Here is a 115,343-nt window from a genome sequence, read left to right as displayed (position 1 = left end):
AGACCGATATACGGGCTGATGGAGCCGACAGTGCCGAGGAATGGAATATGCGTTTCCAGCGTTTCCAGTTCACGGTTCATCGAGATACGCATCGCACGGGATGCCCCCTCAACGACCGCTTCCGGCGCATGACTATTCGCCCTATGCAGACGCGCAAATTCTTTGAATCCGCTGTAGAAAATTTGCTCTGAACCCGCCAGATTATCACGACGCCCCTGGCTTTCCTGGTACAGGCGCGACAATTCAATGCCGGACCAGAACTTGTCTTCAAACGCTTCGGCTTCACGTGAAGCAGCATTAAGAATACGGGTCCGCTGGATAATAATGGCCCAGGATGCGATTGAGAAACCAATCAAAATCAACATGATAAGTTTAACCAGAAGGCTTGCCTTCAGGAACAAATCAAGGATATTCATGTCAGTCACTGCTTAAACTCCGCGACAATAGACTTGGGAAGCGCACGAGGCTTCATTTTGAGTGGATCAACGCAAACAATCAGAACTTCGGCTTCATTCAGCACGACGTTCTCTGCGTTGACAATGCGTTGCGTGAAAACCAATGAGGTGCCACGCATTGACGTAATTTCGGTTTGGACTTCGAGCATATCGTCAAGCCGGGCAGGCGCAAAATACTCCAGGGTCATCTTGCGCACCACAAAGGCTACACGTTCGGCCAACAGAACCTGCTGACTAAAGTGATGATGACGCAGCATCTCTGTGCGTGCTCTTTCATAAAAAGCGACGTAGCTGGCGTGATAAACCACCCCACCGGCATCGGTGTCTTCATAATAGACACGAACCGGCCATCGAAAAATATACTTATTCATTCTTACTGCCTCTTTGTTGGCTTCGCCCACTCACACCGGTCGCTTAACGTTGTAAGCGCCTGGTGACTCGCGTTCTTGCCGCCGCGATGCATCAAGAATGTCGTTGTATATCGCGCTGTCTTCACTTTACATCCCGGTAATGCAATTAGGTTAGTGCTTTCAAACTTCGCTACTATACGCGCGGGAATGGTGCTTTGGAATGGGGGAAAGTAAACGGAGAGTAAAAAATTATGGGCTTATGCAAGCCCATAAATATTTAAGGATGTTTCTTATTCAAAAGAAGAAGAAAATCAGACCAACAACGAGGACGATATCTGCGATCAGCGGGCAGAAGATGCCCTGCCAGTGTACGGCGCGAGGACGAAAGCCAACGCCGTGAATGATGCCTGCGCAGACCGCCCACATCAGCAGAAAACCATGCCAGATTTCAAGCTCACTGGTTTTGGCCGCGAAACGTGACGGATCCCAGAATATGCAGCCGGCCAATACGATTGCCAGCACAAATGAAAGCGCCCGCAAGGGGCGCTTGTCCATCGCGTTGTATACCATCGCGATAATGTTGATCATCAACTGTCTTCTTGTCCGGCCTTGCCTGATTCAACGTGCTCAAGCGCCAGCGCTGTGATTATCCCAAATGCACAGGCAAGAAGCGTTCCCAAAATCCATGCGAAATACCACATTTTAAGCTCCTTACTTAGTACAGAGAGTGGGTGTTGCTTTCAATATCTTCTTTGGTGATGCGACCAAACATCTTCCAGTAACACCAGCCGGTGTACAGCAGAATGATCGGTACGAACACACAAGCTACATACGTCATCAGATTCAGCGTCAGCTGACTGGACGTTGCATCCCACATGGTCAGACTCGCATTCATCATGGTGCTGGATGGCATCACAAACGGGAACATCGCGATACCGGCAGTCAGGATGATGCAGGCTAACGTCAGTGAGGAGAAGATGAACGCCCAGGCCCCTTTCTCCATACGGGAAGTCAGAATAGTCAGCAGCGGCAGAACCACGCCCAACGCCGGAACCAGCCACAGAATAGGTGCATTGTTAAAGTTCACCATCCATGCGCCCGCTTCACGCGCCACTTCTTTGGTCATCGGGTTAGAGGCGGCGTGGTGATCCAGTGCGGAAGTCACAACATAACCATCAATACCGTAAATAACCCAAACGCCGGCCAGTGCGAAGCAAACCAGAGTCACCAGCGCCGCAACCTGTGAGGTGGTACGTGCACGCAGATGTAGTTCGCCTACGGTACGCATCTGCAGATAGGTTGCGCCCTGAGTGATGATCATCCCTACGCTCACAACCCCTGCCAGCAGACCAAACGGATTCAGCAACTGGAAGAAGTTACCGGTGTAGTACAAGCGCATGTACTCATCCATGTGGAACGGAACACCTTGCAGCAGGTTGCCAAACGCAACACCGATAACCAGCGGCGGCACGAAGCTACCGATGAAGATGCCCCAGTCCCACATGTTGCGCCAGCGCATGTCTTCAATCTTGGAGCGGTAATCAAAACCGACCGGACGGAAGAACAAAGACGCCAGTACCAGGATCATCGCCACATAGAAACCGGAGAACGCAGCGGCATACACCATCGGCCAGGCAGCGAACAGTGCGCCACCCGCGGTGATGAGCCAAACCTGGTTACCGTCCCAGTGCGGGGCGATGGAGTTAATCATAATTCGACGCTCGGTATCATTACGACCGAGGAAACGGGTGAGCATGCCCACCCCCATGTCGAAGCCATCAGTGACCGCGAAACCAATCAGCAGAATGCCAACCAGCAGCCACCAGATAAAACGCAATACTTCATAATCGATCATTTGACGACTCCTGTCTTAGCGTGCCGGCTGAGAAGTCACAGTGGACTGCTCGTAGTGATAACGACCGGTTTTCAGGCTACTCGGCCCAAGGCGTGCGAACTTGAACATCAGATACAGTTCAGCCACCAGGAACAGGGTATACAGGCCGCAAATCAACAGCATCGAGAAGATGAGGTCGCCAGCGGTCAGCGAAGAGTTCGCTACGGCTGTTGGTAACACTTCACCAATCGCCCACGGTTGACGACCGTACTCTGCGACAAACCAACCGGATTCAATCGCAATCCACGGCAGCGGAATCGCATACAGCGCGGTGCGCAGCAGCCATTTTTTCTCGCCGATACGATTACGAATCACGGTCCAGAAGGACACAGCAATGATAGCCAGCATCAGGATGCCGCACGCCACCATAATACGGAATGCGAAGTACAGCGGTGCAACACGAGGGATAGAGTCTTTCGTGGCTTGCTGAATTTGCGCTTCGGTCGCGTCGGTGACGTTGTCCGTGTAGCGTTTCAGCAGCAGACCATAGCCCAGATCTTTCTTCATGCTGTTGAACTGGTCGCGAACAGCCTGATCGGTAGAACCTGCACGCAGTTCTTCCAGCAGTTGATACGCTTTCATCCCGTTACGGATACGCTCTTCGTGCTGCACCATCAGATCTTTCAGACCAATGACCGGTGTATCAACGGAGCGGGTAGCGATGATGCCCAGGGCATAAGGAATTTGAATCGCAAAATGGTTTTCCTGCGCATCCTGGTCCGGAATACCGAACAGCGTAAAGGATGCCGGTGCAGGTTGGGTTTCCCACTCGGCTTCAATAGCAGCAAGTTTGGTTTTCTGCACGTCGCCCATTTCGTAACCAGATTCATCACCCAGAACGATAACAGACAGAATGGCAGCCATACCAAAGCTGGCAGCGATAGCAAAAGAACGTTTAGCAAACGCGAAGTCACGGCCGCGCAGCATATAGTAGGAGCTGATACCCAGAACGAACATCGCGCCACAAACATAACCAGAAGCCACAGTGTGAACAAATTTCACCTGAGCAACCGGGTTGAGCACCAGTTCAGAGAAGCTCAGCATCTCCATACGCATGGTTTCAAAGTTGAAATCCGCAGCGATTGGGTTTTGCATCCAGCCGTTCGCAACCAGAATCCACAGTGCGGACAGGTTTGAACCTAAGGCCACCAGCCAGGTGACGCACATATGCTGGACTTTACCCAAACGGTCCCAGCCGAAGAAGAACAGACCTACAAAGGTGGATTCGAGGAAGAAGGCCATCAAACCTTCAATCGCCAGCGGCGCACCGAAAATATCCCCTACATAGTGGGAATAGTAAGACCAGTTAGTCCCGAACTGGAACTCCATGGTCAGACCGGTTGCCACACCCAGAGCGAAGTTGATACCAAACAACTTGCCCCAGAACTTGGTCATATCTTTATAAATCTGTTTGCCGGAAAGGACGTAGACCGTTTCCATGATGGCCAACAAGAACGCCATACCGAGCGTCAGTGGCACAAACAGGAAGTGGTACATCGCGGTCAAGGCAAACTGTAAGCGCGACAGTTCGACTATATCTAACATCATGACTCCTTGCTCATCGCATGAAGACTCCGAGAGTGAACCCCGTTAGAAAGGGTCACACGCATGCCCCAATACAAATTTATTTGCTTCCTTCCCCCGCTGCTCTTTCTTCTCATTTGAAGAAAGGACAATGATGAAAGGTTACAAACATGTTAATAAAACACTCAAATTGATCCCGCAATTATATTACGCCGTAAAATCCTTACAATAAACAGGTTTTTATCGAGGTAAATTTGCATTTTTCGATAGTGATCAATTTATAGCTAATTTATCACTTTCAGACCAATTTGATCTGCAGCAATTTAACCTCATTTGGTGATGTTTACCAAGTTTTAAACATTGATTTAAATCAATTTTCAATTTAAATGTTAATAGTGTTTATCGCTAGCGTGACTAGTGAACGCCATGTTAACGATATGTTTTTCAATGAGTAATTGCCGTTACTACAAATGATAGGATATTTATTTAAATCTACACGATCTTTTAACCAGTCTGGGGGACAAAATTATGGACAGATAAAGAGTCACTATTGCTGGGTAGCTCACAGTTTTTTGTTTAGCAAGTCCTGTAATCATTATTTAATACAAATCATTCATTTTAATTTTACTTATAATTAACACCACAATGTAACTATCTCAACTGGAAGCGAAGCGGCAAGCATTGACCGACGCCCTGAGGTTTGGCGATCTCCCTGCAGAGACCCGCCGTTTCGCTTAAATCATCACTGTAAGTTATCACTCCCACCACAACATCGCTTCTATGCCAAAGAATATATATATTCCGAACAATTCATTATCATTTTTATCTTAAATTTAACAAAAAAAATTTACGACATATAAGATTAATAAATAAAAAACCGTTATGCCGTTCACAAGTTATTTAGCGAATACCATTTTCGAAATTATTAAAAACACCCCTGACAAAGCCTGCGCCACAAAATAAGATTTCGATCACAAACATGGCAAGTGGTTTATTAGGTAATTCGCTAATAAATAAAATAACCAATGGAAATTAATTTATAACACATTGATTTAAATGAATTTTTGTGAAGACAAAATATAACAATCATTTTGCGCAGGATATTTTGAAAATAGATCAATTGCTTCCTTTTCCGCTTCCACAGAAACTCCAACCCTATTAAAAGGTTGTCAAAACCCATGCTCTAAATATTAGAAAACAATTTTCACTTATTGACCATCAGCCCTACAGAGGATTACCCATGAAGAAATCTACACTTGTTATTGGCGTCATCGGTGCTGACTGCCATGCAGTAGGCAATAAAGTTCTGGATCGCGTTTTTACTGCTCATGATTTTCACGTAATCAACCTCGGGGTGATGGTGAGCCAGGATGAATATATTGATGCCGCGATTGAAACAGGCGCTGATGCCATCGTGGTGTCTTCCATCTACGGCCACGGCGACATTGACTGCCTCGGCTTGCGTGAGCGCTGTATTGAACGTGGCCTCGGCGACATCCTGTTGTACGTCGGCGGCAACCTGGTCGTCGGAAAACATGACTTCGCCGATGTCGAAGTGAAATTTAAAGAGATGGGGTTTAACCGCGTCTTCGCACCGAGCCACGACCTGGAAGATGTCTGTGCGCTTATCACTAATGATATTCACCAACACAATGGCCTCGAGCAGCGTTGCCTGGAAGAGGCCATCTGATGCAAACAGTTTCTGTCGATATCGGCTCGACATGGACCAAGGCAGCCCTCTTCGCCCATGAATGTGAGGAATTAACCCTGGTAAACCATGTCCTGACCCCAACCACCACACATCATCTGGCAGACGGTTTTTTTGCCAGCCTGAATCAGGTGCTGAACGTTGCCGATGCTCGCCCGTTACTGAAAAGTGGTGAAGTGCAGTTGAAATACTCCTCCTCGGCCAAAGGTGGACTCGCCGTGGCAGCAATGGGGCTGGTGCCTTCCATTACGCTGGAATCGGCAAAAGTTACCGCCCATTCGGCAGGAGCGAAAATCGCGCAATATTATTCGTACAAACTGAACCGTCATGACATCCAGGAACTGGAATCTGCACCGCCAGATATTCTGTTGTTTACCGGCGGTACAGACGGCGGCGAAGAAAGCTACGGCCTGGCGAATGCGCACGCGCTGGCAGGTTCAAAGCTTGATTGCGCCATTATCTACGCCGGAAACCGGGACATTCAGGACGAAATACAAACGATTCTGGGACACAAAGATCTGACCACGGTAGACAACATTCTGCCGGATCTCGATCACCCGAATCCGTTTGCCGCGCGCCAGGCGATTTGCGATGTGTTCTTGTCACGCATTGTCAAAGGTAAAGGTCTGGACGTCATTGTTGGCGAAACAGGCGAAGAGCCAATGCCGACGCCATGGACGGTCTATGAGTTAGTCAAAGCCATTAGCGATTACGACAACGCATGGAAGGAGTTCATGCTGATTGATATGGGTGGCGCCACCACGGATGTCTATTCAGCCAGCGCGAATACCCTCTCCCCCGATACTGTCCTGCATGGTGTCCCTGAACCGTTCGTCAAACGTACCGTTGAAGGTGATTTGGGCATGCGCGTTTCCGCCGTCGTGGTGGGAGAAAGCACGCAGGATATGGTGAAAGTTGTTTTCGCCCAACAACCACAACGTGAGGAAGCGTTTTATCGCTACCTGCGTCACCTGGTTGGGCAACCGGATTACCTGCCACTCAGCGAGGAGGAGAAATATTTCGACACCCTGCTGGCAGGTTTATGCGTGGGCTATGCCGCTGAGCGCCACGCGGGCACTAAAAAGCAGGTTTGCACCTGCGTCGGTAACGTGGATTTACAGATGGGTCGCGATCTCACCACCGTACGCAAAGTCGTCGGTTCAGGGGGATGGCTCTCTCGCGCCAGCCAGTTCGATATCCATAACTGGCTTAAATACCGGGAGCTGGACGACCAGGGTAAAAGAATTCTGTTACCGAATCAGTTTGAGTATTACCGCGATTCAAATGGCCTGCTCCCGCTACTGGCAAACGTCGCCAGGCTGTACCCGCAAGCCGCTGCTCGCACCAGCATTCAGTGTTTAACCCTACAAAACTAAAGGCAGCTACGAATGGAACTTCGAAATAAAAAATTGACCCACGACGAATTCATGACCGAAAGGCACCAGGTGTTGCAAACCTGGGAAACCGGCAAAGACGTTGAGAAATTCGAAGATGGCGTGAAGTACCAGCAATCAATTCCAGATTCAAAACGCTTCTCCCTCGCGCTGTTGAAGGCCGATCAAGAAGGTAAAACACTGAGCCAGCCGCGTGCAGGCGTCGCACTCATGGATGAACATATTGAGCTGCTTAAAACATTGCAGGAAGAATGTGACCTCCTGCCAAGTACCATCGATGCCTATACCCGTCTGAACCGCTATGAAGAAGCAGCTGTCGGGATCCAAAAATCTATCGAGGCGGGCACCTCCAAACTGAATGGTTTACCCGTCGTCAATCATGGGGTTGCTGCCTGCCGCCGTATGACTGAGTCGCTGGAAAAACCAATCCAGGTCCGCCACGGAACGCCGGATGCGCGCCTGCTGGCTGAAATCGCCATGGCCAGTGGCTTTACCAGCTACGAAGGTGGCGGTATCTCCTACAACATCCCTTACGCCAAACGCGTCACCCTGGAAAAATCCATTCGCGACTGGCAGTACTGCGACCGTCTGATGGGTCTGTACGAAGAGAACGGCATTCGCATCAACCGTGAGCCGTTTGGCCCGCTGACCGGTACCCTGATCCCGCCGTTTATGTCCCACTCGGTGGCGATTATTGAAGGTCTGCTGGCGCTGGAACAAGGCGTGAAATCCATTACCGTCGGCTACGGCCAGGTCGGTAGCCTGACGCAGGATATCGCCGCCATTCAGGCGCTGCGTGAACTGTCCCACGAATACTTCCATAACCACGGCTTCGACGATTACGAACTGAGTACCGTTTTCCACCAGTGGATGGGCGGATTCCCGGAAGATGAAGCGAAAGCCTTCTCCGTTATCGCCTGGGGTGCGGCGGTTGCCGGTATGTCCGGTGCCACGAAAGTCATTACCAAAAGCCCGCACGAAGCATTCGGTATCCCAACGGCTGCAGCCAACGCCCAGGGTCTGAAAGCGTCACGCCAGATGCTCAACATGGTCAGCGACCAGAAATTCCCGCAATGCGCTGCCGTCGAGCAGGAAGTCGAACTGATTAAGAGTGAAGTCCGCGCAGTACTGAAAAAAGTCTTCGAACTGGGTAATGGCGACATTGCGCGCGGTACAGTGCTGGCCTTTGAAGCTGGCGTACTGGATGTGCCGTTCGCACCTGCCGCCTGCAATGCGGGCAAAATTCTGCCGGTGCGCGATAACACAGGCGCCATCCGTATTCTCGAAGCCGGTGCCGTGCCGCTGCCGAAAGATATTCTCGCCCTGCACCACGACTATGTCGCAGAGCGCGCACATTTTGAAGGCCGCAAGCCTTCTTTCCAGATGGTCATTGATGACATCAACGCCGTATCCCACAGTAAATTAATAGGAAGACCATAATGAAAATCAAAAAGGCCCTTTTCACCGCTGGCTACTCCTCATTTTATTTTGACGATCAGCAGGCCATCAAAAATGGCGCCGGTCATGACGGGTTTATCTATACCGGCGATCCGGTAACACCTGGATTTACCTCTGTTCGTCAGGCGGGTGAATGCGTTTCCGTGCAACTGATTCTGGAAAATGGCGCGGTAGCGGTGGGCGATTGCGCAGCGGTGCAATATTCAGGTGCAGGTGGCCGTGATCCGCTATTCCTGGCAGAAAATTTCATTCCGTTCCTCAACGATCACATCAAACCGCTGCTGGAAGGCCGTGACGTTGATGCGTTTCTGCCAAACGCCCGTTTCTTTGATCAACTGCGTATTGACGGTCATCTGCTGCATACCGCCGTCCGCTATGGTCTGTCTCAGGCGCTGCTCGACGCGGCAGCGCTGGCTACCGGTCGTCTGAAAACTGAAGTGGTTTGCGATGAATGGCAACTGCCGTGCGTGCCGGAAGCCATTCCATTATTTGGTCAGAGCGGCGACGACCGTTATATCGCCGTTGACAAAATGATCCTCAAAGGGGTGGACGTCCTGCCGCATGCGCTGATCAACAACGTGGAAGAGAAACTGGGCTTTAAAGGCGAAAAACTGCGTGAGTATGTACGTTGGTTGTCCGACCGCATTTTAAGCCTGCGCACCAGCGAACGTTATCACCCAACGCTGCATATTGATGTGTACGGCACCATTGGTCTGATCTTCGATATGGATCCCGTGCGCTGCGCCGAATACATCGCCAGCCTGGAAGCCGAAGCTCAGGGCCTGCCGCTGTATATCGAAGGGCCGGTAGATGCCGGTAACAAGCCGGATCAGATCCGCATGTTGACTGCCATCACCAAAGAGCTGACCCGTCTGGGTTCCGGCGTGAAAATTGTCGCCGACGAATGGTGTAACACCTATCAGGATATCGTGGACTTTACCGATGCGGGCAGCTGCCACATGGTACAGATCAAAACCCCTGATCTTGGCGGTATTCACAACATCGTTGATGCGGTGCTGTATTGCAACAAACACGCTATGGAAGCTTATCAGGGCGGTACTTGTAACGAAACCGAGATCAGTGCCCGCACCTGCGTACACGTGGCGCTTGCCGCGCGTCCGATGCGTATGCTGGTTAAACCGGGTATGGGTTTCGATGAAGGTCTCAACATCGTGTTTAACGAGATGAATCGCACCATCGCGTTGTTGCAAACTAAGGATTAAGAGATGGCACGCACATTTAAGATCTTATCGCCGACGGCTATCCTGGGTTATGGCTTCCCGGAAGAAAGTTTTCGTAAAGCCATGGAAGAGTCACCGGATCTTATTGCTGTTGACGCAGGTTCCTCCGATCCTGGCCCCCACTACCTGGGGGCAGGTAAACCCTTTACCGACAGAGCCGGGGTAAAACGCGATCTGCGCTATATGATCGTGGCGGGCGTTAAGAACAACATCCCGGTCGTGATCGGTACCGCCGGTGGTTCTGGTGCCGCTCCGCATCTGGAGTGGTGTCGCCAGATAATCCATGAGATTGCCCAGGAAGAAAAACTGTCCTTCTCAATGGCGCTGATCCCGTCTGATGTAGACAAAGAAATCGTTCATCAGGCGCTGGATAACGGCAAAATCACCGCGCTCGATTTTGTGCCTGAACTGACTCACGAGGCGATTGAAGAGAGTACCTACATCGTCGCGCAGATGGGTGTCGAACCTTTCCAGCGTGCGCTGAAAGCGGGGGCACAGGTTGTTCTGGGCGGACGCGCTTACGATCCAGCCTGCTTCGCGGCGCTGCCGATTATGCAAGGCTTTGATGAAGGTCTGGCGCTGCACTGCGGTAAGATCCTTGAGTGTGCTGCCATTGCAGCAACCCCCGGCTCCGGCTCCGATTGTGCGATGGGCATTATCGACGACAACGGCTTTACGCTGAAGGCGTTCAATCCCAAGCGTAAGTTCACTGAAACGTCTGCTGCGGCGCACACCCTGTATGAGAAGTCCGATCCGTACTTCCTGCCGGGACCGGGCGGTGTGCTGAACCTGAAAGCGTGCACCTTTACCCAGGTTAACGAGGGCGAAGTGTATGTCAGCGGTTCACGTCATGAAGAAACACCATATGCGTTGAAACTGGAAGGCGCGCGTCAGGTTGGCTTCCGCTGCCTGACCATCGCCGGAACGCGCGACCCGATTATGATTGCCGGAATTGACACCATTCTCGAAGAGGTACAGGCAAGCGTAGCACGTAACCTCTCCCTGAATGACGACAGCATCCGCATGACGTTCCACCTGTACGGGAAGAACGGCGTGATGGGCAACCATGAGCCGATGAAAACCGCGGGTCATGAACTGGGGATTTTACTGGACGTCGTTGCGCCGACGCAGGATATCGCCAACAGCGTTTGCTCGCTGGTGCGCTCTACCCTGTTGCACTACGGCTATGAAAATCGTATTGCCACGGCGGGCAACCTCGCTTTCCCATTCTCGCCATCTGATATTCAGAGTGGGCCGGTGTATGAGTTCTCGATCTATCACCTGATTGAAGCCAGCGATGCACTGCGGTTTGATTTCCACATTGAGCAGGTGACGCCAGAAGGAGTTCAGGCATGAAACAGTCAATTTGTTCACTGGCGCAGGTCATTCGCTCAAAAAATGCCGGACCGTACGAACTGGTTTTAGATATTTTGTTTAAAACCCGGGAAGACTATCAGCGCGTAAAACGCTCAGAGCAATTAACTCCGCAACTTATTGCTGGGTTATATAATGTCGAACCTGACTTTATTCACAATATTGTGTGGTTCGATCCGGCAAATGCCGTAAAAATTGTCATGCCGCGCGATATTATTTCCGGCAATGTCGGTGACAATGATGTTTATGGCGCGCAGCAACACGCACCATTATTAAGTATTGAATTCGATCTGTAACAAAAAAACACAATAACAGCCATTGGAGCACAGAGTTCAGCTGTATCACAGTGCTTCGAATATTCATGCGGTTGGTCACAACAGGCGTGCGCCTGAGCTGCTGTCCAGGCTCAGGCACACGCCACCCTACATTATTCCAATTACCAGCCTTTATCCGATGGAGTACACATGAAGAAAATAAGTTTAACCAAGATGATCATATTAGGCCTGATACTCGGCATGATTGCCGGGGTGGCCATTAATAATATGGCCGCGGCTGAAACAGCAAAATCATATGCACAGGATATTTCCATTTTCACCACTATATTCTTACGTATGGTGAAGATGATTATTGCGCCATTGGTTATTTCAACTCTGGTTGTCGGTATTGCCAAGATGGGCGATGCCAAAACGCTGGGTCGTATATTTTCTAAAACCTTTTTCCTGTTTATTTGTGCCTCACTGCTGTCGATCGCCTTAGGTCTGGTTATCGTTAATATCTTCCAGCCGGGCGCAGGCATCAATTTTGTTGCTCATGACGCAGGCGCTGTTGCCGCCGTTAAGTCTGAACCCTTCACGCTGAAAGTCTTTATCTCACATGCCGTACCAACCAGTATCGTTGACGCGATGGCGCGGAACGAAATCCTGCAGATCGTGGTGTTCTCCATTTTCCTTGGTTGCAGCCTGGCCGCAATCGGTGAAAAAGCCGAGCCTATCGTTAAGGTTCTGGATTCGCTGGTACACGTGATGCTGAAGCTGACAGGCTACGTCATGCTGTTTGCCCCACTGACTGTTTTTGCCGCTATTTCAGGTTTGATTGCCGAACGTGGTCTGGGTGTGATGGTCAGCGCCGGGATCTTCATGGGTGAATTCTACCTGACGCTGGGTATGCTGTGGGCAATTCTGATTGGCCTGTCAACCATGATAGTCGGGCCTTGCATCGCGCGTTTGACCAAATCAATCTTCGAGCCTGCACTGCTGGCCTTTACGACCTCCAGTTCTGAAGCAGCCTTCCCGGGCACGCTGGATAAGCTGGAAAAATTCGGCGTATCGTCAAAAATTGCCAGCTTCGTTCTGCCGATCGGTTACTCCTTTAACCTCGTAGGCTCCATGGCCTATTGCTCCTTTGCCACCGTCTTTATTGCCCAGGCGTGCAACATTGAGTTGAGCATGGGCGAGCAAATTACCATGCTGTTAATTCTGATGCTGACCTCTAAAGGGATGGCGGGTGTACCGCGTGCCTCGATGGTCGTTATCGCCGCTACCCTGAACCAGTTCAACATTCCGGAAGCCGGTTTGATCCTGCTGATGGGCGTCGATCCGTTCCTCGATATGGGTCGTTCCGCCACCAACGTCATGAGTAATGCCATGGGCGCTGCCATTGTAGGTCGCTGGGAAGGTGAACACTTTGGTTCAGGCTGCCGCGGAACAGCGCCAGTCAAAACACCGGAGCAAGACCGCCCGGTCACCGAAACAGAAGTCGCGTTGTCCTGATACCTCGTTATTGCCGGATGGCGCTTGCGCTTATCCGGCCTACATAACGTTTAATTATCCGTAAGCCGGATCAGGCGGTACGCCGCTATCCGGCGCATGATAAGTACCCCAACAGGAAAGCACCATGACTAAAACTCTGCTCGGCGTGAGTCTCTTTTCTTTCAGCGTCTTGTTTAGCGCTACCTCATTCGCGCAAACCGCGCCGGACTACGCCAGACTGATAGAACAGGCGCATCAAAAGTACAAAAGTAACAATGATGGAAAAGTCGCCGACTACATCCCTGCCCTGGCGAGCTACAGCCCAAATAATTTTGCCATCACTATTGCTACGGTGGACGGAAAAATCTACCAGGTTGGCGATGTTAACAAACCCTTTCCCATGGAATCGCTGAGTAAAGTCTTCACCATGGCGCTCGCCATGGAACAGCACGGTCCTCAGGTAGTGCTGGATAAACTCGGGGCCAATGCCACTGGCATGCCATTTAATTCAGGTTTAGCCGTTGAACTGACCAAAGGCGCGCCGGAAAACCCGCTGGTAAACGCCGGAGCCATGAGCACCGTTAGTCTGATTGAAGCCAAAGACAAAACCGATCGCTGGAACAAAATCCTCGACAACCTGAACGTCTGGGCCGATGCCACGCTCACGGTTAATGAGCCGGTTTACAAATCTGAGATGGAGACCAACCAGCACAATCAGGCGCTGGCGAAGCTGATGGAATCCTATAACAGCTTCTATGGCAACACCGACGACGCCGTCGAAATTTATACCCGTCAGTGCTCGGTGGATATCACCGTTGAGCAACTGGCCAAAATGGGTGCCGTACTGGCGAACAAAGGGAAATCGCCCTTCAACGGCAAGCAGTTGCTGAATGAAAAATATGTTCCGCAGGTGCTGGCGGAAATGGCGATTGCCGGACTGTACGACGGCAGCGGTAAATGGCTGTACACCGTTGGCATTCCGGCGAAAAGCGGCGTCGGCGGCGGCATGGTTGCCGTCGTCCCAGGCGAATATGCGATTGCGGTCTATTCTCCGCCGCTTGATGAAGCCGGAAACAGCGTTCGTGCCCAGAAAACTATCGAATATGTCGCCGAAGCGACAAAAGCCAACGTCTTTTTAGCCAAATAACTTTACGCCGGATGGCACATTGCTTATCCGGCAAACAATACGAAGAGGTGAGAAGTAAACATGTCTAAACCATTTGTCTGGCAGGAACTCTTTGTTCAGAGTAAAGATAATACCGAGTATGAATTACTGAGTAACCAGCACGTAACGGTAACGGAGTTAGACGGAGAGGAAGTGATTAAGGTAGCGCCTGAAGCGTTAACCTTATTAGCACAGCAGGCATTTTATGAGGCTTCATTTTTTCTGCGCGCCGGACATTTGAAACAGATAGCCAGCATTTTGCACGACCCGCAGGCCAGCGGTAACGATAAGTACGTCGCATTACAACTGCTGCGCAACGCTGAGGTTTCGGCCAAAGGCGTCCTGCCTAACTGTCAGGACACCGGGACGGCAACCATTGTGGCCTGCAAAGGACAACATGTCTGGACAGGCGGCGATGACGCCGAAGCCTTGAGCAAAGGCGTATATACCACCTTCACCGAAAACAATCTGCGTTACTCGCAAAATGCCCCGCTGGACATGTATACCGAGGTCAATACCCAGACAAACCTGCCAGCGCAAATCGACATCAGCGCCACGCCGGGTAATGAGTATAAATTCCTGTTCGTCAACAAAGGCGGTGGTTCTGCCAATAAGGCGGCGCTATTCCAGGAAACCAAATCCATTCTGCAGCCGGAAAAGCTCACAGCCTTCCTGATCGAAAAAATGAAATCGCTGGGTACCGCCGCTTGCCCGCCGTACCACATCGCTTTCGTGGTTGGGGGCTTGTCCGCCGATCAGGCGCTGAAGACAGCCAAACTGGCATCAACCAAATATTACGATAACCTGCCCACCAGCGGGAACGAGCTGGGTCAGGCGTTCCGCGATACAGCACTGGAAGCCGAACTGCTCAATGCCAGCCGCGAGTTTGGCATCGGCGCGCAGTTTGGCGGCAAATACTTTGCCCACGATATTCGCGTAATTCGCTTACCGCGCCACGGCGGCTCCTGCCCTATCGCCATGGCCCTCTCCTGTTCTGCCGACCGCAACATCAAAGCCAAAATTAACAAACACGGTATCTGGCTGGAGAAACTCGAGCATAACCCGGGCAAATTTATCCCTGATTCACAGCGAGTGGAAAATGGCGCCCAGACAGTTCAACTGGATCTGAACCGTCCGTTACGCGAAATCTTGCATGACCTTTCCGCCCTGCCCATCGGGACTCGTTTGTCGTTAAGCGGCCCAATTGTTGTTGCCCGAGATATCGCCCACGCAAACATCAAAGCGCGCCTGGATAACGGCGAACCGATGCCGGAATACATGAAAAAACATATCGTTTATTACGCCGGCCCCGCCAAAACCCCCGAAAACCAGGCCTGCGGTTCAATGGGGCCGACAACCGGCGGACGCATGGATGGGTACGTCGATGCTTTCCAGGCACAAGGCGGAAGTCTCATTATGCTCACCAAGGGTAACCGCAGTCAGCAGGTCACTGATGCCTGTCACAAACACGGTGGATTTAGCCTCGGCAGCATTGGCGGCGCAGCGGCTCTGCTGGCCCAGCAGTATGTGAAGAGCCTGCAGTGCCTTGAGTATCCCGAACTGGGCATGGAAGCGGTGTGGATGATGGAAGTTAAAAATATGCCTGCGTTCGTATTAGTAGATGACAAAGGCAATAACTTCTTCAGTCAGTTTGAGCAGCAGCATCGCTGCGCAACCTGCCCGGCAGGACATTAAGGAGCTATCATGGAAGCGCGAGCCAACAATGACCGACATCGCCAGCGTCAGCAGAAGCTGAAAGCGCAGGTTGATACCCGCGTGGCGGCGGCAACGGAGAAGAAAGGGATTCTGATTGTCTTCACCGGCAATGGTAAAGGAAAATCTACCGCAGCCTTCGGCACGGCGACACGCGCGGTTGGTCACGGAAAAACCGTTGGCGTCGCGCAGTTTATTAAAGGCCAGTGGGATAATGGCGAGTACAACACACTGCACCCTCTCGGCGTGGAGTTTCATATTATGGGTACCGGTTTTACCTGGGAAACCCAGAACCGGGAAGCCGATATCGAGGCGGCCACCGCTGTGTGGCAGGAAAGTAAGCGCATGCTGGCTGATGCGCATTACGATCTGGTCGTACTGGACGAACTCACCTATATGTTGGCTTATCACTATCTGGATACGCAGGAGGTAATCAGCGCCATCGAAAATCGCCCTGCCGACCAGAGCGTGATCGTCACTGGGCGCGGTTGCCATGCGCTGTTACTTGAACTTGCCGATACGGTCAGCGAGCTTCGCCCGGTTAAACACGCTTTTGATAGCGGCATTCAGGCACAGCCAGGGATCGACTGGTAATCGCTCTTTTGCCGGGTAAGGCGTTTACGCCGCATCCGGCGATTTACCCAAAACCGATACGCTTATCGGGCCTATGGTGAACACCGAAACCTGTAGGCCTGATAAGGCGCAAGCCGCCATCAGGCAGCCGACATCACGGATTTATTTAGCAACCAGTTGCGGAAGATCTCCAAATGAAGGGACTCTGATTTCTCCTCCCGCCACGTCATGATAAATCGATTCCCGGTACGCATTGGAACATCGCAAGGAATCACCATATCCCCACTATCCAGATCGTGCTGAATGGCAAAACGGGGTAGCAATGCGACGCCAAGGTTGGAACGTACTGCCGCAATCAGCATCGACAACAGATCAAATCGCGGACCTTTATTCACCAGCGGACTGCTGACATCGGACAGCGCAAACCATTCCTGCCAGCCTTTGATGCGGGTACTTTGATGCAACAGCGGGTATTCGTTCAGCAGTTCATCGACGGACAGCTTCCGGTCCGGTTCAGCAAGCAAGCAACGGCTGCACACTGGCAGAATTTCCTCTTCGAACAGGTACTCGACCCCCGACCACGGCGAGTAAAAATCTTCCCGCATGATCGCTGCGTCATATTCCCGGTTAAGAAAATCACCAATATTCGCCAGAGAATGAATATTAACGATAATATCAGGATTGAGTTTATTGAACTCACGCAGGTTTGGGATCAGCCAGTGCGTACTGAACGTCGGGTTAACCGCCAGTTCGATCACTTGTACGGTCGGCTGCCATGTCATGATCGTCGTCGTATCTCGTTCAAGCTTGTTCAGTGTTTCTTTAACAATAGTTAAATAGTGTTTGCCTGCCGCATTTAAAAAAATGCGCTTTTTGGCATGATTAAATAGCGCTGTATTAAGAAAATCCTCTAGCGCATTCACCTGGCGGAAAACAGCACTTTGTGTTAAAGCCAGCTCTTCAGCTGCCCGGGTATAACTTTCGTGACGCGCAACCACTTCAAAAGTTACCAGCAACTCCGTTTTGGGTATTTTTCCTCTCATAACCTCTTCCATATGCAGCGTACAAAAATAGTTTAATTTATAAAAAATAATTCATATCACCCGAATAAACATCGAGTGTTATATTTTATTTCAGGCATTGATGTCATTGATCCAATCCATGATTTGTTCATACTGATGGCGGATAAATATTAACCAATAATACTCAAGCACAACAATAAACACAATTTAATTAAGGTTAAATTCAGACACATAGCGCCAATAAGTTCTTAATAATTTTTCAAGTCATCTTGTTTATTGTGGAAAAAACTTTGCGAGATTAATCAATATTATCCTTGTGATAATTTAGGAAAATTCAGCGTTATAACTTACAAGCAAACGACTGCTTTTAATCATTCTCCGGAGTGGTTCTGCCTTTTTTTGTTAGACGTGATAAAGGACACAATGTGAAAACTTTCGGAAAGGTCTGGCTCGTTGGCGCAGGTCCCGGTGATATTTCATTACTCACCCTCAAAGCAGTGATGTGCATTAAACAAGCAGATGTCATTATTTACGACAGGTTGGTCAATCCTAAGATTCTGGAATGGGCATCCGCTGACTGTGAGCTTATCAATGTCGGTAAGAATCCGGGATTTCATTGTGTGCCACAGGATGAAATCAACGCGCTTCTCGTTCAGTATGCCCAGACGCATCACAATATCGTGCGCTTAAAAGGGGGCGATCCCTACGTATTTGGTCGTGGGGCCGAAGAAGTTGAAGGGCTTATTGAGCCGGGGATCCCTTTTGAAGTCGTCCCCGGTATCAGTTCAACCATTGGGGGATTAACCTGTGCCGGGATCCCGGTAACACATCGCGATTACGCCTCTGGTTTTCACGTGGTGACCGGTCATACACGCGAAGGCAACCAGCAGCAGGACTGGCGCCAGCTGGCGAAACTTAACGGTACGTTGGTTATCGTCATGGGTATTGCGAATCTGGCGTTTATTTGTGAAGAACTGTTGATGGGTGGGAAACCGGCGGAGACGCCCGCGGCCATCATCATGTCCGCGACCCGGGAGAATCAGCGCCGGCTGACCTGTACCCTCGGCTCGTTACTGAGCAATGCGCAGGAAGCCAACATTACGCCGCCTGCACTGATCGTCATTGGCGATGTCGTCACGCTGAGCGATCGTCTGTCTTTTATTCCTGCCGCTATCGACCTCCCTGAACATCTTTACTGCGAGAGTCTGGCGTGACGAAAAGACTGGGGTGATGTTTGATGCGCCGCCCGGAAAACGCGACAAAAATAGCTGGTTTGTGCGTACTGAAGTTTCCGGGCGATACTGTCTATTGAATGAACCGGATCGTGTAATAACTCCCCCGCCTTTTGCATTTTTTTCTGACTCACCCATGTTTTAAAGTTAACGCCCTGGCGCTTCTTAAAAAATCGGCTGAAATAATTTGCACTTAAACAGACATGTGCCGCCACAGACTCCAGAGATAAGTCACTATACAGGTTATCATCAATATAACGCAGTGCCGCCAGTAGTTTTTTCTCATGACGAGAAAGCTCCGTTAAATAGTGCCGGACGTTACTTGTCGGTTTATCGAATACCACTTCAGATTGTTTTTTTTGCACCTCAAAATTGTTAACAATAAAATGCAATAAATTAGCCGATGCCACCAACGTATTATTATCAACCGCAACAAGCTGATCCCACTCGGCTTTTATTTGAGGATCACACATCCATCGTGATTCATCTTCAACAATGATGGTTTTATATTCCTGGTACTTAGCCCGAACCTGACCACAGATAATAAAACCATGCAGATTCTCCTCATAAATTAATGGTATGGAGAACAGACTTAGCCCTGCATGGCAGCAGAATATTCTGGGCTTACACTGTTTCAGTGCCTCAAAAACACACTGTTTATCGCACGTTTGGCAACCAACACTGTAGCGTTTATTCGCTCTCATCAGCTTACAGAATGAATTAAAATTATGGCAATCAGAGAGAGCTCTGCCTGTAACATCAACGACTACCGTTGCTAACCCCGTCGCATTGGAGAAGACTTCTGCTATAGAGAAAAAACATGGTAAGTAATCATCCTGAATTTTCAGCGACACGCCATCCTCCAACCTTAATATGACTAAAGGCGGTAATATGCAAAATCCAGGCAAAAGAAAGAATGATGCTCGCCGCAAAAAATAATCTCATTTGTGAAGATGATTGTGATCAAATTGCATGATGCGGGATGGCAGAAAATAAAAAAGGCCATCATCAGATGGCCAACCATGTCGAAATTAGACCAGCCCTTGACCATGCAGAAAGTCAGGGCTGTATTTTTATGGCTTACTTAATAACGGTTTTCAGTGCTTCGCCGATATCGGCCAGGCTGCGAACGGTTTTCACGCCTGCAGCTTCAAGAGCCGCGAATTTCTCATCCGCGGTCCCTTTACCGCCGGCGATAATGGCACCAGCGTGACCCATACGCTTACCTTTCGGCGCGGTGACGCCCGCGATGTAGCCAACCACCGGCTTGGTCACGTGATCTTTAATGTACGCAGCCGCTTCTTCTTCCGCGCTACCGCCGATCTCACCGATCATGACGATCGCTTCAGTCTGCGGATCTTCCTGGAACAGCTTCAGGATGTCGATGAAGTTAGAGCCCGGGATCGGGTCGCCGCCGATGCCTACACAGGTAGACTGGCCGAAACCGTAGTCGGTAGTCTGCTTAACTGCTTCATAGGTCAGGGTACCGGAACGGGAAACGATGCCCACTTTGCCCGGCTTGTGAATGTGGCCCGGCATGATGCCGATTTTGCATTCGCCTGGGGTGATAACGCCTGGGCAGTTCGGGCCAATCATGCGCACGCCGGCTTCGTCCAGTTTCACCTTCACGGTCAGCATATCCAGGGTCGGAATGCCTTCGGTGATGGTGATGATCAGTTTGATGCCTGCATCGATTGCTTCCAGAATGGAGTCTTTGCAGAACGGCGCCGGAACGTAGATAACGGTGGCGGTTGCGCCAGTCGCTTCTACCGCTTCACGTACGGTGTTGAACACTGGCAGACCCAGATGCGTGGTGCCGCCTTTGCCCGGGGTAACGCCACCGACCATTTGCGTACCGTAAGCGATCGCTTGTTCAGAGTGGAATGTCCCCTGGCTACCGGTGAAGCCCTGGCAGATAACCTTGGTATCTTTATTAATTAAAACTGACATTATTTCCCCTCCACTGCGGCAACAACCTGCTGAGCTGCATCCGTCAGACTTTTCGCTGCAATAATATTCAGGCCGCTATCAGCCAGTTTTTTCGCGCCGAGTTCAGCGTTGTTACCTTCCAGACGTACCACGACCGGAACGTTTACACCTACTTCTGCTACCGCGCCGATGATACCGTCAGCGATCAGGTCGCAACGTACGATACCGCCGAAGATGTTAACCAGTACGGCTTTAACATTGTCATCAGAGAGGATAATTTTGAACGCTTCGGTTACACGCTCTTTGGTCGCACCGCCGCCAACGTCGAGGAAGTTAGCCGGTTCGCCGCCGTGCAGCTTAACGATGTCCATGGTGCCCATTGCCAGGCCCGCACCGTTAACCATACAACCGATGTTACCGTCCAGTGCGACGTAGTTCAGTTCCCACTGTGCAGCCTGCGCTTCACGCGGATCTTCCTGAGACTGGTCGCGCATTTCGCGCAGGTCAGCCTGGCGGAACAGCGCGTTGCCGTCAGCGCCCAGTTTGCCGTCAAGGCAGATCAGGTCACCCTGTTTGGTGACAACCAGCGGGTTGATTTCGATCAGCGCCAGGTCGCGCTCCAGGAAAATGGTCGCCAGGCCCATGAAGATCTTGGTGAACTGCTGAACCTGTTTACCTTCCAGACCCAGTTTGAACGCCAGCTCACGCCCCTGGTAAGGCATCGGGCCTGCCAGCGGATCGAGCGCCACTTTGTGGATCAGGTGCGGGGTTTCTTCCGCTACTTTTTCGATTTCCACGCCGCCTTCGGTAGAGGCCATGAAGACCACGCGACGGGAGCTACGGTCAACCACTGCGCCGAGGTAAAGTTCTTTACCAATATCGGTCGCGGCTTCAACCAGAATCTGATTTACCGGCTGGCCATGAGCGTCTGTCTGGTAAGTGACCAGACGTTTACCCAGCCAGTGTTCAGCAAAAGCGCGAATGTCTTCTTTGCTGTTCACCACCTTCACACCGCCCGCTTTACCGCGGCCACCAGCGTGAACCTGACATTTCACTACCCACGGGCCAGCGCCGATTTTTGAAGCGGCTTCTTCTGCTTCACGCGGAGTAGTACAGGCATAACCCACCGGTGCCGGTAAGCCATAGCGGGCAAAAAGTTGTTTTGCCTGATATTCATGTAAGTTCATGTGTTCTGTCCATCCTTCAGGTAATCGTTATCTTTTACCCGTAGGTCTGATAAGCATCCAGACCTACGGGGCAGGTGATACTCTTATTAACTACACGTCCAGCAGCAGACGCGTTGGATCTTCCAGCAACTCTTTAATGGTTACCAGGAAGCCTACTGACTCACGACCATCGATCAGACGGTGGTCATAAGACAGCGCCAGATACATCATCGGCAGGATTTCAACCTTGCCGTCTACCGCCATCGGACGATCTTTGATGGCATGCATACCCAGGATGGCGCTCTGCGGTGGGTTGATGATCGGCGTGGACATCAGGGAACCGAACACACCACCGTTAGTGATGGTGAAGTTACCGCCCGTCAGATCTTCAACCGTCAGCTTGCCGTCGCGACCTTTAACTGCCAGTTCTTTAATATTTTTCTCGATATCAGCCATACCCAGCAGATCCACATCACGCAGGACCGGCGTGACCAGGCCACGCGGCGTGGAGACCGCCATGCTGACATCAAAGTAGTTGTGGTAAACCACGTCATCGCCGTCGATGGACGCGTTCACTTCCGGGTAGCGTTTCAGCGCTTCAACCACCGCTTTCACGTAGAAAGACATAAAGCCCAGACGGATACCGTGGCGTTTCTCGAACGCGTCACCGTACTGCTTACGCAGATCCATGATTGGCTTCATGTTGACTTCGTTAAACGTGGTCAGCATCGCGGTGGAATTTTTCGCTTCCAGCAGACGCTCAGCTACGCGTTTGCGCAGACGGGTCATCGGAACACGTTTTTCACCACGCGCGCCCAGTTGAGCCTGTGGCGCAGGCGCAGCGGCCGGCGCTTTGGCTTCGGCTTTCGCCGCCGGTGCTTTAGCCAGATGCTTTTCAACATCTTCACGCGTGATACGACCGCCGACGCCAGTGCCGTTGATAGCGCTGGCTTCGAGGTTATGCTCACCCAGCAGGCGACGAATCGCCGGACTCAGGGCATCATTGTTCTGCTCAGCAAGAGACGCCTGCTGGCGCTGTGCCGGAGTAGAATCTTTTTCTTCAGACTTAGCGCTGGTTTCTTTACCGGTGCTGTTGCCTTCACGCAGGCGACCAAGGATCTGGCGAGAAGTGACGGTTGTCCCTTCATCTTCCAGAACCGCATCAAGAATACCGTCCGCTGATGCCGGTACTTCCAGTACCACTTTGTCAGTTTCGATTTCTACCAGTACTTCATCACGACGTACTGCATCGCCCGGTTTTTTGTGCCAGGTTGCAACCGTTGCATCCGCTACGGATTCAGGCAGGTCGGGAACAAGAATATCTACGCTACTCATTATTTATCCTTTATTTAATCGACGTTCAGCGCGTCATTAACCAGATCTTGTTGCTGCTTCTGGTGAACGGACATATATCCTACTGCCGGAGAGGCAGAGGCCGGGCGACCTGCATAACGCAGAGCTGACCCAAATGGAATTACTTCACGGAAATGATGCTGGCTGCAGTACCATGCGCCCTGGTTGAGCGGCTCTTCCTGGCACCAGACAAAATCATGTACATGAGCAAACGGTTTCAGCGCTTCCTGCACCGCTTTATGCGGGAACGGATAGAGCTGTTCGATGCGCACAATGGCAACATCTTTTTGGCCATTCTTGCGGCGTTGCTCCAGCAGGTCGTAATAAACCTTACCAGAACACATCACGACACGCTTCACGCCTTTCGGATCAAGTTCATCGACTTCGCCAATGGCTGGCAGGAACGTGCCATTTGCCAGTTCGTCCAGCGTAGACACTGCCAGCGGATGACGCAGCAGCGACTTCGGTGACATCACCACCAGCGGACGACGCATCCCACGCAGCGCCTGACGACGCAGCATGTGGTAAACCTGTGCCGGGGTGGACGGGACGCAAACCTGCATGTTTTGCTCAGCGCAAAGTTGCAGATAACGTTCCAGACGTGCGGAGGAGTGCTCCGGACCCTGACCTTCGTAGCCGTGCGGCAGCAGCATCACCAGACCGCACATGCGGCCCCACTTCTGCTCGCCGGAAGAGATGAACTGGTCGATAACCACCTGCGCACCGTTGGCAAAGTCGCCGAACTGCGCTTCCCAGATGGTCAGCGTGCGTGGCTCTGCCGTGGCATAACCATACTCGAACGCCAGTACCGCTTCTTCAGACAGCACGGAGTCCCATACGCGGAACGTGCCCTGGCCGTTATGCACATGCTGCAGCGGCGTGTAGGTTGAACCGTTCGCCTGGTTATGAATCACCGCGTGGCGGTGGAAGAAGGTTCCGCGACCGGAGTCTTCACCCGATAAACGTACCGGAATGCCTTCGTCAACCAGCGTGGCATAAGCCAGATTCTCTGCGCCACCCCAGTCGAACAGCTTCTCGCCTGCGGCCATGGCCTGACGGTCACCGTAAATTTTGGCAACGCGCGACTGCATTTCAACAGCTTCAGGCACGGTACTGATGCGTTTTGCCAGCTCCTGCAGACGCTTCATCTCAACCTTGTTCGGGTAGTTTTCGTCCCACTCGTGGTTGAGGTATGGCGACCAGGTGAAGGAGTGCATGTTCATTGGACGCCACTCTTTCACCACGCATTCGCCAGCATCCAGTGCGTCACGATACAGATTGACCATTTCGGTCGCATCTTCCAGCGTGGCGACTTTGTCCGCTTCCAGCTTGTCAGCGTAGATTTTACGCGGGGTCGGATGCTTTTTGATTTTCTGATACATCAGCGGCTGAGTTGCGCTCGGCTCGTCGGCTTCGTTGTGGCCGTGACGGCGGTAGCACACCAGATCGATGAACACATCGCGTTTGAAGGTGTTACGGAAATCCAGCGCCAGACGCGTCACGAAAGCGACCGCTTCCGGGTCATCCGCATTAACGTGGAAAATCGGCGCCTGAACCATCTTACCGATGTCGGTGCAGTACGGAGTAGAACGCGCATCCAGCGGGTTAGACGTGGTGAAGCCCACCTGGTTGTTGATGACGATACGCACGGTACCGCCCACTTCATAACCACGCGCTTTCGACATGTTCAGGGTTTCCTGAACCACGCCCTGCCCGGTTACCGCCGCATCACCGTGAATGGTAATTGGCAGCACTTTATTGCTGCTTGGCTCGTCCAGACGATCCAGACGTGCACGCACGGAACCGATAACCACCGGGCTAACGATTTCCAGGTGCGACGGGTTAAACGCCAGCGCCAGGTGCACCAGACCGCCTTCGGTTTCGATATCCGACGAGAAGCCCATGTGGTACTTCACGTCACCGGTGCCGAGGTGTTCTTTATGTTTGCCCGCAAATTCGTCGAACAGTTCCTGCGGGCGTTTGCCCAGTACGTTAACCAGAACGTTCAGGCGACCACGGTGCGCCATACCCAGCACCACTTCACGGGTACCGCTGTTGCCGGCGTGGCGGATCATCTCTTTGAGCATTGGGATTAACGCATCTCCACCTTCCAGCGAGAAGCGTTTTGCGCCCGGGAACTTCGCACCCAGGTAGCGTTCCAGACCTTCCGCTGCCGTCAGTTCGCTGAGGAAGCGTTTCTTCTCTTCACTACTGAACGCGGCACGGCCAGACTCAATACGCTGTTGAAGCCAGCGTTTTTCTTCGGTGCTGGTGATGTGCATATACTCGGCGCCAATCGGGCCGCAGTAGGTTTGTTTCAGCGCGACCACCAGGTCGCTCAGCTTCATCGTGTCTTTGCCGCCAGCAAAAGAACCTACGTTAAAGCTTTCCTGGAAATCCGCATCGGTCAGATCGTGGAAGGACGGATCCAGATCGGCCACATTTTCTTGCTGCCACAGTCCCAGCGGATCGAGATTCGCATGCTGATGACCGCGGAAACGGTAGGCGTTAATGAGCTGCAGGACTTTAACCTGCTTCACATTGGCATCAGGGTCGGAAATAGAAGAAGAGTAACGTGGGGTAATCAACGCCTGCCGACGGAAATAATCACGTGTTTTTGAGTGGAGTTGATCCGGTTTGACTCCGGTACCAGGTAACTGCTGGAACGTCGAACGCCAGTTAGCATCTACCGAGTCAGGGTCGGTTAAGAAGTCTTCATAGAGCTGTTCTATCCAGCTCTGGTTAGAACCAGAGAGGTAAGAAGAGTCCAACCAGGCTTTCAAAGCGCTGTTCTGCATCGTGATCCCTTAAGCATCTTTTCTGCTTATTTAATACTCTAAATAGATCACGTTTCAGGAAGGCGGCAAGCTTGCGAATCCCTGGGAGCTTACATCCAGTAAGTGACCGGGGTGAGCAAGTGCAGCCAACGCACATGCAACGTGATCTATGACGAGTATTTCGCCGTGGATACTACCACGCACACCGATGTGCGTGCCGGGGTTCACTTGTTGCGGACTGTCGTGTTTTCTGCGTCCGCTAAGGAACCTTTAAAAACTGTCTAATAATCGTCGCTGTTCAGGCTACAATTATTGCTATCAATGTGGCAGTTTTTAGAGGTTTCCTGCACTACCGGGGAATCACTTCCCCGGCAACAACAACTATTTATGCACTACGTTTGAGCAGCATCGACTTAATATGGCCGATGGCGCGCGTCGGGTTCAGCCCTTTAGGACATACGCTGACGCAGTTCATGATGCTATGGCAGCGGAATACGCTGAAAGCGTCACTTAAACCTTCCAGGCGGCTGTCGGTCTCGGTATCGCGGCTATCAATTAAGAAGCGATACGCGGCCAGCAGGCCTGCCGGGCCAATAAACTTGTCCGGATTCCACCAGAATGACGGGCAAGACGTTGAGCAGCATGCACACAAAATACATTCATACAGCCCATCGAGCTTCTCACGCTGCTCAGGCATTTGTAAATGCTCACGAGCCGGCGGATTTTTCCCATTATTCAACAAGTAAGGTTTAATCTTCTCATACTGTGCGTAGAATTGCCCCATGTCTACCACCAAATCGCGCACAACCGGTAAGCCCGGCAGCGGGCGAATGACAATTTTCTTGCCCGGCTGATTCAGCGCAGAAATAGGTGTGATACAGGCCAGTCCATTTTTACCGTTCATGTTCAGACCGTCGGAGCCGCAGACCCCTTCACGGCAGGAGCGACGAAACGACAGCGACGGATCTTTTTCTTTCAGCTGCATCAACGCATCCAGCAGCATCATGTCGCGCCCTTCTTCCGCCTCCAGGGTGTAATCCTGCATGTGCGGAGCGTCGTCAACATCCGGGTTATAGCGATAAACTGAAAACTCGAGTTTCATTGTCCTGTCTCCGCATTAATAAGTACGAATCTTCGGCGGGAATGCCGGGCGCAGCTTCGGTTCCATATTGACCTGACGTCGTGTCATGGATTCCGATTCTGGCAGGTACAGGGAATGGCACAGCCAGTTTTCATCATCACGTTCCGGGAAGTCGAAGCGGCTATGCGCGCCACGGCTTTCAGTACGGAAGTTTGCAGATACTGCGGTGGCGTACGCGGTCTCCATCAGGTTGTCCAGCTCCAGGCACTCAACGCGCTGGGTGTTGAACTCGCTGGAGGTATCGTCCAGACGGGCATTTTTCAGACGCTCGCGAATCGCTTTCAGCTCTTCCAGACCTTTCGCCATCGCATCGCCTTCGCGGAATACCGAGAAGTTGTGCTGCATACATTCCTGCAGCGCTTTGCGAATGGCCACCGGGTCTTCACCGTTGCGGTTACCGTTCCAGCGGTTCAGACGCGCCAGAGAAGCATCGATTTCATCTTCGGTCGCATCCAGCAGGTCACCCTGCTCGGCGATAGATTCTTGCAGATGCAAACCCACCGCACGACCAAACACCACCAGGTCCAGCAGCGAGTTGCCGCCCAGGCGGTTGGCGCCGTGAACGGATACGCAGGCAATTTCACCTACTGCGAACAGCCCAGGGATCACCACATCTTCGCCCTGCTCGTTTACGGTCAACGCCTGGCCGGTGACTTTGGTCGGAATACCGCCCATCATATAGTGGCAGGTTGGGATAACCGGGATCGGCTCTTTCACCGGATCAACGTGAGCAAAGGTGCGAGACAGTTCGAGAATGCCCGGCAGACGGGATTCCAGTACTTCTTTACCCAGGTGGTCGAGTTTCAGCTTGGCGTGCGGACCCCATGGGCCGTCGCAACCACGACCTTCACGGATTTCGATCATGATGGAACGCGCCACCACGTCACGACCCGCCAGGTCTTTCGCGTTCGGCGCATAACGCTCCATAAAGCGCTCGCCGTGTTTGTTCAGCAGGTAGCCACCTTCACCACGGCAACCCTCTGTTACCAGAACACCCGCACCGGCGATACCGGTTGGGTGGAACTGCCACATTTCCATATCCTGCACTGGCACACCAGCGCGGATAGCCATACCCACGCCGTCACCGGTGTTGATGTGGGCATTAGTAGTGGACTGATAAATACGGCCAGCACCGCCGGTCGCCAGCACGGTGGCGCGGGCTTTGAAGTAAACCACTTCACCGGTTTCGATACACAGCGCGGTACAACCGACAATCGCGCCATCAGCATTTTTTACCAGATCCAGCGCATACCACTCGGAGAAGATGGTGGTGTGGTTTTTCAGGTTCTGCTGGTACAGCGTGTGCAACAGCGCATGACCGGTACGGTCTGCCGCCGCTGCGGTACGTGCCGCCTGCTCACCGCCGAAGTTCTTCGACTGGCCGCCAAACGGACGTTGATAAATGGTGCCATTATCGAGGCGAGAGAACGGCAGCCCCATGTGATCCAGCTCCAGAATCGCTTCCGGACCTGTTTTACACATATATTCAATAGCGTCCTGGTCACCAATGTAGTCCGACCCTTTGACAGTGTCGTACATGTGCCATTCCCAGTTATCTTCATGGGTATTACCGAGCGCCACGGTGATGCCACCCTGCGCAGATACGGTATGGGAACGGGTTGGGAACACTTTGGAGAGCAGCGCACAGGTCTGACCGCTCTGGGAAATTTGCAGCGCCGCGCGCATACCTGCGCCGCCGGCACCAATCACAACAGCATCAAATTCTCTGACTGGCAGTTTCATTACACACCCCACACCACAACAAATCCATAAATGACGTAAACCACCAGCGCAACGACGATAGCCAGTTGCAGAATCAGGCGCACAGCCAGAGGTTTTACGTAGTCGGTCAACACCTGCCACATGCCGATCCAGGCATGAATCAAGATGGAGAAAAGTGCCAGCAGGGTGAAGACTTTGGTGAATACCGATGAGAAGAAACCGGTCCAGATTTCAAACGTCAGCTCGCCGCTGGTGGCGAAGAAGCCGACCATATAGATGATGTATAACGTCAGAACGATAGCGGTAGCACGAACCAGAATGAAGTCATGTACGCCATTGCGTCCTAATGCGGAGGCGTTGCTTACCATACGAGGACTCCTGCGAGAAGTGAAAGCACGACAATAATAACGAAACAAATTTTGGCGGAGCGTGTCCCTGCTTCGAGGGTTTCTTCGATATAGCCAAAATCCATTAACAGATGGCGAATGCCCATAACGGCGTGATAGGCCAGCGCAATCAGGATCCCCCACAGAATTAACTCCACAAAGAAGTTATTCATAATGGATGACGCGGTGAGGAAACCTTCAGGGGAGGAAAGGCTGGTACCCAATAACCACAACAGAATCCCGACCGCCACGAAGGTGATCACTCCGGATACGCGATGGAGAATGGACGCTATCGCCGTGATTGGGAACCGGATCGTTTGTAGATCCAGATTGACAGGTCTTTGTTTTTTCACATTTCTTATCATGAATAACGCCCACATGCTGTTCTTATTATTCCCTTTGGACTTCGGGTACAGAAGATGAAGACACCTGTAGCCTGAAAGACGACGGGATTTCCTTCCTCCGGTCTGCGTGCGGGTCAGACAGCGTCCTTACTATAACTACGCGTCATATAAAACACTGCTTCCAGATGCTAAAACGACACGTTACAACGCTGGTTGGCTCGGGATTGCAGGGTATTCCGGAGACCTGGCGGCAGTATAGGACGTTCACAAAATCATTACAATTAACCTACATATAGTTTGTCGGGTTTTATCCCGAACAGTGACATAGGTCACGATAACAACATTATTTTAATTTTTAATCATCTGATTTGACAATCATTAAACAAAGTTGTTACAAACGACACCAGAAAAAGCATATAATGCGTAAAAGTTATGGGGTCACTCTTTCACCGGAGATTTAGTTATGCAACAGTGTGGAAGTATTGACCAATACCGTCAGGACAGTTATTAGTGATAGACAGGTTTAATAATTCGGATTGCTAAGTTCTTGATTTGCAGTTTATTCGCCATGAAAAGACCGTTTTACCTGCAAGCGCCCATAGCTCTGTACCCAGGTCATCCCCTCTTTCGCAGAGCGGCGAGCCAAATAACAAACTGGTAACGGTTCATTGATGTACGAAGGCAAATGTGAGTTCCGGCAGTCTTAAGCAATAAGGCGCTAAGGAGACCGTAAATGGCTGATACTAAAGCAAAAATCACTCTAAATGGTGACGCTGCTATTGAACTGGATGTGCTGAAAGGTACGCTCGGTCAAGATGTTATTGATATTCGTAGTCTCGGTTCAAAAGGGATGTTCACTTTTGACCCAGGTTTCACCTCTACCGCATCCTGCGAATCCAAAATTACGTTCATCGATGGTGACGAAGGTATTTTGCTGCATCGCGGCTTCCCGATTGACCAGTTGGCGACCGAGTCCAACTATCTGGAAGTGTGTTATATCCTGCTATACGGTGAAAAACCGTCACAGGAAGAGTACGACGAGTTCAAAACCACGGTCACTCGCCATACCATGATCCACGAGCAGATCACTCGTCTGTTCCACGGTTTCCGCCGCGACTCTCACCCGATGGCCGTTATGTGCGGTGTAACCGGGGCGCTGGCTGCGTTCTACCACGATTCGCTGGATGTGAATAATCCGCGTCACCGCGAAATCGCCGCTTTCCGTCTGCTGTCCAAAATGCCGACCATGGCCGCGATGTGCTACAAATACTCCATCGGACAGCCGTTCGTATACCCGCGTAACGACCTCTCCTACGCCGGTAACTTCCTGAACATGATGTTCTCCACGCCGTGCGAAAAATACGAAGTGAATCCGATTCTGGAACGCGCCATGGACCGTATCCTGATCCTGCACGCCGACCACGAACAGAACGCCTCAACGTCTACCGTACGTACCGCGGGTTCTTCTGGCGCTAACCCGTTTGCCTGCATCGCTGCCGGTATTGCTTCCCTGTGGGGACCGGCGCACGGCGGCGCAAACGAAGCTGCGCTGAAAATGCTGGAAGAAATCAGCTCCGTTAAACACATTCCGGAATTTGTTCGCCGCGCGAAAGACAAGAATGATTCTTTCCGCCTGATGGGCTTTGGTCACCGTGTTTATAAAAACTATGACCCGCGCGCCACCGTGATGCGTGAAACCTGTCACGAAGTGCTGAAAGAGCTGGGCACCAAAGACGATCTGCTGGAAGTGGCCATGGAGCTTGAGCACATTGCGCTCAACGACCCGTACTTCATCGAGAAGAAACTCTACCCGAACGTCGACTTCTACTCCGGCATCATCCTGAAAGCGATGGGCATTCCGTCTTCTATGTTCACCGTTATCTTCGCCATGGCGCGCACCGTTGGCTGGATTGCGCACTGGAACGAAATGCACACCGATGGCATGAAGATCGCGCGTCCACGTCAGCTGTACACCGGCTACGACAAGCGTGATTTTAAGTCTGATATTAAGCGTTAATTGTCTGCCGGATAGCGTTAGCGCCTGTCCGGCTTACAGCAATCAACTCTCCCAGGCCGGACAAGGCGTTGAAGCCAGAGTCCGGCCTGTTTTTATTGATCCACATTATTTTATTCTCATCACGCTTTCTCTATGATTTACTGAGAATTCCGTCATTTAACTCAGGAGCATGGGATGCCTGTTTTACAGTGGAGCCTGTTGTTTCTGCTATCGCTCCTTCTTTCCCTGTTCTTCCTGTTGATACATCTCCCAGGCGCATTGCTGCTCGGTTCGATGATCGTCGGTATCATTTTCAGTATGCGCGGGATCTCCCTGCACCCTCCCCGCTGCACATTTCTTGCCGCGCAGGCCGTTCTCGGCTGTATGATTGCGCAAAACCTCACAGGATCTATTTTAACCACGCTTGCGGCACACTGGCCGATGGTAATTGTCATCCTGCTGGTAACCCTCATTAGCAGCGCGGTAATCGGCTGGCTGCTGGTTCGCTACAGCAATCTACCAGGGAACACCGGCGCGTGGGGTTCATCACCTGGTGGGGCAGCCGCGATGGTTGCGATGGCGCAGGATTATGGCGCTGACATCCGCCTGGTTGCCTTTATGCAGTATCTGCGGGTACTGTTGGTGGTCGGCGCTGCCGCGCTGGTAACCCGATTTGTCATGGGCGATCAGGCGCAAACGGTCGGTCAGCAAATCGTCTGGTTTCCACCGCTAAGTATTAATCTGTTGAGCACCATCTTGCTGGCCGCAGTTGCCGGTATAGCCGGGCGCTTACTGCGTATTCCCTCTGGCGTCATGCTCCTGCCTATGCTGGCGGGCGCACTGCTGAACGCAGGTGGTGTGATGGTAATTGAACTGCCGGAATGGCTATTGGCGATAGCGTATATGGCCATCGGCTGGCAAATCGGCCTGGGTTTTGACAAGCAGATCTTTTTAATGGCGCTGCGCCCTTTGCCGCAGATCCTGTTGTCCATTTTTTCACTGATGGCGATCTGCGCCGCTATGGCCTGGGGTCTGGCGCATTACATGCAAATCGATTTTCTCACCGCCTATCTGGCGACCAGCCCAGGTGGCGTGGATTCCGTCGCGGTAATTGCCGCAGGCAGCCACGCCGATATGGCGCTAATCATGGCGATGCAAACCCTGCGGCTGTTCAGTATCTTATTGACCGGTCCGGCGGTGGCGCGGTTTATCTCAGCGCATGCGCCAAGACAGCCTACCTAATGCTGGCAGCCCGGACACCAGTAAAACGGTCGCGAGGAAAGTGTCGTTTTCTCGATGATCCCACCACAGCGCTCACAGGCTTCTCCGTCCCGGTGAAAAACCTTAAAGCGAAACAGCGCCCCGTGATGCTTGTTCTCATCCGCCAGCCCTCGGGTGTTGTAGGACAGACGAGGAATATCAAGCAGCGCATGCGCCAGTGCATCCAACTGTTCATCGCTAATCTGTGACGCTTTATGTTGCCCGGTCAACCCCACCTGCCAGAGAATTTCTACCCGCAGATAGTTACCTAATCCCGCGAGAAATGCCTGATCCAACAACAGACCGGAAAACTGGCGATTACGAAAACGGGATGAAAGCAGACGTGCTTTAACGTCATCGGGCGTTAAACGTACATCCAGTACGTCAGGCCCAACCCGCTGCAGGAACGGATGGGTGGTAAGCTGCTCTGGCGTCAGCATCTCGATATCAGACGCGCTATACAGCAGGATAGTTTTATCCTCTGTTTGCAGCCTGACGCGCAGCACCCGCGTGGTTTGCGGAATGTTGCCGGTATCGACCACTCGCCACACGCCGTAAAGCTGATTGTGGCTGTACAGCGTCAGGCCATTGGAAAAATGGGTCAGCAAGGCTTTACCCCGCGTTTCAAGCTGGGTAACACTCTGCCCGATGAGTTGGGATTGATACGGTTTTAACTGCTCAAAGGCAAACCAGACATCCGTCAGGGGTTTGCCTTTGACTGCCGCCTCCAGGTTATCCGCCGCGCGGCGGATCTCCGGGCCTTCAGGCATAATACTGTCCTTTGTTAGTGTGTTGCACCGCCCGTCACCGCAATATCGCTGTCCACCTGCAATGCAGTGTCAATGGCAATTTCCAGCGCCCGGCGCACCGTTTCGCTCGCCATACTTGGCGCTCCGGGGTGCGCGGCGGCCTGTTGTGGCAGATAAGGAATATGGATAAAACCGCCCTTCACTGCCGGGGCGTCGCGTAGTTTATGCAGCAGGCCATACATCACGTGGTTACACACGAAAGTGCCAGCGGTCTGGGAAACCGAGGCCGGAATTCCCGCGTTGCGCATCGCCATCACCATCGCTTTGATCGGCAGCGTGCTAAACCATGCTGCCGGGCCCTCGGCGACAATCGGCACATCTACCGGTTGTTGACCTTGATTGTCCGCGATACGCGCATCGTCCACGTTGATCGCCACACGCTCAACGGTAATATCGGTACGACCTCCTGCCTGCCCCACCGCCAGCACCAACGACGGTGACAGCGCGTCAATCGCGGCATTAAGTACGGCCAGAGACTCGCCAAACACACACGGTAGCTGACGCGCAACGACGCGGCACCCGGCGATGATAGCATTGTCGAGCCCGGAGACCACTTCCCAGGAAGGGTTAACTGACTCGCCGCCAAAGGGTTCAAATCCGGTGATTAAGACCGTTTTCATCCTTCCTCCTTACAGGAACATCAGGAAATACATCAGGAACACGTTAACCAGCAACAGCAGTATCCCGGTTGGCACCTGCGCCTTAATCACCGCGTTTTTGTCCGGCAGCTCCAGTAGCGCAGCAGGGACAATGTTAAAGTTCGCTGCCATCGGCGTCATTAAGGTTCCGCAATAACCGGAGAACATGCCAATAGCCGCCATCACCGCGGGGTTACCACCATGCTGCAACACAAGAATTGGAATACCGATCCCGGCGGTCACAATCGGGAAAGCAGCAAACGCATTGCCCATCACCATGGTCAGCAATGCCATGCCGATGGTGTACACCGCCACGGCGATAAAACGGCTATCTACCGCGAGGTATTCCTGGGTCAGGTATGAAATGCCGCTGCCCACCCCTGCAGCCGTAAACAGCAGCCCGAGCGTCGCCAGAATTTGCGGCAGGATGAACGCCCAACCGATGGAGTCCAGCAGACGACGGGCTTCCTGAATGGGCTGATGGACGCGCTCATGGGTCATTTTTATCGCCATTGCCAGACCAATCAGCGAACCTGCGGTCATCGAAAAGAGCGTGACCAGTGTGGCGTGATTCCCTGGCCCAAACAGCGCATCCTGCAAGCCCGGAATATGATTAAACATCAGTACACCGATAACGGTCACCACCGGAATAGCCAGCGCCGGGAAAAACAGGCGATTACCCAGTCGACTGGCGCTTTCTTCACGCTGTTGTTGTGTACGCTGATGGTAGCTGCCCAGCTTCACGCCGCCAAACCCGGCAATCAGCGCCAGGACGACCACCGCAATGCCGACCGCAATATGTACCGTACGTTTGTCGCCAAACAGCGAGTACGTCCAGTCGCCAAGCAGGAACAGCACACCATACAGTCCCCAAAACAGCCCCGTGCTCAGACGGCGTGGGTTCGCTTTGTCCTGCCATGACATCACCGCCACAATCAACAGTACCGCACCCGCCAGCCAGTAGAGATAGCTTTGCTGAAAATTCATTGCGCTGCTCCTTTCGCTGCCGCATTGGCTTTCGCCACCTCACGCTGCAGATAGTTATCCAGACGCCACAAGCGCGTACCGTGGATCAAGAAGGCGCAAATTGCCGTTGGGATCCCCCACAAAGCAATATGCAGTGGCTCGGTCTGGATCCCACCGGACTCCAGCATAAAGTTGTGCATGAAAATGATTGCCCCAAAGGCAACGAAGATGTCTTCACCGAAAAACAGACCAACGTTGTCAGTCGCCGCAGACATTGCACGCAGGCGATAACGCACGGCCCCCGGCAATTCCCCGTGGTTTTTCTCCGCTGCCCCTTCAGCCATCGGGGCTAATAACGGACGTACCATCTGAGGATGCCCACCCAGGCTGGTCAAGCCCAGCGCGGCGGTCGCTTCACGAATAAACAGATAGACAATGAGCAGACGACCACTGGTGGCGCTGCGGATTTTCGCGATCCACGCCTGGGCACGCTCTTTCAGACCGTGACGTTCCAGCAGACCAATGACTGCCAGCGGAATCAGCAGGATAAACGGCAGGTTGCGGGTGTTGAGAAAGCCTTCACCCAGCTTTTCGAGAATAGTGGCGATTGGCATATGCGCTGCCAGCCCGGTGACGATCCCGGCAACGATAACCACCAATACCGGGTTAAAACGTAAAAGAAATCCGACCACGATGACGGCGATACCCGTCAATGGCCAGAGAGAAATAGCCTCTCCCATAGTTAAATCCCTTATGTTGTTGTGTAATATATTATTGTTTTGTATGAATAAACTTACGCGCTAATTTGAATATTGCAGGCATTAAAGGCGCTGCGCAAACGACGGGCAAAAGCGAGTGCGTGCTCACCATCCCCGTGAATGCATACCGTCTGCGCGGTTACGCTTGCCCATGTTCCACTGTGACTTTTTACTCTCCCGGACTGCACCATTTCTAACGTTTGCGCCAGCGCCTGCTCTTCGTCTTCGATCAGTGCACCTGGCTGACTACGCGGAACCAGACTACCATCAGCCTGATACCCCCGATCTGCAAAAACCTCCTGACGCGTCACCAGGCCATAATGTTCTCCGGCACGGATCAACTCACTTCCCGCCAGCCCTACCAGTATCAATGACGGATCGCAGGCATAAACCGCTCTGGCTATCGCATCGGCCAGCACAGGATCTTTTGCGGCCTGGTTATAAAGCATGCCGTGCGGTTTGACATGACGCATCACGCCGCCCTCAGCGCGCGTGATGGTCGCCAGCGCACCAATTTGATACAGCGTTTGCGCATAAACCGTTTCCACAGGCAGGGTCATGGCGCTACGACCAAAATTTTCCCGATCCGGAAAGCTCGGATGCGCGCCTATTGCCACGCCATTTTTTAGCGCTTCGCGCACGCTTAAGAGCATGGTCTGCGCATCACCGGCGTGAAACCCACAGGCAATATTGGCCGATGACACCAGCTGGAGCAGCATCGCGTCGTTCGCACAGCCTTCGCCGAGATCTGCATTCAAATCAATTTTCATCGTTAAGTCGCCATGCTAATTGTTCCAGATAGCGCTGCTGATCGTGACGTGCCTTCAACGCCTCTTCCAGCGAGCACTGAACAAAGTGAATCGGTTGTCCAAGAGGGATCTGCGCAAGGTGATGCATATCCGCCTCGATGATACAGGCGATACGCGGATATCCGCCCGTGGTCTGGGCATCGTTCATCAGTACAATTGGCTGCCCGTTATGCGGGACCTGTACCACGCCGGGGAGCAAACCGTGTGACAACATCTCGCGGTCTGTCGCGCGTGTCAGTGGCTGCCCCTGCAGGCGATACCCCATACGGTTACTCTGTGGGCTCAGTCGCCACGGCGATCGCCAGAACGATGCCTGCGATGCCTCGTCAAATTCCTGATATTCAGGTCCGGGCAGCGCACGAATGTGGTTGCCCCACATCAACTGTTTTACCCCTTGTGGGCCATTGAATTGTCGTGTTGAAACGCCAATCGCCAACTTATCGCCATCACGTAACAAACGTCCTTCAAACCCGCCAATACCAACTTTCAAATCGGTACTGCGCGATCCCATAACGTCGGGAACATCAATACCGCCCGCCACCGCCAGGTAGCTGCGCATACCATGATGCGGGTGTTTTAATGACAGGCGTTGTCCGGCTTTAACCGGCAACCGCCAACCGCTCCATACCGGAGTACGATCCAAATGCGCTTCGCATCCCGCGCCGGTCAAGGCAAACCAACCATCCGCGTCAAACTCCACCACCAACTGACCCAACGTGACTTCCAGCGCGGCAGCATTCGCATCATTTCCTACCAGCAGATTAGCGACGTTCAATGCCGGTTTGTCCAACGCGCCGCAGTGACTTACCCCTGACTGACGAAAGCCATGACGCCCCCCATCCTGTACGGAGGTGTACAGGCCAGCACGAATGATGTTTAACATACGCCCTCCTTCTGCGGGACAAAACGTACAGTATCTCCAGCCCGTAACAGGATCGGCTCCTCGCGCTGCGGATCAAAAAGCTTAACGGCGGTACGTCCTATCAGTTGCCACCCGCCGGGCGTTGCAATCGGGTAGATACCGGTTTGTGACCCGCCGATCCCCACCGCCCCTGCCGGAACAAGTAAGCGCGGTTCGGCTCGTCTTGGTGTATGCAATGGTTCCGGTAAGCTCCCAAGATAGGGAAATCCCGGCTGAAACCCTAAAAACCAGACGACATAATCAACTGACGCATGCAATTCAACGACCTGCTTGTCGCTCAAACCACTGTGCCGGGCGACTTCGGCCAGATCGGGCCCGTATTCGCCACCATAGATAACGGGGATTTCGACAAAGCGCGAATCCGGCTCCATCGCCTCGCTCTCTTCCCACCAACGTTGCAGACGTTCAATGGCATCCAGCGCCAGCGTCTGCGGGGAATTCAGGATTACCGTGATATTGTTCATTCCCGGAATGGCTTCAAGTACATTCGGAGCATCAGCCAGACGCTGGGCCAGACGCCAGATGCGTTTCTGAGTTGCCAGCGTAATCGGCGGTTCCAGCTCCAGAACCACCGCGGTTTCACCTAACAGATAACAACGTGCTCGCTGCACTTTCGTCCCTCTTTATCAGGCTGGGTTAGGGATGTCGACGAACGTCACATCCAGATCGGTATTTTCATTCAGCCATTCGCTCAATGCACGAATACCGCCGCGTTCGGTAGCATGGTGACCGGCAGCATAGAAATGCAGTCCCTGCTCGCGGGCAGAGTGAATGGTTTGTTCAGAAACTTCCCCGGTAATAAAGGCATCAACACCAAAGCGGGCTGCGCTATCAATGAAACTTTGACCGCCCCCGGTACACCAGGCAACACGCTGAACGTTTTCAGGCCCGGTATCACCGCACCATAACGGTTTACGTCCCAGACGCGCTTCAATCCAGGATGCCAGTTCCAGCCCAGGAACCGGCATGGAGAGTTCCCCCCACGGTACCAGAGGCTCTATCTCCCCCATCACCGTGATCCCCAATAGCGCGGCCAGCTGTGCGTTATTCCCCAGTTCGGGGTGGGCATCCAACGGCAGATGCCAGCCATACAGGTTGATGTCATTTTCCAGCAGCGTTTTCAGACGCCGGCGCTTCATGCCACGAATAACCGGAGATTCGCCTTTCCAGAAATAACCATGATGAACGATGACCGCATCGGCCCCAAGGCGAACAGCCTCATCCAGTAATGCCTGGCTTGCGGTTACGCCGGTCACGATTTTTTGCACCGTTTCTTTGCCCTCAACCTGCAAACCATTCGGTGCATAGTCGCTTATGGCTGCGCTGTTCAGCTTGTCGTTAATCAGTTGTTCCAGCTCGGTGTTTTTCATCATCGTCCTCGTTGTCATAAATTCTGCCTGCCAAATCAGCAACACAGCTTCAGTTAAAATAGCGTCCTCATCTCCGTTCGTCGATAGCCATTTCGCTGACACATCAAGAAACAATCACGCGGCCTGTAAACGTAAATTGCTTACCACCATGAGATTTTATTCATGTATATTTATGCAATCAGACAGCATATTGCAAAAATAATCAGATCTGTATCAAAGTTACAACTTTAAGGAAACACACTCACACGGCACGTTCCTCCCGTCGTGAGGCATTTACTTCGAGAAAATAATGAATAAACAAGCATCTCAGCCGCGCGCGATTTATTACGTCGTCGCGCTGCAAATTTGGGAATACTTCAGTTTTTATGGCATGCGTGCACTGCTGATCCTGTATCTCACTAACCAGCTTAAGTACAACGATAATCACGCGTATGAACTGTTCAGTGCTTACTGTTCGCTGGTGTATGTCACGCCTATTCTCGGGGGATACCTGGCGGATAAAGTGCTCGGTAACCGCATGGCGGTAATGATTGGCGCATTTTTGATGGCAGTGGGACATCTGGTCCTGGGCGCCAGTGAAATGGCTCCGGCGTTTCTCTATTTATCTCTGGCCATTATTGTCTGTGGCTACGGTTTGTTTAAATCCAACATCAGTTGCCTGCTGGGTGAATTGTATAAACCAGAAGATCCGCGCCGTGACGGCGGGTTCTCTCTGCTCTATGCCGCCGGTAACATTGGTTCAATTATTGCCCCTATCGCCTGCGGCTATGTGCAGGAAGAGTACAGTTGGGCAATGGGCTTTGCGCTGGCCGCTATCGGTATGCTGGCCGGGCTGGTCATTTTCTTATGCGGGAATCGTCATTTCGCTCACACCACCGGCGTCAACAAAACCGTGCTGTGTGCCAAATCGCTCATTCTGCCGAACTGGGCCTGGCTGCTGGTTCTGCTGGTCGCCGCACCGCTTTTAATTACCGTCCTGTTCTGGAAAGAGTGGTCCGTGTACGCGCTGATTGTCGCCACCGTCATTGGTTTGGCTGTTCTGGCAAAAATTTACCGTCAGGCGCAAACGCAGAAACAGCGTAAAGAGCTGGGGCTTATCGTCACGCTGACCTTCTTCAGCTTGTTGTTCTGGGCCTTTGCACAGCAGGGTGGTAGCTCCATCAGCCTGTATATCGACCGCTTTGTCAATCGCGACGTGATGGGATATTCAGTCCCTACTGCCATGTTTCAGTCGGTAAACGCCTTCGCCGTTATGTTGTGCGGTATCGTGCTGGCCTGGGTGGTCAAAGAAAGCGTGAGTGGCAATCGTACCGTTCGTATCTGGGGTAAGTTTGCTCTCGGTCTGGGGTTAATGAGTGCGGGTTTCTGTATTCTGACCTTAAGCGCCCGTTGGTCCGCAGCTTACGGCCACTCTTCCATGCCGCTGATGGTATTGGGGCTGGCGGTCATGGGCTTTGCCGAACTGTTTATCGACCCTGTCGCCATGTCACAAATTACACGCATTGAGATCCCAGGGGTAACCGGCGTATTAACCGGCATCTATATGCTGCTTTCCGGGGCCATTGCCAACTACCTGGCGGGTGTGATTGCCGACCAGACATCACAGGGCGCGTTTGATGCTTCCGGTGCTATCAACTATTCCATCAACGCCTATATTGATGTCTTTAGCGAAATTACCTGGGGCGCGCTGGCCTGTGTGGTGTTGGTGCTGATGATTTGGCTGTACCAGTCGCTTAAGTTCAGAAACCGTCCGCTGGCGGTAGAATCCTGAGTGTAAGGGCCCGATGATGTAATACTATTCGGGCCTGTTTTTTCGGGTAATTACGCATAACTTGCAGCGAGTTCCTCTTCAGTAAGCCCCGTCACTAGTAGTACCATTGCGCGATCTATTCCCTGCTCCAGCATAGTTTGCGCTATACGTAATGCAGCTTCTCGCTTTCCTACTTCTTTGCCTTGTTGTAGCCCTTGTTGTAGCCCTTCCTGTAATCCATCTAACCGTAACCGCTCCGCAATAGTCATCAGCCTCTCCTTATGTTGGGGGATCCGTTGTGCCATCTCTTGCATAAACTCATTAAAGCGAGATTCATCGCCGGATCGTAGGATGTAATTAAACATCGCCTGCAGTTGCGTGTCATTAGCGCATCCGGTAAGTAGTAGCGTGGTCAGTTGCTCTACCAGCCCCATCAAATCCCGCTGACGGATATGTTTTTGCATTAATTCCAGCAGCGCCATTCGCCTGTGAGCCATGATCTCATCATCGGGTACCACCGTTATATCTACCAACGGAAATGCGCTGGAATAAAGCTGTCTTGCCGCCACGGGGTCGGCAAAGGCATCCAGCCAGCACAATGAGTACGGATAGGGGCTTCGGCAGCCATGATAAAACAGCATCGGTATCACCAGCGGCAGTTCCTTGTGCCCTGCGTCCAGATGGCGCTGCATCGCCGCCAGCGCATAACGCAACAGACGAAAAGCCATATGTGGCTCGGCTGAACTTTGATGCTCTATCACCACATAGACATAACCGTCACCGTTGCGTGTGTGCAAAGACCAGAGCACGTCGGAGTAGCGCGAACGTAAATCCGCTTCAATAAAGCTTTCTGACTCCAGTTGCAGAGAATTCAAATCGCAAAGCATCCGCAGTTCAGCTGGCAGGTGAATGTCGAGAAAATCTCGTGCAGTTTCGGGATGATGTAAAAACGTTTTAAACACCGCATCATGCGGGGTGGAGGTCGTTGGCGTTGTCATTAATTTCCGTCATTTTCATTCAGATGACGGAAATTTACTGCTGAGAGAAAACTTGTGCAGCAGGGTATTCACGGTACTGAGCGCACGCTTCAGCGCTAAAATCACCCGACTGCAACATGTTCATTCTGTTGGAAGGTATTACGCAAAATCCACCATGCCTTTACCCTTTACGCGCTGCCTCATAGGCTGCCAGCGTGGCTAACCTTGCCTGCTTATGATCGACAATCGGACGAGGATAGTTGAGTGTCACCTGCATTTTCTCCGCCCACGGCCACGGTTCGTGAATGGCTTTTCCCGGTACATCGCGTAATTCCGGTACCCATTGGCGGATAAAATCACCGTCACGGTCGAATTTCTCCCCCTGCGTGGTGGGGTTAAAAATACGGAAATACGGCGCAGCATCCGTTCCGGTAGAAGCAGCCCACTGCCAGCCACCATTATTCGCCGCCAGATCACCGTCGATCAGTTGTGACATAAAATACTGCTCGCCTTTTCGCCAGTCGATCAGCAGGTCTTTCACCAAAAAGCTAGCCGCGATCATGCGTAAACGATTATGCATCCACCCTGTGCCGTTAAGCTGGCGCATCGCCGCATCTACGATTGGATACCCTGTATTTCCCGTCTGCCATGCCTGAAGATGCGTCACGCTATTTTGCCATTGCACACGATCAGTCCAGCGAATAAAGGGCTGATGCCGACACAGTGCAGGATAGTACGTCAGTAGATGGCGGTAAAATTCGCGCCAGATGAGCTCGTTTAGCCAAACGCTCCCGGCGCCTCCCTCTAGCGCCTGCGGTTGCTCGACTAACAAACGGTGCAGACACTGGCGCGGTGATAACCCACCGGTGGCAAGGCTTGCCGACAACCGGCTGGTGCCTTCATTTGCCGGGAAATCACGTTGTTGCTCATATTCTGCCGCGCCCTGCTGGCAAAACTGACGTAATTGCGCGATAACCGATTTTTCTTCTACCGGGAAAAGCGCCACATCAAAATCCTGCTGTGGATAATTGAGCGTAATTGGCGTTGATGGGGGGGGAATTGCGCCGCTTTCGCGGGCTTTTGGTGCCGCAACACACTCCGGGATACTGTCTTTTAACCGCTTCAGCCAGGCATTTTTAAACGGTGTAAAGACTTTATACATCTCATGATTCCCGGTCATTACCGCGCCCGGTGCCAGGATTACGCTATCGTCAAAACCCTCACAGACCACCTGCGATAATGATTTTTCAACCTGAGCATCGCGCTGGCGTTCGTTGATTTCGTACTGATAGTTATAAAACAGTCGGCTAACGTCATGCAGTGCGCAGACATTTTTGACTATCTCTACGCTGGCTGTGAAATCCCCGACGTCATAAACCAGCAGCGGGATGCCTTTTTCTGCCAGCGCCGTTTGCAGCGCATTCAACTGCTTGCCGACAAACGCCGCCTGACGCGGTGACATATCATGCGCTTTCCACTGTGCGGGCGTGGCAATATATAACGCCAATACCCGTGCCGAACGATCCCGACATGCCGCTGCCAGCGCAAGATTGTCATGCAAACGTAAATCTCGCCGAAACCAGACCAGATGAGTGGTCATAAAACTCCCAAATAAAAATTAAGCTTTGCCGTGTAAACGCAGAATCGCAGGCCAGAGTTCAAAGTAACGTTGCCCGGACAACCAGCTGTTCGGGTGCTCCGTCATATAGTGTTGGAGGAGCATCAATGGCGCAAGCAGCGGCTGCATCTCACGTCGATAGTTATCGATTATTGAGGTCAGTTCCTGACGTTGACGAAGATTGAGCTGGTTACGGAAATAGCCCTGCACATGCATCAGGACATTGGTATGGTTGCGTCGGGTCGCGTTATTAAACAACAGATGAATCAACCGTAAACGGTACTCCGTATAAAAAGCATCGAGGCTTGCCCATTCGTGGATTGCGGCAACAAAAGGGCCGAGCTCACGATACTCCGGTTGGGAGTGTGCCAGTAACACCAGCTTGTAACGGGTGTGAAAATCAATCAATGCGCCACGTGATAATCCGCTCTGGCGCAGTCGGTGCAATTCATGCAAGGCATAAATACGTACCAGCGTATTCTCGTCAAACAGAAATTTATCGTTCGCTTCTGCGGTCAGACAGGCGCGGACACCAACAGGAACTCTCTTGCTCATCGCCACTCCTTATCCGTTACACAGGTAAGTGTAGACTGCGACGTATAAAAAAACCGCCACATTGCTGTTGGCGGTTTTTTTGAGCCTGAACGGTAACTTAGTAGAAATCGCAGGTGGCTTTTTCAGCCTGCTCCATCCACACCGGCTTATCACTGGTTTTCGACCAGACGCGATGCAGGTAGCTGTAAAAACGGGCACGGTCTTTCCAGAACAGCATGACCGGCAGCGCCAGAACACCAGCCAGTACGGCAAAGGTACGGCGCAAGAAAACAATGTGTGCTGGATATTCTTTATAAAAGTCCATAATCCTCTCCCATATATCTGTTCGGTGAATCGCACCGGAAAATAAACTTGGTTAACTGATGAAAATAATACCGCCTTGTGTGTAATTTTGCTACTCATCCGACCACTTATTTTTATCTATTGATGCTCCGTTTAACGTAAATTCGTAATTAAGTTACATAAAGGTTAAATTAATACTAATCATTAGTTAAATAATGGTCTTTGCCATTTTTATACTTTTTTTACACCCCGCCCGCAGATTTTTGCGAAATCTTTGCAACCAAAAACCTACGCTCTGGTTATCACATTTATGCCACTGGAGGTGCACTGTGAGTGCAGGCGTGATAACCGGCATTGTGCTGGTCTTTTTGTTACTGGGTTATCTGGTGTATGCCTTGATTAATGCGGAGGCGTTCTGATGGCAGCGCAAGGATTTTTACTCATCGCCAGTTTCCTGCTGGTGCTGTTTGTTCTCGCCAGGCCGCTGGGCTTTGGGCTGGCGCGTCTTATCAACAACACATCCTTACCCGGCCTTGCCGGCGTTGAGCATGTGCTGTGGCGTGGGCTGGGTATTTCGCAGCAGGAAATGACCTGGCTGCACTATTTGCTGGCGATCCTCGCACTTAATATCCTCGGCCTGCTGATACTGTTTGCGATGTTAATGGCGCAAAACCTGCTGCCGCTGAATCCGCAACAGTTACCGGGGCTATCGTGGGATCTCGCGCTCAATACCGCTGTTAGTTTTGTGACCAACACCAACTGGCAGTCCTATGCGGGTGAAACCACTTTAAGCTACTTCAGCCAGATGGCCGGCCTGACCGTGCAGAATTTCCTGTCTGCGGCGACCGGTATTGCGGTGATCTTTGCCCTGGCTCGCGCCTTTACGCGCCAGAGTATGAACACGCTGGGCAACGCCTGGGTGGATCTGGTCCGCATTACGCTGTGGATATTGCTGCCGATTTCTCTGCTCATCGCGCTGTTTTTCATCCAACAAGGTGCGCTGCAAAACCTGCTGCCTTATCAGGCGATCACCACGCTCGAAGGGACAAAACAACTGCTACCGATGGGACCTGTCGCCTCACAAGAGGCCATTAAGATGCTCGGTACCAACGGCGGCGGCTTTTTTAATGCCAATTCCTCACATCCTTTTGAAAACCCAACCGCACTGACCAACCTGGTCCAGATGCTGGCAATCTTCTTAATTCCCACGGCGCTGTGTTTCGCCTTCGGCGACGTCGTGGGCGATCGCCGACAGGGACGCACCCTGCTGTGGGCTATGTCGCTTATTTTTGTTGTTTGCGTAGCGGTTGTAATGTGGGCCGAAGTGCAGGGTAACCCGCATCTGATGGCGTTTGGCGCAGACAGCAATATCAACATGGAAGGTAAAGAGAGCCGCTTTGGCGTGCTGGTCAGTAGTCTGTTTGCAGTCGTCACGACAGCCGCATCCTGTGGCGCAGTCATTGCTATGCACGACTCCTTCACTGCGCTGGGCGGCATGGTACCGATGTGGTTGATGCAGATTGGCGAAGTGGTCTTCGGCGGCGTGGGTTCAGGTCTGTACGGCATGCTGCTGTTCGTGCTGCTGGCGGTATTTATCGCCGGGTTAATGATTGGCCGCACACCAGAGTATCTGGGTAAAAAAATCGATGTCCGCGAAATGAAAATGACCGCGCTGGCGATTCTGGTTACCCCTGCGCTGGTTCTGCTTGGGACAGCGATAGCCATGATGAGCGATGCCGGGCGTAGCGCCATGCTCAATCCCGGGCCGCATGGTTTTAGCGAAGTGCTGTATGCCGTGTCGTCCGCCTCGAACAACAATGGTAGCGCCTTCGCCGGGTTAAGCGCCAACAGCCCGTTCTGGAACTGCCTGCTGGCCTTATGCATGTTCTTCGGCCGCTTCGGCGTCATTATCCCGGTGATGGCGATTGCCGGTTCACTTGTTGGTAAAAAGAGCCAGCCAGCAAGTCCCGGCACGCTACCTACCCACGGTGCGCTGTTTGTTGGGTTGTTGATCGGTACCGTGTTGCTGGTTGGCGCCCTCACCTTTGTTCCTGCACTGGCGCTTGGCCCGGTAGCAGAATACCTCTCTTTACGTTGAGTGATGCGGAGCACATGACTATGAGTCGCAAGCAACTGGCGCTGTTCGAACCTTCTCTGGTCGCACAAGCGCTGATGGACGCCGTGAAAAAATTAAGTCCACATACTCAGTGGCGTAACCCGGTGATGTTTATCGTCTGGCTGGGCAGCCTGCTGACCACCCTGTTAACGGTGGCGATGGCGACAGGCCATATGTCAGGTAATCCACTGTTTACCGGCGCGATAAGCCTCTGGCTATGGGTGACTGTTCTGTTCGCTAACTTTGCGGAAGCGCTGGCTGAAGGGCGTAGTAAAGCGCAGGCCAACAGCCTGAAAGGGGTTAAAAAAACCGCCTTTGCCCGCAAACTCCGTGAACCGAAATATGGTGCGCAAATGGATCACGTGCCAGCCGAAGAGTTACGTAAAGGGGATATCGTGCTGGTGGAAGCTGGCGATATTATCCCGTGTGACGGCGAAGTTATCGAAGGCGGCGCCTCGGTGGATGAAAGCGCCATTACCGGTGAGTCCGCGCCTGTAATCCGTGAATCCGGCGGCGATTTTGCCTCCGTCACTGGCGGGACACGCATTCTCTCGGACTGGCTGGTGATCGCGTGTAGCGTCAACCCCGGAGAAACATTCCTCGACCGAATGATTGCCATGGTTGAAGGCGCACAGCGGCGTAAAACGCCCAACGAAATCGCGCTGACGATCCTGCTGATTGCCCTGACTATCGTCTTTCTGCTGGCAACCGCCACGTTGTGGCCGTTCTCTGCCTGGGGCGGCAGTGCGGTCAGCATCACGGTGCTGGTTGCCCTGTTGGTCTGTCTGATCCCCACCACGATCGGTGGTCTGCTCTCCGCGATTGGCGTCGCCGGGATGAGCCGCATGCTGGGTGCGAACGTTATCGCCACCAGCGGACGTGCGGTAGAAGCGGCTGGTGATGTGGACGTACTGCTGTTGGATAAAACCGGCACCATCACGCTGGGTAACCGTCAGGCTTCTGATTTTCTGCCCGCCCACGGCGTGGACGAAAAAACGCTGGCCGATGCCGCGCAGCTTTCATCACTGGCCGATGAAACACCGGAAGGTCGCAGCATCGTTGTCCTGGCTAAACAGCGCTTTAACCTGCGTATTCGTGACGTACAGTCGCTCCATGCCACCTTTGTGCCGTTTACCGCACAGAGTCGGATGAGCGGTATCAACATCGACAACCGGATGATCCGCAAAGGCTCGGTTGATGCCATTCGTCGTCACGTCGAAGCTAACGGCGGCCACTTCCCTGCCGATGTGGAGCAGAAGGTCGAAAACGTTGCTCGCCTTGGCGCAACGCCGCTGGTGGTGGCCGAAGGCTCCCACGTACTGGGTGTGATTGCCCTGAAAGATATCGTAAAAGGTGGGATTAAAGAACGGTTTGCCCAACTGCGCAAAATGGGCATCAAAACAGTGATGATCACCGGCGATAACCGCCTGACTGCTGCAGCAATCGCCGCAGAGGCCGGTGTGGATGACTTCTTAGCCGAAGCCACACCGGAAGCCAAGCTGGCGCTAATTCGTCAGTATCAGGCAGAAGGTCGTCTGGTGGCGATGACCGGAGACGGAACTAACGACGCTCCAGCCCTTGCGCAGGCCGATGTTGCCGTTGCCATGAACTCCGGAACCCAGGCAGCGAAAGAAGCGGGCAATATGGTGGATCTCGACTCCAACCCCACCAAACTGATTGAAGTGGTGCACATTGGTAAACAGATGCTGATGACGCGTGGGTCGCTGACCACCTTTAGTATCGCCAACGACGTTGCGAAATATTTCGCCATCATCCCGGCTGCGTTCGCCGCAACTTACCCGCAGCTTAACGCACTGAACGTCATGCGACTGCATTCGCCGGATTCGGCGATCCTCAGCGCCGTCATCTTCAATGCGCTGGTCATCGTCTTCCTGATCCCACTGGCGTTGAAAGGCGTGAGCTATAAGCCGTTATCCGCTTCCGCGATGCTGCGCCGCAATCTGTGGATCTACGGCCTGGGTGGCCTGGTTGTGCCGTTTATCGGTATCAAAGTAATTGATTTACTGCTGACCCTGCTGGGTCTGGTGTGAGGTTTCAGATGAGTGGATTACGTCCTGCATTATCAACATTGCTTTTCCTGATGCTTATCACCGGCGGTGTTTATCCGCTGCTGACCACCGCGCTGGGGCAGTGGTGGTTCCCCCACCAGGCTAACGGTTCGCTTCTGCGTGAGGGTCAGATAATTCGCGGTTCTGCACTGATCGGGCAAAATTTTACCGCCGCGGGTTATTTTCATGGACGCCCCTCAGCCACAGCGGAAATGCCCTATAATCCAATGGCTTCAGGCGGCAGTAATCTGGCAGCCAGCAACCCGGAACTGGATAAACAGCTGCAAAGCCGGATTGCCGCGCTGCGTGCCGCCAACCCGCAGGCAAATCCTGCCGTTCCGGTTGAACTGGTAACAGCTTCCGCCAGCGGGCTGGATAACAACCTGACGCCAGCTGCGGTGGCCTGGCAAATCCCGCGCGTGGCGCAAGCCCGCAACCTCAGCGTTGAAGAAGTCACGCGCCTGGTTGCACAATACACGCAAAAGCCGTTGGTCAGTTTTATCGGCCAGCCGGTAGTTAACCTGGTAGAACTTAATTTAGCGCTGGATAAGCACTGAGAAAAAGGACATGCATAGCGAACCCCTACGTCCTAACCCCGATCGCCTGCTGGAGCAGACCACCGCGCCGCACCGGGGAAAACTGAAAATTTTCTTCGGCGCCTGTGCGGGCGTGGGGAAAACCTGGGCCATGCTGGCGGAGGCCCAGCGACTGCGGTCGCAGGGGTTGGATGTGCTGATTGGCGTGGTGGAAACCCACGGGCGCAAGGAGACCGCCGCACTGCTTGACGGTCTCACCGTGCTGCCGTTGAAACGTCAGGCACACCGTGGGCGGCATATCAGCGAGTTCGATCTTGATGCCGCCCTCGCCCGCCGCCCGGCGCTGATTTTGATGGACGAACTGGCGCACAGCAATGCGCCAGGCTCACGCCACCCCCGCCGCTGGCAAGACATTGAAGAGCTGCTGGAAGCCGGTATTGACGTTTTTACTACCGTCAACGTGCAGCATCTGGAAAGCCTCAATGATGTGGTCAGCGGCGTCACCGGCATTCAGGTGCGCGAAACCGTTCCTGACCCGTTTTTCGATGCCGCTGACGACGTGGTACTGGTCGATCTCCCCCCCGACGATTTGCGTCAGCGCCTGAACGAAGGCAAGGTCTATATTGCCGGTCAGGCAGAGCGTGCAATCGAGCATTTCTTCCGCAAAGGTAATTTGATAGCGCTGCGCGAACTGGCGCTGCGACGCACCGCCGATCGGGTGGACGATCAGATGCGTGCCTGGCGGGGGCGTCCGGGAGAAGAAAAAGTCTGGCATACCCGCGATGCCATTTTACTGTGTATTGGACACAACACCGGCAGCGAGAAACTGGTGCGAGCGGCTGCACGCCTGGCGGCGCGTCTGGGTAGCGTCTGGCATGCGGTATATGTTGAAACACCTGCGCTACACCGGCTACCCGAAAAACGGCGGCGGGCAATCTTAAGCGCGCTGCGACTGGCACAGGAACTGGGGGCTGAAACGGCCACTCTCTCCGACCCTGCCGAAGATAAAGCGGTGATCCGCTATGCCCGTGAGCATAATCTGGGGAAAATTGTCCTCGGGCGTCCAACTACGCGTCGCTGGTGGCGCAGCGACTCCTTTGCTGACAAGCTGGCCCATCGCGCACCGGATCTCGATCTGATGATTGTAGCCCTCGATGAGCCCCCTGCACGCCCTGTGCTGCAAACCGCAGATAACCGCACCTTTAAGGATAAATGGCGGGTACAAATCCAGGGTTGTGTGGTCGCTGCTGCATTGTGTGCTGTTACGACATTGATTGCCATGCAGTGGTTGGTTGCATTTGACGCAGCCAACCTGGTGATGCTCTATCTACTGGGCGTGGTGGTGATCGCCCTGTTCTACGGGCGCTGGCCGTCGGTGGTGGCGACGTTTATCAACGTCGCCAGCTTCGATCTCTTCTTTATTGCCCCACGCGGCACGCTTGCCGTTTCCGACGTCCAGTACCTGCTTACCTTTGCCGTCATGCTAACGGTAGGTCTGGTTATTGGTAATCTGACCGCCGGGGTGCGTTATCAGGCCCGGGTTGCACGTTATCGTGAACAGCGTACGCGTCATTTGTATGAGATGTCGAAAGCACTGGCTGTAGGGCGCAGCCAGCAGGATATCGCCGCCACCAGCGAACAGTTTATTGCCTCAACGTTCCAGGCCCGCAGCCAGGTTTTACTGCCCGGCGAGAACGGTAAGCTGGCCCCTCTCACCCATCAACAGGGCATGACGCCTTGGGATGACGCTATTGCCCAATGGAGCTTTGATAAAGGGCAACCCGCCGGCGCAGGCACTGACACCTTACCCGGTGTGCCATATCAAATTTTACCGTTAAAAAGCGCCGACAAAACGCATGGGCTGCTGGTTGTGGAACCGGGAAATTTACGCCAGTTGATGATCCCCGAACAGCAACGCCTACTGGAAACTTTCACTTTACTGGTCGCCAGTGCGCTGGAACGCCTGACGCTAACCGCCAGCGAAGAGCAGGCCCGGTTTGCCAGCGAGCGTGAAAGCATTCGCAATGCCCTGCTCGCCGCCCTTTCCCACGATTTACGCACACCGCTGACGGTGTTGTTCGGCCAGGCAGAAATCTTAACGCTGGATCTGGCAAGCGAAGGATCGCCGCACGCACGTCAGGCCAGCGAAATTCGCCAGCACGTCCTGAACACGACCCGACTGGTGAATAACCTGCTGGATATGGCGCGAATTCAGTCTGGCGGCTTTAATCTTAAGAAGGAGTGGTTAACGCTGGAAGAGGTGGTCGGCAGCGCCCTGCAGATGCTGGAGCCAGGTCTCTCTGCCCCGATAAATCTGTCGTTACCAGAACCGTTGACATTGATTCACGTCGATGGCCCGCTCTTTGAACGGGTGCTGATTAATCTGCTGGAAAATGCCGTCAAATACGCGGGCCCACAGGCGCAGATCGGTATTGATGCCAGCGTTGATGGCGAACACCTGCAACTGGACGTCTGGGATAATGGGCCGGGTGTTCCATCGGGTATGGAACAGCGCGTTTTTGACAAATTTTCTCGGGGAAATAAAGAGTCATCGGTGCCAGGCGTTGGGCTGGGGCTGGCAATTTGTCAGGCCATTGTAGACGTGCATGGCGGGACTATTTCTGTCCACAATCGCGCGCAGGGAGGAGCATGTTTTCGTGTTACACTGCCCCAGGAAATTCCCCCTGAACTTGAAGATTTTCATGAGGATATGTGACGAACGTACTGATTGTTGAAGATGAACAGGCCATTCGCCGCTTTCTACGCACCGCGCTGGAGGCCGATGGGCTACGTGTATTTGAAGCGGAAACGCTGCAACGTGGTCTGCTGGAAGCCGCCACGCGAAAACCCGATCTCATCATTCTCGATCTCGGCCTGCCGGATGGCGACGGCATTGATTTTATTCGCGACCTGCGTCAATGGAGCGCGATCCCGGTGATTGTGCTTTCAGCCCGCAGTGAGGAAAGCGATAAAATCGCCGCGCTGGATGCCGGAGCCGATGACTATCTCAGCAAACCTTTTGGTATTGGCGAGCTGCAGGCGCGATTGCGTGTGGCATTGCGTCGCCACGCCAGCGGGACGTCTCCCGAACCGGTCGTGCATTTTTCTAATGTTAAAGTGGATATCGCCGCCCGCCTCGTACACCGGGGTGACGAAGAAATTCATTTGACGCCGATTGAGTTTCGCCTGTTAGCGGTATTGCTGAATAACGCCGGGAAGGTGCTGACGCAACGTCAGTTATTGAATCAGGTTTGGGGACCAAACGCCGTCGAACACAGTCACTATCTGCGTATTTATATGGGACACCTGCGCCAGAAGCTGGAACTGGACCCGGCCCGCCCGCGTCATTTTCTCACCGAAACCGGAATTGGCTATCGGTTTATGCCGTGAATATGCACTGAATAAAAAAGCCGGATCAGCTGATACGCTATCCGGCTTTTTCATCATTCATACCGGATGACGACGCTAGCGTCTTATCCGGCAGGTGATTTATGCGTTTTTCAACACTTCGCTGACAATCTCGACCGCTTCTTTCTCGATCTGCTTGCGGTGTTCCTCACCGAGGAAGCTTTCGCAGTAGATCTTGTAAGCATCTTCGGTACCAGAAGGACGCGCAGCAAACCAGCCGTTATCGGTCATCACCTTCAGGCCGCCAATCGATGCGCCGTTGCCCGGTGCCGCCGTCAGACGCGCAGTGATCGGGTCGCCCGCCAGCGTGCTGGCGCTCACCATTTCCGGAGAGAGCTTAGACAACGCCGCTTTCTGCGCGGAGGTGGCCCCAGCCTGAATTCGGTTATAGCTCGGTGCGCCAAAGCGCGCCGCCAGTTCGTTGTAATGCTCTTGCGGGTTCTTGCCTGTCACTGCCGTAATTTCCGCTGCCAGCAGGCACATGATGATGCCATCTTTGTCGGTTGACCACGGTGTACCGTCGAAACGCAGGAAAGATGCCCCCGCGCTCTCTTCCCCACCAAAGCCAAAACTGCCGTCAAACAGACCGTCAACAAACCATTTAAAGCCAACCGGCACTTCAACCAGTTTACGCCCTAAATCATTCACTACACGGTCAATCATCGCCGATGACACCAGCGTCTTACCGACGGCAACATCTTTGCCCCACTGCGGACGATGCTGGAACAGGTAGTTGATCGCTACCGCCAGATAGTGGTTCGGATTCATCAGTCCAGCCGGTGTTACGATACCGTGGCGGTCATAGTCCGGGTCATTGGCAAATGCCAAATCGAATTTGTCACGCAGCGCCAGCAGACCGGCCATCGCGCACTCGGAGGAACAGTCCATACGAATGGCGCCGTCTTTATCGAGATGCATAAAGCGGAAAGTCTGGTCGACCTGATCGTTAACGAGGGTCAGATTCAGGTTGTAGTGCTGAGCGATACGTTTCCAGTATTCGATACCGGAACCACCCAGTGGATCAACGCCCAGCGTCAGACCCGCTTTCTGGATTGCCGCCATATCGACGATATCTGCCAGCCCTTCCACGAAGGGTTGAACCAGGTCTTGTTCTTTAACATGACCGGACGCCAGCGCGGCATCCAGCGGAATACGCTTCACGCCTTTCAGACCATCAGCCAACAGTGCATTAGCCCTGTCTTCTACGACTTTGGTGACGTTGGTATCTGCCGGGCCACCGTTTGGCGGGTTGTATTTAATTCCGCCGTCTTCTGGTGGGTTATGGGACGGCGTGATCACAATGCCGTCAGCCAGCGGACCGCCTTTTTTATTGTGGACCAGGATAGCATTCGACACGGCAGGGGTGGGCGTAAAGCCGTTGTTTTCCTGCACAATGACATCAACACCGTTCGCTGCCAGCACTTCCAGCACAGAGATGAAAGCCGGTTCAGACAACGCGTGGGTATCCTTGCCCACATAGCACGGGCCTGTAATCCCGTTTTTCGCACGTTCTTCGGCAATCGCCTGAGCGATAGCCAGAATATGCGGCTCATTAAAACTATGACGACCCGCACTACCGCGATGTCCGGACGTACCGAACTTAACGGCGTGCTCAGCGTTCCCTGCTGTTGGTTTCAGTACATAGTACTGTGCCGTCAGTTGGGCGACGTTAATCAAATCACTCTGTTGCGCAGGTTGACCTGCACGGTTGTGGATTGCCATTGCCTGGTCCTTCTAATGCAAGGATTAAATTGTTCCGCAAACCTTTTCAATCAACTCCGCGGGGAATTGCATTGACTGCATGATGTGTTCAACCATGCTGCATTTACGGCCGGTATTGGTATTGGTGATCACCCAATATGGCGTGCCTGGCACGTGTTTCGGTTTGGTTTGATTACCATTTTTCAGCAACGTCTGTTCATCCGCTGCAAAATAAACGCGCGTACGTCCGTGCAACGATTCCGTTGCTTCGGCGAACGCGTTGTTATCCAGTGAGTAAAGTGTAGACAGCACCAGCATAAAGCGATTCACTGCTTTTTTCTGTTCCGCATATTCATCGGAAAGCAGCAGTTCACGCATGGCGCGCACTTTGTCTTTCGTAGGGTTGACCGGCTTGGCTTCCACGACAGGTTGTACCGCGCGGACTTCTTTTACTACCGGAGTGACAGGCTGTGATGCGGCGGAAAACTTCAACATACGCCGTAAAATGTCGGATGCGCTCTCGCCAATATGCTTGGTGTGGCTGGCAATATAGCTATAGAGTTCATCATCAACTTCAATCGTTTTCATCTTAATCCAGTGCAATGTTTGGCTGAATACAAGTTGTCAGGACTTTACACGCTGTAGTGTAAAGGCAAATCCTAACAGCGGATAGCGTCAAGCCTGGTGACCAGCAAAACTCGGAGTAACCGTAGTTGTTGCAGCCATGTGGCAGAATGGTCAACATGATACCCTAACCCGTCAGTGTGAAAAAAAGAACTTTGCCATGAAATTGAATATCCGAGCGCAATCTGCGCAAAACCCGCACAATAATTCTCCCATCGTCCTGGTTCACGGCCTGTTTGGCAGTCTGGATAACCTCGGGATCCTGGCACGCGATCTCGTGGCCGATCACGACATCATCCAGGTTGATATGCGAAATCATGGTCTCTCCCCTCGTTCACCTGAGATGAATTATCCGGCCATGGCGCAAGATCTGCTGGATACGCTGGACGCCAGGCAGATTGAAAAAGCGATCTTTATTGGCCACTCGATGGGCGGTAAAGCCGTTATGGCGCTGACTGCGCTGGCTCCTGAACGTGTCGAACGGCTGGTCGCCATCGACATTGCTCCCGTTGACTACCATGTTCGCCGCCACGATGAGATTTTTGCGGCAATCAATGCCGTAACCGATGCACAAGCGTCCTCACGCCAGCAGGCGGCGAGCGTTATGCGTCAGCACCTGCAAGAGGAAGGTGTTATCCAGTTTCTGCTGAAATCCTTTGTTGACGGCGAGTGGCGCTTTAACGTTCCCGTATTGTGGGATCAATATCCGCATATCGTCGGTTGGGAGACCATTCCGGCGTGGGAACACCCGGCGCTGTTTATCCCCGGCGGTAATTCACCTTATGTGACCGAAGCGTATCGCGAACAGCTGCTGGCGCAATTCCCGCAGGCCCGCGCACACGTTATTGCAGGCGCAGGCCATTGGGTACATGCGGAAAAACCGGAGGCGGTGCTGCGCGCCATCCGTCGTTATCTGAGCGAGCAGGTTAACTGATTAAAAACTCAGCGTCCGCGCGTGATTACGCGCGTGGGCGTTGGCGCGCCTCCCCTGCTGATGTATTATGGCGCGCTATCCATCCGGGCGGACGCCTGGCTGATTGTTTCCCCGAAGTCACCAAGATCATGGCCAAAGAACAAACGGACCGTACGACATTAGATCTGTTCGCGCAGGAGCGTCGCCCGGGACGACCCAAAACTAATCCGCTCTCGCGTGATGAACAGTTACGTATTAACAAACGTAATCAGCTTAAACGCGACAAAGTTCGCGGGCTTAAGCGTGTCGAACTGAAACTGAACGCCGATGCCGTTGACGCTCTGAACGAGCTGGCCGAGGCACGCAACATGAGTCGCAGTGAACTCATCGAAGAGATGCTGATGAACCAACTCACCGCATTGCGCGGTCAGGCTTAGTCTGAATTTCTGCTCTAAATCATAAATCGTGTAGCACAGAGTGCAGTCCTGCGTGTTTGCTGTTTCCGCATGCCTGACTGTTCTGCTATGATTGCCCTTATCCGTGGGCAATGCGCCACCACCATTTCAATAAGTTTCAAGAGGTTATTTTACTCATGGCAATCACTGGCATCTTTTTCGGCAGCGACACCGGTAATACCGAAAATATCGCAAAAATGATTCAAAAACAGCTTGGTAAAGACGTTGCCGATGTACATGACATTGCAAAAAGCAGCAAAGAAGACCTGGAAGGGTATGACATTCTGCTGCTCGGCATCCCAACCTGGTACTACGGTGAAGCGCAGTGCGACTGGGACGACTTCTTCCCTACTCTCGAAGACATTGATTTTAACGGTAAACTGGTGGCATTGTTCGGCTGTGGCGACCAGGAAGATTACGCAGAATATTTCTGTGATGCGTTAGGCACCATCCGTGACATCATTGAGCCGCGCGGCGCCACCATCGTCGGCCACTGGCCAACGGCGGGTTACCATTTTGAAGCGTCTAAAGGTCTGGCAGATGACGACCACTTTGTCGGTCTGGCTATCGATGAAGATCGCCAGCCGGAACTGACCGCTGAACGCGTAGAAAAATGGGTTAAGCAGATCTCTGAAGAGCTGCACCTCGACGAAATCATCAATGCCTGATTTCGTGCGGCGTAGATATTCATCTGCGCCGCATCAATAGATAAAACCAATCAAAATAATTGCTACAAATTTGTAACTTTTTCGCCTGACCCTGTACAATGGCTGGATGCCAATCGGGTATTGCACAGTGTGTTTGTTGGTGATACCACGTTTTGATTAACAATATTTGCCAGAGACTTGCAGTTTTCATTTAGGCATGGCAGTTCTATAATGATACGCATTATCTCAAGTGCAATTTCTGTCACTTCTGTTAATGAAGTGAACCGTTTAGCTACAGGACAGATTCCGCATGACTGACAACAATACCGCATTAAAGAAGGCTGGCCTGAAAGTAACGCTTCCTCGTTTAAAGATTCTGGAAGTTCTTCAGGAACCGGATAACCATCACGTCAGTGCGGAAGACTTATACAAACGCCTGATCGACATGGGTGAAGAAATTGGTCTGGCGACCGTGTATCGCGTGCTGAACCAGTTTGATGATGCCGGTATCGTGACCCGCCATAATTTTGAAGGTGGTAAATCCGTCTTCGAACTGACTCAACAGCATCATCACGATCACCTGATTTGCCTTGACTGCGGCAAAGTGGTCGAGTTCAGCGATGACTCCATCGAAGCGCGTCAACGTGAGATTGCGGCTAAACATGGCATTCGTTTAACTAACCATAGCCTCTATCTGTACGGTCACTGCGCTGAAGGCGATTGCCGCGAAGATGAGCACGCGCACGACGGCAAGTAATGTAATGCTCTCTGAAAAGCCAACCATCCGGTTGGCTTTTTTTATGCGCGTTATCAGCGTGTTTCCCCTTCCCTCCACTCTTGTGTTGCTTTAATGTAAAAATCAATTGTCCCTTCCGGAGAGTCGAAATGGAACTTCGCCAGCTACGTTATTTTGTGCGCATTGTAGAAACCGGCAGCATGGGTAGCGCGGCGCTCGACCTCAGTATCGGTGTTTCGGCGCTCAGCCAGCAAATGACCCGCCTGGAAAACGAACTCGCCATACGTCTGCTGCAACGTACCTCGCGTGGCGTGACGCCCACCAGCGCTGGACTGGCATTTTACGCCCAGGCACAGCTGGCGCTCCGTCACGCAGACGATGCGATCCTCGCCGCACGGGAGGCCAGACTTTCCGGGCACGTCAGCGTCGGCATGGCCCCCAGTACTGCTTCCGTTCTTGGGATGCCTTTCATCAACGCCATGCGGGAAAGCTATAGTGATGTCCGCCTGCATGTGGTGGAAAGCCTCTCTGGTAACCTGGAACGAATGATTAATACCCGCCAGATTGATCTGGCGGTGGTATTTCAAAAAGAAAAGATCCTGCGCTGGAGCGCCAGACCGATTCTCGAAGAACGGCTATTTTTAATTGGTACTCATGCCCTACTGGCTGATATTACCGATGACAATATTGCTCCAGCCCAATTGGCACGTATTCCATTGATAATGCCAAGCCCAGGACATGGTCTGCGCGGCAGACTGGATGCTATCAGCCAGGAGCATGCGCTGAACATTGAGATCGCGACAGAAATTGACGGCCTGACGCTACTGATGCACGCCGTTCGCAGCGGAATCGGTGCAACACTTCAGCCCGGTGCGGCAATTTCCCATCTCGATAAAGAGACATTAAGAGTGATTGGCATCCATAATCCCATACTTAGCCGCCCCAACTTTTTGGTCAGCCTTTCTGACGATGAACTCACCCCAGCAGGTCTCGCTGCCCGTGTGGTACTAGCCAAAGTGATGCATCAACTGGTGGAATCTGGACACTGGCCAGGTGCGATCCTTTACAATAATTAAAGGGCTGTTTAGCATCACGTCATAGCGTCCACACAACTTACTCGTATACATTTTAATTACAAACTTAACAATTGGTTAAGTGGTAATGGAGTATGCGATGGTTGATGTTCTGGTGATTGGCGGCGGCAATGCTGCACTATGTGCCGCCTTAACCGCCCGGGAGCAAGGCGCTTCGGTACTGTTGCTTGAGGCGGCCCCGCGTGAATGGCGCGGAGGAAACTCCCAACACACGCGTAATTTACGCTGTATGCATGATGCGCCACAGGATGTACTGGTGGAGAGCTATCCAGAAGAGGAATTCTGGCAGGACCTCTGGCGTGTAACAGAAGGTAATACCAACGAAGCCCTGGCACGTCTGGTGATCCGTACCTCATCACAGTGTCGCGACTGGATGCGCCAGCACGGCGTTAACTTTCAACCTCCACTTTCTGGCGCTTTGCACGTGGCGCGAACCAATGCCTTTTTTATGGGCGGCGGGAAAGCCCTGGTGAATGCCTATTATCGCAGCGCAGAAAAGTTAGGCGTGCAAATCCGCTATAACACCCCGGTACAGGCGCTTGAATTGCACAACGGCGAGTTCGTAGCGGCGCTGGCTGGTGCAGAGCGCATTCCGGCAAAGACCTGCGTGCTTGCCGCTGGCGGGTTTGAATCTAACCGCGAATGGCTGCGAGAAGCCTGGGGTGAGAACGCCCGCGGTGAATGGCCTGCGGATAACTTCCTCATTCGTGGCACGCGCTTTAATCAGGGCGTACTGCTCAAATTTATGATCGATGCCGGCGCGGACATCATCGGCGACCCCTCCCAGTCACACTGCGTGGCGATTGATGCCCGGGCCCCCTTATATGACGGCGGGATTTGCACCCGCGTGGACTGTGTTTCGCTTGGCATCGTAGTGAACCGCGATGCAGAACGATTTTATGATGAAGGCGAGGATTTCTGGCCCAAACGTTATGCCATCTGGGGACGTCTGGTCGCCCACCAGCCCGGGCAAATTGGTTACTCCATTATCGACAGTAAAGCCATCGGTCACTTCATGCCCCCGGTTTTTCCTGGCGCACAGGCCACTACGTTAGCAGAGCTGGCACGTCAGTTAGGACTGGATACTGAGCGCTTTACCCATACTGTCATGCAGTACAACAGCGCCTGCCTGCCAGGCCACTTTGACCACACCACTCTTGATAACTGTGCAACACAAAATCTGACACCGGCAAAAACACATTGGGCGCGACCACTGGATACGCCACCTTACTATGGCTATGCCTTACGTCCGGGGATCACCTTCACCTACCTGGGGTTAAAGGTGAATGAACACGCCGCAGTGCATTTTGCCGGGCGTCCAAGTCGCAATCTGTTCGTCGCCGGGGAGATGATGGCGGGCAACGTGCTGGGCAAGGGCTACACCGCAGGCGTGGGCATGTCGATTGGGACCACCTTTGGCCGTATTGCCGGAAAAGAAGCCGCTCTGGCAGCACGTGAGGAGGCACATCATGAAACCGCTTGAGAAATTAATTATCGAAGCGAAAATGCTTACCGAGCCGGAAGCTGAAGTTGAACGAGTTATGCAAGTCTGCAATGCCTGCCGCTATTGCGAGGGTTTTTGCGCCGTGTTCCCGGCGATGACTCAGCGTCTGGAATTCGGTAAAGCGGATATCAACTATCTGGCCAACTTGTGCCATAACTGCGGCGCCTGCCTGCACGCGTGTCAATACGCACCGCCCCATGAATTTGCTATCAATGTACCGAAAGCAATGGCAGAAGTAAGGCTGGAAACCTATCAGCACTACGCGCAACCCGCCGCCTTTGGCGCGCTTTATCGCCGCGCAGGCGTCACCGTGACGCTGTCGCTGGTTTTCGGTCTGATCCTGTTTTTACTCCTCGCTATAGGTTTAACAGGCACGTTACTCCATCCCCCGCTGGCCGGAGATTTCTACCAAATTTTCCCGCATAACCTGCTGGCATGGATGTTTGGTTCAGTCTTTATTCTGGCGATGGGTCTGCTGATGGCGGGCGTTATCCGCTTCTGGCGGGAGATTTCTCCGGGGATGCCGCGTTCCTCTGACATTGCTGAAGCCTCTCACAATGCGCTGACGCTGAAATATCTCGATGGCGGGCACGGCAAAGGGTGTAACGAAGCAGATGATGCCTTCACCCTGATGCGCCGCCGTTTCCATCACTTCACCTTCTACGGTTTTCTGCTCTGCTTTGCCGCCACCGTGGTGGCAACGGGCTATCACTACTTTGCCGACATAGAAGCGCCCTATCCGTTCCTCAGCGTTCCGGTCATGCTGGGCACATTAGGCGGCATTGGCCTGGTTGTCGGCCCAGCGGGTTTGTTATGGCTGAACCTTAAGCGCTCACCGCTACAGGGCGACGCACGGCAAAAACCGATGGATCGCGGTTTTATCCTGTTGCTGCTACTGACGAGTCTGACGGGCTTAGCGTTGTTGGCAGGCAGAGATACCTCAGGGATGGCTATTTTGCTTGCTATTCATCTTGGTGTCGTGATGGCGCTATTTCTGACCATCCCATACGGAAAATTTGCCCACGGATTTTACCGTTGTGCGGCATTACTCAAGTGGGCAATTGAGAAACGACGCTAAAATGCAAACGGGCGAAGAAATCTCTCCGCCCGTTCTTGTTCATACCACGTTTTATTTCGCCGTATTATTACTGCGAATTTCCTGCCAGACCTTATCACAATCGGCCTTAACGGATTGATCGTTACCCGTACGCGTTGCCTGGATACACTGCTGGTAATCCAGTACGCGCACGCTTTCTTCATTCGCAAACTGCTGGTGCTGTTTTTCTTTCTTCAGCACATTCAACACACTTTGGCAGGCTTCGATTTTCTCCGGCGAACCCTGCGCGGTATTGATACACGCGCTATAGGCTTCCTTAAGACGGCTATCTTCTTTCGGCGCGGGTGATTGCGCGCAGGCAACCAGCCCTGATGCCATGACGGCGATGAGTATCAGCTTTTTCATAACACATTCCTCAACAAAACGGCAGGCTTGCGGCCTGCCTCTGTCGGCATTAGAAGATGGTGAACGGAGCAATAACGATGAATTTCACGTCACGCTCATCCTGGAAGATGTTACCGTAACCACCGCCCCAGCTCGGAATATCTGAATGGTTGTCGTACTGGGTAAAGTGCAGTTTAAACATAGTGCCCTTCGCACGGCCGTCCTGCAGGGTATAGACCGCATCCAGGCTGTAGGACGACTCTTCAATAGTACGATTTTTGTCGTAGTACGCATCCGGGTTGAGCTGCCAGGTAGCCGGTTTAGCATCCCACGCGTAAACGTATGATGCACCCACAGCCCAGCCAGGCAGGTTCCAGTTTTTCAGGTCATACATCGCGCCGAAGAACACGGCCTTTTCACCGTTGGCGTTGAAGTCAGAGCGGTTATCCCACCAAACGTCCAGACGACCGTTTGAAGACGCATAGGTCGGGGTCATACGCTGCAGGAAGTAGCCCTGCTGCCCGTCAGCCTTAACCCAGGTCCCTTCCAGTCGCAGATCAACGACTTCTGCCACTTTGTAGCCGAAGGTCAGTGCCTGCAGCCAGGCCGTGCCATCATAAATGTCGTTAACTGTGCGGTCATCAACCTTATCGCGGGCACCGTAGAACTGGTAGCTGGTGGTAAACGGGTTACCGCCTAAATCAAATTTGTAGCTGGCTTTGGCGAAATACTGATCGACGTAGCCTTCAGACTGACCGAATGCTGCTTCCAACAGCAGGTTATTTTTGAAGTCATACTTTGCGCCGATTGAATGGAGGTAATCAACTTTGGTCTTTTTATCGGCCTGATAGAATTTATCGACTTCGGTGTGCCACGGTGCTTTATATTCGTTGGCCCACATTTAGGAGAAGCTCAGCGCACCCGCATCGCCATAATCGAAGTTGGCACCGGCTTCAGCCCCCTGATAGGTACCAGGCATAAAGCTCCAGTGTGGTGCCAGCAGAGTTTGCCCGGTTGGCTGAATATAACCAGCGCGCGCCCAGGTTGGGCCAAATTTGAATTTGGCTGCCGCTTTATACAGGCTAATCCCGCTCTTATCGCCGGAGTAATCTTCGTCATAGCCTTTATTTTTTGAAGAGAATGCGATTTCGTTTGGATGGCCGCTTTCGCTACTTTCGTTCATTTCAATAGCAGTGAATGCTGCGATATCAATACCAAACATATCGGCCGCATAACCGGACTGGAAGTCGAGGTTAGCGTTCCAGGTGGAGTGAGAAAGGTTGGTTTTGTATTTGTCGTGGTCGGTCACATCTTTACGGTCACGTTCACGCTGCCAGTAATAGATGCCGCCAGTTAAGGTAGAGTCATCAATAAAACCTTCGGCGTGAACCTGTGGAGCGACAACAAAACCCGACATTGCTGTGATACCGGCGATAGCCAGCGCCAGCGTACTACGTTTGCCACTAAACGTACGCATATGTTAATCCTCTTTGACATAAAAATGCTGCCGATAAAAGCGGACAGCGAAAAAGCAAAAATTAAAAAAGTAGCGCTGAGAAAACCTCATTGACTACAATGAATAGACTATTTTTCGCGACGCGAATTATCAATCTCTTTTTGTAACCAGTATGTAAGAACATGAGCAACCGCACATATTTCATTGCTTTCTGTTACATTTTCATTGGGAGTTAAAAAAGCGTTGAAAAATTGAAAAAAGGCTTGTTTTCCATAAAGATGAAATCGGTTTCAGTCCAGAGTGGCTGATAAAACAAGGTTTTTGTTAGAAAAATATAAACGGCAAAAACCATTCCTGAATAACAATTATTTCGCTGCGCAAATAGAGTCTGCTAACCATTTTCAGGCGAAAAAAAACGCCGCAGAGTGCGGCGTTTGAAAAGATGATGCGTAACGACGGTTTATTCGCCTACTTTAGCCCATGTATCGCGCAGACCCACGGTGCGGTTAAACACCAATTTGTCAGCTGTTGCGTAGCGGCTGTCGAGGCAGAAATACCCTTCACGCTCGAACTGGAACGCTTTACCAGCAACAGCGGCCTGTAGCGAAGGCTCACCGTAACCCTGCTTAATAACCAGCGATTCCGGGTTAATAACGGACAGGAAGTCTTCCGCTGCCCCCGGGTTTGGCACGCTAAACAGACGGTCGTACAGACGGATTTCAATCGGTAGCGCATGGGACGCGCTCACCCAGTGAATAACGCCTTTAACTTTACGACCATCGGCCGGATCTTTGCTCAGGGTGTCAGCATCGTAGGTGCAGAAAATGGTGGTGATCTTCCCTTCTGCATCTTTCTCGACACGCTCAGCTTTGATCACGTAAGCATTACGCAGACGGACTTCTTTACCCATCACCAGACGCTTGTACTGCTTGTTCGCTTCTTCGCGGAAATCGGCCCTGTCGATCCAGATTTCACCGCTGAACGGCACTTCACGGCTGCCCATTTCCGGCTTGCCCGGATGGTTAGGCATGGTGACCAGTTCGCTTTCGCCCTGCGGGTAGTTTTCGATAACCAGTTTCACCGGATCGATAACCGCCATCGCGCGCGGGGCGTTTTCGTTCAGATCTTCGCGGATACAGGATTCCAGAGAAGCGATCTCAATAGTGTTGTCCTGCTTGGTCACGCCAATGCGTTTGCAGAACTCACGGATCGCCGCAGCGGTGTAACCGCGACGACGCAGGCCAGAGATCGTCGGCATACGGGGGTCATCCCAGCCTTCAACGTGCTTGTCGGTCACCAGCAGGTTCAGCTTGCGCTTGGACATCACGGTGTATTCCAGATTCAGGCGCGAGAATTCGTACTGACGCGGATGAACCGGAATGGTGATGTTGTCCAGCACCCAGTCGTACAGACGACGGTTATCCTGGAACTCCAGCGTACACAGTGAATGCGTGATGCCTTCCAGCGCATCGCTGATGCAGTGGGTAAAGTCGTACATCGGGTAGATGCACCACTTATTGCCGGTCTGGTGGTGTTCAGCGAACTTAATACGGTACAGCACCGGATCGCGCATCACGATAAACGGCGAAGCCATATCGATTTTCGCACGCAGGCAGGCTTTACCTTCTTCAAAACCACCGTTACGCATTTTTTCAAACAGCGCGAGGTTTTCTTCAACGCTGCGATCGCGGAACGGGCTGTTTTTACCCGGCTGAGTCAACGTGCCACGGTATTCGCGAATTTCTTCCGCTGACAGTTCGTCAACGTACGCCAGGCCTTTATTAATAAGCTCTACCGCATAGGCGTGAAGCTGATCGAAGTAATCCGAAGAGTAGCGAATGTCGCCAGTCCAGTGGAAACCTAACCATTCAACGTCGTTTTTAATCGATTCAACGTACTCGATATCTTCTTTAACCGGGTTCGTATCATCAAAACGCAGGTTGCACTGGCCCTGGTAATCTTGCGCAATGCCAAAGTTCAGACAAATGGATTTCGCGTGGCCAATGTGCAGATAGCCATTTGGCTCCGGCGGAAAACGTGTATGGATAGTGGTGTGCTTACCACTGGCCAGATCTTCATCGATGATCTGACGAATAAAGTTACTCGGGCGGGCTTCAGCCTCACTCATCGTGGATTCCTCAAAGCGTAAACAACGTATAACGGAACATGATCTTATAAGCGACGTCAGGAGACAACTATTAGTTGCACAAAAAAGGTGTTTCAACAGGATATATGAGGGTATTTGCTGCAAAAAAAAGCGGCGGAGGAATCTCCCCCGCCGCTTAAGGCACTTAACTCACTTTACTCAGGAGCAGTTATTTACCTTTAATCTCATACAGCGGTGTCTGACCGGCAACCACATGACCTTCGGCTTTAATGACCAGCGCACCGAAATCATCGCTGTTGCTGCACACAACCGGGCTAATCATGGAACGTGCGTTGGCGTTCAGGTATTCCAGATCCATTTCCAGAATCGGTTGACCTGCTGCAACAACCGCACCTTCTTCAACCAGACGTTTAAAGCCTTTACCTTCCAGCGCCACGGTATCGATACCCATATGGACCACGATTTCCGCGCCTTTTTCCGTTTCCAGACAAAACGCATGGTTGGTGTTGAAGATTTTCACAATAGTACCCGCTGCCGGAGAAACCACGATTTTATCCGTTGGTTTTACCGCCACGCCGTCACCCACTGCTTTGCTGGCGAAGGCTTCATCAGGCACCTGCTCCAGTGCAACCACATCACCGGTAATCGGAGAAACCAGCGCTTCAATGGTGACCGCATTCGCGACAGCCTGCGGTTTTGCAATCGGGGCAGCCGCTGTCGGGGCATTGTCAGTAGACGCTGCCGCAACCGGGCCGCGTGCCACAACTTTCTTCATTTCGTCGCCGATAGATTCAGCTTTCGCACCCACGATAACCTGAATAGTTTGTTTGTTCAGCTTAACCACACCCGATGCGCCTAAGCGTTTGCACATCGCATCATTGACGCGGGCAGAATCGCCAACGGTCAGACGCAGACGGGTGATACAGGCATCAATCGCTTTCAGGTTATCCGTACCGCCAACCGCAGCAATGTAGTTGGTTGCCAGTTGAGCTAAACCTTCTTCGGTATTGCTGTTTGCTTCGTCAGTAACAATCTCGTCTTCTTTATCTTCGCGGCCCGGCGTTTTCAGGTTAAACAAACGAATAACCGCGCTGAACAACACAAAATAGATAACGAAGAACACCAGACCCATGGCGACCAGCATCCAGACGTTCTTACTTGCAGCCGGCAGGTTGTACATCAACACGTAGTCGATAGCACCTGCGGAGAAAGAGAAGCCCGCATGGATCCCCAACAGCGTCGCAACGAACAGGCTGATACCCGTCAGAACGGCGTGCAGGAGGTACAGCAACGGAGCCAGGAACATAAACAGGAATTCCAGCGGCTCGGTAACACCGGTCAGGAATGCGGTGATAGCAACGGACAGCAGCATACCGCCGACCATCGGACGACGCGCTTTCGGCGCGGCGAAGTACATAGCCAGAGCCGCACCCGGCAGACCAAACATCATGATCGGGAAGAAGCCAGACATGAACATACCCGCAGTGCCGTCACCCGCGTAGAAGCGGTTGATATCACCGTGGAATACGGTACCTGCAGCGTTAGTGAATTCGCCAATCTGGAACCAGGCGATGGTGTTCAGCACCTGATGCAGACCGGTTGGGATCAGCAGACGGTTGATGAAGCCAAAAATACCAGAACCCAGCGCGCCAGCGCCCACGATCCACTCACCACCCGCATGGATGGCATTCTGCACCGGCGGCCACACGTAGCCGAAGATAGCAGCCAGTATCAAACAGAAGAAGCCAGTGGCGATGGGTACAAAACGTTTGCCGCCGAAGAAGCTCAGGAAATCAGGCAGTTTGATGCCAGACCAACGGTTATACACAGCACCGCCGACCAGACCGGTGATGATACCCGCCAGCACGCCCATGTTGATCGCCGGGTTAATGGTAACCATTGCTTTGGTCAATATGAAATAACCAACCGCACCTGCCAGCGCTGCCGCACCCGCGCTGTCTTTAGACCAGCTGGAAGCCACACCGATAGCAAAAATTAACGCGAGGTTATCAAAGATAGCCCCACCCGCTTGCGCGATGAAGGGTACGTTCAGTAAATCTGGTTGGCCGAATCGCAGCAACAGTGCCGCGACTGGCAGCACCGCGATGGGGAGCTGTAACGCCCTACCCAGCCGCTGGAAAAAACCTAAAATATTCATTTTATTCCCCCTACGAGACCCCGATTAGGCTCCTTTGAAGCCATATTTTTATTGTGCGACCATTCCTAACTGCAACAGCAAGAGATTTTGGGACAACAACATTAACCATTCATCTACATTCAGAGTGTGTGAAAAATTAATTCGTATCGCAAATTAAAAGCGTGTTTTTTGTGATTCCAATCACCAAATATCGTTATTAACCCTCCCTTACACTGGCTAACTACGAAAACTTATTTTATCATTCAAAAAATCGAAACGGATTGATCCTTACCGATGCAAAACCAGGTTACGCTTAATACTGCACAGAGACTCAATCCGCCAACTGCTTACATTTACATTTGAGGTGAAGAATGAGACTGATCCCCCTGAATACCGCTGAACAAGTCGGCAAATGGGCTGCTCGCCATATCGTTAACCGCATTAACGCGTTCAAACCAACGGCAGATCGTCCGTTCGTTCTGGGCCTGCCGACTGGCGGCACTCCGCTGACTGCCTATAAAGCATTAGTCGAAATGCACAAAGCGGGCCAGGTGAGCTTCAAACATGTTGTCACTTTCAACATGGACGAATACGTTGGCCTGCCGAAGGAACATCCGGAAAGCTATCACAGCTTTATGCACCGTAACTTCTTTGATCATGTTGATATTCCAGCAGAAAACATCAACCTCCTCAATGGTAACGCGCCGGACATTGATGCAGAATGCCGTCAGTATGAAGAAAAAATCCGTTCTTACGGTAAAATCCACCTGTTTATGGGCGGTGTAGGCAACGATGGTCACATCGCGTTCAACGAACCGGCTTCCTCTTTGGCTTCCCGTACCCGTATCAAAACGTTGACTCACGACACACGTGTTGCTAACTCACGCTTCTTTGACGGCGACGTAAGCCAGGTGCCTAAATATGCACTGACCGTAGGCGTGGGCACCCTGTTGGATGCTGAAGAAGTAATGATCCTGGTGCTGGGTCACCAGAAAGCGCAGGCGCTGCAGGCGGCTGTTGAAGGCAACGTTAACCATATGTGGACCATCAGTTGTCTGCAACTGCATCCGAAAGCAGTTGTGGTCTGCGATGAACCTTCCACTATGGAACTGAAAGTGAAGACGCTGAAATACTTTAACGAGTTAGAAGCGGAAAATATTAAAGGTCTGTAATGATGTCTCCGCCCTGTCGAAAACGTGCAGGGCGGCATTTTTTTGAAATCGGGGGTCGGAATGTATGCTTTAACCCAGGGCCGGATTTTTACCGGTCACGAAATTCTTGATGACCATGCGATTGTTGTCGCCAATGGCCTGATCGATAGCGTTTGCCCACTGTCTGAATTGCCGTCAGGGATTGAACAGCGCTCGCTGAATGGAGCCATTGTCTCCCCCGGTTTTATTGATGTGCAGTTAAACGGCTGTGGCGGTGTACAGTTTAACGATACGGCAGAAGCCGTTACCGTTGAGACGCTGGAAATCATGCAAAAAGCCAATGAAAAATCTGGCTGCACCAACTATCTGCCAACGCTAATCACCACCAGCGATGACCTGATGAAGCAGGGCGTTCGCGTGATGCGTGAATACCTCGCTAAGCATCCAAATCAAGCATTAGGGCTACACCTTGAAGGTCCGTGGCTGAACCTGGTGAAAAAAGGTACGCATAATCCGGGATTTGTGCGTCAACCGGACGCTGCACTTGTCGATTTCCTGTGCGATAATGCGGATGTCATCACCAAAGTGACGCTGGCGCCTGAAATGGTTCCTGTCGAAGTGATCACCCAACTGGTGAATGCCGGTATCGTGGTGTCTGCGGGCCACTCTAACGCGACGCTGAAGGAAGCAAAAATCGGTTTCCGTGCAGGCATTTCCTTTGCAACACATCTGTTCAACGCGATGCCTTATATTACCGGTCGCGAACCAGGTCTGGCAGGCGCGATTCTGGATGAGGCAGATATTTATTGCGGTATCATCGCCGATGGCATGCATGTTGACTATGCCAACATCCGCAATGCTAAACGCCTGAAAGGCGACAAGCTGTGCCTGGTCACCGACGCGACCGCGCCGGCGGGGGCAAACATTGAGCAGTTCATTTTCGCTGGTAAAACAATATACTACCGCAATGGACTGTGTGTTGATGAGAACGGCACGCTGAGCGGTTCATCATTAACCATGATCGAAGGTGTACGCAATCTGGTTGAACATTGCGGTATCGCACTGGACGAAGTCCTGCGCATGGCAACGCTCTACCCTGCTCGCGCCATTGGCGTCGACAAACAACTCGGCAGCATCGCGCCAGGCAAAGTAGCCAACCTGACCGCGTTCACGCACGACTTTAAAATTATCAAGACCATCGTTAATGGCAACGAGGTCGTTACTGAGTAAGAGAAAGAATGACACCAGGCGGACAAGCTCAAATAGGTAATGTTGATCTCGTAAAACAGCTTAACAGCGCGGCGGTTTATCGCCTGATTGACCAGCATGGGCCAATCTCGCGAATTCAGATTGCCGAGCAAAGCCAGCTTGCCCCCGCCAGCGTAACCAAAATTACGCGTCAACTGATCGAACGCGGGCTGATCAAAGAAGTCGATCAGCAGGCCTCCACCGGGGGCCGCCGCGCTATCTCCATCGTCACCGAAACCCGTAATTTCCACGCAATTGGCGTGCGTCTTGGCCGCCACGACACCACGCTGACGCTCTATGATATGAGCAGCAAAGTGGTCGCCGAAGAGCATTACCCTCTCCCGGAGCGCACCCAGGAAACGCTGGAATATGCGCTGCTCAATACGATTGCCACCTTTATTGACAGTTGCCAGCGGAAAATCCGCGAGTTGATCGCAATTTCTGTCATCCTGCCAGGCCTTGTCGATCCTGAAAGCGGCGTCATCCGCTATATGCCACACATTCAGGTCGAAAACTGGGGGCTGGTCGAAGCGCTCGAAAAACGCTTCAAAGTCACCTGCTTTGTTGGTCACGATATTCGCAGCCTGGCGCTGGCTGAGCACTATTTCGGAGCAAGCCAGGATTGCGAAGACTCCATTTTGGTGCGTGTTCACCGCGGAACCGGCGCAGGGATTATCTCCAATGGCCGCATTTTTATCGGTCGCAATGGCAACGTGGGTGAGATTGGTCATATTCAGGTAGAACCGCTGGGTGAGCGCTGTCACTGCGGTAATTTCGGCTGTCTGGAAACCATTGCGGCCAATGCTTCTATCGAACACCGCGTACAAAACTTGCTAAAACAAGGCTATCCAAGCCGGCTCACGCTGGATGATTGCAGTATCAAAGCTATCTGTAAGGCAGCCAACAAAGGTGACAATCTGGCAGCAGAAGTTATCGAGCACGTTGGTCGACACCTGGGTAAAACCATCGCGATTGCAATTAACCTGTTTAACCCGCAAAAAGTCGTCATTGCCGGTGAAATTACCGAAGCAGATAAAGTCCTGCTTCCGGCAATAGAAAGCTGCATTAATAATCAGGCACTGAAGGCGTTTCGCCACAATTTGCCGGTGGTACGTTCCACGCTGGATCACCGTTCAGCGATTGGTGCATTTGCGCTGGTGAAACGCGCAATGCTCAACGGGACATTGCTGCAGCGTTTGCTGGAAAGCTAATACACGTCATCCTTCAAGCTGCATCTGCGAACCCCGGTCACTTATTTCAGTAAGCTCCAGGAGTTCGCAGACTTGCCGCCTTGATGCAACTCGAATGATGTAGTGTATTTTGTGTATAGTAATGCCTTCTTTTTTTAATGTCGGATTGTCCATGACCATTAAGAATGTAATTTGTGATATCGACGGCGTGCTGATGCACGACAATGTTGCCGTACCAGGTGCGGCAGACTTTCTGACCGGCATTCTGGAGAAAGGTTTACCGTTAGTCCTGCTGACGAACTACCCTTCGCAGACCGGGCAAGATCTGGCAAACCGCTTCGCCACCGCGGGTGTGAATGTCCCCGATAGCGTCTTTTATACTTCCGCTATGGCTACTGCTGATTTTCTCCGTCGTCAGGAAGGGAAAAAAGCCTACGTGGTGGGTGAAGGTGCGTTAATCCATGAGCTGTATAAAGCTGGCTTTACTATTACCGACGTTAACCCTGATTTTGTCATTGTCGGAGAGACCCGTTCGTACAACTGGGACATGATGCATAAAGCGGCATACTTTGTGGCTAACGGCGCACGTTTTATCGCCACTAACCCGGATACCCATGGTCGCGGCTTTTACCCGGCCTGTGGTGCGCTCTGCGCCGGTATTGAGAAGATCTCCGGCCGTAAACCGTTTTATGTCGGCAAACCCAGCCCGTGGATTATTCGCGCGGCACTCAACAAAATGCAGGCGCACTCAGAAGAAACTGTCATTGTTGGCGACAACCTGCGCACCGATATTCTGGCAGGTTTCCAGGCGGGTCTGGAAACTATCCTGGTACTGTCTGGCGTATCCAAACTTGACGATATTGACAACATGCCATTCAGACCAAGCTGGATCTATCCCTCCGTTGCCGAGATTGACGTCATTTAATCCGTAGGCCGGATAAGACGCCCCCGCGTCGCCATCCGGCAATTCTACAGCGTTATTGCCGGATGGCGGCCTAAACGCCTTATCCAGCCTACAGAATCTTATCCATTCAATAAAATCACCATTTCATTGCTGATTCATCAATAACAATGTTCATTACATAATCTTTTTTCACCAATCCACAATGACCATTGCATTTTTATTTTCTGACCCGCAATTCGCTTGCGCCCTCTCCCGCTTTGCGGCATTTTCTTTATCAAGCAAACATAAAAAGCATCACGCAACAGGTTAACGGAGAAGGTTATGTGTTCTATTTTTGGCGTATTCGATATTAAAACTGACGCAGTTGAACTGCGTAAAAAAGCCCTGGAATTGTCTCGTCTGATGCGCCATCGCGGCCCGGACTGGTCGGGTATTTACGCCAGTGATAACGCCATTCTGGCACACGAACGTCTGTCCATCGTCGACGTCAACGCCGGTGCTCAGCCGCTGTACAACGTGAAGAAAACGCATATCCTGGCGGTTAACGGTGAAATTTATAACCACCAGGCGCTGCGCGCTGAATACGGCGATCGCTATCAGTTCCAGACAGGTTCCGACTGTGAAGTTATCCTCGCGCTGTATCAGGAAAAAGGCCCAGAGTTCCTGGATGACCTGCAAGGCATGTTTGCCTTCGCGCTGTACGACAGCGAGCAGGACGCTTACCTGATTGGCCGCGATCACATCGGGATCATCCCACTGTATATGGGCTACGACGAACACGGTAACTTCTATGTTGCGTCTGAAATGAAGGCACTGGTTCCTGTTTGCCGTACGATTAAAGAATTCCCGGCCGGTAGCTATCTGTGGAGTAAAGACGGTGAAATTCGTCAGTACTACCAGCGCGACTGGTTTGAATACGATGCGGTAAAAGACAACGTTACCGATAAAAACGAGCTGCGTCAGGCGCTGGAAGATGCGGTGAAAAGCCACCTGATGTCAGATGTTCCTTATGGTGTATTGCTGTCCGGCGGTCTGGATTCTTCGGTCATTTCCGCAATCACCAAAAAATACGCCGCGCGTCGTGTTGAAGATCAGGAACGCAGTGAAGCCTGGTGGCCGCAGTTGCACTCCTTCGCCGTCGGCCTCGAAGGCGCACCGGATCTGAAAGCCGCACAAGAAGTAGCAAACCATCTGGGTACCGTGCACCACGAGATCCACTTCACCGTGCAGGAAGGTCTGGATGCTATCCGCGACGTGATTTATCACATCGAAACCTACGATGTTACAACCATTCGTGCCTCGACGCCGATGTACTTAATGTCGCGCAAGATTAAAGCAATGGGCATTAAAATGGTGCTGTCGGGCGAAGGGTCAGACGAAGTGTTTGGCGGTTATCTCTACTTCCACAAAGCGCCAGACGCGAAAGAATTGCATGAAGAAACTGTGCGTAAACTGCAGGCGCTGCACATGTTCGACTGTGCGCGTGCCAACAAAGCCATGTCAGCCTGGGGCGTGGAGGCTCGCGTGCCCTTCCTGGACAAAAAATTCCTTGATGTGGCGATGCGCATCAACCCGCAGGATAAAATGTGCGGCAACGGCAAAATGGAAAAACATGTTCTGCGCGAATGTTTTGAATCCTACCTGCCAGCAAGCGTCGCATGGCGACAGAAAGAGCAGTTCTCTGACGGTGTCGGTTACAGCTGGATTGACACGCTGAAAGAAGTCGCTGCTGAACAAGTTTCTGACCAACAACTGGAAACCGCCAGCTTCCGTTTCCCATACAACACGCCATCATCTAAAGAAGCGTATTTGTATCGCGAAATTTTTGAAGAGCTGTTCCCGGTTGCGAGCGCGGCAGAATGCGTTCCGGGCGGCCCTTCTGTTGCCTGTTCTTCCGCCAAAGCGATCGAATGGGATGAAGCGTTTAAAACCATGAACGATCCGTCTGGTCGCGCGGTTGGCGTACACCAGTCCGCTTATAAATAAGTTAATCCTTAGAAAAGGGCCCTGCGGGGCTCTTTTTTTATGTCTGTTTTCTGTGCTAAAAAACAATTAATAACTAATAATTGCCGAATATTGCGTCATGCTGTTCGCAACCTAACCAAACAGTCACATTCCAGCTATTTTCAATGAAAAAGGGGTTGACGCTTCAAGGCTCAATACGCATAATGCGCCCCGCAACGCCGATAAGGTTACGCGAAAAAAAGATGGCTACGTAGCTCAGCTGGTTAGAGCACATCACTCATAATGATGGGGTCACAGGTTCGAATCCCGTCGTAGCCACCATCTTTTTTGCGGGAGTGGCGAAATTGGTAGACGCACCAGATTTAGGTTCTGGCGCCGCAAGGTGTGCGAGTTCAAGTCTCGCCTCCCGCACCATTCACCCGTAAGCGTTGCACGGATGGGGTATCGCCAAGCGGTAAGGCACCGGTTTTTGATACCGGCATTCCCTGGTTCGAATCCAGGTACCCCAGCCATTTTTTCTTCGATATAGCGGTTCACCGCGACGGTCATTGGGGTATCGCCAAGCGGTAAGGCACCGGTTTTTGATACCGGCATTCCCTGGTTCGAATCCAGGTACCCCAGCCATCGAAGAATATGATAGTATCAGGCTACGTAGCTCAGCTGGTTAGAGCACATCACTCATAATGATGGGGTCACAGGTTCGAATCCCGTCGTAGCCACCATATTAAGGACGTATCGACTCGTTCGGTAAATCCAAAAAATTGTTGGGGTATCGCCAAGCGGTAAGGCTCTGGTTTCTGATACCAGCATTCCGAGGTTCGAATCCTCGTACCCCAGCCAATTTCAAAAAGTCGTCCACTCTGTGGGTGCACCCGTTGGGGTATCGCCAAGCGGTAAGGCTCTGGTTTCTGATACCAGCATTCCGAGGTTCGAATCCTCGTACCCCAGCCATATTAAAAAAGCTCGCTTCGGCGAGCTTTTTGCTTTTCTAACGCCGGGTGATGGCAAGACTTACCCGACCTACATGACTTGTAGGGCCTGATAAGCGTAGCGCCATCAGGCACCACTCGAGCTACAGCCCTAACGCATACTTCAGCGCCTGACGCTTCAGCACACCTGCGCGCTCTGCGGCCATAAGCCCGAGATTACGCATGATGCGCAGCGGCTGCAGGTTGTTGCTAAAACCGGCGTAGAACAAATCCATCCCACTTTGCATAATGAAGTTATCGGTCATACGACGATTCTGATAACGCTTCAGTACCGGTTGACTGGCCCACGCCTCACCATAGCTGCGGGCGCTCACCAGAACATCAATCAGCGCATCGACATCACGAAAACCCAGATTAACGCCCTGCCCCGCCAGTGGGTGAATGGTATGCGCGGCATCACCTACCAGCGCCAGCCCCGGTTGCACATATTGCAGCGCGTGACGACGCGTAAGCGGGAATGCCCCCGCCGCCACAGGCGTAACGCTGCCGAGTCGTGAAGGGAAATGTTTAGCGATCTCCGCCTGCAGTTGCGGCATATTTAGCGCTTGCAATTGGCGGATGCGAGCTGGTGAGTCGTACCACACCAGCGAGGCCCAGTTATCAAACAGCGGTAAAAACGCGCGCGGGCCATCAGGGGTAAATTGCTGCCAGGTGCTGTCTCCCGGCGAATTCTCGCATTGCACGGTAATCAACATACAGGACTGCGCATACTGCCAGGCATGGATGCCAATCCCGGCCATTTTGCGTACCTGAGAGTTGGCACCATCAGCACCGATCACCAGCTTCGCATTGATTTTTTCACCGTCTGCCAGCTCAAGTTCATGCCGGTCATTATGTCGATGTAAAGAAATCAGCGAGGTGGGCACGCGCAACGTCACGTCAGGATGAGCTTCCAGCGCCTGCCAGAGCGCCTGTTGCAGGACCGTGTTCTCCACCATGTAACCCAACAACGGCAGCTTAAGTTCCGCTGCATCAAACACCACATGGGCATTTTCCCATTCCCACGTCTCCAGCCGACGATAAGGATGGCTGCGCATCCCCTGCACCGTATCCCAGACGCCCAGCCCTTTCAGCAACGACACGGAGGCGGAGCTAATAGCCGAAATTCTGACATCCGGCTGTCCGTCAGCCACAAACGGCGCGGGCACGGCATGCTCGATAACCGTTACCGTAAATCCGTGCTGCGCCAGTCCCAGCGCCAGCGCGCCGCCGACCATCCCCCCGCCGACAATGGCAATTTCCGTTGGTTGATTTGTCATGGTCAATCATCCTGTTACATGTATTGTGTAAGTTTACAGGATTTTTTCCCCCTTGAGGCTGACATCCGTCATACTGGTCACAACCGCGCCAAAGCAGTACACTATGCGCCCTGCATTTCAGCCACAATTTCGCAAGAGCAAGTCGATGACCAAAAAACTCCATATTAAAACCTGGGGCTGTCAGATGAACGAATACGATTCATCGAAGATGGCCGATCTGCTGGATGCCACTCACGGGTATCAACTGACCGACGTGGCGGAAGAAGCGGATGTGCTGCTGCTGAATACCTGCTCAATCCGCGAGAAGGCTCAGGAAAAAGTCTTCCATCAATTAGGTCGCTGGAAGCTGTTAAAAGAGAAGAATCCCAAGCTCATCATTGGTGTTGGTGGCTGTGTTGCGTCTCAGGAAGGCGATCATATTCGCCAACGCGCGCATTACGTCGATATTATTTTTGGGCCGCAAACCCTGCATCGCCTGCCGGAAATGATCAACAAAGTGCGTGGAAGCACCACCCGTAGCCCGGTGGTTGATATCAGTTTCCCGGAGATCGAAAAGTTCGACCGCCTGCCGGAACCGCGTGCTGAAGGGCCAAGCGCATTTGTGTCCATCATGGAAGGTTGCAATAAATATTGTACTTACTGCGTGGTGCCCTACACCCGCGGTGAGGAAGTCAGCCGTCCGGCGGATGATATTCTGTTTGAAATCGCCCAGCTTGCAGCCCAAGGCGTGCGTGAAGTAAACCTGTTGGGGCAAAACGTCAACGCCTGGCGCGGTGAAAACTACGACGGCACCACCGGCTCGTTCGCCGATCTGCTGCGTCTGGTCGCAGCGATCGACGGCATTGACCGTATCCGTTTTACCACTAGCCATCCGATCGAATTCACCGATGATATCGTTGAAGTTTATCGCGATACGCCAGAGCTGGTGAGCTTCCTGCACCTGCCGGTACAGAGTGGTTCGGATCGTGTACTGAACCTGATGGGTCGTACCCATACCGCGCTGGAATACAAAGCAATCATCCGTAAACTGCGCGCAGCACGTCCGGATATCCAGATTAGCTCCGACTTCATCGTCGGCTTCCCGGGTGAAACCACCCAGGACTTCGAGCAGACCATGAAGCTGATCGCTGATGTCAATTTCGACATGAGCTACAGCTTTATCTTCTCTGCGCGTCCTGGCACCCCTGCTGCCGATATGGTTGACGACGTACCGGAAGAAGAGAAAAAACAGCGTTTATACATCCTGCAGGAGCGTATTAACCAGCAAGCCATGGCCTGGAGCCGTCGTATGGTCGGCACGACCCAGCGCATTCTTGTCGAAGGTACGTCACGGAAAAGCGTGATGGAACTGTCAGGGCGTACCGAAAATAACCGCGTGGTGAACTTTGAAGGTACCCCGGATATGGTCGGTAAGTTTGTTGATGTTGAAATTACCGATGTCTGGACCAACTCCCTGCGCGGCAAAGTGGTGCGTACCGAAGACGAAATGGGCCTGCGCATCGCAGAATCCCCTGAGTCGGTCATTGCGCGTACCCGCAAAGAAAACGATCTGGGCGTGGGTACTTATCAGCCTTAATCCTGCTGAAAAACGCAAACAATGCCCGATGGCGCCACGCTTATCGGGCCTACACTTCCTGGCTCGCTGCTCCGGCGGGCCTTGTAATTTGCCCTGGCACCCCCATATTTATTGCAATGCTTGCGCCTTTCCCCCATGGCGTGAATAATTTCCTTAGATGCCGGTAAATGTTCAGCGTCCGGCGAGACATGCATAAGAGGAACAGTTTGAACATAGACACTCGCGAAATTATCCTTGAACCCGCAGACAACGCCCGCCTGTTGAGCCTTTGCGGGCCATTTGATGACAACATAAAACAACTGGAGCGTCGTCTCGGCATCGAAATTAACCGCCGCGATAACCACTTCAAACTGACTGGTCGTCCAATTTGTGTCACCGCTGCGGCAGATATTTTACGCAGCCTGTATGTCGATACGGCCCCAATGCGCGGCCAGACACAGGACATCGAGCCAGAACAAATTCACCTTGCGATTAAAGAAGCGCGTGTGCTTGAGCAAAGCGCAGACAGCGTGCCGGAATTTGGCAAAGCGGTGAATATCAAAACTAAGCGCGGAGTGATTAAACCGCGCACGCCGAATCAGGCACAGTACATTGCGAATATCCTCGACCATGACATCACCTTCGGCGTTGGCCCGGCAGGTACCGGTAAAACGTATCTTGCGGTTGCCGCCGCGGTCGATGCACTAGAGCGCCAGGAGATCCGCCGTATTCTGCTAACCCGTCCAGCGGTTGAAGCCGGTGAAAAACTCGGTTTCCTGCCAGGCGATCTGAGCCAGAAAGTCGATCCCTATTTACGACCGCTGTATGACGCGCTGTTCGAAATGCTCGGTTTTGAGAAGGTTGAAAAGCTGATTGAACGTAACGTCATTGAAGTTGCGCCGCTGGCCTATATGCGTGGCCGTACGTTAAACGATGCGTTTATCATTCTTGATGAGAGCCAGAACACCACCATCGAACAGATGAAAATGTTCCTGACTCGTATCGGCTTTAACTCCAAAGCGGTTATCACCGGCGATATCACCCAGATTGACCTGCCGCGCAGCACCAAGTCCGGTCTGCGTCATGCCATTGAAGTGCTGGCTGAAGTCGACGAAATTAGTTTTAATTTCTTCCATAGCGAAGACGTGGTTCGCCATCCGGTGGTTGCCCGTATCGTCACGGCGTATGAAGCCTGGGAAGAAGCAGAACAAAAACGCAAAGCCGAGCTGGCGGCAGAACGCAAGCGCGAAGCTCAGGAGCAGGAACAAAAATGAGTCAGGTTATTCTCGATTTACAGCTGGCATGCGAAAACGAATCCGGCTTACCACCAGAAAGTCAGTTTCAGAGATGGCTGGATGCCGTGATCCCGCAGTTTCAGGAAGAGTCAGAGGTAACGATTCGGTTGGTCGACGATGCTGAAAGCCACGAGCTGAACCTGACCTATCGCGGGAAAGATAAATCAACCAACGTACTCTCTTTCCCGTTTGAAGCCCCGCCAGGCATTGAGATGCCGCTGCTGGGTGATTTGATCATCTGCCGTCAGGTCGTTGAGAAAGAAGCGCAGGAACAAGGTAAGCCGCTTGAAGCCCACTGGGCGCACATGGTGGTGCATGGTAGCCTGCATTTGCTCGGCTACGACCATATCGAAGACGATGAAGCGGAAGAGATGGAATCCCTCGAAACAGAGATTATGCTTGCTCTGGGCTATGAGGATCCGTACATTGCCGAGAAGGAATAAGCCGTCGGGCATCTGCCCGGGCTTCCCATAAAGCCGTGCGCTGAGTTTACGCGCATTGAGCGACCTGTTAACTAACATGAGAACCCATACGACGCCATGAGCGACGACAATTCACACAGTAGTGACACCTTAAACAGCAAAAAGGGATTTTTTTCCCTGTTACTGAGCCAACTTTTCCACGGTGAACCGAAAAACCGCGACGAACTGTTGGAGCTGATCCGTGATTCCGGGCAAAACGACCTTATCGATGAAGATACGCGCGATATGCTCGAAGGGGTGATGGATATTGCGGACCAACGCGTACGCGACATTATGATCCCTCGCTCTCAGATGATTACCCTGAAACGCAACCAGACCCTGGACGAATGTCTCGATGTGATCATCGAGTCTGCCCACTCGCGTTTTCCGGTGATCAGCGAAGACAAAGATCACATTGAAGGGATTCTGATGGCCAAGGATCTGCTGCCCTTTATGCGCAGCGATGCCGAAGCCTTCAGCATGGAGAAAGTGTTACGCCAGGCGGTTGTCGTACCTGAAAGTAAGCGGGTTGACCGCATGCTGAAAGAGTTCCGCTCCCAGCGTTATCATATGGCTATCGTCATCGACGAGTTTGGCGGTGTCTCAGGTCTGGTGACCATTGAAGACATCCTTGAACTGATTGTCGGTGAAATTGAAGATGAGTACGACGAAGAAGACGATATTGATTTCCGTCAGCTCAGTCGCCACACCTGGACTATTCGCGCGCTGGCGTCGATTGAAGACTTCAACGAAGCTTTCGGGACCCACTTTAGCGACGAAGAAGTCGATACCATTGGCGGGCTGGTTATGCAGGCCTTTGGTCATTTACCCGCTCGCGGTGAGACCATCGACATTGATGGTTACCAGTTCAAAGTGGCGATGGCTGACAGCCGTCGTATTATTCAGGTTCATGTCAGAATTCCGGACGACTCACCCCAGCCCAAACTGGACGAATAAACCCGAAACTGGATCATAGACTACATGGCATTTGCCCCATTAATTGAACGCCAGCGCATGCGCCTGCTGCTGGCGTTATTATTCGGTGCCTGCGGGACGCTGGCGTTCTCTCCGTATGACATCTGGCCCGCCGCGATTATTTCGCTGATGGGTCTGCAGGCTCTTACCCTCAACCGCCGTCCTCTCCAGTCTGCTGCCATTGGCTATTTCTGGGGAATGGGCCTGTTTGGTTCAGGCATCAACTGGGTCTACGTCAGCATCGCGCAATTTGGCGGCATGCCGGGGCCGGTAAACGTTTTTCTCGTGGTTCTGCTTGCCGCCTACCTTTCCCTCTACACCGGTCTGTTTGCTGGCATTCTGTCGCGTCTGTGGCCGAAAACCAGTTGGATTCGGGTAGCGATTGCCGCGCCGGTTATCTGGCAGATAACTGAATTCCTGCGCGGCTGGGTCCTGACCGGCTTCCCATGGCTGCAGTTTGGTTACAGCCAAATTGATGGCCCGCTAAAAGGGCTTGCACCGGTAATGGGCGTAGAGGCAATCAACTTCCTGCTGATGATGGTTAGCGGCCTGCTGGTGCTGGCGTTAGTCAGCCGTAACTGGCGTCCGCTGGTCGTGGCCGTGATACTTTTCGCGCTGCCCTTCCCGCTACGCTATATCCAGTGGTATACGCTGGAGCCGGAAAAAACCACGCAGGTGTCGATGGTGCAGGGCGACATTCCACAGTCGCTCAAATGGGATGAAGGTCAGTTACTCAACACTCTGAAAATTTATCTCGACGCCACCCAGCCCGAGATGGGTAAATCACAGCTCATCATCTGGCCAGAATCTGCTATTCCGGATCTGGAAATTAACCAGCAGCGTTTTCTGAGCATGATGGATGACCTGCTGAAATCGAAAAACAGCACGCTGATTACCGGGATTGTAGATGCTCGCCTGAACAAACAGAATCGTTACGACACCTACAACACCATCATCACGTTGGGTAAAGACAGTCCGTACAGTTATGACTCGACCAATCGCTATAACAAAAATCACCTTGTCCCATTTGGTGAGTTTGTCCCGCTGGAATCGATCCTACGCCCGTTAGCGCCGTTCTTTGACCTGCCAATGTCTTCGTTCAGCCGTGGACCTTATGTACAGCCACAGCTGCATGCGCACGGCTTTAAGCTGACGGCTGCCATCTGCTACGAAATCATTCTTGGCGAACAGGTTCGGGATAACTTCCGTCCGGATACTGACTACCTGCTGACTATCTCCAACGATGCCTGGTTCGGTAAGTCCATTGGTCCGTGGCAGCACTTCCAGATGGCGCGGATGCGTTCTCTGGAGCTGGCACGCCCGCTGCTGCGTAGCACCAATAACGGTATTACCGCGGTGATTGGCCCGCAGGGTGAAATTCAGGCGATGATCCCGCAGTTTACCCGTCAGGTTCTGACCACCAGCGTTACGCCGACCACGGGCTTAACCCCTTATGCTCGTACCGGTAACTGGCCGCTGTGGCTGCTGACCGCACTGTTTGGCTTTGGTGCGGTGGTCATGAGCCTGCGTCAACGTCGTAAGTAACCTCCCCTCCCCGGCCGGATAACGCTTTGCTTATCCGGCCCATAAACATTTCCCACATCTCATTCTGGCACGTCTATTGCTTTGTTCTACAAGGCAAACGCTGTTTTGGCTGAATGTGCAACCTGGTCGCACCAAAGTTGAGCGAAGGTAGCACCCGAAAAGTGCAACAGGATATTTTTGCCCCCAAATGGTGCGGCGCACTTCGCAAAAATAAACAATAACACAGCAAATTCTTTACATTCATCCAAACTAAATGTTAACAAACATATACAAGACTGCACGTTTAAGTAGCAAACAATAACAACATCACAATGGGTATCAATGCGTCACCGGCGCAGACGATAAAGGAGTTGGATATGCAATTACGTAAGCTCGCCACAGCCATGCTGGTCATGGGAATGTCCGCTGGTCTGGCGCACGCAGAAGACGCAGCACCAGCGGCAGGCAGCACGCTGGATAAGATCGCTAAAAATGGCGTAATCGTCGTCGGGCACCGTGAATCCTCGGTACCGTTTTCTTACTACGATAATCAGCAAAAAGTGGTCGGCTATTCACAGGATTACTCCAACGCAATTGTTGAAGCGGTGAAGAAAAAGCTGAACAAGCCTGACCTGCAGGTGAAACTGATCCCAATTACCTCTCAGAACCGTATTCCGCTGCTGCAAAACGGTACCTTCGACTTTGAATGTGGTTCCACCACCAACAACGTTGAGCGCCAGAAACAAGCAGCCTTCTCTGACACTATTTTCGTTGTCGGCACCCGTCTGCTGGCGAAAAAAGGCGGTGACGTCAAAGATTTCGCTGACCTGAAAGGCAAAGCCGTGGTCGTGACTTCAGGTACCACCTCAGAAGTCCTGCTGCACAAGCTGAACGAAGAACAAAAAATGGATATGCGCATCATCAGCGCGAAAGACCACGGTGACTCTTTCCGTACTCTGGAAAGCGGCCGCGCCGTTGCCTTTATGATGGATGACGCCCTGCTGGCTGGCGAACGCGCGAAAGCGAAGAAACCGGATAACTGGGAGATTGTCGGCAAGCCGCAATCTCAGGAAGCCTACGGCTGTATGCTGCGCAAAGATGACCCTGAGTTCAAAAAGCTGATGGATGACACCATTGCCCAGGCTCAGACCTCAGGCGAAGCTGAGAAATGGTTTGATAAGTGGTTTAAAAATCCAATTCCACCGAAGAACCTGAACATGAATTTCGAACTGTCAGACGAAATGAAGGCTCTGTTCAAATCACCGAATGATAAAGCGCTTAACTAACTAAAATAAATGGGGCGAGTTCACCTTGCCCTCTCGATTGTTACTTGGCACGGACAGACTATAAGCCTGATGGTCGTTCCCCATCAGGCCTGAAAACCGCAAAACGCCGAATAACAATCTTCGAGGGTAGCGCTGCTACCCTTTTTTTTCTGGAGTAGATTTATGTCTATAGACTGGAACTGGGGTATTTTTTTACAACAGGCCCCGTTCGGCAACACCACCTATCTCGGCTGGCTCTGGAGTGGTTTCCAGGTCACGGTCGCGTTATCTATCACCGCCTGGATTATCGCTTTCCTCATAGGCTCTTTATTCGGCATTTTACGTACCGTACCAAATCGTTTCCTTTCCGGGATCGGCACGCTGTACGTTGAGTTGTTTCGTAACGTTCCACTCATCGTCCAGTTCTTTACCTGGTATCTGGTCATTCCTGAACTGCTGCCGGAAAACATTGGCATGTGGTTCAAGTCAGAACTGGATCCCAACATTCAGTTCTTCCTCTCATCCATGCTTTGTCTGGGGCTGTTTACCGCCGCGCGCGTCTGTGAGCAGGTTCGTGCCGCGATTCAGTCCCTGCCTCGCGGGCAGAAAAACGCCGCGCTGGCGATGGGCCTGACGCTGCCGCAAGCCTATCGCTACGTCCTGCTGCCAAACGCTTATCGCGTGATTGTTCCGCCAATGACCTCAGAGATGATGAACCTGGTGAAGAACTCCGCAATCGCCTCCACCATCGGTCTGGTGGATATGGCGGCGCAGGCGGGCAAGCTGCTGGATTACTCCGCCCACGCATGGGAATCGTTTACCGCCATCACGCTGGCCTACGTCCTGATTAACGCCGTCATCATGCTGGTGATGAATCTCGTCGAACGCAAAATCCGCCTGCCTGGCAATTTGGGAGGCAAATAATGTACGAATTTGACTGGAGTTCTATCGTCCCTTCCCTGCCGTATCTGCTGGACGGATTGATCATCACGTTGAAAATCACCGTTACAGCGGTCGTCATTGGTATCGTCTGGGGGACCATCCTTGCCGTCATGCGACTGTCGAGCTTTGCGCCGATTGCCTGGTTTGCGAAGGGCTACGTCAACGTATTCCGCTCTATTCCGCTGGTAATGGTGCTGCTGTGGTTCTACCTGATTGTGCCCGGCTTCCTGCAAAACGTGCTGGGCCTGTCGCCAAAAACCGATATTCGCCTGATCTCGGCGATGGTGGCGTTTTCGATGTTTGAAGCCGCGTACTATTCCGAAATTATCCGTGCCGGTATCCAGAGTATTTCTCGTGGGCAGTCCAGCGCCGCGTTGGCGCTGGGGATGACCCACTGGCAGTCGATGAAGCTGATCATTCTGCCACAGGCATTCCGCGCAATGGTGCCGCTGCTGCTTACCCAGGGCATCGTACTGTTCCAGGATACCTCGCTGGTCTATGTATTGAGTCTGGCAGATTTCTTCCGTACCGCCTCCACCATTGGTGAGCGTGACGGCACGCAGGTTGAAATGATCCTGTTTGCTGGCGCCGTTTATTTTGTATTCAGTCTGAGCGCATCGTTGTTGGTCAGCTATTTGAAGAAAAGGACAGTTTAATGATTACCCTGAAAAATGTTTCTAAATGGTATGGTCACTTTCAGGTGCTGACCGACTGCTCCACGGAAGTGAAAAAAGGTGAGGTGGTGGTTGTCTGTGGCCCGTCAGGCTCCGGTAAATCAACGCTTATCAAGACGGTAAACGGCCTGGAGCCAGTGCAACAGGGCGTCATCACCGTTGATGGCACCGTGGTAAATGATAAAAAAACCGATCTGGCCAAACTGCGCTCTCGTGTTGGTATGGTGTTCCAGCACTTTGAACTGTTCCCGCATCTGTCGATCATTGAGAACCTGACTCTGGCGCAGGTAAAAGTGCTTAAGCGCGATAAAAAGCCGGCCCGCGACAAAGCGCAAAAGTTACTGGAACGCGTTGGTCTGTCAGCACATGCCGAGAAGTTCCCGGCCCAGCTATCCGGGGGCCAGCAACAGCGTGTCGCTATCGCCCGGGCGCTGTGTATGGATCCTATCGCCATGCTGTTTGACGAACCGACATCGGCGCTTGATCCTGAAATGATCAACGAAGTACTGGACGTTATGGTTGAACTGGCCAATGAAGGGATGACCATGATGGTGGTAACCCACGAAATGGGCTTTGCGCGTAAAGTGGCGAACCGGGTGATCTTCATGGATGAAGGGAAAATTGTTGAAGACTCACCGAAAGAAGAGTTCTTCGCAAATCCGAAATCGGACCGCGCCAAAGACTTCCTCGCGAAAATCCTGCACTAATCTTGCTGGCGCGCATCGCCATGTGCGCGCCACCTCACGATTTACCTCTTCACTTCTCGAAACAGATACAGCCCAGCGTTAACCTTGTCACAGAGTCCCACTTACAAGGAGCAACAATGGCACTTCCGATCCTGTTTGATTGCGATCCAGGTCATGACGACGCTATCGCAATTGTTCTCGCCCTCGCCTCACCTGAACTGGATGTGAAAGCGGTAACCTCGTCAGCCGGGAACCAGACGCCCGACAAAACGCTGCGTAACGTATTACGCATGCTAACACTGCTCAATCGTAGTGATATTCCCGTCGCCGGTGGCGCTGTGAAACCGCTGATGCGCGATCTGATTATTGCCGATAACGTCCACGGCGAGAGTGGGTTAGATGGCCCGGCGCTCCCGGAACCCGCCTTTGCGCCACAGGCCTGTACCGCTGTGGAACTGATGGCGAAAACCCTGCGTGACAGCCCAGAGCCAGTGACCATTGTCTCCACCGGGCCGCAAACCAACGTGGCATTGCTACTGAATAGCCATCCTGAACTGCACGCTAAAATCGCCCGTATCGTGATAATGGGTGGTGCGATGGGTCTCGGAAACTGGACGCCCGCCGCTGAGTTCAACATTTTCGTGGATCCTGAAGCCGCTGAAATCGTATTCCAGTCGGGCATTCCGGTGGTGATGGCGGGTCTGGACGTCACGCATAAAGCGCAAATACATCGCGAAGATACCGAACGGTTCCGCGCTATTGGCAATCCTGTTTCAACGATCGTTGCTGAACTCCTCGACTTCTTCTTTGAATATCACAAAGACGAAAAATGGGGATTCATCGGCGCGCCGCTGCACGACCCCTGCACTATTGCCTGGCTGCTGAAACCGGAACTGTTTACCACCGTTGATCGCTGGGTTGGTGTGGAAACTCAGGGCAAATACACGCAAGGCATGACGGTGGTGGATTACTTTTTCCTCAGCGGAAATAAACCCAACGCCACGGTGATGGTGGATGTGGATCGCGAAGGATTTGTCGATCTGCTGGCCGAACGGCTGAAGTTTTACGCCTGATGAATTACCGGATGGCAAATGCCATCCGGCAAAAAATCACGGCTCAAACGGTCGACGCTGGAACTGATCATGACCACATTTCGGGCACAGCGGCAGCACATCCGGTGTGTAAACGGCTAAGTGGAAGTGGCACTTCTCGCACACAAGATTGCCCAGCCCAACCACTTCACCGCTGTGATAAACCCCGTGATGGCTCAGATCCTGGAACACTTCGCGCCATTCGAGCTGCGTTTTATCGGTAATATCGGCCAGTTCCTGCCAGATACTTTCCTTGATGACCCGCATAAAGACGCTGTCAGTCTCCTCATCAAGGCTCTCTTCATAACTGAGCGCAAACTCTTCGAGGTCGCGTCTGACGGCCCTAGTAAGTTCTTCCACCTCGGTTCGCGTTAACTCCCCGGTCTGCATAACTCGCTGACGTGCCTGCTCCACCAGCGCATCAATATCGCGTTCGCCATTGCGCAGACGTTCACTAAGTGACGTCACCAGTTCACGGTAATATTGAGCAACCTTGTTCATCGCTTCGCCTCCTGGGTCGTTAACTGTCTATAATAATAGACGTTATTTACGCTACGCTTTGCAAGACTGTCCACAGAGTGTGTAAATTCGTGTCAGAATTATCCTTGCGGGAATTCAACGCTGAATGCGCGAAAGGCTGTTTTGACGCGGGCGTTTGGGCTATGCTATGCGGATCTGAAACACCACATCTAGAGCTACGTTTGTAGCTGTATTGAAAACAGGACCACTGGCTGCCATGCAAGAGCAATACCGCCCGGAAGAGATAGAATCCAAAGTACAGCTTCACTGGGATGAGAAGCGCACATTTGAAGTTACCGAAGACGAGAGCAAAGAGAAGTATTACTGCCTGTCTATGCTTCCCTATCCTTCTGGTCGACTACACATGGGCCACGTACGTAACTACACCATCGGTGACGTGATCGCCCGCTACCAGCGCATGCTGGGCAAAAACGTACTGCAGCCCATTGGCTGGGATGCGTTCGGCCTACCTGCGGAAGGTGCGGCGGTAAAAAACAATACCGCGCCAGCACCGTGGACGTACGACAACATCGCGTACATGAAAAACCAGCTCAAAATGCTGGGCTTTGGTTACGACTGGAGCCGTGAGCTGGCGACCTGCACCCCGGAATATTACCGCTGGGAACAGAAGTTCTTCACCGAACTGTACAAAAAAGGTCTGGTATACAAGAAAACCTCTGCGGTGAACTGGTGCCCGAACGACCAGACCGTACTGGCGAACGAACAGGTTATTGACGGCTGCTGCTGGCGCTGCGATACCAAAGTTGAGCGTAAAGAGATCCCACAGTGGTTCATCAAAATCACCGCTTACGCTGACGAACTGCTGCGTGATCTGGATAACCTGGATCACTGGCCTGATACTGTTAAAACCATGCAGCGTAACTGGATTGGCCGTTCTGAAGGTGTAGAAATCACCTTCAACGTGAACGGTTACGACAACACGCTGACCGTCTACACCACCCGTCCGGATACCTTTATGGGTGCGACCTACCTGGCCGTTGCCGCAGGTCACCCGCTGGCGCAAAAAGCGGCGGCAAATAACCCGGAACTGGCTGCCTTCATTGACGAATGCCGTAACACCAAGGTTGCTGAAGCCGAAATGGCGACCATGGAGAAAAAAGGCGTCGATACCGGCTTTAAAGCGGTTCATCCGCTGACTGGCGAAGAAATCCCGGTTTGGGCGGCAAACTTCGTCCTGATGGAATACGGCACCGGTGCGGTGATGGCCGTTCCGGGTCACGATCAGCGCGACTACGAATTTGCCACCAAGTATGGCCTGTCCATCAAGCCGGTAATTCTGACTTCTGAAGGCGCAGAGCCGGATTTGTCCGAGCAGGCACTGACCGAAAAAGGCGTGCTGTTTAACTCCGGTGAGTTTGACGGCCTGGCCTTCGAAGACGCGTTCAACGCCATTGCCGACAAGCTGGTCGCTCTGGGTGTCGGTGAGCGTAAAGTTAACTACCGTCTGCGCGACTGGGGTGTTTCCCGTCAGCGTTACTGGGGCGCGCCAATTCCGATGGTGACGCTGGAAGACGGTACCGTACTGCCGACACCAGAAGATCAACTGCCGGTAATTCTGCCAGAAGATGTCGTCATGGACGGTATCACCAGCCCGATCAAAGCCGATCCGGAGTGGGCGAAAACCACCGTTAACGGTATGCCTGCCCTGCGTGAAACCGACACCTTCGATACCTTTATGGAGTCCTCCTGGTACTACGCGCGCTACACCTGCCCGCAGTACAACGAAGGCATGCTGGACCCAGAAGCGGCAAACTACTGGCTGCCGGTTGATATCTACATTGGCGGTATTGAACACGCCATCATGCACCTGCTCTACTTCCGCTTCTTCCACAAACTGATGCGCGACGCGGGCATGGTCAACTCTGACGAACCGGCTAAACAGCTGCTGTGTCAGGGAATGGTGCTGGCCGATGCGTTCTACTACGTTGGCGCAAACGGCGAACGCAACTGGGTTTCTCCGGTTGACGCCATCGTTGAGCGCGACGAAAAAGGTCGTATCGTTAAGGCGAAGGATGCTGAAGGCCATGAACTGGTGTATACCGGCATGAGCAAAATGTCCAAGTCGAAAAATAACGGTATCGACCCGCAGGTCATGGTTGAACGTTACGGCGCGGACACCGTGCGTCTGTTCATGATGTTCGCCTCTCCGGCTGATATGACACTGGAATGGCAGGAATCCGGCGTAGAAGGGGCAAACCGCTTCCTGAAGCGTGTCTGGAAACTGGTTTATGAGCACACTTCACAGGGTGATGCTCCGGCGCTGAACGTTGCTGCACTGACGGAAGATCAAAAAGCGCTGCGTCGCGACGTGCACAAAACCATTGCTAAAGTGACTGATGATATCGGTCGCCGTCAGACCTTTAACACCGCAATTGCGGCGATTATGGAACTGATGAACAAGCTGGCGAAAGCACCGCAGGAAGACGAGCAGGACCGTGCCCTGATGCAGGAAGCGCTGCTGGCCGTTGTACGCATGCTCAACCCGTTCACCCCACACGTTTGCTTCACCCTGTGGCAGGCGCTGAAAGGCGAAGGCGATATCGACAATGCGCCGTGGCCGGTAGCTGATGACGCCGCAATGGTTGAAGACTCAACGCTGGTTGTGGTTCAGGTAAACGGCAAAGTACGTGGCAAAATCACCGTTCCGGTAAACGCCACTGAAGAGCAGGTTCGTGAACGTGCTGGCCAGGAGCCTCTGGTGGCAAAATATCTTGATGGCGTTACCGTACGTAAAGTGATTTATGTACCGGGTAAACTCCTCAATCTGGTCGTTGGCTAAGCGCGGGAGGAAGCGTGCGATTTCTGACAACATTGTTGTTATCTCTGGCGGTGCTGGTCACCGCCGGGTGTGGCTGGCATCTGCGTAGTACTACGCAGGTTCCCCCCACGATGAAAACCATGATTCTGGTCACGGGTGATCCGAACGGCCCGTTAAGCCGGGCGGTGCGTAATCAGTTGCGTTTGAATGGCGTTACACTGCTGGAAGACAGCTCAACGCGCAAAGACGTTCCGTCCTTACGCCTTGGCGCGGTCAGCATTTCGCAGGATACCGCCTCCGTGTTCCAGAACGGTCAAACCGCTGAATACCAGATGGTGATGTCCGTGAGTGCTTCAGTCCTGATCCCGGGCCATGATATTTACCCGATCAGCGCTAAAGTCTATCGTTCATTCTTCGACAACCCGCAAGCGGCACTGGCGAAGGATAACGAGCAGGAGATGATCGTTAAAGAGATGTACGACAAGGCGGCCGAGCAGTTGATTCGTAAACTGCCAAGCGTACATATTGCTGATGTTCAGTCATCCGGCGATGACGTCGAGCCTGCAGTGAAAACTGCAGCGCCAGCGTCCTCCTCTCCGGCGCGTGTTTCCACCACGCTGGGTAACTGATGCTCAAGTTGTACCCTGAACAACTCCGCGCACAGCTCAATGAAGGGCTGCGCGCGGCGTATTTACTCTTAGGTAACGATCCCCTCTTATTGCAGGAAAGCCAGGATGCCATCCGCCAGGCTGCCGCAACGCAAGGGTTCGAAGAACACCACGCTTTCACCCTGGACAACAGCACCGACTGGGGGGAAATTTTTTCACTCTGCCAGGCGATGAGCCTGTTTGCCAGCCGTCAAACGTTACTCCTGCAACTGCCAGAAAATGGCCCCAATGCCGCCATTAACGAACAACTTGCCTCGCTCGTCACACTGCTACATGACGATCTGCTGCTTATTGTTCGTGGTAACAAGCTGACCAAAGCCCAGGAAAACGCCGCATGGTATACCGGACTGGCGAATAACGCGGTACTGGTCAGTTGCCAGACACCTGAACAGGCACAGCTTCCGCGTTGGGTAGCCGCAAGGGCGAAACATCATAATCTGCAGTTGGATGACGCCGCCAACCAACTCTTATGCTATTGCTACGAAGGCAATCTGCTAGCGTTAGCGCAGGCGCTGGAGCGGTTGTCGCTACTTTGGCCTGACGGTAAATTAACATTGCCTCGTGTGGAGCAAGCCGTTAACGATGCCGCGCACTTTACCCCGTTTCACTGGGTGGACGCGCTGCTGATGGGCAAAAGCAAACGCGCGCTGCATATTCTGCAACAGCTCCGTCTTGAAGGCAGTGAACCCGTTATTTTGTTACGTACTCTGCAGCGGGAATTATTACTGCTGGTGAACCTGAAACGGCAGTCGGCCCATACCCCATTACGGGCATTGTTTGACAAACATCGGGTATGGCAAAATCGCCGTGGCATGATGGGAGAAGCGTTAAACCGACTGACTCCCACGCAGTTACGTCAGGCGGTCACGCTGTTAACACGTACGGAAATTACGCTTAAACAAGACTATGGTCAGTCAGTGTGGGCAGAGCTTGAGGGACTTTCCCTGTTGCTTTGCCATAAATCACTGGCAGATGTTTTTATTGATGGTTGATATGAAATCATTGCAGGCTCTGTTCGGCGGCACCTTTGATCCGGTGCATTATGGTCATCTGAAACCCGTTGAAATTCTGGCTAATCTGATTGGCCTCTCTCGGGTCATTGTCATGCCCAATAACGTGCCACCACATCGTGCGCAACCGGAAGCCTCCAGCGCCCAGCGTAAACATATGCTTGAGCTGGCCATTGCCGACAAACCTTTGTTTTCACTGGATGAACGCGAGCTAAAACGCGATACCGCCTCGTACACCGCGCAAACGCTGCAAGAGTGGCGTGTGGAACAAGGCCCGGATGCACCGCTGGCATTCATTATTGGTCAGGATTCACTGCTGACCTTTCCTTCCTGGCATGACTACGACACGATTCTGGACAACACCCATCTTATCGTGTGTCGACGCCCGGGTTACCCGCTCGAAATGGCACAGGAACAGCACCAGCAGTGGCTGGAAAATCATCTGACCCATACGGCAGATGATCTGCATAACCTGCCGGCAGGTAAGATTTACCTTGCCGAAACGCCGTGGTTCAATATCTCCGCCACGCTTATCCGCGAACGCCTGGAAAAAGGCGAGCCGTGCGACGACTTACTGCCACGCGCCGTGCTCGACTATATCAACCAGCAGGGTTTGTACCGCTAAGCGTGTTGTTTAATGCCGCCAACAGGCGGTCATTTTCGTCCTTACTGCGAACAGCAACCCGGTAATAACGCGCGTCCAGGCCAGGGTAATTGGCACAACTGCGGATCAAAACATGTTGTTCCAGCAGTGATTTTTGCAAATCGATATCCGGTCGATCGCAGCGTAACAGCCGATAGTTAGCCCGACCGGGATAGACTGTCAGGCCGGGCAGTGTTTGCAATTGTTGATCAAATCGCTGTCCTTCCTGTGCCAGCCATTGCCACGTCGCCTGCTGGTAGGCGCTATCGCTAAGAATCATCTCTCCCGCCAGCGCGGCAAATGCGTTAATTGACCACGGCATTTGTCGGCTGCGCATCCGTGCCACGGCCTGTTCATCGCTATTGACCAGATAACCCAGTCGCAACCCCGGTATCGCATAGAACTTGGTCAGCGAGCGAAGAACCCAAATGTGCGGATTCTCTTGTAGCCGCGGAATAAAACCTTCCTCCCCGGCAATAAAATCGATAAAGGCTTCATCCAGAATCAAGGTAATCCCCAATTCAGCGCAGCGCGTTGCTATCGCAGCAAGCAGATGACCATCGGGCAATAGCCCTGTAGGGTTGTTGGGCGTACAGAGAAAAAGGCAGTCCAGCTCTGGCGTTAACACATCAAGGATCGTGGCGGTGAGCTGCCAGCCATCCTCCTCGCGCAGCGCAAATTCATGGATCGCACATTCTCCCCATTCCAGCGCCCGGCGGTATTCAGCAAATCCAGGGGCAACAATCATCGCATGACGCGGCTTGAGCCCATTAACCAGGGTGAAGATAGATTCTGTTTCGCCATTCCCCGCGAGGATCCACGAAACAGGTATCTGGTGATGCTGCGCCAGCGCCGCATGCAACTGGGTGTAGTCAACGTCCGGGTAGCATTCAGCCCTGTCCAGATTGTCGATAAGCGCGCATTTTAAGGTTGCGGGCATACCCAGCGGGTTAATATTCGCGCTAAAATCCAGCAATTGCTCAGGCGGGATGCCCAACAATGCGGCGGCTTCTCGGGTATTACCGCCGTGCGCGCTCTTCAATAAAGACATCGTGCCGCTCCAGTTAAAAAGGGGTATTTTATTGAAAAAATCTCTGCGCAATCAGGGCAAGCATCATATTTTGTGCGAATAGCCCCAAGAGGAAAAAATGAGACTCTGGTTAGTACGTCACGGAGAAACCGAAGCCAATGTCGCTGGGTTATACAGCGGTCATGCCCCCACACCGCTAACGGAACGGGGGATTGTTCAGGCGCAATCACTGAGTGGACTGCTACGCAATGCCCCTTTCGACAACGTTCTGTGCAGCGAACTCGAACGCGCCCGCCATACAACCCAACTGATTCTGGCGGAACGCGATGTTCCTGTGCGTGTCATGCCTGAACTTAATGAGATGTTCTTTGGCGACTGGGAAATGCGCCATCATCGCGATCTTGTGCGCGAAGACGCTGAAAATTATGCCGTATGGTGTAACGACTGGCAGAACGCAACCCCAACTAATGGCGAAGGATTTCAGGCATTTTCACAGCGTGTTGAACGTTTCATTGCTCAGCTTGCTGAATACAAAGACAGTAAAAATCTGTTGGTGGTAAGTCATCAGGGCGTGCTGAGCGTACTGGTGGCCCGGCTGCTGTCCATGCCCACGGCCGCCATGTGGCACTTTCGCATCGAACAGGGATGCTGGAGTGCCATTGATTTTTGTGACGACTTTGCAGTTCTGAAAGTTCTCAATAGTCGCGCCGTGTGGCACGAGGGTGAGTGAATGCACTGTTTTTTCTGCCGAAGGGCCTCTCTCCCATTGACACCCTATGACAGGCTGCTATTCTCCGCAACCTGACTTTTCCCGCCTTTCAGAGCTTTGCAGAAATTGTTTTACAAAAATGGCGATGCATTCTGTTGCGTGGGGTGGGATGATAGCGCACTTCAAAAGCGCTTTCGGAGACATTTGTCCCGATATCGCCTCTGGTTCAGGTATACTAACAGACGTTTTTAACTCTTTTTCACCCAGGGGGAACACTTGCAGGGTAAAGCACTCCAGGATTTTGTAATCGACAAAATTGATGACCTGAAAGGTCAAGACATCATCGCCTTAGATGTTCAGGGCAAATCCAGTATCACCGATTGCATGATTATCTGCACTGGCACGTCCAGCCGCCATGTCATGTCTATCGCCGATCACGTTGTTCAGGAGTCTCGCACCGCCGGTCTGCTGCCGCTTGGCGTAGAAGGCGAAAACGTAGCTGACTGGATCGTCGTCGATCTTGGTGATGTGATTGTCCACGTTATGCAGGAAGAGAGCCGTCGCCTGTATGAACTGGAAAAACTCTGGAGTTAATGCGTGAAGCTGCAACTTGTCGCTGTGGGTACGAAAATGCCTGACTGGGTGCAAACCGGTTTTACGGAGTACCTGCGCCGGTTTCCGAAAGACATGCCCTTTGAGCTGATCGAAATCCCGGCAGGAAAACGCGGCAAGAACGCGGACATTAAACGCATTCTCGACAAAGAGGGTGAACAGATGCTGGCCGCCGCAGGCAAAAACCGCATCGTCACCCTTGATATCCCAGGAAAACCCTGGGACACGCCACAACTGGCGACCGAGCTGGAACGCTGGAAACTGGATGGTCGTGACGTCAGTCTGTTGATTGGCGGACCGGAAGGACTGTCCCCCGCCTGTAAAGCGGCAGCGGAGCAAAGCTGGTCACTCTCTGCATTAACCCTTCCCCACCCTCTTGTCCGGGTGCTGGTCGCAGAGAGTCTGTACAGGGCGTGGAGCATTACCACCAACCATCCTTATCACCGTGAGTGATCATTGATTCTTGAGTAGATTAAGCAGCGGATGAAACTACAGAATTCTTTTCGCGACTATACGGCTGAGTCCGCGCTGTTTGTGCGCCGGGCGCTGGTCGCTTTTTTGGGGATTTTGCTGCTCACTGGCGTGCTAATCGCCAATCTTTATAATCTGCAAATCGTTCGCTTTACTGATTATCAGACCCGTTCGAACGAGAACCGCATCAAACTGGTGCCTATCGCCCCCAGCCGTGGCATCATTTATGACCGCAACGGAATTCCCCTCGCCCTTAACCGCACCATTTATCAGATAGAAATGATGCCGGAAAAGGTCGACAACATTCAGGATACGCTCGACGCGCTGCGTAACGTCGTCGATCTGACGGACGATGACATTGCCGCCTTCAAAAAAGAGCGCGCCCGTTCACACCGCTTCACCTCTATTCCGGTAAAAACCAACCTGACTGAAGTTCAGGTCGCACGCTTTGCCGTGAATCAGTATCGTTTTCCTGGCGTCGAAGTTAAAGGCTATAAACGCCGCTATTACCCCTACGGCTCTGCACTGACCCACGTGATCGGCTACGTATCGAAGATCAACGATAAAGACGTTGAACGCCTGGATAAAGACGGCAAGCTGGCCAACTACGCGGCGACGCACGACATCGGTAAGCTGGGTATTGAACGTTATTACGAAGACGTACTTCATGGTCAAACCGGTTATGAAGAGGTTGAAGTCAATAACCGCGGCCGCGTTATTCGCCAGCTTAAAGAAGTGGCGCCGCAGGCCGGGCACGATATCTATCTGACGCTTGATTTGAAACTCCAGCAATACATTGAAACGCTGCTGGCGGGTAGCCGTGCCGCCGTCGTGGTCACAGACCCGCGTACTGGCGGTGTCCTGGCACTGGTCTCTATGCCAAGCTATGACCCGAACCTGTTCGTGGACGGCATCTCCAGCAAAGATTATTCCGGGTTACTCAATGACCCCAATACCCCACTGGTTAACCGCGCCACGCAAGGCGTTTACCCTCCGGCGTCCACGGTTAAACCTTATGTTGCGGTCTCTGCGTTAAGTGCAGGCGTTATTACCCGCAATACCGGGCTATTCGATCCGGGCTGGTGGCAATTACCCGGTTCAGAGAAACGTTACCGTGACTGGAAAAAATGGGGTCACGGTCATCTGAACATCACCCGTTCTCTGGAAGAGTCCGCTGATACGTTTTTCTATCAAATCGCCTATGATATGGGGATTGACCGTCTTTCTGAGTGGATGAGCAAATTTGGTTACGGCCATTATACGGGCATCGATCTCGCTGAAGAGCGCGCGGGTAACATGCCAACCCGCGAGTGGAAGCAAAAACGGTTTAAAAAGCCCTGGTACCAGGGTGATACAATCCCTGTCGGTATCGGTCAGGGCTACTGGACAGCAACGCCTATCCAGATGAGCAAAGCGCTGATGATCCTCATCAACGACGGCATGGTGAAAGTCCCTCATCTGCTGATGAGCACAGCGGAAAACGGCAAGCAAGTGCCGTGGGTACAGCCACATGAGCCTCCTGTCGGTGACATTCATTCTGGCTACTGGGAAATCGCCAAAGACGGTATGTACGGTGTAGCGAATCGCCCTAATGGGACTGCGCACAAGTATTTTGCTGGCGCACCCTACAAAATTGCGGCGAAATCCGGTACCGCGCAGGTATTTGGCCTGAAAGCCAATGAAACCTATAACGCACATAAGATCGCCGAACGTTTACGTGACCACAAACTGATGACTGCATTCGCGCCCTATGACAAACCCGAGGTCGCTGTCGCGATGATCCTCGAAAACGGTGGGGCCGGTCCGGCTGTAGGTACACTCATGCGCCAGATCCTTGACCACATTATGTTGGGTGACAACAACACCAATCTGCCTGCTGAAAACCCGGCGGTTGCAGCAGGTGAGGACCAATAATCGTGACGGATAATCCGAACAAAAAAACATTCTGGGACAAAATTCATATCGATCCCACAATGTTGCTTATCTTGCTGGCTCTGCTGGTCTACAGCTCGCTGGTCATCTGGAGCGCCAGCGGCCAGGATATTGGCATGATGGAACGTAAGGTCGGCCAGATCGCTATGGGGCTGGTCATCATGGTGGTGATGGCGCAAATTCCTCCCAGAGTCTATGAAGGTTGGGCGCCGTACCTCTATATCTTCTGTATCATCCTGTTGGTTGCTGTCGATGCCTTCGGCGCCATTTCCAAAGGCGCACAACGTTGGCTGGATTTGGGAATCGTGCGTTTTCAGCCCTCGGAAATCGCCAAGATAGCCGTCCCGCTGATGGTGGCGCGCTTTATCAACCGCGATGTCTGCCCACCTTCGCTGAAGAATACGGCTATAGCGCTGGTGCTCATTTTTATGCCCACGCTGCTGGTTGCCGCGCAGCCTGACCTCGGCACCTCAATCCTGGTTGCGCTTTCCGGCCTGTTTGTCTTGTTCCTCTCCGGCTTGAGCTGGCGTTTAATCGGCGTTGCTGTGGTTCTGGTGGCCGCATTTATTCCAATACTGTGGTTCTTCCTGATGCATGATTACCAGCGACAACGCGTGATGATGCTTCTCGACCCGGAAACCGATCCGCTGGGCGCGGGCTATCACATTATTCAGTCTAAAATTGCTATTGGTTCAGGTGGGCTACGCGGCAAAGGCTGGTTGCATGGTACGCAGTCGCAGTTGGAGTTTTTGCCCGAACGTCATACTGACTTTATCTTTGCAGTACTGGCGGAAGAGCTGGGTCTGGTAGGGATTTTAATCCTGCTTGCCCTGTACATTTTGCTGATTATGCGCGGATTGTGGATCGCCGCCCACGCACAAACGACCTTTGGTCGCGTCATGGCCGGTGGTTTAATGTTGATATTATTCGTTTATGTCTTCGTAAATATTGGTATGGTGAGCGGTATTCTGCCTGTAGTTGGGGTTCCACTCCCACTGGTCAGTTACGGAGGCTCTGCACTGATCGTGCTGATGGCCGGGTTCGGGATTGTCATGTCGATCCACACCCATAGAAAAATGTTGTCAAAAAGCGTGTAAGGGGTACGCAATGCGTAAGCAGTGGATTGGAATCTGCATCGCAGCAGGAATGCTCGCGGCGTGTTCAAGTGATGATGGTCAGCAACAGGCTGCCGTCGCGCCGCAACCTGCGGTGTGTAATGGTCCGATTGTTGAAATCAGCGGAGCCGATCCGCGTTTTGAACCCCTGAACCCAACGGCGAATCAGGACTATCAGCGTGACGGTAAGAGCTACAAGATAGTCCAGGATCCCTCCCGCTTTAGCCAGGCTGGACTGGCCGCCATTTACGATGCGGAGCCAGGAAGTAATTTGACCGCATCAGGTGAAGCGTTCGACCCGATGCAGCTGACTGCTGCGCACCCGACGCTGCCCATTCCAAGCTATGCCAGAATTACTAACCTGGCAAACGGTCGAATGATCGTCGTACGCATTAACGATCGTGGCCCATATGGCAACGATCGCGTCGTTTCGCTGTCGCGAGCAGCAGCCGATCGTCTGAACACATCTAACAACACGAAAGTGCGTATCGATCCTATCATTGTCGCACAGGATGGTTCTCTGTCCGGCCCAGGTATGGCCTGTACGACAGTGGCCAAACAAACCTATGCCCTGCCCTCTCGCCCTGATTTAAGCGGCGGTGGCAGCATGCCTGCTACACCGGATGCGGGTCAGCCGCAAGGAGATATCCGCCCGATCAGCAATTCCACGCTGAAAAGCGATGACCCTACCGGAGCACCAGTAAACAGCGGTGGATTCCTCGGTGCGCCGACTACGCTCGCTTCCGGCGTGCTTGAAGGTAGCGAACCGACGCCAGCGCCACAACCGGCTGCCCCTGTGACTGCGCCAGCCACAACACCGACTGTCGCAGCAGCACCAGCCGTCGCCGTTGCCACTCCGGCAGCTGCAGCCAACGGTCGTTACGTCGTTCAGGTTGGTGCGGTAAGCGAGCAGGCGCGTGCACAGCAGTATCAAAAGCGTTTAAGTCAGCAGTTTGGCGTTCCGGGCCGGGTTGTGCAAAACGGTGCCGTTTGGCGTATTCAGATGGGGCCATTCGCCAGCAAGGCTGAAGCCTCCACACTGCAGCAGCGTCTGCAATCCGAGGCGCAATTACAGTCCTTCATCACCGGCGTGTAATAACGTAAACCAGGCATCTGAATTGTCAATTTCTGTAAATGACATTAACAAAGTCACGCGGAAAGTCAGATGCCTGCCAGTTATGCATTTGCTATAGTAGGGCACTTTTTTTAATTTCACCACGGACGTCGTAGTTCAGACCATGAAGACCACTTTTTCCGCTCGTTTCGTGCAGCGCATGGCGCTCACCGCGGCTCTCTGCGCAGCCTCTCTTTCTGCTGCCCATGCAGATGACCTGAATATTAAAACCATGATCCCGGGTGTTCCGCAGATCGATGCGGAGTCGTATATCCTGATTGACTACAATTCAGGCAAAGTTCTCGCAGAACAAAATGCGGACTCTCGCCGTGACCCCGCCAGCCTGACCAAAATGATGACCAGCTACGTCATCGGCCAGGCGATGAAAGCCGGGAAATTCAAAGAAACCGATCTGGTCACCGTCGGCAACGACGCCTGGGCTACGGGCAACCCGGTCTTTAAAGGTTCATCGCTGATGTTCCTCAAACCTGGCATGCAGGTTCCTGTTTCTCAATTGATCCGTGGTATTAACCTGCAATCAGGGAACGATGCTTGCGTGGCAATGGCGGACTTCGCAGCCGGAAGCCAGGATGCTTTCGTCGGTCTGATGAACAGCTATGTGAATGCGCTGGGCCTGAAAAACACCCACTTCCAGACCGTTCATGGTCTCGATGCTGACGGTCAGTACAGCTCGGCCCGTGACATGGCACTGATTGGTCAGGCGCTAATTCGCGACGTGCCCAACGAATACTCTATCTATAAAGAAAAAGAGTTCACCTTTAACGGTATCCGCCAGCTCAACCGTAACGGTCTGCTGTGGGATAACAGCCTGAATGTTGACGGTATCAAAACCGGCCACACTGACAAAGCTGGCTACAACCTCGTTGCATCCGCAACCGAAGGCCAGATGCGTCTGATCTCCGCCGTGATGGGTGGTCGCACCTATAAAGGCCGCGAAACCGAAAGTAAAAAACTGCTGACCTGGGGCTTCCGTTTCTTTGAAACCGTGAACCCGCTGAAAGTCGGCAAAGAGTTTGCTTCAGAACCGGCCTGGTTTGGTAATACCGATCGTGCGTCATTAGGTGTCGATAAAGATGTGTACCTGACTATTCCACGCGGCCGCATGAAAGATCTGAAAGCCAGCTATGTTCTGAACACCACGGAACTGCATGCACCGCTGCAGAAAAACCAGGTTGTCGGCACCATCAACTTCCAGCTTGATGGCAAAACCATTGAACAGCGTCCGCTGGTGGTTCTGCAGGAAATCCCGGAAGGCAACTTCTTTGGTAAAATCATTGATTACATTAAATTAATGTTCCATCACTGGTTTGGCTAAAAATCGAACACTTGAAAGTGTGATTTACGTCCCCATATACTAGGTATCCAGATAACTCCCACGCGCCGTGGGAGTTATTATTTTTTGATGTAACGCCGGAGCTGACATGAAAACCAAACTTAACGAACTGCTTGAATTCCCTACTCCATTTACTTACAAAGTAATGGGGCAGGCGTTGCCTGAGCTGGTTGATCAGGTGGTTGAAGTGGTACAGCGCCATGCGCCAGGTGATTACTCCCCAACGGTAAAACCGAGCAGCAAAGGCAATTACCACTCGGTCTCTATCACTATTAATGCGACACACATTGAGCAGGTTGAAACACTGTACGAAGAATTAGGTAATATCGATATCGTACGTATGGTGCTGTAAAAGCCTGTCGGTTACCCGCTGCATCCCCGCTCGGGTAACCCCTCCCCCCTGTGATATACTTTTCCCCTCTTTAACATTCTCTACTCTATGTGAGTATCTACGGAGATGCCGTTTTGTATCAGGATAAAATTCTTGTCCGCCAGCTCGGTCTTCAACCCTACGAGCCAGTCTCTCTGGCCATGCACGAATTCACCGATACCCGCGATGAACATAGTCATGATGAAATCTGGCTGGTAGAGCATTATCCTGTCTTTACCCAGGGTCAGGCCGGTAAAGCAGAGCACGTACTGATGCCCGGTGATATTCCCGTTATCCAGAGCGATCGGGGCGGTCAGGTGACATACCACGGACCCGGCCAGCAGGTTATGTATGTTCTGTTGAATCTCAAACGCCGCAAACTGGGCGTGCGTGAACTGGTAACACTGCTGGAACAAACCGTGGTGAATACGCTTGCGGAGATAGGTATTGACGCTCATCCGCGCGCTGATGCGCCTGGCGTATACGTCGGGGAGAAGAAAATCTGCTCTTTGGGGTTACGTATCCGTAGAGGATGTTCGTTTCACGGCTTAGCGCTCAACGTGGATATGGATTTGTCGCCTTTCCTGCGTATCAATCCTTGTGGTTACGCCGGAATGGAGATGGCGAAAGTATCGCAGTGGGATAGCGCAGCCACGACCGAGAGCGTGCGTCCTCGTCTGCTGGCTAACATTTTAGCGCTGTTGGGCAATCCCCCCCACGAGTACATCGCAGACTGAAAAACAGGTTATCGTTTGCCGCAGCATATGTTGTGGCAAATGGCACAAAACAACAACTATTTTACATTTTGCCAGCCTGTCAGGCTGCTTTCTGGCCCGTTTCAATGATATACTGCGTATCACTAATTCAAAAATAGTTGATAAATGCAACATTCCCTTGAATTGAAACGCTTTCCTTCGTAATTCGCAACTGGAACACGCAAGCTATGAGTAAACCCATTGTGATGGAACGCGGTGTTAAATACCGCGATGCCGATAAGATGGCTCTTATCCCGGTAAAAAATGTAGCAACAGAGCGCGAAGCCCTGCTGCGTAAGCCGGAATGGATGAAAATAAAACTGCCAGCGGACTCCACTCGCATCCAGGGTATCAAAGCAGCGATGCGCAAAAATGGCCTGCACTCTGTCTGCGAAGAAGCGTCCTGCCCTAACCTGGCAGAATGTTTCAACCACGGGACCGCGACCTTTATGATCCTCGGCGCAATCTGTACCCGCCGTTGCCCATTCTGTGACGTCGCCCACGGTCGCCCGGTTGCCCCTGATGCTAACGAACCGTTAAAACTGGCCCAGACGATTGCGGACATGGCGCTACGCTATGTTGTCATTACCTCCGTTGACCGCGACGATCTACGCGATGGTGGCGCTCAGCATTTCGCGGATTGTATCACCGCAATCCGTGAGAAAAGCCCGTCGATTAAAATCGAAACGCTGGTACCTGACTTCCGTGGTCGTATGGATCGTGCGCTGGATATCCTCACGGCCACTCCGCCAGACGTGTTTAACCATAACCTCGAGAACGTTCCGCGTATTTACCGTAACGTACGCCCTGGGGCTGATTACAACTGGTCACTGAAGCTTCTGGAACGTTTCAAGGAAGCGCACCCTGAGATCCCAACCAAATCCGGTCTGATGGTGGGTCTGGGTGAAACCAATGCTGAAATCATTGAGGTTATGCGTGACCTGCGCAGCCATGGCGTGACCATGCTGACGCTGGGGCAGTATTTACAGCCAAGCCGTCACCACCTGCCGGTTCAGCGCTATGTAAGCCCGGACGAGTTTGATGAGATGAAGGCTGAAGCCATGGCAATGGGCTTTACCCATGCAGCCTGCGGCCCATTTGTTCGTTCTTCTTATCATGCGGACATGCAGGCGAAAGGGCTGGAAGTGAAGTAATCGTGTAATACTCACTTACATTTCAGCAATAAAAAAACCGGCAATTGCCGGTTTTTTTTCATGCAGAGTATGCAGTATGAGCATCGTGCTCCTGACATTACTCTTTATGGGAAAGCTTCTCAGTCTGAACGCTACCGTCAGCATCTTTCTTAGCATCGGCATTATCATCGTTCATCGCTTTCTTGAAGCCTTTAATTGCCGTTCCCAGGTCTCCACCCAGTGTACGTAACTTCTTGGTACCAAACAGCAGAACGACCAGTGCGGCAACCACCAGCAGTTTGGTAATACTAATCTCACCCATAGATACCTTCTTAACTTAAACCAGGCTGCATAAAGCGCCATATTAACCTGAGAATATTAACGGCCTTTCGACGCGCGCACACAATAGCAATCTGTAACAAGGTGAATCAAGCCTTGTTTAAAAAAACGTCATAATAATTGCGGTGGCGCAAAGCGGCGGTTACGTAACACAGGAAGTTGCGCCCTGACCTGCCTCACCCGCTCAGCAGAAACCTCCGTCATTATCAGCGCAGGCGTTTCCGCCGCAGCGGCAATCGTCACGCCAAACGGATCGATAACCCGGCTTTGACCGATATTCTTGTTACCACACTCCCCCGCAGCAATCACATAACAGGTTGCATCCAGAGCTCTTGCCGCCAACAGCGTTGTCCAATGATGATCTTTGAGCGATCCTCGCACCCAGGCCGCCGGTAAGACCAGGATTTCAGCCCCCTGTAACGCGAGCGCCAATGCCAGCTCAGGAAAGCGCAGGTCATAGCAGGTCATTAACCCTACCTTTAATCCGTCTACGTCCAGCAATGGCGCTACAGCCTCACCTGCATCGACATTCCGCGACTCCTGAATCGAAAAGGCATCATAGAGATGTAATTTTGCGTAATGGGCGATAACCCGACCTCTCCGTAGCGCAACCAGCATGTTCAACGCCCGGCCAGGTACAGAGGGAACATGAATCGTCAGAATCGTCGTCATCTCATTTTGCGCACTCTCTTGCTGTAACCGCGTCAGAAAACCGCCTTCCAGTAGCTGGGCTGACTTCACCGATAGATCGGGGTCGAGATCGTCACGGGCCAACAGCGCTTCCGGCAGCACCAACAGAGATGCGCCTTCTCCTGCGGCCTGAGACATCAACTGGACACACGTTTCCGCATTTTTTTCCCACGAGGGGCCCACGGCAAATTGCCCTGCTGCAACAAACATATTCCCTCCAGAAAAATGGGTTAAGCTCGCCAACAACGATTATTCAGCGTTACACTCACGCTATATACAATCAAATAGCAGGATTATGCAGTGTTACAACTCCTTTTAGCAGTTTTTATCGGTGGCGGTACAGGAAGCGTAGCAAGATGGATGTTAAGCATGCGGTTCAATCCGCTGCATCAGGCCATCCCATTCGGTACGCTGGCAGCAAATCTGATTGGCGCGTTTATTATTGGCATGGGGCTGGCGTGGTTTAACCGCATGACAAACATTGATCCAATGTGGAAAGTGCTCATTACCACCGGTTTCTGCGGAGGACTGACGACGTTTTCAACCTTCTCGGCAGAAGTCGTGTTTTTGCTGCAAGAGGGACGCTTTGGTTGGGCAATGGTGAATGTGCTGGTTAACCTGTTGGGTTCATTTGCGATGACGGCTCTGGCATTCTGGCTGGTTTCTGCCTCTCCTGCACACTAGGCGAAAAAAAACCCGCAATTAAGCGGGTTTTGAATGCTTGCTGTCGTATGCTTACAGAGCGATTACGTTTGCAGCAGAAGGGCCTTTGGCACCGTTAGTGATTTCGAACTCTACGCGCTGACCTTCAGCCAGAGTTTTAAAACCATTGGTCTGGATTGCAGAGAAGTGTACGAACACGTCTTTGCTGCCATCTTCCGGAGTAATGAAACCGAATCCTTTGGACTCATTAAACCACTTAACGTTACCTTTAATCTTAGACATCAAAATTACCTTTACATGAAAAATAGACACAAATGCTGTGTCGGGTATCAGTACAACAATTGTGATGCACTTTGTCCAGTCGAACTTTGTCAAAAAGTGATAAATGTCGCGTTATTTTTCGGACAAACAATGTATCCATATGTTTTTAAACAGGTTTATAATAATCTACCTGACAATACAGGTAGCCTGTCAAAACTGGAAACGCATCCAGGCAAAGTAGACATTTCCGTTGTTATACGTACCCGGAATGTAGGTCATCTGGAACGTTGCCGGCCCATAGCCTATCGATGCCAACGGCAGGATCAATGGCACGGGAATATAGTTCCAGTTATCGCGCGCGGTGAAACCAGCTGTATAGCCCAGCCCCAGACGGAAATTATCATCGGCCAGCGGTCGCCAGGTTTTTTCCCAGCCATAGCCGCCAATCGGCTCCCATTTATTAAAGGAATCCTTGAAGGCCATAATATAGAGCCCGTGCCAATTACCTTTATCATCCCAACGGGACTGGCCAAATCCTGCACCCCAGGGACGTTCGTTGTAGCGATCGGTTTTCTCTTTATCGTAGGCAAAACGCGCATGCCAGGTAATGGCCGGCACATACAGATCATAATGCTCAGGCTGCTGCCAGGTTTCACTGACATTATCTTTAAAAGTATCAAACCACCCTTTATCCTCAGCAAAACCCTGAGGAATAAAGGCTAACTGAATAAAAAGAAATGAAAAAATGAGAAAATAACGTTTAGCGACAATCACGACTTAATTACCATCCTGGGAGTTAGTATTAATTGTAGCAAACAAAACCTTAATGTTAGCTTAACAAAGATGCGCTAATAAAAAATCAGAATATTCTCCACATATAAATTTCAGATCGTTGTCATTATATTTATTGTGGTTTTTATATGTGACATGTTCTCTTATTTCTATTAACCGGCTTCTTTTACACAAAAATACCAAATAAATTACAATTAATTAACATCAATGCATCATCACAAAACAAAATAACACATAAAACCAGAGTGTTTCACAGTTTTTGATTGCCGTACTCCCTTTTCATCCGCTATGTTGAAAAAACGCCTGCGCCATCGGTTGAATCCGTATTTTTATTGATTTTAATCAGCAAGAGGCAGGTGTTTATTAGGCACATTCTCACACCGCTTTATGCTTTTTTTAGTTTTTTTACTTTCTGGGCGTCAATATGACAGGGGAAACAATGTTGACATTTATAGAACTCCTTATTGGAGTCGTTGTTATTGTGGGTGTGGCTCGCTACATCATTAAAGGTTATTCCGCGACCGGCGTATTGTTTGTCGGGGGCCTGGTTTTATTGATTATCAGCGCCCTGATGGGACATAAAGTTCTGCCCGGCAGTGCCGAAAGTACCGGCTACACCGCGACAGATATTGTTGAATATATTAAAATTTTGCTGATGAGCCGCGGCGGCGACCTCGGCATGATGATTATGATGCTGTGTGGTTTTGCCGCCTACATGACGCATATCGGCGCGAACGATATGGTCGTTAAGCTGGCCTCCAGGCCCCTGCAATATATCAACTCGCCTTACATGCTAATGATTGCCGCCTATTTTGTTGCCTGCCTGATGTCACTGGCAGTCTCTTCGGCAACCGGGCTGGGCGTGCTGTTGATGGCGACACTCTTTCCGGTCATGGTTAACGTTGGGATCAGTCGTGGTGCTGCGGCGGCCATTTGCGCCTCCCCTGCCGCAATCATTCTTTCTCCAACTTCCGGGGATGTCGTGCTGGCTGCAAAAGCAGCGGAAATGCCACTGATCGACTTCGCGTTTAAAACCACGTTGCCGATTTCCATTGCTGCCATTATTGGTATGGCGATTGCTCATTACTTCTGGCAGCGCTATCTGGATAAAAAAGAGAACATCTCTCACGAAATGTTAGATGTGGCAGAAATCACCACTACGGCTCCCTCGTTTTACGCCATTCTGCCGTTTACCCCGATCGTCGGTGTACTGATTTTTGATGGTAAATGGGGCCCGCAACTGCACATTATCACGATTCTGGTGCTGTGCATGCTTATTGCCGCAGTGCTGGAGTTCATCCGCGGATTCAACACCCAGAAGGTTTTCTCAGGTCTGGAAGTCGCCTACCGCGGAATGGCAGATGCCTTTGCTAACGTCGTCATGTTGTTAGTTGCAGCCGGTGTATTTGCTCAGGGTCTGAGCACCATTGGCTTTATTCAGAGTCTGATCTCTATCGCCACCTCATTTGGTTCTGCGAGCATTATTCTGATGCTGGTCCTGGTGATTCTGACCATGCTGGCCGCAATGACCACGGGCTCCGGTAACGCGCCTTTCTACGCCTTCGTTGAGATGATCCCAAAACTGGCGCACTCTTCCGGTATCAACCCTGCCTACCTTTCGATCCCAATGCTGCAGGCGTCAAACCTCGGACGCACAATCTCCCCGGTATCCGGTGTGGTTGTGGCTGTCGCGGGGATGGCGAAGATTTCACCGTTTGAAGTCGTAAAACGAACTTCTGTTCCGGTAATGGTCGGACTGCTGATTGTGATTATCGCCACTGAAGTGATGGTACCGGCAACGTCTGCCCTGATTGGCGGTTAACGATACCTGTTAATACCTGACCTTAATACACAAAATCATTTATGCTGCATCGCGGCGGCAAGTGAAGACATCCCCAGGAGCATAGATAACTATGTGACTGGGGTTTCTGCACGCAGCCAACAAAGAGGCAGCTTAAAGGATGACGTGTATTAGCCGCCGTGGTAAATACGCTGCGGTCTACCTACCTTCCCGTGAATAATCTCTGCAATGATCAAATGGCGGCTGGCACAGTACTCCAGGTAGCGTCTGGATGTTGTACGGCTGATGGTTAGCGCCTGGGCGATCGTTTCCGCAGTATGATGTACCGTCGGATCAGCAAATAACTTCAGTACAGCATTCAGCGTTAGCGCGTCGATCCCCGTCGGCAAATCCCCTTTCGGCTCACCGCGCGCATAGGCATTAAACATTTCATCAATCTGTTTTTGGCTGGCACTGTCATTACCGGCCAGCATTCTTCTGCGTTGCTGATAGCGGGTAAGCGTCTGCCCCAGTCGCTCGTAGGCTATGGGTTTAACCAGATAATCAAACGCCCCGCTGCGTACGGCTTCTGAGACCGTATCCATATCACTGGCTGCCGTGGTAAACACCACGCCGCCAGGGTAACGTGCCTGAGTCAGCTCGTGTAACAGAGTTATGCCCTTGCCATCCGGCAAGTAATTATCAAGAAGAATCAAACCGGGCTTAAAACGCTCAATCATCATTCTTGCCTGCGCAAGATTACCCGCCAGCCATATCTGGCTAAAACCGGGTATATGGCGGATATATTCAGCATGCATTTCCGCCAGTAGCGTTTCATCCTCAACGATTAACAGCGTTAATGGTTCCGTCATTGTTTTTTTTCACTTTCGGAAGAAATAAAGAAAATAAGGTGCCGCAGGGGGCGTTATCTTCGAGCGTAATAACCCCATTACAGCGCCTCACATAACTTGCAATCAGATACAAACCGATGCCATGTTCGCCTGGTTCATCGGTACGAGTGCTCACACCCTGTTCAAATATTTTTTCGCGCAATGCTTCCGGTACGCCACAACCTTGATCGGCGACTTCGATGATCACCTCATCGCCCTCATCGCTCAGATAGAGTTCAACGACCTTGTTACCCTGCTGGGTACGCAAACTGGCTTCAAAAGCATTATCAAGCAGATTGCCAACAATTGCTGCAAACTCTGTGCTATCCAACCCCTCAGGAAGTTTATGCAGTTGACTGCCAGGCACAATGGTCATTGTGAGACCCAGTTCCCGCGCACGCTGTACCTTGCCAAACAGCAGGCCTGCAACCTGACGATCGGCGAAAGCGCCGCGCAGACTATCAATGAGTTGCTGCTGCGCCTGGGATTCTCCCTGCACCATGGCCAGAACCTTGTCATATTCTTTCATTTGCAGCAGGCCATTGATGGTCGACATCCAGTTCAGGTGCTCATGGCGCAGCGTTCTCAGGCTCTCTACATACTGTTTGATCTGCGTTAATTGCGCATTAAGGGTAGCAATTTCATCTTTACTACGAAAACTGATGATTGCCCCGAGCAGTTCATCGCCTGAGCGGATAGCCTCGCGGTTGGCAATAACACTCAACCCATTAAAGTTAACCATCGCATCCTGGCGCTTTTCCGCAATCTGCTGGGTAAAAAAGTCTGCTGGCTGAACGACGTCCGCAATCGGCTTACCCAACCACTTACGTCCAGGCGACGAGAGCCCCAGCATTTTTCTCGCACTGCGGTTTATCGCCGTAATGCACCCATCAGGATCAACAGCAATTAAGCCTTCGTAGACTGAGCTAAACAGCGCCTCCTGCTGACGTACCACCCGCGCGATTTGTTTAGGCTCCATACCCAACATCTGACGCCGAATATGGGCAGCAAAAAACCAGGAAAGTAACATAAGCACCAGTAACAACAGAATGAACACCCCAGCCATCGGAAGTAAGAAATCCGAGCGCCAGCTGTCTATTTTACTGATCAGGTAGCCAATTGAGACAACACCGATGATTTTACCATCATCATCAAAGATAGGGGTTTTGGCGCGCATCGCCATCCCGATAGACCCTTTACCGGTAATAAAGTAGCTTTCCCCTTTCTCCAGCGCGCCGGGTTTGGTGAACTGCATGGGGTAGCCAATTTTATCCGGATTAGGGTGATAAAGACGGATCGAGTGGGTATCGCCAATAACCACATAGTCAAAGTCAGTCCCGCTCTGCAACTTATCCGCTATCGTTGCCAGACGCTCGTAATCACGGTGCTTTACGGCAGCAATAATGCTGTCGTTGGAAGCGATAATTTTCGCCTGATTCATTGCCATATCGCGGACATGCGTTGTCAGATAATCTTCAAAGCTGGCGGTAAAGTATTGTGCTAACGCCGCGATGATAAAAACAGAAACGACCAGAATGAGTAGAAAAATACGCAACGGAAACGCCAGGCTGCGAAAAAAAGGAAACCGCGTTTTATTTTTCTTTTTTGACATGTTTTTTCCTCACCGACGTTAACCGAAACTTATTTTTCGTTGTATATGTAATAAAAATGTTTTATTTACAAGTCACGGCCTAAAATAGGATCGTTACAGATTCCCCACCTTAAATCAATTAAACAAATAAAAACCACACGCTATTTTCGGGTTAAATTAATTAAAAAACTTAAAACCATAAAACACATTAAAACCATCTAACTTATTGTGAAATAAATCAAAATTTGCCGCCAAAATACTCCTTACGATGTATGCAACAGGGAAAAAAAGAAATACTCCGTAATAAAAAAACATTCCCTTCAATTGCAAACAAAACGTTATCAAGTTGCTAAACAGAGCAACAAAAACAGAAACCCAGTAACAAATATACCATCGGGGCTCTATTTACTATGTTCGGTAATAATATATTCACGCAAGTTAAACGCTCAGAAAATAAAAAGATGGCGGTTATCGCTCAATTTCTGAAAGAGAACGATTTGAGCGTTGATACCACCGTCGAAGTATTTATCACCGTCACCCGTAACGACCGTCTGATCGCCTGTGGCGGCATCGCCGGCAATATCATTAAGTGCGTCGCGATCTGTGAATCCGTACGCGGTGAAGGCTTAGCGCTGACGCTGGCGACTGAGTTAATCAACCTCGCCTACGAGCGGCATTGCACCCATCTCTTCATCTATACCAAAACTGAGTACGAGTCACTGTTTAAGCAGTGCGGCTTTTCGACGCTGACCAGCGTGCCCGGCATTATGGTGTTAATGGAAAACAGCACCACTCGCCTCAAACGTTACGCTGAATCACTGGCAAAACAGCGCCGTGAAGGGAAAAAAATTGGCTGTATCGTGATGAATGCCAACCCCTTCACCAACGGGCACCGTTTTCTGATCCAACAAGCCGCCGCACAGTGCGACTGGCTGCATCTGTTTTTGGTGAAAGAAGATACTTCGCGTTTCCCGTATGAAGACCGACTGGACCTGGTCCTCAAAGGGACAAAAGATATTCCACGTTTAACCGTACACCGCGGTTCGGAATACATCATCTCTCGCGCCACGTTCCCGTGCTACTTCATTAAAGAGCAGAGCGTTATTAACCACTGCTACACCGAAATAGACCTGAAAATTTTCCGTCAGTACCTGGCCCCGGCACTCGGTGTTACGCACCGTTTCGTCGGTACTGAGCCATATTGCACCGTCACCTCCCAGTACAACAACGATATGCGCTACTGGCTGGAGACCCCAACACTTCCCGCCCCGCCGATTGAACTGGTGGAAATTGAGCGGCTGTGTTTCCAGGAGATGCCGATTTCCGCCTCCTGGGTGCGCAAGCTGCTGGTTAAAAAAGATCTCACGGCTATCGCATCCCTGGTACCCGAAGCCACGCTGCACTACTTGCAAAGCATGGTTGAGCGAACCTCATCGGCTGCGGCAGTCCGCCAAAATACCCCCGCATTAGCAACAGGTGAAAAATGAAAATAAACCAGGCAGCCGTCGCAGGCACTCTCGAGTCCGGTGATGTGATGATCCGCATCGCCCCGCTCGATACGCAGGATATTGACCTGCAGGTTAACAGTAGCGTCGAAAAGCAGTTCGGTGATGCCATCAGGGCCACCATTCTGGACGTTCTGTCCCGCTATAACGTCCGCGGCGTGCAATTAAATGTTGATGATAAAGGCGCACTGGACTGCATTTTACGTGCGCGACTGGAAGCATTACTGGCCCGCGCCAGCGGCATTCCGGCACTGCCATGGGAGGATTGCCAATGATTTCCGATTCTTTACAACAACGTAAATCCCGCACACGCCGCAGCATGTTGTTCGTACCAGGCGCTAACGCCGCGATGGTCAGCAACTCATTCATCTACCCGGCAGATGCGCTGATGTTCGACCTGGAAGACTCCGTCGCACTGCGTGAGAAAGACACCGCGCGCCGCATGGTCTATCACGCGCTGCAGCATCCGCTGTATCACGACGTTGAAACTATCGTGCGCGTAAACGCCCTCGACTCCGAATGGGGCATCAACGATCTTGAAGCCGTGGTACGCGGTGGTGCTGACATCGTACGTTTACCCAAAACGGATACCGCCCAGGATGTCATCGACATCGAAAGCGAAATCCTGCGCATCGAGAAAGCCTGTGGTCGTGAACCCGGCAGCACCGGTCTGTTGGCTGCTATCGAATCACCATTAGGTATTACCCGCGCGGTAGAAATTGCCCATGCTTCCGAGCGTCTGATCGGTATTGCGCTCGGCGCAGAAGACTACGTGCGTAACCTGCGCACTGAACGCTCCCCGGAAGGTACTGAACTGCTGTTTGCCCGCTGCTCAATTCTGCAGGCTGCGCGTTCTGCGGGCATTCAGGCGTTCGATACCGTCTATTCCGATGCCAATAACGAAGCGGGTTTCCTGCACGAAGCCGCACACATCAAGCAACTGGGTTTCGATGGTAAGTCGCTCATCAACCCGCGTCAGATTGAACTCCTGCACAACCTGTATGCCCCGACGCGCAAAGAGCTGGCTCACGCACGTCTGGTGGTAGAAGCCGCTGAAGCCGCTGCCCGCGAAGGTCGTGGCGTGGTTTCCCTGAACGGCAAAATGGTCGACAGCCCGGTTATCGAGCGCGCCCTTCTGGTTATCTCCCGTGCAGAACTTTCCGGCATTCGCGAAGAATAAGGCAAAAAAATGACGCAGAAAATCGAACAGTCTCAACGCCAGGATCGCGTGGCGACCTGGAGCCGTCATGCAGAAAGCGAACTTTCCGCTTATCAGAGCACCGCAAAAGTTGAATTACAGGCGCAAAAACCGCGCAACAAAAAACTGTGCGCTAACCTGGAAGAGGCCATTCGCCGTTCAGGCTTACAGGATGGCATGACCATCTCCTTCCACCACGCTTTCCGTGGTGGCGATCTGACGATCAACCTGGTGATGGATACCATCGCTGCAATGGGCTTTAAAAACCTGACGCTGGCTTCCAGCTCCCTGAGCGACTGCCATGCGCCGCTGGTTGAACACATTCGTCAGGGTGTCGTCAGCCGTATTTATACTTCTGGTCTGCGTGGCCCGCTGGCAGAAGAGATCTCTCGCGGTCTGCTGGCTGAACCTGTTCAGGTCCACTCTCACGGTGGTCGTGTACATCTGGTACAAAGCGGCGAGCTCAACATTGATGTCGCCTTCCTCGGCGTGCCGTCCTGTGACCCGTTTGGTAACGCCAACGGTTATACCGGTAAAGCGTGCTGCGGCTCACTGGGCTATGCCCGCGTAGACGCCGAAAACGCAAAACAGGTTGTCCTGCTGACCGAACAGCTGCTGACCTACCCGCATAATCCAGCCAGCATTACCCAGGATCAGGTGGATCTGATCGTGCAGATCGATCAGGTCGGTGATGCGGACAAAATTGGTGCTGATGCCACTCGCATGACCACCAACCCGCGCGAATTGCTGATCGCCCGCAGCGCAGCAGAGGTTATTGCTAACTCCGGCTACTTCAATGAAGGCTTCTCACTGCAGACAGGCACCGGCGGCGCGTCTCTGGCCGTTACCCGTTTCCTGGAAGACAAAATGCGCAGCCGCGACATCCGTGCTGACTTTGCGCTGGGCGGTATCACTGCCACCATCGTTGACCTGCATGAGAAAGGTTTAATCCGCAAACTGCTGGATGTACAGAGCTTCGACCGTAATGCGGCTGAGTCCCTGGCCCGCAATCCAAATCACATTGAAATCAGTGCTAACCAGTATGCCAACTGGGGCTCAAAAGGCGCATCCGTTGACCGTCTGGATGTGGTGGTACTGAGCGCATTAGAAGTAGACACCAACTTCAATGTGAACGTACTGACCGGTTCTGACGGCGTACTGCGCGGCGCATCCGGTGGTCACTGCGATACGGCTGTGGCCGCAGCGCTTTCCATCATCGTCGCACCGCTGGTTCGCGGACGCATCCCGACGCTGGTTGATAACGTCCTGACCTGCGTAACCCCTGGTTCCAGCGTTGACATTCTGGTCACTGACCACGGTATCGCCGTCAACCCTGCACGTCCGGAACTGGCAGAACGTCTGCAAGAAGCCGGTATGAAAGTGGTGTCCATTGAATGGCTACGCGAACGCGCTCAGCAGCTCACCGGTCAGCCACGCGCTATCGAATTCACTGACCGCGTGATTGCCGTTGTGCGTTATCGCGACGGTTCAGTGATTGACGTTGTGCATCAGGTGAAGGAATAAGCCATGCACCTGCTCCCTGAACACGCCACCTGCCACGCGGTTTCCATTCCCGAGCTGCTCGCCAGCCGTGATGAGAGACAAGCGAGGCAACATGCCTGGCTCACGCGTCACCACGCGCCATTGGTCTCTTTTACCGTGGTAGCGCCAGGTCCGATCAAAGACAGCGAATTAACCCGTCGCATCTTTAATCACGGCGTCATCGCCCTGCTTGCGCTGGCGAAACAATCATCCTGGATTGTCAGGGAGCAAACTGCGCTGGTCTCCGCCAGCGGTCCGGAAGGTCTGTTGTCCATCGAGGCACCAGCCAACGACCTCAAGCTCGCCACTATCGGGCTTGAGCATTCACATCCGCTGGGACGGTTATGGGACATCGATGTCCTGACCCCTGAAGGAGAAATCCTGTCCCGCCGTCATTTCGCGCTTCCTGCCCGCCGCTGTCTGTTGTGCGAGCAAAGCGCTGCCGAATGTGCGCGGGGTAAAACCCACGCGCTTTCCGACTTACTCATTCAAATGGAGGCACTGCTGCATGATGCCGATTCCCGCAACATCGACGAATAACGCAGTCCTTCCACTGGATCTGCCCGACGCCTACGCAACACTTGCCTGGCGCGCCATGCTGACTGAAGTCAACTTATCGCCCAAGCCAGGTCTGGTGGATCGCATTAATAATGGTGCGCATAAAGATATGGCGCTGGAAGATTTTCATCGCAGCGCCGAAGCGATTCAGGCCTGGCTGCCACGTTTTATTGAATATGGGGCGTTTAGCGCACAGCTGTCGCCTGAGGATGTATTGAAAGGACTGCGTCCGCTGGGTATGGCCTGCGAAGCTGATATGTTTCGCGCCACCGCTGGGGTAAATACCCACAAAGGCAGCATCTTTTCTCTGGGACTGCTGTGTGCCGCCATTGGCCGCCTGCACCAGCTCCAACTGACTGTTACCGCTGAAACCATTTGCTCTACGGCAGCAACATTTTGCCGGGGCCTGACCGAGCGCGAACTGCGCCAGAACAATCAACAACTCACGGCTGGCCAACGTCTTTATCAGCAACTGGGATTAACCGGCGCACGGGGCGAAGCCGAAGCGGGATACCCGCTCGTCATCCAGCATGCCCTGCCGCACTACCGCGCACTGCTGACTCAGGGCCGCGACCCTGAACTGGCGTTACTCGACACTTTATTGCTGCTGATGTCTATCAACGGCGACACCAACGTGGCTTCACGTGGCGGCGCAGAAGGTCTGCGCTGGCTACAGCAGCAGGCCACCGCCCTGATACAGCAAGGGGGGATTCGTACCCCTGCCGATCTCGAATACCTACGCCAGTTCGACCAACAGTGCATTGAACGCAACCTCAGTCCCGGAGGCTGCGCCGATCTGCTGATCGTCACCTGGTTCTTAGCT

The 115,343-nt window shown here is 52.4% G+C and carries 108 protein-coding genes, 7 tRNA genes and 1 pseudogene (2 of these 116 running past the window's edge); 73 read left to right on the top strand and 43 right to left on the bottom strand.

All coding sequences use genetic code 11. The features are described from left to right. The 6 genes from tolQ to cydA all read right to left on the bottom strand — a co-directional run. Positions 1 to 425: the 5' portion of a Tol-Pal system protein TolQ gene (gene tolQ, locus OGY19_RS23665; protein WP_003022976.1), read on the bottom strand. Its footprint begins 268 nt before the window's first position; only the first 425 of its 693 coding nucleotides appear in the window; the start codon lies at positions 423 to 425; its stop codon lies beyond the left edge, outside the window. Continuing rightward, complete coding sequence (gene ybgC / locus OGY19_RS23660) at positions 422 to 826, bottom strand: tol-pal system-associated acyl-CoA thioesterase (RefSeq protein ID WP_005125439.1); 405 nt, start codon at positions 824 to 826, stop codon at positions 422 to 424. Before ybgC ends, tolQ begins: the two co-directional genes overlap by 4 nt. A 273-nt stretch (positions 827 to 1,099) precedes the next feature. Beyond that, positions 1,100 to 1,393 carry a cyd operon protein YbgE gene (gene ybgE, locus OGY19_RS23655; protein WP_115600759.1) on the bottom strand — a complete coding sequence of 98 codons (294 nt, stop codon included), beginning with the start codon at positions 1,391 to 1,393 and terminating at the stop codon, positions 1,100 to 1,102. Beyond that, entirely contained in the window at positions 1,393 to 1,506 is a 114-nt protein-coding gene (cydX, locus tag OGY19_RS23650; RefSeq protein ID WP_003022970.1) for a cytochrome bd-I oxidase subunit CydX, read from the bottom strand. Before cydX ends, ybgE begins: the two co-directional genes overlap by 1 nt. Before the next feature lie 14 nt (positions 1,507 to 1,520). Next, entirely contained in the window at positions 1,521 to 2,660 is a 1,140-nt protein-coding gene (gene cydB / locus OGY19_RS23645; protein WP_005125441.1) for a cytochrome d ubiquinol oxidase subunit II, read from the bottom strand. 15 nt (positions 2,661 to 2,675) lie between these two features. Further along, complete coding sequence (cydA, locus tag OGY19_RS23640) at positions 2,676 to 4,244, bottom strand: cytochrome ubiquinol oxidase subunit I (RefSeq protein WP_005125442.1); 1,569 nt, start codon at positions 4,242 to 4,244, stop codon at positions 2,676 to 2,678. A 1,219-nt stretch (positions 4,245 to 5,463) separates the two neighbouring features. On the opposite strand from cydA, the gene glmS reads away from it, so the two are divergent. From glmS to cobO, 10 genes are all read left to right on the top strand, one after another. Continuing rightward, positions 5,464 to 5,913: a methylaspartate mutase subunit S gene (gene glmS, locus OGY19_RS23635; protein ID WP_003022963.1), complete on the top strand. Its 450-nt coding sequence runs from the start codon at positions 5,464 to 5,466 to the stop codon at positions 5,911 to 5,913. After that, positions 5,913 to 7,307 carry a methylaspartate mutase accessory protein GlmL gene (glmL, locus tag OGY19_RS23630; RefSeq protein ID WP_115600760.1) on the top strand — a complete coding sequence of 465 codons (1,395 nt, stop codon included), beginning with the start codon at positions 5,913 to 5,915 and terminating at the stop codon, positions 7,305 to 7,307. The genes glmS and glmL overlap by 1 nt, the downstream gene beginning before the upstream one ends. Positions 7,308 to 7,319: 12 nt before the next feature. Next, positions 7,320 to 8,765: a methylaspartate mutase subunit E gene (locus OGY19_RS23625; RefSeq protein WP_048212243.1), complete on the top strand. Its 1,446-nt coding sequence runs from the start codon at positions 7,320 to 7,322 to the stop codon at positions 8,763 to 8,765. Then, complete coding sequence (locus OGY19_RS23620; protein ID WP_005122534.1) at positions 8,765 to 10,006, top strand: methylaspartate ammonia-lyase; 1,242 nt, start codon at positions 8,765 to 8,767, stop codon at positions 10,004 to 10,006. Before OGY19_RS23625 ends, OGY19_RS23620 begins: the two co-directional genes overlap by 1 nt. Before the next feature lie 3 nt (positions 10,007 to 10,009). Further along, the gene (locus OGY19_RS23615) at positions 10,010 to 11,380 is read left to right on the top strand and encodes an acyclic terpene utilization AtuA family protein (RefSeq protein ID WP_003022951.1); all 1,371 of its coding nucleotides are present in this window, start codon (positions 10,010 to 10,012) and stop codon (positions 11,378 to 11,380) included. Continuing rightward, positions 11,377 to 11,694, top strand: coding sequence for a DUF4387 domain-containing protein (locus OGY19_RS23610; protein WP_005122536.1), 318 nt, complete (start codon positions 11,377 to 11,379; stop codon positions 11,692 to 11,694). Before OGY19_RS23615 ends, OGY19_RS23610 begins: the two co-directional genes overlap by 4 nt. A 168-nt stretch (positions 11,695 to 11,862) precedes the next feature. Then, the gene (locus OGY19_RS23605; RefSeq protein WP_048212246.1) at positions 11,863 to 13,167 is read left to right on the top strand and encodes a dicarboxylate/amino acid:cation symporter; all 1,305 of its coding nucleotides are present in this window, start codon (positions 11,863 to 11,865) and stop codon (positions 13,165 to 13,167) included. Between the two features lie 124 nt (positions 13,168 to 13,291). Continuing rightward, positions 13,292 to 14,293, top strand: a complete 1,002-nt coding sequence (gene glsA / locus OGY19_RS23600) for a glutaminase A (RefSeq protein ID WP_048212247.1) — start codon at positions 13,292 to 13,294, stop codon at positions 14,291 to 14,293. Between the two features lie 60 nt (positions 14,294 to 14,353). After that, complete coding sequence (locus OGY19_RS23595) at positions 14,354 to 16,006, top strand: class I fumarate hydratase (protein ID WP_048212248.1); 1,653 nt, start codon at positions 14,354 to 14,356, stop codon at positions 16,004 to 16,006. A gap of 9 nt (positions 16,007 to 16,015) precedes the next feature. Next, the gene (gene cobO / locus OGY19_RS23590) at positions 16,016 to 16,618 is read left to right on the top strand and encodes a cob(I)yrinic acid a,c-diamide adenosyltransferase (RefSeq protein WP_048212249.1); all 603 of its coding nucleotides are present in this window, start codon (positions 16,016 to 16,018) and stop codon (positions 16,616 to 16,618) included. A gap of 119 nt (positions 16,619 to 16,737) precedes the next feature. Here cobO and OGY19_RS23585 read toward each other — a convergent pair whose 3' ends face one another. Next, positions 16,738 to 17,640 carry a LysR family transcriptional regulator gene (locus OGY19_RS23585; protein WP_048212250.1) on the bottom strand — a complete coding sequence of 301 codons (903 nt, stop codon included), beginning with the start codon at positions 17,638 to 17,640 and terminating at the stop codon, positions 16,738 to 16,740. Between the two features lie 404 nt (positions 17,641 to 18,044). On the opposite strand from OGY19_RS23585, the gene cobA reads away from it, so the two are divergent. Next, the gene (gene cobA / locus OGY19_RS23580; RefSeq protein ID WP_048212251.1) at positions 18,045 to 18,833 is read left to right on the top strand and encodes a uroporphyrinogen-III C-methyltransferase; all 789 of its coding nucleotides are present in this window, start codon (positions 18,045 to 18,047) and stop codon (positions 18,831 to 18,833) included. Here the strand turns inward: cobA and OGY19_RS23575 are convergent. The 9 genes from OGY19_RS23575 to sdhC all read right to left on the bottom strand — a co-directional run bounded on the left by OGY19_RS23575 (position 18,812) and on the right by sdhC (position 29,705). Further along, a complete protein-coding gene (locus OGY19_RS23575) occupies positions 18,812 to 19,705 on the bottom strand; it encodes a PocR ligand-binding domain-containing protein (RefSeq protein ID WP_061068808.1) in 894 nt (297 codons plus the stop codon). The two genes, cobA and OGY19_RS23575, sit on opposite strands and share 22 nt — an antisense overlap. A gap of 226 nt (positions 19,706 to 19,931) precedes the next feature. Continuing rightward, positions 19,932 to 20,801, bottom strand: coding sequence for a succinate--CoA ligase subunit alpha (gene sucD / locus OGY19_RS23570; protein ID WP_003022929.1), 870 nt, complete (start codon positions 20,799 to 20,801; stop codon positions 19,932 to 19,934). After that, on the bottom strand, positions 20,801 to 21,967 hold the full coding sequence (gene sucC / locus OGY19_RS23565; RefSeq protein WP_003022927.1) for an ADP-forming succinate--CoA ligase subunit beta: 1,167 nt from the start codon (positions 21,965 to 21,967) through the stop codon (positions 20,801 to 20,803). The genes sucD and sucC overlap by 1 nt, the downstream gene beginning before the upstream one ends. 90 nt (positions 21,968 to 22,057) lie before the next feature. Beyond that, on the bottom strand, positions 22,058 to 23,281 hold the full coding sequence (gene odhB, locus OGY19_RS23560) for a 2-oxoglutarate dehydrogenase complex dihydrolipoyllysine-residue succinyltransferase (RefSeq protein ID WP_003022925.1): 1,224 nt from the start codon (positions 23,279 to 23,281) through the stop codon (positions 22,058 to 22,060). Between the two features lie 14 nt (positions 23,282 to 23,295). Further along, a complete protein-coding gene (gene sucA / locus OGY19_RS23555; protein ID WP_048212254.1) occupies positions 23,296 to 26,097 on the bottom strand; it encodes a 2-oxoglutarate dehydrogenase E1 component in 2,802 nt (933 codons plus the stop codon). Positions 26,098 to 26,461: 364 nt separating this feature from the next. Beyond that, positions 26,462 to 27,178 carry a succinate dehydrogenase iron-sulfur subunit SdhB gene (sdhB, locus tag OGY19_RS23550; protein ID WP_032948848.1) on the bottom strand — a complete coding sequence of 239 codons (717 nt, stop codon included), beginning with the start codon at positions 27,176 to 27,178 and terminating at the stop codon, positions 26,462 to 26,464. 15 nt (positions 27,179 to 27,193) lie between these two features. Then, a complete protein-coding gene (sdhA, locus tag OGY19_RS23545) occupies positions 27,194 to 28,960 on the bottom strand; it encodes a succinate dehydrogenase flavoprotein subunit (RefSeq protein WP_003022919.1) in 1,767 nt (588 codons plus the stop codon). Continuing rightward, positions 28,960 to 29,307, bottom strand: a complete 348-nt coding sequence (sdhD, locus tag OGY19_RS23540; RefSeq protein ID WP_115600762.1) for a succinate dehydrogenase membrane anchor subunit — start codon at positions 29,305 to 29,307, stop codon at positions 28,960 to 28,962. Before sdhD ends, sdhA begins: the two co-directional genes overlap by 1 nt. After that, positions 29,301 to 29,705, bottom strand: coding sequence for a succinate dehydrogenase cytochrome b556 subunit (sdhC, locus tag OGY19_RS23535; protein WP_003831406.1), 405 nt, complete (start codon positions 29,703 to 29,705; stop codon positions 29,301 to 29,303). The genes sdhD and sdhC overlap by 7 nt, the downstream gene beginning before the upstream one ends. Before the next feature lie 437 nt (positions 29,706 to 30,142). Between sdhC and OGY19_RS24645 the strand changes: the two genes are divergently transcribed. The 3 genes from OGY19_RS24645 (at position 30,143) to OGY19_RS23525 (ending at position 32,907) form a co-directional block, all read left to right on the top strand. Next, complete coding sequence (locus OGY19_RS24645; RefSeq protein WP_418135082.1) at positions 30,143 to 30,196, top strand: hypothetical protein; 54 nt, start codon at positions 30,143 to 30,145, stop codon at positions 30,194 to 30,196. Between the two features lie 206 nt (positions 30,197 to 30,402). Then, positions 30,403 to 31,686 carry a citrate synthase gene (locus tag OGY19_RS23530; RefSeq protein ID WP_048212256.1) on the top strand — a complete coding sequence of 428 codons (1,284 nt, stop codon included), beginning with the start codon at positions 30,403 to 30,405 and terminating at the stop codon, positions 31,684 to 31,686. 174 nt (positions 31,687 to 31,860) lie between these two features. Beyond that, a complete protein-coding gene (locus OGY19_RS23525) occupies positions 31,861 to 32,907 on the top strand; it encodes an AbrB family transcriptional regulator (RefSeq protein ID WP_048212257.1) in 1,047 nt (348 codons plus the stop codon). Here OGY19_RS23525 and nei read toward each other — a convergent pair. From nei to ybgI, 8 genes are read right to left on the bottom strand one after another with little or no spacing between them, the layout of a single operon-like run. After that, positions 32,904 to 33,695, bottom strand: coding sequence for an endonuclease VIII (gene nei / locus OGY19_RS23520; protein ID WP_061067538.1), 792 nt, complete (start codon positions 33,693 to 33,695; stop codon positions 32,904 to 32,906). The genes OGY19_RS23525 and nei overlap by 4 nt on opposite strands. A gap of 14 nt (positions 33,696 to 33,709) precedes the next feature. Further along, entirely contained in the window at positions 33,710 to 34,354 is a 645-nt protein-coding gene (pcp, locus tag OGY19_RS23515) for a pyroglutamyl-peptidase I (RefSeq protein WP_115600763.1), read from the bottom strand. Between the two features lie 9 nt (positions 34,355 to 34,363). Further along, positions 34,364 to 35,359: a DUF979 domain-containing protein gene (locus OGY19_RS23510; RefSeq protein WP_048212260.1), complete on the bottom strand. Its 996-nt coding sequence runs from the start codon at positions 35,357 to 35,359 to the stop codon at positions 34,364 to 34,366. After that, positions 35,356 to 36,078, bottom strand: coding sequence for a DUF969 domain-containing protein (locus tag OGY19_RS23505; RefSeq protein ID WP_005122560.1), 723 nt, complete (start codon positions 36,076 to 36,078; stop codon positions 35,356 to 35,358). Before OGY19_RS23505 ends, OGY19_RS23510 begins: the two co-directional genes overlap by 4 nt. A 53-nt stretch (positions 36,079 to 36,131) precedes the next feature. Continuing rightward, a complete protein-coding gene (gene pxpA / locus OGY19_RS23500) occupies positions 36,132 to 36,866 on the bottom strand; it encodes a 5-oxoprolinase subunit PxpA (protein ID WP_048212262.1) in 735 nt (244 codons plus the stop codon). Next, positions 36,856 to 37,788 carry a 5-oxoprolinase subunit PxpC gene (gene pxpC, locus OGY19_RS23495; RefSeq protein ID WP_286597293.1) on the bottom strand — a complete coding sequence of 311 codons (933 nt, stop codon included), beginning with the start codon at positions 37,786 to 37,788 and terminating at the stop codon, positions 36,856 to 36,858. Before pxpC ends, pxpA begins: the two co-directional genes overlap by 11 nt. Further along, positions 37,782 to 38,438: a 5-oxoprolinase subunit PxpB gene (gene pxpB / locus OGY19_RS23490; RefSeq protein ID WP_048212264.1), complete on the bottom strand. Its 657-nt coding sequence runs from the start codon at positions 38,436 to 38,438 to the stop codon at positions 37,782 to 37,784. Before pxpB ends, pxpC begins: the two co-directional genes overlap by 7 nt. A 15-nt stretch (positions 38,439 to 38,453) precedes the next feature. Next, positions 38,454 to 39,197: a radiation resistance protein YbgI gene (gene ybgI, locus OGY19_RS23485; RefSeq protein ID WP_101742420.1), complete on the bottom strand. Its 744-nt coding sequence runs from the start codon at positions 39,195 to 39,197 to the stop codon at positions 38,454 to 38,456. 289 nt (positions 39,198 to 39,486) lie between these two features. On the opposite strand from ybgI, the gene dtpD reads away from it, so the two are divergent. Continuing rightward, on the top strand, positions 39,487 to 40,968 hold the full coding sequence (gene dtpD, locus OGY19_RS23480) for a dipeptide permease DtpD (RefSeq protein WP_115600766.1): 1,482 nt from the start codon (positions 39,487 to 39,489) through the stop codon (positions 40,966 to 40,968). Between the two features lie 50 nt (positions 40,969 to 41,018). On the opposite strand, the gene OGY19_RS23475 is transcribed toward dtpD, so the two are convergent. The 4 genes from OGY19_RS23475 to OGY19_RS23460 all read right to left on the bottom strand — a co-directional run bounded on the left by OGY19_RS23475 (position 41,019) and on the right by OGY19_RS23460 (position 44,401). Continuing rightward, entirely contained in the window at positions 41,019 to 41,945 is a 927-nt protein-coding gene (locus tag OGY19_RS23475; RefSeq protein WP_101742405.1) for an Rpn family recombination-promoting nuclease/putative transposase, read from the bottom strand. A gap of 160 nt (positions 41,946 to 42,105) precedes the next feature. After that, positions 42,106 to 43,524, bottom strand: a complete 1,419-nt coding sequence (phrB, locus tag OGY19_RS23470; RefSeq protein WP_115600767.1) for a deoxyribodipyrimidine photo-lyase — start codon at positions 43,522 to 43,524, stop codon at positions 42,106 to 42,108. Positions 43,525 to 43,542: 18 nt separating this feature from the next. Then, positions 43,543 to 44,097 carry a DUF1722 domain-containing protein gene (locus OGY19_RS23465; RefSeq protein WP_048212269.1) on the bottom strand — a complete coding sequence of 185 codons (555 nt, stop codon included), beginning with the start codon at positions 44,095 to 44,097 and terminating at the stop codon, positions 43,543 to 43,545. Positions 44,098 to 44,194: 97 nt separating this feature from the next. Then, positions 44,195 to 44,401: a YbfA family protein gene (locus OGY19_RS23460; RefSeq protein WP_005122569.1), complete on the bottom strand. Its 207-nt coding sequence runs from the start codon at positions 44,399 to 44,401 to the stop codon at positions 44,195 to 44,197. Between the two features lie 307 nt (positions 44,402 to 44,708). On the opposite strand from OGY19_RS23460, the gene kdpF reads away from it, so the two are divergent. From kdpF to kdpE, 6 genes are read left to right on the top strand one after another with little or no spacing between them, the layout of a single operon-like run. Further along, positions 44,709 to 44,798 (top strand): K(+)-transporting ATPase subunit F, encoded by a 90-nt coding sequence (gene kdpF / locus OGY19_RS23455; protein ID WP_001670793.1) that lies wholly within the window; start codon positions 44,709 to 44,711, stop codon positions 44,796 to 44,798. Further along, positions 44,798 to 46,477 (top strand): potassium-transporting ATPase subunit KdpA, encoded by a 1,680-nt coding sequence (gene kdpA, locus OGY19_RS23450; protein WP_115600768.1) that lies wholly within the window; start codon positions 44,798 to 44,800, stop codon positions 46,475 to 46,477. Before kdpF ends, kdpA begins: the two co-directional genes overlap by 1 nt. Positions 46,478 to 46,497: 20 nt before the next feature. Continuing rightward, positions 46,498 to 48,546 (top strand): potassium-transporting ATPase subunit KdpB, encoded by a 2,049-nt coding sequence (kdpB, locus tag OGY19_RS23445; RefSeq protein WP_115600769.1) that lies wholly within the window; start codon positions 46,498 to 46,500, stop codon positions 48,544 to 48,546. A gap of 8 nt (positions 48,547 to 48,554) precedes the next feature. Then, positions 48,555 to 49,121 carry a potassium-transporting ATPase subunit KdpC gene (gene kdpC / locus OGY19_RS23440; RefSeq protein WP_115600770.1) on the top strand — a complete coding sequence of 189 codons (567 nt, stop codon included), beginning with the start codon at positions 48,555 to 48,557 and terminating at the stop codon, positions 49,119 to 49,121. A gap of 10 nt (positions 49,122 to 49,131) precedes the next feature. Next, positions 49,132 to 51,816: a two-component system sensor histidine kinase KdpD gene (gene kdpD / locus OGY19_RS23435; RefSeq protein WP_048212273.1), complete on the top strand. Its 2,685-nt coding sequence runs from the start codon at positions 49,132 to 49,134 to the stop codon at positions 51,814 to 51,816. Beyond that, entirely contained in the window at positions 51,813 to 52,490 is a 678-nt protein-coding gene (gene kdpE, locus OGY19_RS23430; protein ID WP_005121396.1) for a two-component system response regulator KdpE, read from the top strand. Before kdpD ends, kdpE begins: the two co-directional genes overlap by 4 nt. A gap of 99 nt (positions 52,491 to 52,589) precedes the next feature. Here the strand turns inward: kdpE and pgm are convergent, their stop codons facing one another. Together pgm and seqA are read right to left on the bottom strand one after the other, a co-directional pair. After that, positions 52,590 to 54,230, bottom strand: coding sequence for a phosphoglucomutase (alpha-D-glucose-1,6-bisphosphate-dependent) (gene pgm, locus OGY19_RS23425; protein WP_101742411.1), 1,641 nt, complete (start codon positions 54,228 to 54,230; stop codon positions 52,590 to 52,592). Positions 54,231 to 54,254: 24 nt separating this feature from the next. After that, on the bottom strand, positions 54,255 to 54,797 hold the full coding sequence (seqA, locus tag OGY19_RS23420; protein WP_061067527.1) for a replication initiation negative regulator SeqA: 543 nt from the start codon (positions 54,795 to 54,797) through the stop codon (positions 54,255 to 54,257). Between the two features lie 196 nt (positions 54,798 to 54,993). Between seqA and ybfF the strand changes: the two genes are divergently transcribed. From ybfF to tcuB, 8 genes are all read left to right on the top strand, one after another. Further along, complete coding sequence (ybfF, locus tag OGY19_RS23415; protein ID WP_115602349.1) at positions 54,994 to 55,767, top strand: esterase; 774 nt, start codon at positions 54,994 to 54,996, stop codon at positions 55,765 to 55,767. A 128-nt stretch (positions 55,768 to 55,895) separates the two neighbouring features. Further along, positions 55,896 to 56,183 (top strand): LexA regulated protein, encoded by a 288-nt coding sequence (ybfE, locus tag OGY19_RS23410; RefSeq protein ID WP_005121400.1) that lies wholly within the window; start codon positions 55,896 to 55,898, stop codon positions 56,181 to 56,183. A gap of 155 nt (positions 56,184 to 56,338) precedes the next feature. Next, positions 56,339 to 56,869 carry a flavodoxin FldA gene (gene fldA, locus OGY19_RS23405; RefSeq protein ID WP_003022839.1) on the top strand — a complete coding sequence of 177 codons (531 nt, stop codon included), beginning with the start codon at positions 56,339 to 56,341 and terminating at the stop codon, positions 56,867 to 56,869. Between the two features lie 210 nt (positions 56,870 to 57,079). Next, positions 57,080 to 57,166 (top strand): ryhB-regulated fur leader peptide, encoded by an 87-nt coding sequence (locus OGY19_RS23400; RefSeq protein WP_100247215.1) that lies wholly within the window; start codon positions 57,080 to 57,082, stop codon positions 57,164 to 57,166. Then, positions 57,159 to 57,605 (top strand): ferric iron uptake transcriptional regulator, encoded by a 447-nt coding sequence (gene fur / locus OGY19_RS23395; RefSeq protein ID WP_003022836.1) that lies wholly within the window; start codon positions 57,159 to 57,161, stop codon positions 57,603 to 57,605. The genes OGY19_RS23400 and fur overlap by 8 nt, the downstream gene beginning before the upstream one ends. Before the next feature lie 128 nt (positions 57,606 to 57,733). Continuing rightward, positions 57,734 to 58,660 carry a tricarballylate utilization LysR family transcriptional regulator TcuR gene (gene tcuR / locus OGY19_RS23390; RefSeq protein WP_048212276.1) on the top strand — a complete coding sequence of 309 codons (927 nt, stop codon included), beginning with the start codon at positions 57,734 to 57,736 and terminating at the stop codon, positions 58,658 to 58,660. Between the two features lie 97 nt (positions 58,661 to 58,757). Then, the gene (gene tcuA, locus OGY19_RS23385) at positions 58,758 to 60,161 is read left to right on the top strand and encodes an FAD-dependent tricarballylate dehydrogenase TcuA (RefSeq protein WP_115600771.1); all 1,404 of its coding nucleotides are present in this window, start codon (positions 58,758 to 58,760) and stop codon (positions 60,159 to 60,161) included. After that, positions 60,148 to 61,260 (top strand): tricarballylate utilization 4Fe-4S protein TcuB, encoded by a 1,113-nt coding sequence (tcuB, locus tag OGY19_RS23380; RefSeq protein ID WP_061067525.1) that lies wholly within the window; start codon positions 60,148 to 60,150, stop codon positions 61,258 to 61,260. The genes tcuA and tcuB overlap by 14 nt, the downstream gene beginning before the upstream one ends. A 51-nt stretch (positions 61,261 to 61,311) precedes the next feature. Here the strand turns inward: tcuB and OGY19_RS23375 are convergent, their stop codons facing one another. From OGY19_RS23375 to nagE, 4 genes and pseudogenes are all read right to left on the bottom strand, one after another. Continuing rightward, a complete protein-coding gene (locus tag OGY19_RS23375) occupies positions 61,312 to 61,644 on the bottom strand; it encodes a ChiQ/YbfN family lipoprotein (protein WP_005121405.1) in 333 nt (110 codons plus the stop codon). A 49-nt stretch (positions 61,645 to 61,693) separates the two neighbouring features. Then, positions 61,694 to 63,100: pseudogene (chiP, locus tag OGY19_RS23370) on the bottom strand (chitoporin ChiP). A gap of 439 nt (positions 63,101 to 63,539) precedes the next feature. After that, the gene (gene glnS, locus OGY19_RS23365) at positions 63,540 to 65,207 is read right to left on the bottom strand and encodes a glutamine--tRNA ligase (protein WP_115600772.1); all 1,668 of its coding nucleotides are present in this window, start codon (positions 65,205 to 65,207) and stop codon (positions 63,540 to 63,542) included. Between the two features lie 187 nt (positions 65,208 to 65,394). Continuing rightward, on the bottom strand, positions 65,395 to 67,344 hold the full coding sequence (gene nagE, locus OGY19_RS23360; protein ID WP_048212281.1) for a PTS N-acetyl glucosamine transporter subunit IIABC: 1,950 nt from the start codon (positions 67,342 to 67,344) through the stop codon (positions 65,395 to 65,397). A gap of 350 nt (positions 67,345 to 67,694) precedes the next feature. Between nagE and nagB the strand changes: the two genes are divergently transcribed. The 12 genes from nagB (at position 67,695) to OGY19_RS23300 (ending at position 74,732) form a co-directional block, all read left to right on the top strand. After that, entirely contained in the window at positions 67,695 to 68,495 is an 801-nt protein-coding gene (gene nagB / locus OGY19_RS23355; protein ID WP_003022803.1) for a glucosamine-6-phosphate deaminase, read from the top strand. A gap of 60 nt (positions 68,496 to 68,555) precedes the next feature. After that, positions 68,556 to 69,704 carry an N-acetylglucosamine-6-phosphate deacetylase gene (nagA, locus tag OGY19_RS23350; RefSeq protein WP_061067522.1) on the top strand — a complete coding sequence of 383 codons (1,149 nt, stop codon included), beginning with the start codon at positions 68,556 to 68,558 and terminating at the stop codon, positions 69,702 to 69,704. An 8-nt stretch (positions 69,705 to 69,712) separates the two neighbouring features. Continuing rightward, positions 69,713 to 70,933 (top strand): DNA-binding transcriptional regulator NagC, encoded by a 1,221-nt coding sequence (gene nagC / locus OGY19_RS23345; protein WP_061067521.1) that lies wholly within the window; start codon positions 69,713 to 69,715, stop codon positions 70,931 to 70,933. Between the two features lie 151 nt (positions 70,934 to 71,084). After that, positions 71,085 to 71,837 (top strand): ribonucleotide monophosphatase NagD, encoded by a 753-nt coding sequence (nagD, locus tag OGY19_RS23340; protein ID WP_048212284.1) that lies wholly within the window; start codon positions 71,085 to 71,087, stop codon positions 71,835 to 71,837. A gap of 300 nt (positions 71,838 to 72,137) precedes the next feature. Further along, positions 72,138 to 73,802, top strand: a complete 1,665-nt coding sequence (gene asnB, locus OGY19_RS23335) for an asparagine synthase B (RefSeq protein WP_003835552.1) — start codon at positions 72,138 to 72,140, stop codon at positions 73,800 to 73,802. 223 nt (positions 73,803 to 74,025) lie between these two features. Beyond that, a tRNA-Met gene (locus OGY19_RS23330) sits at positions 74,026 to 74,102 on the top strand. Between the two features lie 8 nt (positions 74,103 to 74,110). After that, a tRNA-Leu gene (locus OGY19_RS23325) sits at positions 74,111 to 74,195 on the top strand. Positions 74,196 to 74,218: 23 nt separating this feature from the next. After that, positions 74,219 to 74,293: transfer RNA gene (locus OGY19_RS23320), tRNA-Gln, on the top strand. 37 nt (positions 74,294 to 74,330) lie between these two features. Beyond that, positions 74,331 to 74,405, top strand: a tRNA-Gln gene (locus tag OGY19_RS23315). Positions 74,406 to 74,426: 21 nt separating this feature from the next. Continuing rightward, a tRNA-Met gene (locus OGY19_RS23310) sits at positions 74,427 to 74,503 on the top strand. Positions 74,504 to 74,546: 43 nt separating this feature from the next. Then, a tRNA-Gln gene (locus OGY19_RS23305) sits at positions 74,547 to 74,621 on the top strand. 36 nt (positions 74,622 to 74,657) lie between these two features. Beyond that, positions 74,658 to 74,732, top strand: a tRNA-Gln gene (locus tag OGY19_RS23300). Between the two features lie 121 nt (positions 74,733 to 74,853). Here the strand turns inward: OGY19_RS23300 and ubiF are convergent. Then, entirely contained in the window at positions 74,854 to 76,029 is a 1,176-nt protein-coding gene (ubiF, locus tag OGY19_RS23295) for a 3-demethoxyubiquinol 3-hydroxylase (protein WP_115600773.1), read from the bottom strand. 145 nt (positions 76,030 to 76,174) lie between these two features. On the opposite strand from ubiF, the gene miaB reads away from it, so the two are divergent. From miaB to rihA, 10 genes are all read left to right on the top strand, one after another. Next, positions 76,175 to 77,605 (top strand): tRNA (N6-isopentenyl adenosine(37)-C2)-methylthiotransferase MiaB, encoded by a 1,431-nt coding sequence (gene miaB, locus OGY19_RS23290; protein WP_005121416.1) that lies wholly within the window; start codon positions 76,175 to 76,177, stop codon positions 77,603 to 77,605. A 206-nt stretch (positions 77,606 to 77,811) separates the two neighbouring features. After that, complete coding sequence (locus OGY19_RS23285) at positions 77,812 to 78,858, top strand: PhoH family protein (RefSeq protein WP_048212286.1); 1,047 nt, start codon at positions 77,812 to 77,814, stop codon at positions 78,856 to 78,858. Continuing rightward, complete coding sequence (gene ybeY / locus OGY19_RS23280; protein ID WP_048212287.1) at positions 78,855 to 79,322, top strand: rRNA maturation RNase YbeY; 468 nt, start codon at positions 78,855 to 78,857, stop codon at positions 79,320 to 79,322. Before OGY19_RS23285 ends, ybeY begins: the two co-directional genes overlap by 4 nt. 96 nt (positions 79,323 to 79,418) lie before the next feature. Further along, positions 79,419 to 80,297, top strand: a complete 879-nt coding sequence (gene corC, locus OGY19_RS23275) for a CNNM family magnesium/cobalt transport protein CorC (protein WP_003847383.1) — start codon at positions 79,419 to 79,421, stop codon at positions 80,295 to 80,297. A gap of 24 nt (positions 80,298 to 80,321) precedes the next feature. Continuing rightward, on the top strand, positions 80,322 to 81,860 hold the full coding sequence (gene lnt / locus OGY19_RS23270) for an apolipoprotein N-acyltransferase (protein WP_061067517.1): 1,539 nt from the start codon (positions 80,322 to 80,324) through the stop codon (positions 81,858 to 81,860). Between the two features lie 356 nt (positions 81,861 to 82,216). Further along, the gene (gene gltI / locus OGY19_RS23265; protein WP_048212290.1) at positions 82,217 to 83,125 is read left to right on the top strand and encodes a glutamate/aspartate ABC transporter substrate-binding protein GltI; all 909 of its coding nucleotides are present in this window, start codon (positions 82,217 to 82,219) and stop codon (positions 83,123 to 83,125) included. A 162-nt stretch (positions 83,126 to 83,287) separates the two neighbouring features. Beyond that, positions 83,288 to 84,028 (top strand): glutamate/aspartate ABC transporter permease GltJ, encoded by a 741-nt coding sequence (gene gltJ / locus OGY19_RS23260; RefSeq protein WP_003022759.1) that lies wholly within the window; start codon positions 83,288 to 83,290, stop codon positions 84,026 to 84,028. Then, on the top strand, positions 84,028 to 84,702 hold the full coding sequence (gltK, locus tag OGY19_RS23255) for a glutamate/aspartate ABC transporter permease GltK (RefSeq protein WP_003022757.1): 675 nt from the start codon (positions 84,028 to 84,030) through the stop codon (positions 84,700 to 84,702). Before gltJ ends, gltK begins: the two co-directional genes overlap by 1 nt. After that, positions 84,702 to 85,427, top strand: coding sequence for a glutamate/aspartate ABC transporter ATP-binding protein GltL (gltL, locus tag OGY19_RS23250; RefSeq protein WP_003022754.1), 726 nt, complete (start codon positions 84,702 to 84,704; stop codon positions 85,425 to 85,427). Before gltK ends, gltL begins: the two co-directional genes overlap by 1 nt. A 116-nt stretch (positions 85,428 to 85,543) precedes the next feature. Beyond that, positions 85,544 to 86,479: a pyrimidine-specific ribonucleoside hydrolase RihA gene (gene rihA, locus OGY19_RS23245; RefSeq protein ID WP_115600774.1), complete on the top strand. Its 936-nt coding sequence runs from the start codon at positions 85,544 to 85,546 to the stop codon at positions 86,477 to 86,479. A gap of 36 nt (positions 86,480 to 86,515) precedes the next feature. Here rihA and OGY19_RS23240 read toward each other — a convergent pair whose 3' ends face one another. Beyond that, positions 86,516 to 86,998, bottom strand: coding sequence for a zinc ribbon-containing protein (locus tag OGY19_RS23240; RefSeq protein WP_005121423.1), 483 nt, complete (start codon positions 86,996 to 86,998; stop codon positions 86,516 to 86,518). A gap of 235 nt (positions 86,999 to 87,233) precedes the next feature. On the opposite strand from OGY19_RS23240, the gene leuS reads away from it, so the two are divergent. Genes leuS through nadD form a run of 4 tightly spaced genes read left to right on the top strand, consistent with a single transcriptional unit; the run spans position 87,234 to position 92,098 of the window. Next, positions 87,234 to 89,816 carry a leucine--tRNA ligase gene (leuS, locus tag OGY19_RS23235; protein ID WP_086523620.1) on the top strand — a complete coding sequence of 861 codons (2,583 nt, stop codon included), beginning with the start codon at positions 87,234 to 87,236 and terminating at the stop codon, positions 89,814 to 89,816. Between the two features lie 14 nt (positions 89,817 to 89,830). Further along, positions 89,831 to 90,424 carry an LPS assembly lipoprotein LptE gene (gene lptE / locus OGY19_RS23230; protein WP_048212293.1) on the top strand — a complete coding sequence of 198 codons (594 nt, stop codon included), beginning with the start codon at positions 89,831 to 89,833 and terminating at the stop codon, positions 90,422 to 90,424. After that, a complete protein-coding gene (gene holA / locus OGY19_RS23225) occupies positions 90,424 to 91,455 on the top strand; it encodes a DNA polymerase III subunit delta (RefSeq protein WP_115600775.1) in 1,032 nt (343 codons plus the stop codon). Before lptE ends, holA begins: the two co-directional genes overlap by 1 nt. A 1-nt stretch (position 91,456) precedes the next feature. Further along, the gene (nadD, locus tag OGY19_RS23220; RefSeq protein ID WP_086523834.1) at positions 91,457 to 92,098 is read left to right on the top strand and encodes a nicotinate-nucleotide adenylyltransferase; all 642 of its coding nucleotides are present in this window, start codon (positions 91,457 to 91,459) and stop codon (positions 92,096 to 92,098) included. Here nadD and cobD read toward each other — a convergent pair. After that, on the bottom strand, positions 92,073 to 93,167 hold the full coding sequence (cobD, locus tag OGY19_RS23215; RefSeq protein WP_048212296.1) for a threonine-phosphate decarboxylase CobD: 1,095 nt from the start codon (positions 93,165 to 93,167) through the stop codon (positions 92,073 to 92,075). The two genes, nadD and cobD, sit on opposite strands and share 26 nt — an antisense overlap. Positions 93,168 to 93,264: 97 nt before the next feature. Between cobD and OGY19_RS23210 the strand changes: the two genes are divergently transcribed. The 10 genes from OGY19_RS23210 (at position 93,265) to lipA (ending at position 102,732) form a co-directional block, all read left to right on the top strand. After that, the gene (locus OGY19_RS23210; RefSeq protein ID WP_115600776.1) at positions 93,265 to 93,876 is read left to right on the top strand and encodes an adenosylcobalamin/alpha-ribazole phosphatase; all 612 of its coding nucleotides are present in this window, start codon (positions 93,265 to 93,267) and stop codon (positions 93,874 to 93,876) included. Positions 93,877 to 94,131: 255 nt separating this feature from the next. Continuing rightward, the gene (gene rsfS, locus OGY19_RS23205) at positions 94,132 to 94,449 is read left to right on the top strand and encodes a ribosome silencing factor (RefSeq protein WP_003022728.1); all 318 of its coding nucleotides are present in this window, start codon (positions 94,132 to 94,134) and stop codon (positions 94,447 to 94,449) included. A 3-nt stretch (positions 94,450 to 94,452) separates the two neighbouring features. After that, on the top strand, positions 94,453 to 94,920 hold the full coding sequence (rlmH, locus tag OGY19_RS23200; protein WP_003022725.1) for a 23S rRNA (pseudouridine(1915)-N(3))-methyltransferase RlmH: 468 nt from the start codon (positions 94,453 to 94,455) through the stop codon (positions 94,918 to 94,920). 30 nt (positions 94,921 to 94,950) lie between these two features. Then, the gene (gene mrdA / locus OGY19_RS23195) at positions 94,951 to 96,852 is read left to right on the top strand and encodes a peptidoglycan DD-transpeptidase MrdA (protein WP_048212298.1); all 1,902 of its coding nucleotides are present in this window, start codon (positions 94,951 to 94,953) and stop codon (positions 96,850 to 96,852) included. A gap of 2 nt (positions 96,853 to 96,854) precedes the next feature. Next, the gene (gene mrdB, locus OGY19_RS23190; RefSeq protein ID WP_003022718.1) at positions 96,855 to 97,967 is read left to right on the top strand and encodes a peptidoglycan glycosyltransferase MrdB; all 1,113 of its coding nucleotides are present in this window, start codon (positions 96,855 to 96,857) and stop codon (positions 97,965 to 97,967) included. Positions 97,968 to 97,977: 10 nt separating this feature from the next. After that, the gene (rlpA, locus tag OGY19_RS23185; RefSeq protein WP_061067511.1) at positions 97,978 to 99,081 is read left to right on the top strand and encodes an endolytic peptidoglycan transglycosylase RlpA; all 1,104 of its coding nucleotides are present in this window, start codon (positions 97,978 to 97,980) and stop codon (positions 99,079 to 99,081) included. A 142-nt stretch (positions 99,082 to 99,223) separates the two neighbouring features. Beyond that, the gene (gene dacA, locus OGY19_RS23180) at positions 99,224 to 100,435 is read left to right on the top strand and encodes a D-alanyl-D-alanine carboxypeptidase DacA (protein WP_048212300.1); all 1,212 of its coding nucleotides are present in this window, start codon (positions 99,224 to 99,226) and stop codon (positions 100,433 to 100,435) included. 106 nt (positions 100,436 to 100,541) lie between these two features. Further along, positions 100,542 to 100,805 carry a DUF493 family protein YbeD gene (gene ybeD, locus OGY19_RS23175; protein ID WP_000850547.1) on the top strand — a complete coding sequence of 88 codons (264 nt, stop codon included), beginning with the start codon at positions 100,542 to 100,544 and terminating at the stop codon, positions 100,803 to 100,805. A 113-nt stretch (positions 100,806 to 100,918) separates the two neighbouring features. After that, a complete protein-coding gene (gene lipB / locus OGY19_RS23170; protein WP_048212301.1) occupies positions 100,919 to 101,560 on the top strand; it encodes a lipoyl(octanoyl) transferase LipB in 642 nt (213 codons plus the stop codon). A gap of 206 nt (positions 101,561 to 101,766) precedes the next feature. Next, positions 101,767 to 102,732, top strand: coding sequence for a lipoyl synthase (lipA, locus tag OGY19_RS23165; RefSeq protein WP_003022702.1), 966 nt, complete (start codon positions 101,767 to 101,769; stop codon positions 102,730 to 102,732). A 97-nt stretch (positions 102,733 to 102,829) separates the two neighbouring features. Here the strand turns inward: lipA and tatE are convergent, their stop codons facing one another. Beyond that, positions 102,830 to 103,033, bottom strand: a complete 204-nt coding sequence (gene tatE, locus OGY19_RS23160; protein ID WP_048212302.1) for a twin-arginine translocase subunit TatE — start codon at positions 103,031 to 103,033, stop codon at positions 102,830 to 102,832. A gap of 128 nt (positions 103,034 to 103,161) precedes the next feature. Then, on the bottom strand, positions 103,162 to 103,950 hold the full coding sequence (locus OGY19_RS23155; RefSeq protein WP_048212303.1) for a deaminated glutathione amidase: 789 nt from the start codon (positions 103,948 to 103,950) through the stop codon (positions 103,162 to 103,164). A 90-nt stretch (positions 103,951 to 104,040) separates the two neighbouring features. Between OGY19_RS23155 and crcB the strand changes: the two genes are divergently transcribed. Further along, positions 104,041 to 104,424, top strand: coding sequence for a fluoride efflux transporter CrcB (crcB, locus tag OGY19_RS23150; RefSeq protein ID WP_043015566.1), 384 nt, complete (start codon positions 104,041 to 104,043; stop codon positions 104,422 to 104,424). A gap of 51 nt (positions 104,425 to 104,475) precedes the next feature. Here crcB and cspE read toward each other — a convergent pair whose 3' ends face one another. Together cspE and pagP are read right to left on the bottom strand one after the other, a co-directional pair. Continuing rightward, the gene (gene cspE / locus OGY19_RS23145) at positions 104,476 to 104,685 is read right to left on the bottom strand and encodes a transcription antiterminator/RNA stability regulator CspE (RefSeq protein WP_000034825.1); all 210 of its coding nucleotides are present in this window, start codon (positions 104,683 to 104,685) and stop codon (positions 104,476 to 104,478) included. A gap of 189 nt (positions 104,686 to 104,874) precedes the next feature. After that, positions 104,875 to 105,438, bottom strand: coding sequence for a lipid IV(A) palmitoyltransferase PagP (gene pagP, locus OGY19_RS23140; protein ID WP_048212304.1), 564 nt, complete (start codon positions 105,436 to 105,438; stop codon positions 104,875 to 104,877). 457 nt (positions 105,439 to 105,895) lie between these two features. On the opposite strand from pagP, the gene dcuC reads away from it, so the two are divergent. After that, a complete protein-coding gene (gene dcuC / locus OGY19_RS23135) occupies positions 105,896 to 107,278 on the top strand; it encodes an anaerobic C4-dicarboxylate transporter DcuC (protein WP_048212305.1) in 1,383 nt (460 codons plus the stop codon). Between the two features lie 149 nt (positions 107,279 to 107,427). Here the strand turns inward: dcuC and dpiA are convergent, their stop codons facing one another. Then, entirely contained in the window at positions 107,428 to 108,108 is a 681-nt protein-coding gene (gene dpiA / locus OGY19_RS23130) for a two-component response regulator DpiA (protein WP_005120841.1), read from the bottom strand. Continuing rightward, a complete protein-coding gene (gene dpiB, locus OGY19_RS23125) occupies positions 108,077 to 109,738 on the bottom strand; it encodes a sensor histidine kinase DpiB (protein ID WP_061067507.1) in 1,662 nt (553 codons plus the stop codon). Before dpiB ends, dpiA begins: the two co-directional genes overlap by 32 nt. Positions 109,739 to 110,127: 389 nt before the next feature. On the opposite strand from dpiB, the gene citC reads away from it, so the two are divergent. The 6 genes in view from citC to citG are tightly spaced (at most 9 nt apart) and all read left to right on the top strand, a layout consistent with a single transcriptional unit that may run on beyond the window. After that, positions 110,128 to 111,204 (top strand): [citrate (pro-3S)-lyase] ligase, encoded by a 1,077-nt coding sequence (gene citC, locus OGY19_RS23120; RefSeq protein ID WP_048212308.1) that lies wholly within the window; start codon positions 110,128 to 110,130, stop codon positions 111,202 to 111,204. Further along, positions 111,201 to 111,497, top strand: a complete 297-nt coding sequence (gene citD / locus OGY19_RS23115) for a citrate lyase acyl carrier protein (RefSeq protein WP_005120843.1) — start codon at positions 111,201 to 111,203, stop codon at positions 111,495 to 111,497. The genes citC and citD overlap by 4 nt, the downstream gene beginning before the upstream one ends. Beyond that, positions 111,494 to 112,402 (top strand): aldolase/citrate lyase family protein, encoded by a 909-nt coding sequence (locus OGY19_RS23110; RefSeq protein WP_048212309.1) that lies wholly within the window; start codon positions 111,494 to 111,496, stop codon positions 112,400 to 112,402. The genes citD and OGY19_RS23110 overlap by 4 nt, the downstream gene beginning before the upstream one ends. A gap of 9 nt (positions 112,403 to 112,411) precedes the next feature. Next, positions 112,412 to 113,944, top strand: coding sequence for a citrate lyase subunit alpha (citF, locus tag OGY19_RS23105; protein WP_061067506.1), 1,533 nt, complete (start codon positions 112,412 to 112,414; stop codon positions 113,942 to 113,944). Positions 113,945 to 113,947: 3 nt separating this feature from the next. Further along, on the top strand, positions 113,948 to 114,502 hold the full coding sequence (citX, locus tag OGY19_RS23100; RefSeq protein WP_115600777.1) for a citrate lyase holo-[acyl-carrier protein] synthase: 555 nt from the start codon (positions 113,948 to 113,950) through the stop codon (positions 114,500 to 114,502). Further along, positions 114,471 to 115,343, top strand: partial view of a triphosphoribosyl-dephospho-CoA synthase CitG gene (gene citG, locus OGY19_RS23095; protein ID WP_115600778.1) — the 5' portion only. Its footprint extends 33 nt past the window's final position; 873 of the gene's 906 nt are visible here — the first part of the coding sequence; it begins with the start codon at positions 114,471 to 114,473; the stop codon falls past the right edge of the window. The genes citX and citG overlap by 32 nt, the downstream gene beginning before the upstream one ends.

It is taken from the genome of Citrobacter sp. Cy070, from assembly GCF_030332245.1.
Taxonomy (GTDB): Bacteria; Pseudomonadota; Gammaproteobacteria; order Enterobacterales; family Enterobacteriaceae; genus Citrobacter; species Citrobacter youngae.
The sequence above is the reverse complement of the archived record's forward strand: the minus strand, read 5'-3'. Positions and strand labels throughout refer to the sequence as shown.

Coding starts and splice junctions, on each gene's coding strand:
- ybgC (WP_005125439.1), bottom strand. CDS start 826: ATGAATAAGTATATTTTTCGATGGCCGGTTCGTGTCTATTATGAAGAC.
- ybgE (WP_115600759.1), bottom strand. CDS start 1,393: ATGATCAACATTATCGCGATGGTATACAACGCGATGGACAAGCGCCCC.
- cydX (WP_003022970.1), bottom strand. CDS start 1,506: ATGTGGTATTTCGCATGGATTTTGGGAACGCTTCTTGCCTGTGCATTT.
- cydB (WP_005125441.1), bottom strand. CDS start 2,660: ATGATCGATTATGAAGTATTGCGTTTTATCTGGTGGCTGCTGGTTGGC.
- cydA (WP_005125442.1), bottom strand. CDS start 4,244: ATGTTAGATATAGTCGAACTGTCGCGCTTACAGTTTGCCTTGACCGCG.
- glmS (WP_003022963.1), top strand. CDS start 5,464: ATGAAGAAATCTACACTTGTTATTGGCGTCATCGGTGCTGACTGCCAT.
- glmL (WP_115600760.1), top strand. CDS start 5,913: ATGCAAACAGTTTCTGTCGATATCGGCTCGACATGGACCAAGGCAGCC.
- OGY19_RS23625 (WP_048212243.1), top strand. CDS start 7,320: ATGGAACTTCGAAATAAAAAATTGACCCACGACGAATTCATGACCGAA.
- OGY19_RS23620 (WP_005122534.1), top strand. CDS start 8,765: ATGAAAATCAAAAAGGCCCTTTTCACCGCTGGCTACTCCTCATTTTAT.
- OGY19_RS23615 (WP_003022951.1), top strand. CDS start 10,010: ATGGCACGCACATTTAAGATCTTATCGCCGACGGCTATCCTGGGTTAT.
- OGY19_RS23610 (WP_005122536.1), top strand. CDS start 11,377: ATGAAACAGTCAATTTGTTCACTGGCGCAGGTCATTCGCTCAAAAAAT.
- OGY19_RS23605 (WP_048212246.1), top strand. CDS start 11,863: ATGAAGAAAATAAGTTTAACCAAGATGATCATATTAGGCCTGATACTC.
- glsA (WP_048212247.1), top strand. CDS start 13,292: ATGACTAAAACTCTGCTCGGCGTGAGTCTCTTTTCTTTCAGCGTCTTG.
- OGY19_RS23595 (WP_048212248.1), top strand. CDS start 14,354: ATGTCTAAACCATTTGTCTGGCAGGAACTCTTTGTTCAGAGTAAAGAT.
- cobO (WP_048212249.1), top strand. CDS start 16,016: ATGGAAGCGCGAGCCAACAATGACCGACATCGCCAGCGTCAGCAGAAG.
- OGY19_RS23585 (WP_048212250.1), bottom strand. CDS start 17,640: ATGAGAGGAAAAATACCCAAAACGGAGTTGCTGGTAACTTTTGAAGTG.
- sucD (WP_003022929.1), bottom strand. CDS start 20,801: ATGTCAGTTTTAATTAATAAAGATACCAAGGTTATCTGCCAGGGCTTC.
- sucC (WP_003022927.1), bottom strand. CDS start 21,967: ATGAACTTACATGAATATCAGGCAAAACAACTTTTTGCCCGCTATGGC.
- odhB (WP_003022925.1), bottom strand. CDS start 23,281: ATGAGTAGCGTAGATATTCTTGTTCCCGACCTGCCTGAATCCGTAGCG.
- sucA (WP_048212254.1), bottom strand. CDS start 26,097: ATGCAGAACAGCGCTTTGAAAGCCTGGTTGGACTCTTCTTACCTCTCT.
- sdhB (WP_032948848.1), bottom strand. CDS start 27,178: ATGAAACTCGAGTTTTCAGTTTATCGCTATAACCCGGATGTTGACGAC.
- sdhA (WP_003022919.1), bottom strand. CDS start 28,960: ATGAAACTGCCAGTCAGAGAATTTGATGCTGTTGTGATTGGTGCCGGC.
- sdhD (WP_115600762.1), bottom strand. CDS start 29,307: ATGGTAAGCAACGCCTCCGCATTAGGACGCAATGGCGTACATGACTTC.
- sdhC (WP_003831406.1), bottom strand. CDS start 29,705: ATGTGGGCGTTATTCATGATAAGAAATGTGAAAAAACAAAGACCTGTC.
- OGY19_RS23530 (WP_048212256.1), top strand. CDS start 30,403: ATGGCTGATACTAAAGCAAAAATCACTCTAAATGGTGACGCTGCTATT.
- OGY19_RS23525 (WP_048212257.1), top strand. CDS start 31,861: ATGCCTGTTTTACAGTGGAGCCTGTTGTTTCTGCTATCGCTCCTTCTT.
- nei (WP_061067538.1), bottom strand. CDS start 33,695: ATGCCTGAAGGCCCGGAGATCCGCCGCGCGGCGGATAACCTGGAGGCG.
- pcp (WP_115600763.1), bottom strand. CDS start 34,354: ATGAAAACGGTCTTAATCACCGGATTTGAACCCTTTGGCGGCGAGTCA.
- OGY19_RS23510 (WP_048212260.1), bottom strand. CDS start 35,359: ATGAATTTTCAGCAAAGCTATCTCTACTGGCTGGCGGGTGCGGTACTG.
- OGY19_RS23505 (WP_005122560.1), bottom strand. CDS start 36,078: ATGGGAGAGGCTATTTCTCTCTGGCCATTGACGGGTATCGCCGTCATC.
- pxpA (WP_048212262.1), bottom strand. CDS start 36,866: ATGAAAATTGATTTGAATGCAGATCTCGGCGAAGGCTGTGCGAACGAC.
- pxpC (WP_286597293.1), bottom strand. CDS start 37,788: ATGTTAAACATCATTCGTGCTGGCCTGTACACCTCCGTACAGGATGGG.
- ybgI (WP_101742420.1), bottom strand. CDS start 39,197: ATGAAAAACACCGAGCTGGAACAACTGATTAACGACAAGCTGAACAGC.
- dtpD (WP_115600766.1), top strand. CDS start 39,487: ATGAATAAACAAGCATCTCAGCCGCGCGCGATTTATTACGTCGTCGCG.
- OGY19_RS23475 (WP_101742405.1), bottom strand. CDS start 41,945: ATGACAACGCCAACGACCTCCACCCCGCATGATGCGGTGTTTAAAACG.
- phrB (WP_115600767.1), bottom strand. CDS start 43,524: ATGACCACTCATCTGGTCTGGTTTCGGCGAGATTTACGTTTGCATGAC.
- OGY19_RS23465 (WP_048212269.1), bottom strand. CDS start 44,097: ATGAGCAAGAGAGTTCCTGTTGGTGTCCGCGCCTGTCTGACCGCAGAA.
- OGY19_RS23460 (WP_005122569.1), bottom strand. CDS start 44,401: ATGGACTTTTATAAAGAATATCCAGCACACATTGTTTTCTTGCGCCGT.
- kdpA (WP_115600768.1), top strand. CDS start 44,798: ATGGCAGCGCAAGGATTTTTACTCATCGCCAGTTTCCTGCTGGTGCTG.
- kdpB (WP_115600769.1), top strand. CDS start 46,498: ATGAGTCGCAAGCAACTGGCGCTGTTCGAACCTTCTCTGGTCGCACAA.
- kdpC (WP_115600770.1), top strand. CDS start 48,555: ATGAGTGGATTACGTCCTGCATTATCAACATTGCTTTTCCTGATGCTT.
- kdpD (WP_048212273.1), top strand. CDS start 49,132: ATGCATAGCGAACCCCTACGTCCTAACCCCGATCGCCTGCTGGAGCAG.
- pgm (WP_101742411.1), bottom strand. CDS start 54,230: ATGGCAATCCACAACCGTGCAGGTCAACCTGCGCAACAGAGTGATTTG.
- seqA (WP_061067527.1), bottom strand. CDS start 54,797: ATGAAAACGATTGAAGTTGATGATGAACTCTATAGCTATATTGCCAGC.
- ybfF (WP_115602349.1), top strand. CDS start 54,994: ATGAAATTGAATATCCGAGCGCAATCTGCGCAAAACCCGCACAATAAT.
- ybfE (WP_005121400.1), top strand. CDS start 55,896: ATGGCCAAAGAACAAACGGACCGTACGACATTAGATCTGTTCGCGCAG.
- fldA (WP_003022839.1), top strand. CDS start 56,339: ATGGCAATCACTGGCATCTTTTTCGGCAGCGACACCGGTAATACCGAA.
- OGY19_RS23400 (WP_100247215.1), top strand. CDS start 57,080: ATGATACGCATTATCTCAAGTGCAATTTCTGTCACTTCTGTTAATGAA.
- fur (WP_003022836.1), top strand. CDS start 57,159: ATGACTGACAACAATACCGCATTAAAGAAGGCTGGCCTGAAAGTAACG.
- tcuR (WP_048212276.1), top strand. CDS start 57,734: ATGGAACTTCGCCAGCTACGTTATTTTGTGCGCATTGTAGAAACCGGC.
- tcuA (WP_115600771.1), top strand. CDS start 58,758: ATGGTTGATGTTCTGGTGATTGGCGGCGGCAATGCTGCACTATGTGCC.
- tcuB (WP_061067525.1), top strand. CDS start 60,148: ATGAAACCGCTTGAGAAATTAATTATCGAAGCGAAAATGCTTACCGAG.
- OGY19_RS23375 (WP_005121405.1), bottom strand. CDS start 61,644: ATGAAAAAGCTGATACTCATCGCCGTCATGGCATCAGGGCTGGTTGCC.
- glnS (WP_115600772.1), bottom strand. CDS start 65,207: ATGAGTGAGGCTGAAGCCCGCCCGAGTAACTTTATTCGTCAGATCATC.
- nagE (WP_048212281.1), bottom strand. CDS start 67,344: ATGAATATTTTAGGTTTTTTCCAGCGGCTGGGTAGGGCGTTACAGCTC.
- nagB (WP_003022803.1), top strand. CDS start 67,695: ATGAGACTGATCCCCCTGAATACCGCTGAACAAGTCGGCAAATGGGCT.
- nagA (WP_061067522.1), top strand. CDS start 68,556: ATGTATGCTTTAACCCAGGGCCGGATTTTTACCGGTCACGAAATTCTT.
- nagC (WP_061067521.1), top strand. CDS start 69,713: ATGACACCAGGCGGACAAGCTCAAATAGGTAATGTTGATCTCGTAAAA.
- nagD (WP_048212284.1), top strand. CDS start 71,085: ATGACCATTAAGAATGTAATTTGTGATATCGACGGCGTGCTGATGCAC.
- asnB (WP_003835552.1), top strand. CDS start 72,138: ATGTGTTCTATTTTTGGCGTATTCGATATTAAAACTGACGCAGTTGAA.
- ubiF (WP_115600773.1), bottom strand. CDS start 76,029: ATGACAAATCAACCAACGGAAATTGCCATTGTCGGCGGGGGGATGGTC.
- miaB (WP_005121416.1), top strand. CDS start 76,175: ATGACCAAAAAACTCCATATTAAAACCTGGGGCTGTCAGATGAACGAA.
- ybeY (WP_048212287.1), top strand. CDS start 78,855: ATGAGTCAGGTTATTCTCGATTTACAGCTGGCATGCGAAAACGAATCC.
- corC (WP_003847383.1), top strand. CDS start 79,419: ATGAGCGACGACAATTCACACAGTAGTGACACCTTAAACAGCAAAAAG.
- lnt (WP_061067517.1), top strand. CDS start 80,322: ATGGCATTTGCCCCATTAATTGAACGCCAGCGCATGCGCCTGCTGCTG.
- gltI (WP_048212290.1), top strand. CDS start 82,217: ATGCAATTACGTAAGCTCGCCACAGCCATGCTGGTCATGGGAATGTCC.
- gltJ (WP_003022759.1), top strand. CDS start 83,288: ATGTCTATAGACTGGAACTGGGGTATTTTTTTACAACAGGCCCCGTTC.
- gltK (WP_003022757.1), top strand. CDS start 84,028: ATGTACGAATTTGACTGGAGTTCTATCGTCCCTTCCCTGCCGTATCTG.
- gltL (WP_003022754.1), top strand. CDS start 84,702: ATGATTACCCTGAAAAATGTTTCTAAATGGTATGGTCACTTTCAGGTG.
- rihA (WP_115600774.1), top strand. CDS start 85,544: ATGGCACTTCCGATCCTGTTTGATTGCGATCCAGGTCATGACGACGCT.
- OGY19_RS23240 (WP_005121423.1), bottom strand. CDS start 86,998: ATGAACAAGGTTGCTCAATATTACCGTGAACTGGTGACGTCACTTAGT.
- leuS (WP_086523620.1), top strand. CDS start 87,234: ATGCAAGAGCAATACCGCCCGGAAGAGATAGAATCCAAAGTACAGCTT.
- holA (WP_115600775.1), top strand. CDS start 90,424: ATGCTCAAGTTGTACCCTGAACAACTCCGCGCACAGCTCAATGAAGGG.
- nadD (WP_086523834.1), top strand. CDS start 91,457: ATGAAATCATTGCAGGCTCTGTTCGGCGGCACCTTTGATCCGGTGCAT.
- cobD (WP_048212296.1), bottom strand. CDS start 93,167: ATGTCTTTATTGAAGAGCGCGCACGGCGGTAATACCCGAGAAGCCGCC.
- OGY19_RS23210 (WP_115600776.1), top strand. CDS start 93,265: ATGAGACTCTGGTTAGTACGTCACGGAGAAACCGAAGCCAATGTCGCT.
- mrdA (WP_048212298.1), top strand. CDS start 94,951: ATGAAACTACAGAATTCTTTTCGCGACTATACGGCTGAGTCCGCGCTG.
- rlpA (WP_061067511.1), top strand. CDS start 97,978: ATGCGTAAGCAGTGGATTGGAATCTGCATCGCAGCAGGAATGCTCGCG.
- dacA (WP_048212300.1), top strand. CDS start 99,224: ATGAAGACCACTTTTTCCGCTCGTTTCGTGCAGCGCATGGCGCTCACC.
- ybeD (WP_000850547.1), top strand. CDS start 100,542: ATGAAAACCAAACTTAACGAACTGCTTGAATTCCCTACTCCATTTACT.
- lipA (WP_003022702.1), top strand. CDS start 101,767: ATGAGTAAACCCATTGTGATGGAACGCGGTGTTAAATACCGCGATGCC.
- tatE (WP_048212302.1), bottom strand. CDS start 103,033: ATGGGTGAGATTAGTATTACCAAACTGCTGGTGGTTGCCGCACTGGTC.
- OGY19_RS23155 (WP_048212303.1), bottom strand. CDS start 103,950: ATGTTTGTTGCAGCAGGGCAATTTGCCGTGGGCCCCTCGTGGGAAAAA.
- cspE (WP_000034825.1), bottom strand. CDS start 104,685: ATGTCTAAGATTAAAGGTAACGTTAAGTGGTTTAATGAGTCCAAAGGA.
- dcuC (WP_048212305.1), top strand. CDS start 105,896: ATGTTGACATTTATAGAACTCCTTATTGGAGTCGTTGTTATTGTGGGT.
- dpiA (WP_005120841.1), bottom strand. CDS start 108,108: ATGACGGAACCATTAACGCTGTTAATCGTTGAGGATGAAACGCTACTG.
- dpiB (WP_061067507.1), bottom strand. CDS start 109,738: ATGTCAAAAAAGAAAAATAAAACGCGGTTTCCTTTTTTTCGCAGCCTG.
- citC (WP_048212308.1), top strand. CDS start 110,128: ATGTTCGGTAATAATATATTCACGCAAGTTAAACGCTCAGAAAATAAA.
- citD (WP_005120843.1), top strand. CDS start 111,201: ATGAAAATAAACCAGGCAGCCGTCGCAGGCACTCTCGAGTCCGGTGAT.
- OGY19_RS23110 (WP_048212309.1), top strand. CDS start 111,494: ATGATTTCCGATTCTTTACAACAACGTAAATCCCGCACACGCCGCAGC.
- citF (WP_061067506.1), top strand. CDS start 112,412: ATGACGCAGAAAATCGAACAGTCTCAACGCCAGGATCGCGTGGCGACC.
- citX (WP_115600777.1), top strand. CDS start 113,948: ATGCACCTGCTCCCTGAACACGCCACCTGCCACGCGGTTTCCATTCCC.